Raw genomic sequence first — 115343 nt, 5'->3', positions numbered from 1 at the left:
TCATTCTTTGCCATTGCAGCTGCTAACATATTGGAGTCGTATAAAGGATTTATTATTTCATCTCCATACTTATCCTTTTGAATTAATGAAGGAGCAAGAGTACAAAATCTAAATCCGCCGCCACCTTTCCAATTTATGCGTTCTGTAATCCCACCTTTATCTTCTCCACTAACTACCTTTTTTAAGCGAGGCAAGCAATGAGTAATTGCATGTTCTCCTAATTCAATACCGATCCATTTACGACCCATTTTATGAGCAACAGCAGATGTTGTTCCACTGCCCAGGAAACTATCTAAAACAAAATCATTTTCCTTTGTCGCTAAAAACAAAATTCGTTCAATTAATCTTTCTGGTTTGGGAGTACCAAATATACTCTCTCCATTAAACACTTTCACTTCCTTTTTCGCCTCCTGGTTATCTCCCACTTCAGTCCTAAACCAGATAGTTTTAGAAACGGTGCCATCTTGAACTTCTGATAGAAATTTCTTTAGTGAGGGCACATTATTCCCAGTGCTGCCAAACCATATTCTATTTTCCTTTATTAATTCTTCAAACTTGGCTTCAGATGTTGCCCAACATCTACTTTGTGGAGGAGTAACTATTCGCCCGGAAGGTAAAGTTATAGGATAGTCATTTGACTTCGAATAAGTCTTAACAGAAAAGTCGGTTGACTTCCAAACACCTCGTATATCATTATCTGGATTTTTATATCTATCATTCATTGCATCTGTTCTCGGAAGCATATAAGGACGCCAGATATCCTTCTTCTTAGCATACACAAGTATATGATCATGGCTGTCGCTAAGCCATTTGGTATCATTTTGAGGGGAGTATTTTTTCTCCCATATAATATTATTTACAAAGTTCTGCCTGCCAAATACTTCATCACACATTACCTTTAAATAATGACATTCATCATCATCAATGCTTATCCAAATACTTCCATCATCTTTTAATAAATTTCTTAGAAGCTCCAATCTCGGCTTCATTAAACTTAGCCAAAGTGAGTGTTCTATACCATCATCATAATGTTCAAAAGCATTTCCGGTATTATATGGAGGATCTATGTAAATACATTTTATTCTTCCTGCATAATTTTGTTCCAATGCCTTTAATGCGAGTAAGTTATCTCCTTGAATGAGTATGTTTTCAGTCTTTGGGTCACCATAGCTCCTATTTATATCTTCGATAAAAATACGGGGTTCTAGCTTAGGCTCGTTGTCCTTTCCTATCCAAATTAGTTCAAGTCTTTGTAATTGCTTTGCCATTGTTACGTTACATTCCTGCGAATGATAAATAGTTCAGTTTGTGTAATTGTTAATTAATAGCTTATATATTTATAATATTCACGATTTAATTTATTAGCTGTTGTCAAATATAGTAGTAATTACAACAAATTTTATTACCGACAATATTTTATAACCTTTTTTTACATTTGTATATATTTCTGATAATCAATAATTTATTCATGGGGTATGCAAACTAGATTTATCTTCATCAAGCCATTAATCTTTGGTCCTGGCCTAAAAATACGGACATGTGGATAAAGTAGATAGAGTGGATAAAGCTATCTTATTCAAGATCACTTTGAGCGATTAAACTTCAAGTTCATTTGGAGAAAATATAGTGGAAATATAAAAGCTTTAAAACACATGCAAATTACCCAATTATACACAATTTATTTTGGCATTAAGGCAGTGTAACTTAAAATAAAGCCCTCCACAAAAATATTTCACTGTTTTCCTCTTTATAAATTCGATACCAATATATTATTGTATTTTTTTAATATATAGTTTACTTTATAAACCGATAGCTTTCTCTAAATCCGCAGCAAACAGGTTCAAATCTCGTCCCCATCACCCCGCAAAATCTCGAAGAAACTCGCGCTAGTTGCGGATTTTCTATTTTAAGTCAATGGGTTTAGTCAGGTTCCCTTTGAATCGCTCCTGCTTCTTTATTTTACCTTATTAAGCTTATCGTCGCTTAGGGTGGAATCGGGCAACATAATACCAGAGCACTTTTAGATATTATTATCTTATCCCTGTTAGACGCCGTATCCACGGCGCAGCCAGATGGGTGACGTATGATTGCCATGTACCTGCTTATACTTTGCTATATTGGTTTTACAACGATGTGCCTGTTTTTATAGTCAATAGGAGGGCTGTTTGGGCTACTAACGGTTGGCAAAAAAAGTCCGGCTATTCCGCACATAATTTCTGTTATTTAACGTAGTTTTATAACCGTTTGAAAAACCGTTTACCAGTTGATTTGATTTAAACCCGCTTCTTTATGACCCAGTTAACAGATGCCACATTGAGTATTAATGGTAACCCAGTCATCGATAGCTGCAAAGAGAGGCACGGCGCCGCTGAAAATTAATAGCGGGCAGCCATAAAAAAGTATTTTAACCATGGAAAAATCTAAACCGATTGTTTACCTCATTGCAGTAGTGGTTCTTCTTTCAGTGGCCTATACTGCCTGGAGTTTTATTAGCCAACAGCCCGATAAAAAGAAATACCTGGACTATCTGCCGGTAACCGCTACTATCACAGATAAGCTGGCTGGCAGAGTAAGCAGGTATGGTGCCAAGCCTACCCGTTACCATATCTCTTTCACGACAAAAGATGGAAAAAAACATTTTGCTTCCGATGTGGAATTAGGAGCCAACCTGAATCCTGGCGATACCATTACTGTGTATTACAACCCCGCCCATCCAGAAGATGATGTTGTACTCAGATTACCTTAACCCAATTTTCTGATGGCCTACATAAGAATAAAGAATAAACCGTTAACGCCTCCACCACCGATTGATCCAAAACCGGTGGCCAAACATTTTGATATTGTCCTCGGACTCGATTTTCACATGCTGAAAGTGCCATGGCCGTTCACGCCTTGCCCCATCACGCCTTTCGCTGCATTGATCTTTGATCCGATGGATTACATTCATATCACCCTCCCCGCTATACCGGTGTATACCCCCGGTAAAGGATTTGAGATTGCGCGGAATGTACCCATGGGTGGTACCGTATATTTCAACGGCATGCATAAAGGCGTTGCCCAGGGCGCCCTCTGGGGGATGCCGTCCGTTCCTCCCTTCATGGGGAAATTCAAAGGACTGGGTAAAGTGGTCAGCAAATTAAATCTCCTGCATTCAGTTATTCCACATCCATTATTCCTGTTGCCCAAGTTCTTTCATCCGCATGAAGGCCAGCTATCGCACGGCAGTAAAACGGTGCTCAGCCAGGGGATGTATCAGAGTACGTGGTTATGCAGGGCTTATTCCTGCCAGGATATTGGAAAAATCCTGATGAATAACCCGATTGGAGGTTTCTATCTTAACTTCCTGACCGCCGTGATGGTGGTATTGCCAATTGGGAAACCAGTATTGATAGGAGGTCCCAAAGAAGAACAACAGCTGAAACTATCGGATCTGATGAACGCCCTGTTCTTTTTAGGGCTCGTACACGGATTGAAGTTTTCGTTGAAAATGCTGGGTAAACTGTTGACCAAAGTATTGGCAAAAATAGAATCCCGTTTCCCTAAATTCAACAAGTTCAGGGCAGCCGTACAGCCATCCATCTGTAAGTATTTGGGAGAACCGGTAGATGCCGCCAGCGGTCATATGGCCAGTTACCTGGAGGGCTTTAGTTTGCCCGGGCCGATTCCTTTTGTATGGGAAGCCAATTACTACAGCGACAGCCACTATGATGGTCCGCTGGGGAAAAACATCTATCATAGTTACGATATCTCGCTGTTGATAAGTGAGGAAGACGAGGTAGTGGTGATGAATGATACCGCCGGCCGACCAGTGGTATTCCCTTTACTGGAGCGGGGAACCAGCTTTTACCATCCCAAAGAAAAATATGAACTGCATCGCACAACAGCGGGAGAATATTATGTAAGCGATAAAAACGCCTTACAATATCATTTTAACCGCCCTGCTTATAATGACCAGGGACATGGTCAGCTGCGTAGTATCACCAATCGTAACGGGTTTGCGATCCGGTTTTATTATAGCCACGAGGGGCTGTTAGAAAAGATCACAGACAGCGCTCACCGCGATATCCATATCCGTTATAACGGGGACCGCCTGATTACAGCCATACAGGTACCACATCCGGAATTGGGCGACAGGGGCATACTGGTGGAAATGATGCGTTATACCTACGATAACAAAGGTAACCTCAAAGAAATGTATAATGCAGAAGGGTATCATAATGCCTTTCAGTGGGCGGATCGCCATATTATCTCCCGCCGGTTTAACGACGGCACTACCTTTACATTTGATTACGACCGGCATCACCGTTGCATCGCAGCATTAGGCCCGGAAGGGTTATACAGTTACAGGTTTGAATACTTTGAAGGTTATACGGTAGCTACCAATAGCCTGCAACATAAAAAAACGTACTACCATACCAGTGGTATCGTCAACAAAATTGTGAATGGTTATGGCGCCACGCAACTATTCACCTATGATGAAGCAGATAACCTGGTAGCAGAAACCAATGAATTGGGTATTGCCACTACCTATGAATATGATGACCGTGGTAATATGACCAGCCTGCAACTACCGGGAAAGGGCGCCATGCGTATCACCTATAACCAGCAGCAACAGCCTGCTACCGTTACACAACCTAATGGAGGGGTATGGCAGTATGAATATGATGAAGTCGGTAACCTGGTACAGCGCATCAATCCGCTGGGAGCAGCCACGAAGTTTGAATACACGGACGGCCTGCAAAGCAGGATCATTAATCCGCTGGGAGCGGTTACCCATCTGCAATATAACACGCAGCTACTGCTGAGTGATGCCACTTTACCGAATAACAACAGGATCAAATACAACTACGACCTCCTGGGGCGGCTGACAACGATTACAGACCCTGCCGGCGCAGTTTTCCAACGGGAATACAACCTGCTCGGCAACCCGGTACAGGAAAAAGACAGTAGCGGTAATATCGTTAACCTGCAATACGACAGCATGGGTAATACCATTGCTGTCAGGAACCGGCATCAGTCGGTCGCCTTTCGTTACAATTTCTTCGGAGATGTGGTAGAGCGACGGCAAGGCAATACCGCCATTCAACTCGGCTATGATAAAGAAGGGCAATTAGTGCATATCATTAATGAACACCGGGAAATCTATAGTTTTGAACTGGATGAAGAAGGGAATGTCGTTACCGAAAAAGGATTTGACGGACTAACGCGTCAGTATATACGTAATGCAGGTGGACAAGTAATGCGCACCATTCTGCCCGATGGTAGCCAGCAGGCTTATGAATATACGGCAGCCGGGCAGGTGGAAACAGTATACTACGAGAAAGATGGCAGCGGGGAAACCTTTGGCTATAATACGATGGGGCAACTCATCAGTGCACAGAACAGCCATGCATCCGTACAGTTGCAACGGGATCTGTTGGGATTAGTTACACAGGAAACCAGCAATGAAACGGTACTCAACAGCGAATATAATCTGCTGGGGCAGCGCACCGCACTTAAAAGCAGTATGGGCGCCGCCCTGAATATGCAATATAGCAACACCATGAGCTGGCTGGAACAAATGGAGGCGAATGGTTGGCAGGCACAATTAAAATACAATAACCAGGGCCAGGTAACCGAACGGTCAATGACCGGTCGCGTGACCCAGCAAAATCAATACGATCTCTCAGGCCGGCTGGTAGACCAGGTAACCACCAAAGGCAGCAAACGGCTGCAACGGCGGTACTCCTGGGATGGTGACCGGTTGTCGGGTATCCACGACAGCACCACTGGCACGAAACAATTCAGGCATGATACCTATGGCAACCTGGCGGAGGTGATCTATGGTGATGGCAGCGTAGAATATCGCACACCCGATACCACAGGAAATTTGTTTGAAACCCCGGAGCAAAAAGACCGGACCTACGATAAAGGCGGCAGACTGCTGAAAAGTAAAAAAGCCACTTACAAATATGATCAGCTGGGCAACCTGGTACGTAAAGTATCACTTAGCGGCCGGGTATGGGAATACGAATGGAATCCCGCCGGTATGCTGTCAAGTGTATTGCGGCCGGACGGAGAGAAAGTGAGTTTTAAATATGATGCTTTAGGCAGGCGGATCGAGAAACGATATAAACATACCATCACCCGTTGGGTCTGGGATGGAAATAAGCCGCTGCACGAATGGAAAGAATTTGATGCCAGGGAAAGCAGTGCAGATGATTTGATCACCTGGGTGTTTAATGAAAATAATTTTTCGCCAACAGCCAAAATAAAAGGCGACAAAAAATATAGTATCGTTTCCGATCATTTAGGTACACCCATACAAGGATATGATGAAACCGGAGAGCTAATCTGGCAGCGGGAAATTGACAGCTGTGGAAATGTAAGGATGTTACATGGAGATGCCGGGTTTTGTAGTTACCTTTATCAGGGGCAGATTGCGGATGTAGAAACCGGATTATGCTATAATCGATTCAGATATTATGACAGTGAGGAGGGAAGGTATATATCGCAGGATCCTATTGGGCTAAATGGCGGAAGCAGATTGTATGGGTATGTGCACGATCCAAATGAATGGGTGGATATTCTGGGTCTAATCAAAAATCATTGTAAAGCCAAATGGGGTACCCATGATTATGCCAATGGCGGTGAAATGAAAGCCATTGATCACATTTGGAAAGAGCATTCATTTCATAGAGCACCAGCTGGGAAAAGTAAGTTTAGAGAAAATATAAACACAAAATCGAAAGTACGATCAATGGTTGATGAAGCTGTTAAACCAGAGAATTTAACCAGTACAGCAGCAGATGGAACTAAAACTTATGTTCACACGTTTGACCATAGCATTGGCACAGATCGATTTGGAAATTCAACAAATCAAATGATCGTTCACACTGATCCAAACGGATGGGTGAGATCAGCATATCCTTTATAATGTTATAAAACGAATAATGAATTAGCTATGAAGTTATTGTATAAAATAGACTTACAACATTACCAGGAAACCTGTAAGAAGAATATTTCGAATTATTCAGTGGCTACTTTGGGAGAGAATTTAATTTGGGGGGACGTTTTAATATTGGGAAACGAGAATGCTTATTTATCCTTCAGAGCAGATATAATTAAGTTTTCTTATGATTTGTACGATGTATTGAAAAAATTAAAGACAGACAAAGAATCCGTCCACCACTTATACAATATGTATGAGCTGTATGAGTTTGAAATAAAAATGGAGGCTGACAATGTGTTATTGAAGCTAGATAGAAAAAAGAAGGTTGCCTTTAATTACAAAGATTTTTACCAGGAAATTTATACGCTCAAGCAAGATATGATGAGTGATATAAAAGTTCTTTTTAAAGATTATCACAATATTAATAACATGGAAAAGTTGTTTTCTCTGTTATCAGAGAAATAGCATATGCTCGGAAGAAGATTGTTAGCAGCAATGCCGCATCCCGCGTATCTTGTTCTTTAAGCAAATTGGTTTAATTGACAACAACATAATTGGTCAGGTTTTTAGTCGTATTCAATGTTATTAGCCTTAATTAAGGTACTTTAAAAAAAACAATGAAAATTGTTTCTAAATAGTGAAAATAAATACCTTAAAATAAAAAAACATAAAGTTTGTGGGACCCGTTGCAGTCCCCTTTTTCATTTAAGCCGGTGCTGACCGACAGGCTTGCGATTAGGGATTAGCGTGGATACTTCATCTCCCGCCTGCCTGACATTCCAGTAAGCCTTGATTCGTTAATTGTAGGTATTGGTAGTGGCAATAATATTTTGACGTGCTACCAGTCCGGATATTGTGTTATGGTACAATGCTCCTAAGAACTGGGAGGGAAGTATGTTAATCATATGGAACCAGCAAGGGCAGGCCATTATATGTAAACGGCTAATGTCAGGCAACTTCGAGTTTCCTGCAGCTATAGCGCGTGAAATTTACATCATACGGATTATCAGGCATTCAAAAGCTGACTACACTGCTACCATTATACTACAACGATAAGTAGCACACCGATACAAAAGGATGACCCAATTATTAGGTCATCCTTTTGTATCGGTGTGTAATCAAAACAAATTGAGAGGCAAACGGGCTGGAGCTGTTGCAAAAGAATTAAGTATGGGTATTGATATGATTCGTTGAGCGGAAGTAGAAATACACTGTCCCGTGCTTCGTATATGAAATAAACCCGTAGAAATGCAGCGCTATTGCAAAGCTACGGGTTTACATATATTATAGAACTTATCTATATCTATTAGAACAGCATGGAATTGCTAATTATACTGTAGCTTAATTGTCACTTTCCAGATGCCTTCTTTAAGAATAGACATATCAAACCAGTAGTTGAAATAAGCGCCATTAGCATCCCCGTTATTATACATATCAATCCTTAGTACCTGCCCGGATACGAAAGGTAGCGGGAAGCCGGCTATCTCCAGCTCCAGGTGATCAGGGAATTCTGTATACTTCGTAGGATTATTCAAACCGAGGTTATGCCAATCCTTTAAGTCTGGTACGTCAGGGTTACTTGAATAATCATACCCGATTAATGTTTTCGGGTCAATCGGTGTGCCGTCTTTCTTCAGCACATACACCAGGATCTTATTGCCGGTGTTTGCCTGTCTGTCAAAGGTCACATCAATGCCCGTCAACTTACCGTCGACACCTGAGAACCTATAAGTATAAGGCAATGCATAGCTAACGTCGATAGTCAGTGCAGATTTAATAAGCCGTTCTCCGCCACTGTTCTTTACTTTTACGTCAATGATATACTTTCCTTTGGTTAAAATGGTAGTATCAGTAGCTTCCGGGTAGATAATGATATTTCCATTCTCCGGGTTGATATCAATGGCGGGGCGATTCACCTTTGTACGTTTCTTATTAATCTCCTCTACTGTTTTCTCCTTGCCGGTATATTCCGCTTGCCAAAAGTAGGTGTCTACTTTATAGCCCATCAATTGATCGGCAATTTTTCCATCTGCGTAGTGGATAGCATCAATCGTAAATTCCAGCGGTTTGGTGGATTCGTCTGCTACCATAGCTCCGGATTGGATAAGAGAGGCGCCTACTGATACCTTGATAGAAGGATTTGTATACTTGAGTGCCGGGCTTAAAAAGCCATCGTTGCTGTTTTTCGTACACGAAATCGTTAACAGCATGATAGCCAGCCATACGCCGTACTTTATATTCAATGATTTTTTCATGATACAAATGATTATGACTATCTGAAATATTTTTGTTTCAATCCTGCCGCGAAGCTTGAACCATTGGATAATACGTGTACAATGGCATTGGCCGTGATCAGGTTATGCGTCTGGATGCTGGCATCGTATGTTATGGTATCCCGTCCGGGTACTTTTAAATGTTCAAATACCATTCTATACGCCGATGTTTGCAGTGAGCTGGTGGCACTTGTACCTCCGTCTACGCCGCTAATAACCAGGGAGTCACCATTCAAGGCGGGGTAATATCGTTTTTTATCTTTCACAGCCTGCTCCAGGCTTACTTTAGCACCGGGTATAATAAATCTGCCAAGCAGAGCGGTCAGCGTATCTTTCCCTATATCGGAGAGCGCTTTCAGCGCCTGCCTATCATCCGGATTATAATTCATCTGCAACCGCATTACAGCTTTATTAGGCGCCGCAAAAAAGGTGATATTTTCCTGATTCACCAGCGCTTTGCTATTGGTCAGGTCAATGATCTTCACCAGCGAATCAAACATATGATTAGGTCTGCTGGCGAGAAAATCGTACACCGACATCTTTTTTTCTTCTTCGGATTGCTGGGAAAGGCCTCCATCGATATAATAGTTATTTTTCCGGCATGCTGAAAATATCAACATAGTAACTATTGGCAGAAGTGCCGCTTTTTTTAGTAAGATATTTTTCTTCATATAATAGTTATTTCCAGTAATCGTTCTGAGTGATCATAAAATTGCTTTTCGCGATAATGCTCTGATCTATCGGAAGCAGCCATGCACCTGTCTGATACCAATCCCCCGCTGTTATTTTGGAGTCTTTATCCAGCTTTCTTGTTCTCACCAGGTCAAAGAAATATTGTCCCTCCCCAATGAGTTCCTTCTTGCGTTCAAGTAGGATGGTATCCGACAGATTGCCACCGCCCTGATAAAGGGTAGTAAATGCCCTTGCTCTTACTTTATTCAGCAGTATAGCGGCTTCTCCGGCTCTGCCTACAGTTGGACTGGCCAATGCTTCTGCTCTCAGCAATAGGATATCAGCCAAACGAGTAATGATAATATTTGATTCATTGATATTCTGAGAGGCCGTATCTCCTTTCACCTGCAGCGTTTTGTATTTGCCCAGGAAGATGCGGTCACTGGCTACACCCTGCTGGTAGGTGGCGCGATCAAACCAGGTGAATAAGCGGGCATCACGAACGCCGGGAGGGAACATCGTATTCAACTGTGGCCTGGTGGGAGAAAGAATAAACTTGTCGGTACCGCCGCTACCATCCGATTGATCGTTATACCAAGGCCTGCCCAATGTTCTGCCATAAACCTTGTTTTTCTGTACCTCCCTTAAATTGGCATCAAAATTAAGTTCAAAAATGCCTTCATTGGATTTTCCTACAAAGATGCTGATGAGGTTCAAGGTATCTGTAATAAGACTGTACGGGCCTTTCGTGATCACGCTATCGCATAATTTTTCACAACCGGCGTAATCCTGTAACCATCCCAATACATGCGCTTTAATAGCCCATGCTGCTCCTTTGGTGGCCCTTACCGCCCTGTCTCCATCACCATAATCCAATGCCAAATCAGCAATAGCAATGTCCAGATCACTTTGAATCAGCTTAAATACATCTGCCTGTGGAGTTCTCGACAGATTATCTATATTCACGCTCTTTAAATTAACGGGTACATCTCCCCAGAAGCGAACCAGGTAAAAATAGGTGAGTGCCCTGATAAAGCTGGCCTCACCAATATGTCTCTTTTTGAGCGATTCATCGTAGTTCGCAATCGTGGGAATTTTTTCGAGGATCAGGTTACATTGCGCAATGACCGTATAAAATTGATTCCAGTTGCCACCTCCGTTATTTAGCAAAGCGGTGGCAGTATTGGTAGCAATAGGTGTTTCTGGTCGAACGTTGGAACTCTGGGAATAGCTGGAAAATACATCTGCACGCACATCTCCCATCAGAAAGATTTTATCAGGTATCACCACCCGCAGGTAAGAATAAGCGGCAGCTACTGCTTTTTCTACATCTGCCGGGGCAGTAATGGCGTTAGCTGCAGTAGGCATTTCAACCACTTCAGGATCCAGTATTTTTTTGCAGGAAAACAATAAGGCGCTACATACCAGCAGGAAGCACATTTTGTTTTTCCATTGAGTTATTATCTTCATAATCTTAAAATTCAAAGTTAAAGCCGCAGTTAAATTTGTAAGGAATGGGATACCCATTACCCAGATCGTAACCATAAGGATCCACATTCTCAGGATCTACACCGGTATACTTCGTAAGAATAAACACATTACTCATTCCACCATACACTCTCAATTTCCTGATATTAAAACGGTGTAACGCAGCGGGAGCAAAATCATAGCTCAGGTTTATATTATTTAAGCGTATAAAGCTTCCGTTTTCCAGGAAAAGATCAGTGTTGGTTTCGTAGTTACCAATAAAATCATAACTGGATGTACCATAGTACCTCCACGGATTAAGTACCGGGTATTTTGCATTGGTGTGCGTAGGTGTCCAGAAATCCAGGTCCGATACATCCAGCAGGTTTCTTTGTCCACCGGGGTAGTTTACGTTTTCACTGGCAGTCCAGCTTACACCTTTGATACGATCTGCTTTTACTTTATTAAATACTTTGTTACCAACAGAGTAGTTGAAAAAGAGATCTAACTGGAGAGTGGCATTGGATTTAAATTTATAGCTGAAAGAATGAGAAATACTTCCGGTAAATTTAGGATTAGGATCACCGCAATAGACCCGGTCGGAATTATCTATTACTCCAATTCTGCCGTCTCCGTTTACATCCAGTATCCTGATATCGCCGGCTCTATAGGGATCCTGTGAGGAAAATCCACTGGTATTAGGATAAAGTCGCTTACCGGTATATTTATTTACAGGAACAGATTCATCTGTTGGATATACCCCCAGGTACTTCATCAGGTAAAAGCCATTCAATGGGCGGCCAATCTCCAGATAAGGTTGTCCTACGGCGTAATCACTTCTGGAAACGCTTCTGCCGAAATCTGGCAGTTTGGTCAGCACATTGCGATTAATAGCGCCAATATACGTGACGGAATACTGAAAGCTTTTTCCGGGTCGTGTAAGATAAGCGGTAATGGCGGCTTCATATCCATGGTTGCGAACAGCCCCACTGTTGATATAACGGGATGTATATCCACTTGTGCCGTTTAAGGCATCGGGAAACAGAAAGCCATCTGTGTTTTTATTATAATAGTCGAGTGTCATGGTCAGTCGGCTATTGAAAAACTCAAGATCCAATCCAACTCCCTGGTCTCTGGTGGTTTGCCAGGTAAGATTGGGCAAGGCTATACCATTGCCCGCGCCGTAACTGGGTGCCAATAAAGGCACGCCATTATAGGTGGCATTATCTCCACTCTTGGTCTGATAGGCGCCTACTGCCAGGTAATTATCTTCATACTGGGTACCTGATTTACCTGTACTGGCCCTGATCTTTCCAAAATTCAGCCAGCGGCCAATATGATTACGTATAAATTTTTCCTCTGTAAACACCCATCCGGCAGACATAGATGGGAAATACCCCCACTGGTTGTCCTTGCCAAATTTGGAAGAGCCATCGGCACGTATTACCCCCTGGAGCAGGTATTTTTTGTCGTAGTTATAAGACAGCCTGGAATAGTAAGACAACAGCCCATACCTGACGTTATGTGTTTGCAGCGTAAGGTTAGACTGTGGATATCCCTGTATCACCTGTTGTGCGTCGCTGGGACCACCATAGGCGGAGCCGAATATATTGTTGTTCTCGCTGGTGTTGACAGTATTGCCCAACACTAGATCGAACGAGTTTTTAGACGGGAACGTGTGGTATAAACGCAGAAAATTTTCGCTTAGCAGATTCACTTTCTCCTGCGAATAATAAGAAGATGCTGCTTTTTGATCAGTTCTGGTGGCCGATGGTTCGAAGGAGCGGGTGCGATAAAACTCATAGTTACCAGAGGCTCTGGAGGTAAGGTTCAGGTAACTGGTAATGTCATAACTGACTTCCAGTTGAGCAAGTACCCGCCTGGTCAGGTCTATGTTAACGCCTTTCTTATAAGATTCCAGGAAGGAATCATAAAAGCCACTGCTGGGACCTGGCCGGAAAGAAGACGAAAAGTTGTTACCTACTACTGCTGCACTGTAAGTGTCGCCTCTTTTCTGACTGGCATCTGTCTGGCTCAAATTTGCCCGGCCGGTGATCGTCAGCCGGGAAGTAGGTTTAAAAACACCACTATACGTCAGTGAAAACCTGGTGAATCCTGAACCCAGTACGATACCTTTTTCGTTATAATAATCCACCCCTAACCGATAGCTGGCATTCTCCGTTGCTCCGCTGATACCCAGGTTAATATTCTTCAGATCTGCATCCCGAAAATAGAGCTTCTGCCAGTCGGTGGAATTATTATAAAAGCTATTCAGGCTATCACTCAGTTCAATAGGCATATCTGAATCGCCACCACCAACTTTGGATGATTTATACTGGTTAAAGAGCGCAATTTTAAAATCGCGTTCTGCTTTACCGCCGAGGGTTTTGCGTAATGATGGGTAATAACTTAATCCATATTGTGTATTTAAAGAGACAATGGGTTTTCCTATTTTGCCACGCTTGGTATTTATAATGATAACGCCATTGGCTCCCCTCGATCCATAGATCGCAGTAGCGGAGGCATCTTTCAATACGTCTACAGACTCTAGGTCAAAGGGACTGAAACCAGCCAGTACACTCGTGATAGCCTGACGTGGATCAGAAGGATTGAATACATCCTGTTCCAGTGGTACACCATCAATAATAAACAAAGGCGTGCTGACTACATTAGAGTTGGCGGAGTTGGAAAACGAAGCAAGCCCCCTTATCTGTATCATACTTCTTCCCCCAGGCATACCAGAGTTGTTTTGCACTACTAATCCTGGTGCCAACCCCTGGAGTAATCCTTCAATGGAACCGCTGGGTTTATTCTGCAACTGTGATCCTTTAATGCTTGAGATCGCGGCGGTAGTTTCTCTTCTCTTTTGCGTACCATATCCTACGGTTACATTTACTTCCTGAAGCTGGGAAGCAGAAGGCTGCAGCGTTATCAACAAATTCTGTAATGTATTTCTGACCAACTGATTACTAAATTGCTTACTGGCAACCGTTAGTCCCCCCTTGTTCAGGTGGAGCGTTAAAGCGTTAAAGCCGATGGAAGTGATCACGATGGTGGCATCTTCGGAAGCAACAGAAAGTGAAAACCTCCCGTTTTCATCTGCCGTTGCGCCCTGTTTGGATCCTTGAACAATAATATTGGCGCCAATAATTGGTTCATTATCCGTACTAACAATCCTGCCGGACAAGGTGGTAGCCACCGTCATCTTAGTATGCGATGCGAGTACCGTTACTATTCTGTCATTCACTTCATACGTAAATGACTGCCCTTTGAATACCTGGGCCAGGGCGTTCTCCAACGATTCGTCTTTAAGTTTTACGGTTACCGGCAGGGCATTTTTTGCATACCGGGCATCAAAAACAAAGGAGTAACCTGTTTGTGTTCTGATCGACTCGAGTACCTGCTCCAGCCTTGCATTACTTACTGTTAAAGTTACCTGCTGGGAAAAACCAATGGCAGATGTTGCCAGATAATGGAAGACAGCAAACATAATGCACCAGGCATAGCGCTTCCAATGGCCCATAGCATGGCCACGTTGAATTCTCATAACTGTAATTTTACTGGTGTGAAATGATAAATGGTTGATAAATCCGGATACTATTTTTCTACAAACAGTCTTCCATCACTTAGTTTAAATTTTAGGCCCGTTGTTTTCTCCATCGCGTTTAGTAGTTTTGGTAGTGGCGTACTCCGGGGTATTTGCCCGTATATTTTTTCTGCCGGAAGAGATGAGAAATCCACTTCAATATCATACCAGCGTTGTAGCTGATAAGCTACGATCCGCAAATCAGTATTGGAAAAATAAAACAGGTCGGACCGCCAGGAAACATCTTCCCTGGTATCAACAGCTTTTACCTGTAAGGAATCATTTTTGAGGATTGCCTGTTCCCCCGGTTTTAACAATCTTGTGGTACTGGCATTTCGAAGATCCAGCCTTATACTGCCCTCTGTCAATGTAGTTTTAATATATGCTTCATCCTTATATGCTTTCACATTAAAAGCGGTACCCAGTACCGAAATAGTTTGTTCGCCCGTCACCACCAGAAATGGCTTACGATCATCTTTGACAATATCGAAATAAGCTTCCCCGGTTAATTCCACTTTTCGCTCCCCGCCAGAAAACTGTATCGGGTAACGCACGGAAGATGCGGCATTTAACCAAACCTGGCTACCATCTGGCAATACCAATTTATACTGCATCTTTCTCGGTATAGTAAGTGTATTATACACGACTTCCTGTTTGGCTCCTGTTTCGGCATTCTGTGCATAGGTAAGTATCCCGTTGTTGTTGTTAACTACCCCGCCCCCTTTCGGCTCAAATACCTGCTTTGCTATTCCTTTATCCAGGGAAACCTGACTACCATCTGAGAGGGTCAGCGTTACACCGGATTTAAGCCTGGGAGAAGATACCACCTCTCCTATTTTTCCGTGATCAGCAACCCGGTGCGTGTCGACAAAAAAACGATATGACAGCAACGATAACAACATTGTCATACAGGCAGCAGCCCAGAGAAATACAGGCTTTATTCTATATATACCCGGACGCACACCAGGACTTTGTACCCCGTTCTTTTCATTGACCCGTTCCAGCAATGCGGCTGCTTCCTCAGCGGAAAAAAAGCATTCGTCCTTATCGGATTGCTCTACCAACTGCTCAAATAAATCATTATACAACAGCCTTGCAGCCGGAGCTGTCAGCAGTACAAACAGCTCCTGCCGCTCATCTTCATTGATTGTACCGTTAGCGGATTTCCCCAGTAAATAATTTAACCGGTGTATCTGTTGCATAATCTGGCTGCTTAAAAAAAAGAGTTTCTATATAAGAAGACAACAGAGAGAGAGGAAAAGGAGATATGGGAAGTAAAATATTTTATTTTAAATACCGGATGGCAGCAACTGTGAATAACACGGTCACTTTAACCTTAATAAACTGATGGATAAACTTAAGCGCCAGTTGGTTATATTTTTTTACTGAATCGGTAGACAGGTTCATACGGGTAGCAATTTCCGGATTCCTGTAACCCTGCGCCCGCAAAAGGAATACAGTTTTCTGCTGTATGGGCAGCGCTTCAATAGCTTTATCAATTATATCCAGGCGAGCATCAGAATGGACATCCTCTTTGTCCTGTTGATGTATAACAAACTTTGCATATTCGTGGTGTACTTTTTTTTCCGCCACCAACTTCTTCAGGTAATTAAGGGTATGGTTGCGCAGAAGAATAAAAAAATAGGCATTAAATTCTTTGATGTCAGTTAATTTTTCCCTATCCTTCCAAAGCTTTACAAACAGATCCTGCAGGATCTCCTCTGTTTGCTCCCTGGAACCAATGATTCTATATACAATACCACCAGCCTGATTTACATAACCATGAAAAAGTTTTGAGAATGCCTGCTGGCATCCACCAGCTACTTTCTCCAATATTTCACCTTCATTGTTAATATGCTTTAACCCCATGATGCATTAAATTTGGTTGACAGTGCTCTAGCGTGGTTGATATATCAATGGAATCAAAACAATATTAGTGATTGTTAATAATACTTCCTCATGAAATTTTACCTAAAAGTCATATTAATTTATCCCGTCAATTACTCCTACAATAGTGTCTGCGCCTCAAAATTCAGCCATAAAAGTTAGCGTTCAGAAATAAATCATCAGAAGGCTTATCGGATGTATAGCCGGCCTTCCACAACGAAATCGGACAGCTTAAATAGAGAGCGCAATTACGGGTAACGTCAAATATAGCGGGGGATATCCGCGATCTTCACGCCCTCCCTTTTATTTATGAAACAAACACTGCATTAAGAAAATTGCTGATATAAAATATTAATTGACATAGTTGGTTTTATACTTTCTCAGCATATTTCCAGCCTCTTTCTTTATTCTCTGTACTTCATAAGAAGGTAACTTCACCGGCATGGTCAAAATTGTGCTTGCTATTTTTTCGGCATTAGCCGTATCTTTTACTTTATCATATAGTTTTAGCAATTCCAGTTTTGCGCTAAATCCGGATGGAATATAATTACACAACCAAGTATAATTTTCAATTGCCATCCTGGATTCACCGGCCCTTTTGTAAGCTCGCCCTAATGCACCAACATTAGTATACGATATAAAATACTTCTTAGATTCTTCTAAAATCCCAATGGCTTCTTTACTGTTTGTGCTGTCATTCATGAGAAACATGCCATACTCCGTTAAAAATTTGCCGTTATATCTAAATTTCTCATACAACTGCTCATACCCTCTTTTCCCGCCCGGGTCCGCCTGCCCGCAACTACGCAATTTATCCCACTGCATTTTTGCCTGCCATTGCTCAAATGACATATATGAACCCAACACCGCAATGAGGAGTGTAATGCATAAAAACAACTTTCCTGTTACGGGATGGGTTATTTTTAATACACAGAGGCGCTTCAACTTAATATTGAAATTTTCATTGAGTACTGCCGCCAATGCAAAACAAAAGAAAAGAAGGAGCAGCAATACGTTTACATGAAACGGGTAAGAGGTAAAACCACAGGCAAGAATAGCAATTACGGTAAGCTTGGCGGCATTTAATAATGGTTTGTGTCTTGCGGATTTTGCGTTGAAAAATAATACCAATATTATTGCAAAACCTACAAAACCTATTATGCCAACTGTTTCTATCATCTGAATGTATTCATTAAAAAGAATAAAGCTTTCTGAAGCACTCAAATAAAAATCTTTGGGCGGATTCGGGTGACTGGCAAAGTAGCTTGCCTGCCATTGCGGATAGTACCAGGTAAAACGACCTATGCCCGTTCCCAACAGGAGATGTTCATTTAAATGCTCCCCCGCAATGTATAGTTTCATTACCCTCCCGGATGCCGACAGCCTTTTTAAATGAAATAGATAATGCATGGCATAGCCAATCCCCACAACAAGTACAAGCACTGATGAAAGCAAAAATGGTCTTGGGAACCTATTAAAATTCCTTCTTGTCAGCGTATTACTATTCATTACCAGAAAGAAGAATAATAGCGTTGCCATCGCAATAATACCAGTACGTGATTCTGAGCGCCAGATAATATATGCAGAGAAGCACAGGCACGTGCCAAAAAACATTGCTTTAATGAGCTTTAAAGCGTTTTTAAACCATTCCGTTGTATTGCCCTTCTTCTTGTTAAATATTTCAGTTTTACAATTGAAAAGAATATAATACAGAAAAGGCAATTGGGAAACAAGATAGCAGCAGTATATGCCGGTGTTTTGCAGGCTTCCTTCAATATTCAGTTGTGTAATCTTACACTCAAATTTGTCCATCTGGTCAAATGCCAGGTAAAGTTGCCAGATAAAGGCAGCGGACAACGCACATATTACCATATGTAATACTTCTATATTGGCAGTGAGCATCGTAATGAATAACAGGAAGATCATTACAATACAGGCGAAATATTCATTAGACAGGCTATAGCAGCGACTATATGATAATAATAAGATAAAGACATTTGACAGGAATAGCATAATAAACTGATTACAACTATTCGCGTTCCTGCTGGCATAGATCCCGAAAAGCACCATATACATAAGCCATCCGGTGAGGACTGCAAATGCCGCTAAATACTGATCGTTGTTGTCAAGGTCAAAGTTAAAGGCAAACCTGTAGGTGAATAGTGCATGGGAGAAAGCGGCTATAAGGATAAATAGTATAAATAAACCGGGGAAAGAGGCTGCAGATTTGAACGTAGAATTTTTAGTGGCATAAACATGCATATTTAATCTTATTTTATTAAGTCAAACGGCTATAGGTCGAAATGTGCAGAAAGCAATAGCATCCTGGGTTGTAATAAATAGCTATATGTACCAATCATATTATTTGTAGTGGTCACAATATTGTAATAGCGAACATCTGCTATATTATTGAAACTTAACCTAAATTGGAGTTTGCGCCATTCCGGATTTCGAAAATTGTATTGAATATAGCTATTCATCAATATGGCAGAAGATATGATTTTCCCTCCCTGGAAATACTTTAAATACTGATTATCGAAAGAAACAGCCAGATTTTTGACGGGATAAATAATAAAAGAGGATGTTTCGTTGAACTGGCTATTGGATTGCTTTTGAAATCCCGCGGCTGTTGAAGAACTTGTGTTAAAAAGATATGCTGCAGATAGTTTTACATCCAGCCATTCTGAAATGGTGGGCGTGATATTCAGTTTGTAAGCCGAGGTATTGCTATTCACGTCAAACAATACTCCATTCTGCATTTGCTGTGATGTGCCATGCGTAAACGAAGCATTGACAGCGACCATTGTATTGAATGAATAAATATATTTGCTTGCGTTACTTACAACAGAAATATTACTGCTCAAATTATTAATTGGAAGCGCTGTAACAGTGGTAAGATTTCCCTGAATTGTCTGCGAATCCATATAATAATTTTCATTTCGGCTGTATGATACATCTATATTTGCGAAGAATGCCAATAACATTTTCTTGAAATTGAATCCTATATCAAACAACTGTGAATTCCCGATAAGCAGCGGTCTGTTGAATGATGAATAACTGCGGTAACCATTCAATATTTTTCCACCAAATATTTGTGCAAGCGTTGCCGCTTGTTGGCCGAATTGGTAGATGAAAGAAACTTGATTTTCCCTACCTATTTTTCGCTGCCAGCTCAGTAATGGATTGATGAAAACATGATTCAATTTATCGTTGTTATTTAAAACGGCATCATTGAAATATTTGATGTGTGTGAAGTTTACCGGGGATGAAATGTTTAATTGGTCCCTGTCATTTTTGAAGGCTATTTGCGGGGTAAGATAAATTTGCTCCTTCTGCCAATGCAGGTCATTTGAAAATCCGTCCAGTGCCGTAATATGGTGATTATTCTGGAGCAATTGAACATTGGACTGAAAATTTTGTTCCTGGTAATTTAATCCTGCGTTGGTCCCAAGTATCCAATGTCCCAAAATGTGGCTATACGAAATTGTGTTGTTGGTATAAAATGTTGATGTACGCTGAAACTGACGGGTGTTTAAATATGGGATGCTATCGTTCAGATTATCCTGCAGGATGCCTGGCGACATCACCAATGTTTGCGGAGCATTTGAATATTGGGCTGAAGAAAAATAATTGACAATATGCTTTTTATGAATCAGCAGATATCCTTGCAGTGTATTTGTAAATCCGATATTTTTTGTTGAATTACTCTGCAAAATATTTTGTCCATTCGACAATATTTTATCGCCGGGGTTGGCACATGTTTCACTGAATGAGCATGTATTATCAAAGTATGTTTTTAAGTTATTTACATTATAATTCAATTGAATATTAAAAGCATCAGTTGACAGGCTATTTTTGTTTGATTCATAATATTTCACGGTATCATTTCCCGGGAGATAATATATTGTTGACGACTCATTTTCGGTTGACTGATCATCGTGTAAATAATATCCATTAATGCGCAAACTCCTGTACTTATCGAATTTGTACATATTATTGATGTTTGGCATTACAGCTTTATTAAACAAGGAAAGGTTTTTCGCCAAATTTGGTGCGCCACCCAAACCGCTAAGACCAGTTTCGCGAGAATAGTCAATCCCTTCATTGTTCGATTTTAATTCATTGATGGCCTTATACTTATCATTGAAAACCATATTATGGATAGTTCCGTTCCACTTTCCCGGAATACCACCTTCCATTTCGGCATTATTGATAAGATGAATTTTGCCTCTATCTTTTAAAGTAACGTTGATGGCCGCCTGGTCCGACGGTACAATGCCATTCAGCATTTTCACATGCTGATTATGTTCTATTACCTGTACTTTAGCGATTTCTGCGGAAGGAATATTGTCTGTCGCAATTTGATAGCGATTATCCAGTAAATTATCTCCTCCAATGTAAAAGTTGTTAATAGGTTTCCCCTGATAGCTAATGATCCCTTTATCGTCTACTGTAATCCCTGGAAGGTTTTTGATAATATCTCCTAAATATCTATCATCTTTTTTCGTAAATGCATCTGCGTTATAACTAATCGTATCTCCTTTCTGCACAATCGGCTTTACTCCTTTCACAACAACGTCCGGTAAAGTTCTTTGAAGGGATTTTAGTTGGATTAAATTCTCCCTGTTGCGAAAAACGGGATGTTTGATTAACTTTTCGAAGTTTATAGCATTTACTTTTATGGCCAGGCTGTCAATATTGTATTTATCTGAAATCTGGAAACTAAAATTTCCATCTTCATTTGTTGTATTAAATGAAATTCCTGCCTGGCTGCTATATTTAATGATACTTATGATTGCCTTATCTACCGGATGATGAGCAGAATCTTCCACTTTCCCAAATATATGTATCATATGTTCCTGACATTCAGCGTACATAGAAAAGGCCATAAAAAGCAACAATAGGACTATCTTTCTGCCTGTCATAGGAAAGCGATGTAAAGAAATATTTTTCAAAATGAAAGCAGGGCATTTGATTTTCCCTGTATTCCCTAATCCCTGAAATTGATTTATCCAATGTCTATTTTAAATCAATAGGATTGGTACTTGCATTATTTGTTTTATTGCCTGCTGCAACCTGCTTCCCACCGGCTGCGTTTACTCCTGTTACAAATTTTATCTTACCGCTGCTGGCGCTGTTATTCCAGAATGTAGCCGGGTCTTTTTTGAAGGCATTGTATAATTTATTATACTCCTTATAGGTTGCCTCAGTAGTATTTTTGGGAATTTCTATTTTTTCATTGTTTATATTACTTTCGAGTGCGTTGAAAATATATACAACTTCGTGTTTTTGGTCGTAGGCTTCGAGTATCATGCCTGGCAAACCACTAAGTTTCCTGGGACCAAAACTATATGGAATATCGCTACAAAACCATGCTGTATATAACCTTCCGTGACTTTCTCCTGTTGCTTTCTGACAAATATTTCCCTGAATTGTTTTAGTAGAATCCAGAATCTTCCATTCAATCCTTTTAGCGGTATCTTGTATGAGGTAGAAAGAATTGGCAATTGATTGTCCAACAAAAATTTTATTTTTCCGGTCTGATATTGTATAGATAGTCTCCTGAGAGGAATAATTGAAGGACGATAGTAATGACTGGACTTCGTTATAGGAAGTAGCGGGATTTGCGGCCATCTGCTTCTTAATATTCTTCTGCATAACAGAATCACGCATTTTTTTTGAATAGCTTGTAAACGAGCTCTCTGTTTTGCCGAAGTCTAACTCCAAATCTTCCTGTAAGATGTAATCCCGCTTTGTGGTATCTGGCACATATAGAAATTTATAGAATATTTTACCCACAATAGCTTGTTCCTTTATTAAAACATTGGATTGAGCCATAATGATTTTAGTAAAGGTTGTAAAAAGGATAATTAAGAAAATTTTTGATTTCATTTTTATTATTTGACATGATTAATTTGAGCCGGGTTAGTTGATTCTATTGCTTTTATAAGATCCCGTTTATCATTTCCTCCTGCTAAAGGAACTCCTGCATATAATATTTGAGCATCCGCATCAATAAGCACTGTTTTTACCTTTCCTGTCTCTGAAATCAGATTCGGGTTTATTTTCAATTCTTCATTATTGAAATCTAATATGAGAGGGAAAGGGAACTCCTTTAACTTTTTTGTTTTAAACAGATATTTCATGTACCTATACTTATCATCAGACTGACATAGTAAGATGAGCGGGATTTGATATTTTTTCAAACTGTCAGCATAAAAATCATTCCATTTATCTACTTCTGCAATGCACACAGGACAGGAAAAATCTATGCCTACAATAAGTTTATATGGCGCCTTCATGAGCGTAGCACTGTCAATTACGCCGGCTTTTGAAGTGGGATAGAATATTTCAAAACTTTTCGGCATTGCATATTTCTGTGTAGTGCTCCTGCTAACGGCATTCGTTTGCTTTGTTGTCTCTTTTCTTTTACATCCTGTCTCCATCATGTAAAAGGAAAGAAAAAGAAAGCAGCATGTAAATATTTTAATTGATTCTTTCATCTGATATTATAATATGATGGACGATTTAATGATCTGTTTGCCTATTGGGTCTACGGCATATAATTCTTTGTCGTCTTTTGAAACAGTTATACTACTCACGTACTTGTCTAAGTTTAGTCTCTCTACCGGGGTACCATCCCAACGGTATATGAATACACTCTTTCCGTAGAACAGGTTTGGGCCATCACATTTATTTCCTGAATATAGTAAATAGATATATTTGTCTGTTGTTGCGCCACCCAGAAACGCATACCTGGTTTTGCTATTCCTGATAATTTTATTAAAACCTCCTATTGAGTGATATCCCAGCTCTGGCTTGAAGTTATCGGGGCCGTTGACGGTTGCCAGTTTTCTATGATTGACCAGGTCAAACACTTCAATTTGATCGGTATATCTTGCTGCGCTCACCAATGTGTTGCCATCAGGCTTCATGAACAGAAAACTCTCGTGTTTATTTTTCCATTCGAGTGCTGATGCCGCTGCAGATGCGGCAGCGTATTCTCCAAACTCGTTAATTATGGTGCCTTTTCTCAGATCAATTTTTTGAAGTTCTTTTACCGAAGCGTTATCTCCATTCGCAATAACATTAAAGCCTGTGTCGAGCAGGCAAATTGAATAGAAAAATTTTGGAAGATTAAATTCTGTGTAAGGAGTAGCTCCCTTATTATCAGGTTTACTTCCCAGATTAAATACTACCACTTTACTGGAAGAAATATCCTGTACCAGGAAAAGGCTGTCTTTGTATAAGCCACAGGATAGTGGACTCAAAACTTCCCCGGAGTCCCCCCCGAATTTTATTTTATCGAAAGCTATTCCTGCTGTATAATTTTTCAGGTTAACAAAGCTTAGAAGGTAATCATAAGAGTTTTGCATGTGACGCAATACCAGGAAAGAATCCTGCATATGCAAGCTGGCAATACTATTGTCTATTTGCAGTATATTTTGACTTTTTACGGATTTTTCTTTTGGGAATTTTGAGGTAGAACCCTCGTCTTTATTTCTACCGCTACCAGCAACACAACTAATTAGCGCAATCACAGGAAATAGAAATGAAATTTTTACCGGCATGGACATATATTTAGGGAGCATAAGAAATTGATTGTTATTTGATTTCGGGTCCAACTACATGGATTGATTGTTAATCGTTTGAAAGGCCAGCAAAAATGCGGAACAGGAGTTAAAAGATAGCAGAAAAAAAACATTGTTAATTATTGTTGTGAGCACCTATTAAACGCATTGAATGTTATTGGGTGTTAAATTAATAATACCCAATAACATTCTTAAGGGATAACTGCGTGGATTACTATAATTATTATTGTATTCCGCAGCTTCCGCCATTATCACTGTTTACACAACTGGTAACTCCCCATAACTGACCATTCAGATTTATCACACAATAGTCACTGGGGTTGCCGCTCCAACGACAGCCACTAAGTGTTTCTACCTGGGAGAAGGCCTTAGTAGTAAAGATACCGGCCGAAATGATCATAACAGCGGCCAAAGCGCCAATTAATTTCTTTTTCATAATTGTTTATAATTTAGTAATCTGAAGATAGTTTTACTAATTAGAATTTATAACATCTATCTTATCTATTAACGATGATTTTTTTGCCGATTAGTATCTAGATAAGAAGCATAAATTACTTATATCCTACCACCACACCTGCTTATCATCTGCATATCCAAAAGGCCGCTCCAGACGATGTTTTCCGTTCTTTTCCAAAAGCCGGTAAATTCCTTTTGACGGAGCCATCACGACTGTCAGTATGGAGTCCTGCCTACAGGTGATCTCTGATACTTTTTGCCATCCTCCCAAATGATCAATACAGTAAAGCTCATAAATTTGCTGCTTTTTCACCCATGATTGCGAGCCGGTATTTAATTTGGTAAGCCTCATTTCTATCGGATGCTTAAAGTCGGCGGTAAAATATTGCTGCCGCCCCAGCGTATCCAATAAAAATGGATGTCCTGAAAGCCTGAATCCATTACCGTTTGGTAATGCCGCATAATATAAAATATCCTTACCCATGTTCCGAAAACAAACCCGATCACCGTTTTGTACCCGTCCCCAATAAACCGGCTGCCACACGCCGTAATTAAATGCGCAGATATAACCGATCCCCTTAGCGGACTTTTCACACAACGTCATCTCTACATCTGCTACCGCCGTATGATCGGCCGTTGCATCTACCCAATGATCATGCGCTATATCCGGTAGCAAAAATGAATCCCTGCCCATCATTGGGCGGATGGAATCACTCCATATATTCGTCGACATGAAGCTGAGCCGGAATACCTTTGCTGCGTGCTGTAACATATGACCGGGAATGGCGCTCATTTTTCCGTTTGAATCCAGTGCAGCCACCTCCGCATGTCCACCGTTCCTGGAGCCCCAGAACGGCACGTAATCTACTGCTGCAGGAATACCAAAACTGCGCAGCACGTAAACGCCTGTATACGCACCAAAATAACAATTGCCTTTCCGCAAACATTTCATCAATCTAAAAGATAAAGAATGATACTTGTCGGCAACATCATTGTCGTAGGAGTACCAGTTGTTTGCCATTCCTATCAGCTCAACCGTAATTGGCATTGGGTTTGTTCCATACCACCCCAGTCCGAACCTACGAGATGCCAACACTTTCTTCAAAAAGTAAATATGCTCTGACGTGAAATAATCCCGCCAGGTACCGGCTTCCTCCTCGTATATTTTGTAGGCTAACAAATAATTGAAAAGGGTGCGCTTGTCTGCTTTACGATTCCACTCCCACGTGCGTACGCAGAAATCATAACTGTTGATATGTGACTCCAGTAATTTGTCAGTCAACAAGCTGCTATCTGGCACGAATTCATTGCTAAGGACAAGGTCATTAATGTTTAGAAACGCAGAAAGTCCTTCTTCCCCGGAGATAGTGTCGAGGTCTACTACTCTTATTTTGTTTGACGGTTCCTCCCGAAAAATACTTTTTTGGGTTGACTGATGCATGTATTGATCCCTGAAAAATAATGCCGCTTCTTTTTTTAGTGAATCCTCCGGGCGGGCAGCATACTTCTGTACCAATCCATCCATGTTCAGATACGTATTATTGCAATTGCACGACATCATTCCGGGGATAAACAAGAAGCAGGCAGCAGCCCAAACACTTAAAGTCTTATTTCGGCTCACTGGCTTCCGGTAAAGGAATAAAAAAAAGCTTTGCTGCCAGCATACCTTTCCTGCTGCCAGCACCTGGCACCGGAACGATCTTAAAAAATTTCCCATTAGCTGAAATATTAATAGCATCAACTGGTTTTTCCAGCGCTGTTATGGTCGACTGCTGATTGAATTTCGCCCATCTCAGTAAAGACCAATACCTGTCATTTTCGAAGAATAGTTCTACACGTCTTTCGTCCTTATACGCCTCCCACAACATCGGCAATGACAGAACAGTATCAAGGGGGGGCAAACCACCGTGAATGGTACGGGTTTTATTAATAAAGGAAACGGCCGCGTTCCTGTTGTTTTTCAACAGAAAAGCCTCTGCCAAATTTAAATACACTTCCCCCAACCGTAACACTGGTACAAAATGACGCGTTCCATCTACATACCAGATCTTTTGGGTTTCGTACAATAGCTTTCTTACATAATACCCGGTTGGTGTCAGGGCATTATTATCCCTGCGCGCGTGTATACTCAGATTTCCACTGTCTCTCGTCAAAACAACACTATTAAAATACTTCGATGAATCATACACAATACTGGCATAAAAGCGCTTGTCGCGACCTGCATACAAAACATCGGATGCATAACCCTGTCCTGCTTTGAAAGATTGGTAACGACTTGTTTCGTTCCATTTCTTAGCAGATCCGTCTGCATCAATCGCCAGATAGGCATCCACTAAATTCTGTGTTGGGTAAAGCTTTGACCAGCCATCGAATGCGTCATTTAAAGGCGGACCGTATCCAGCCTTCATTTTCGGGTTAGACTGGTTCACTACAAGGTCTTGCATAAGCGTTTGCTGAAACGTGGTATAAGCTCTGGGCCTGTATATGCCTAAAATTACCTCCGGACTATTGCTGCTCTTACTGAAATCATTGAACAATCCCTCGTAATCAGGATTCATCGAATAATCTCCGTTCTCCCCAATAGATTTCCCCAACTGTAATACCAAACCCAGGTATGCCTCCCTTTCCTCAGGAACATATGCAGCAGCCTGCAAGGCTACCCGCATAATCATTGCCTGGGCTGTTGCCTTGCCGACCCTCAGGGGATTGCGAATATCCGGTAAGCCAGACGAGCAATTTTGCAGCATTTTTATAATATATTGATAGCACCTGGATAAGCTTCCTCGTCTCTCCCGGGGGTAGAAGAAGTTATCGACCGTTGAGGTGGAATCTATGATAATAGCGCCATACCGTTGTACCAAAGCGTAATAAACCATACTCTTTAAAAAAAGTAATTCCGCGTGCAGCCTGCTGCGGCCTGCAACACTGAGATGAGCATTTATATCAATCATAGTTATCAGCCGGTCGCATAGCTTTATGGTGGCTGCCTGATTCCAATCGCCCGTGTATCCGCTATCGAAAACCGCCGAACTTGTGGGATTATACAGATTATCTGTTCGTTCATCTGTTCTGCAGGCATCGTAATAAAGCGGTATCATTACTTCATTATATGCAACGTCTACCAGGCCATCCAATAATATGCTGTCATTCGCCAAACCAGCAAGTATGTTGCCTTCAGCCTCACGCTCCGGTGGCGAAGACTGCAAGCGACAGCCAACAAATGATAAAAAAAAGATGATAGCCAGGAGCCAAATGCCTGAATTTGGAATTTTCATCGGATTTTTTTGGGATTGGGTTTACAGCTTATTCATTGGATAAACTGTGCTGTCTGTAACTATTCTTTCTTTTTCATTCTTGTAATTACCGGACTGCTGTTCCGGTTCCGGGTTTCAAAATACGGGTGCCACAAAATAAATTTTTCACTAACCTTTCAGGGATTATCTACCTAAAATTATACTCCATGCAAATGAAAAACAACCTCTATTTTAATATTTACCGATGATATTTTTGCACACACTCATTTAGGACTGATGACACAGCACTGACTAGTAACTTTGTTCAGTCACCACATCATCTCATGGATGTATACAGAAGCTTGTTTCCGTTGCAGAATCGGATGAATCCATCAGTAGTCAATGATATATGGTCAATTCACTGGTGGAACGGACAGATGAAAGCAAGCAATATTACCTATGCCAATATCGTTAATGGCGATACATTGGAATTGTACATGGGTAATCAGCCCAGGAAAGACTGGGGTACAGACAACGAACAAAAAAGCCTTGTAGCGTCTCTATGCTACAAGGCTTTTTTGTTCGTTCAAAACAACATCATGATTCCTTTTCTGTCAGGATCTGTGTTTTTTTATCATTTACGCGCACCCATACTTTTGTTGGTGTGGCGGCGCTTATCCGGTATTTCGTAACACGTCCGTTTTCCCAGGTACAGTCTACCGTATATCCTCCACGGGCTTTCAGACCTTTAAAAGATCCTTTGACTGCCCAGCTGGCAGGTATACCCGGCAGCAAATGAATTTCGCCTGCATGGCTCTGTAATAGCATTTCTGCCACCGCGCCACTGATACCAAAGTTGCCATCCAGCTGAAACGGCGGATGGCTGGCAAAGAGGTTAGGCAAGGTGTTATAAGTGAGTAGTCCACGTACCATAATACCTGCTTTTTCCCCTTCGCATAAACGAGCCCAGAGCGCGCAACGCCAGGGCCATGTCCAGGAGCGGCGGCTATCTCCCACTGTTGATTCTACCGTGAAAGGTGTATTGATATTTTTCCCATAGTTTCCACTCCGGCTACGCAGTGAAATAATGGCTGCTTTTGCCAGATCGGGGCGCTGTGCCATGCTGATCTGGCGGCCAGGATAAACAGCAAACAGGTGTGAAGTATGCCGGTGCTGATCATCCGGATCGTCCCGGTCCTCCTGCCATTCCTGTAACTGTCCCCATTTTCCAATTTTATTAGGCGCCAGGTGTGCCTGCATATCTGCTATCTTCACCTGGTAGTCCGGATCCATTCCCAGCGCTTTTGCTGCCTCCAGGTAGTTTTGAAAAAGATCCCACACCAATTGCTGATCATGCATCACGCCATCTTCCCGGGGGCCATGCTCTGGCGACCAGCCATTGGGTACCATGAGCGTTCCATCCGGCATTTTCTTCAACCGGTCTTCCCAAAACTGGCACACCTCTTTCAATATAGGATACCCGGTATTACGTAAATAGTTGTTGTCCATGGTAAAAGCCCAATGCTCAAACACGTGCTGGGCGTACCATGCGCTGGCTGGTATATTCCATTCCCATCCATTTCCACCAAAAATATTCTGGCTGGTGCGGGCCGTCCAGCCACGTACATTTGCACCAAATGCCTTTTGGGTGGCAGTGCGGCATGGCCCCTCGGATGCTTTGATGAAATCAATCAATGGTACATGACACTCGGACAAATTAGTAGATTCTACCGCCCAGTAATTCATCTGGATATTGATGTTGTTATGATAATCACTGGCCCATGCCGGCGTATTACTGTCGTTCCACAAACCCTGCAAATTTGCCGGCAGGCCTCCTACGCGGGAACAACTCGCCAACAAATACCTGCCGTACTGAAACATGGTTTCTTCCAGGTCAGGATCAACGCCGCCTGCGGCATATTTTGTTAAGCGGGTATTGATGGGTAATGCCAGCAAATCGGGTGTAGTACTTCCAATATCAACCATCGCAGCACCCGTAAGATGTGTAAGGTCTTTTATATGACGGCTGATTAATGTTTGATAACTTGTTTTTTGCGCAGCCGCCAACTCCTGCTGGATTACCGGCACCGGATCGGCGCCCCGCCAGCCGGATGCGTAATCAGGCTTGTAGTTGGTACGGGCATCCAGGTAAATAACAACGGTATTGCAATCCTGGAATACCCAGTTATTGCCTTCTGTTGAAACCTTTCCACCCTCGTGAGTCACTCGCAATTTAGCTGCATATTTCAAGTGATTGGGCATTTCACCGACAAAACCCAATCCGCTTGCATCAGCCACACTCACGGCTCCCTGTGCCGATTGCATGGATATTTTACCAGACAAAGCTCCTTTCCTGCTGGCTGTATACCTGAACACGATGACCTGATCAGGATGACTGGCAAAAGCTTCCCGCTTATAATGCACCCCATTTATGTCAAAAACAGTAGTGTGTACCCCTGTCCGGATATTCAATGTACGCTGGTAGCCGGTAGCTGTGTCGGTGTGATTAAACCGGATGGAAAACTCACCAAAGTTGCGATAGGAACCAAAACCATGATCCCCCGTTTCATAGGCGCCATCCCAGTTGTTGTCACCACTCCACAAACTTTGTTCATTAAACTGTATCTTGTCATTTTTAATACCCCCATACATCATCGCCCCCATTCTGCCATTCCCAATAGGTAAAGCCTCTGCATCCCATTTCAATGCCGGCCTGGTATACCATAATTCATCCTGGTGTATCACTCCTGCACTGGCAGGAACGGCAACCATCATCCACAACAGCCCACCTAAATATTTACTGATGCTTCTTCTCATACAACAACTATTTTACAATTTTCGCTTTTATCAACAACGCCGAATGTGGTGGCAAATTTTTCACTTCGTAGCTGCCCTCATGCACCCCAAGACTGGTACCCAGCCAATAGTTTTCCAATGACGATTTCGCTTTCAGTGGCATCCGCAATGATACCGGCTTTGTGTCATCCCAGTTCAGGAAATAATAAAATTGTTCATCGCCCATATCCATAAACCCGGTTTCAAATTTATCATTGGTAAAGCGGGCACTCTTTCCTGCCGGCGGTAATTGCCGGCGAATAATATCGAATTGCTTTTCGGACAAGTTAGCATATTTATCTCCCAACAGCATCAAACCGCCAACGGCATGTACTACGGTGGCATGAAACAAATATTCAGCAGGTGTCAGCTCTTTTCCACTACCATCATTTGGCCCTAATACAAGGCAATCCGGATCGTTATACCATAGCTTCCCGTTTTGCCAGGAGCGCATTAGATTTTCCCGGGCAGTGGAAGCAAAAGAATGCCAGTCTCTCGATACATCATTGCTCGTACGACTGGCAGTAATCAATCCCAACGAAGGCCAAATGGGATTATTGCAGCCCAACACAACGGTATTGGCATCGCAGGCTTCCAGGATAGCTTTCATCCCCGCGCGATAAGCCGTGATCCGGGTAGCCGTGGTATCATAGTGGATCCCTTTGTGGATCGCTCCCCAATAATTGGCATCTAATTTAAAATATTGGATGCCCCATTTTTCGCGCATAGTCTTCACCACATACTTCAGGTACTCCTGTGCCTGCGGGTTAGTACCATCTAACACATACCAGGGTCCATTACGCCAGCCACCAAATCCTACAGTGGCGGAGTTCAGCGGATGACCGGTACTGTCTTTCACAAACCAATCGGGATGTGTTTTGAACAACCTGGAATTTTTCTCGGCAATAAAAGGAGCCAGCCAGATAGCAGGTGTAAAACCGGCATTTCTAATTTCCGCCAGCGTATTGGCCAGTGAGCCATACCGGGGATTATCGTCGAGCCAGTCGCCCATGAAAGGCTGAAAGCCATCATCAATCTGGATATATTTCACTGCCGGTAATTTGGCCGCAAATCCTGTCATGTTTTCACGAATATCCTGCTGAGTCACATCGGGGCCATAACAATACCAGGAGCACCAGCCGGTAGGCACCTGCTTACCAAAAACAGGTGGGTGCTTCACCGCAATCTGACGGCTTAGTTGGTCGTACAATACATTTTTATCTGCGCCGGCCAATGCCATAAAGTCTTCCAGCTCCACCTGCTGACCGGGTTGTAACCGCAAATTTTCTGCATCTATTGAAACGATGATCTTTTGCGCAGAAAAGCTGATGCGGCCAATAAATCGCTGACAGGTAGAAAAGCCTAACATCAGACACTGTCCGCCGCCAGGCCAGGTTACATTAAACATCCCATAGACAGTAGGCATACCGTGAGGGCGGGCAATTTTATAATGTCCCTCATCTGTATAGCCACCAATGCTTTGAGGGTGCCCTAAACTGCCGCCGGTTTGTGTGAGCATCTGAAATCCTTCGCCATAAACCCGACTGCTGCTGTCCAGCATAGATCCATCTATTTCAAATAGCACAATATTACCCACATAGAGCGGTTGTGTACTATTATTAACAATGGTGGAATGACAAACTTTATTATCCCAACGCCTGACGATTTGCAACGCCGGATTATTGATGCGATTTTCATGCACATCTTCACAATAAGGTGTCGACTTTTTCAAAAGAGCGACGATTTCTTTCGCCCCCTTTATTCTCCCGGCAACAGCAGGCAGGGAAAGCGCCATAAGAATACAATAGCAGGCAGGAACAAATAACTTTTTCATTTTATGCTTCTATAGTCGTTTAAAACGTGGTAAACAGCCAAAGTACTATATTTTCTATGGGAGTATATACGTTATATTAACAAACATCGATGCTTTATTGCCCGAGCGACGGCCGGAATAAACGACGATGGAATACATGTCAATATAACACCGGAACCAGCTAAATTATTGGTGGCTTCTTCTATATGGTATGCCGAATTTGTATATTCGGCTACCCATAAATGTATAAAATGATACGCTCTGCCCGGAAAACGATTTTCTCTTTATTCACTTTCGCTGGCTGCACATTTAGTGCTATCGCGTCCCTAAGTCAGACCAAGCACTCATCACCGGTGGATGAAGTCAACACGATGATTGGTACCACCGGCAGTAACCGTACAGAATATGGGGGATTAATTCCAGCCGTTGCACCACCTTTTGCCATGACGCAATGGTGCGCACAAACCCGCGAAAGTAGTATTTCCACCACCTCCTATCATTACAATGATAAAACGATGATGGGATTTACAGCTACGCACCAACCTGCCATCTGGATGGGTGATTATGGTATGGTCACAGTATCTCCCCAATCCGGTACATTATTTACGGATAAAAAGCGGGCCATGACTTTTTCCCACCAGGATGAAAAATCTACGCCCTATAGCTATTCGGTAACTTTAAATACTGCCGGCGGCAAGCCATTAAACGCCCGGATGGCAGCTACCTCCCGTGCCGGTATCCTCGAGTTTAAGTTTCCTACATCAGATAGTTCCTACATTTTTGTGGAAGCATCCAGGCAAGAAAATTTTACGGGGTGGATCAAATACGACGAGCAACGCAATGAGCTTATTGGTTACAATCCCGATCGTCAATCGGCACTTCTGGGGCCTCCACTGAAAAATTTCAAAGGTTACTTTGTGGTACAGTTTAGTAAACGACCCATTGCTTTTGGAACAACCTACCGGGATGATATATTCGTTGGTCAAACGGAACAATCAGGTGATCGTTGCGGCGCCTTCCTCCGGTTTGCCACGGCAGGCAATGAAGTAGTAAATGTGAAGGTGGGTACCTCATTTATCAGCATTGAACAGGCACGCAATAATCTGCTTACAGAGATCCCTGGCTGGGATCTTTCAGTGGTAATGAATAAAACCAGGTTGGAATGGAATAATTACCTGGGGCTTATTTCCGTTCTGGGCGGCAATAAAGATGAACGGGCATCCTTTTATACGGCGCTTTACCGTACGATGCAATATCCCCGGGAATTTTCAGAATACGGACGTTACTATAGCGCCTTTGATGATATTGTGCATGAAGGTGTTAGCTACAACGATTTTTCCTTATGGGATACCTTCAGGGCTGAACATCCGCTATTAAATCTGCTCCTTCCACAGCGTTCCGGAGCAATGATACAATCCTTGCTACAGATGTACAAAGAAGGTGGCTGGCTACCCAAATGGCCCAATCCTACCTACACCAATATTATGATTGCGACGCATGCTGATGCAGTGATTGCAGATGCCATGGTGAAGGGCATCAAAGGCTTTGACCAATCGCTCGCCTGGGAGGCGGTTAAGAAAGATGCTTTTGTAGCGCCTGCCGGCGATAGTACCAATAAATGGGCAGACCGTGCCCCCTGGTCGGCTTATGAAGCCCGTGGCGGTCTTACCTGGTACAATCAGTTGGGATATATTCCCTCTGGGCGCACCAATGAAAATGTGTCACAAACCATTGAATATTCTTACGACGACTGGTGTGTGGCACAAGTGGCACGCTTGACCGGCCATCCGACTGAGTATGATTTTTTGATGAAAAGAAGCAAAAACTATCAGCATTTATATGACCGGAATTCCGGCTTCTTCATTAGCAGATACGCAGATGGTACTTTTGTTTCAAGGGAAAAGTCTGATGAGGGAATAACCGAAGGATCAAAATGGACCTACCTGTTTGGCGCCATGCATGATATCCCTGGAATTATTCAGCTAATGGGAGGAGCGCCCACATTTGAAAAATTATTAAATGAGACCTTCGACTCCAGTCATTATCGCCATGATAATGAGCCCGGCCATCATTACATCTACCTGTACAATTATATCAACAAGGCTGATAGCACAAGACAGAAGATCTGTCAGCATACTCCTCTCAACTATAAGAACACGCCTGACGGCCTTTCCGGTAATGATGACTGTGGACAAATGTCTGCCTGGTTAGTATTTACCTCCATGGGTTGCTATCCCATATGCCCGGGTAGTACTGCATATGCTATTGGAGTTCCTTTGTTTGATGAACTAAAGATCACGCTTAGGGGCGAAGATGGGAAACCTCACGCACTGTTTATCCGGAGAAAGAATTTTTCTCCTACACATACACGGGTACAAAAAGTACTGATAGATGGTAAAGTACATGAGGGACCTTTTCTTGAACATAGCACGTTATTAAATGCCCGGGAAATTACTTTCTGGATGATGTAGCTCATTTACCGGACGTGTTGCACCCGTAATAACAACTCTCTAATGAGCTCTCTGGTATTGTTTCAAAAAAACACTGGGAGATACTCCCTTTACCTCTTTAAAGTGCTTATTAAAATTAGAAAGATTATTATACCCGCTTTCATAACAGGCAGCAGAGATATTATGGGTACCCTCCAGTAATAGTTTAGCAGCATGACCAATTCTAAGCTCTTTTAAAATTTGGATAAACGTTTTATTTGTTTTTTGCTTAAAATAACGGCAAAAACCGCTGCTGGACATATGAATGACTGCAGCTGTCTCCTCCAGGGTTATGTTCTGTCTGAAGTTCCTGTATATATAGTTAAACACCTCTGCGATACGCCGCTCCTGACCAGATGTTCCCATCAGGTTGAAATAAGCGGAAGACAGCACCGTACTTTCTTTTGAATGAGTAAGCAGATCCAGCAACTCTATCATCCAGGCAATTTTTCGAAGTCCGTTCGCACCCAGCATCTGTTCTAAAATAAACCGGGTCTGGTTAATCGTATCTCCTGAAAATAAAACACCTCTGGCAGCCCTGTTAAACAGCGCATTCAACTCTTTTGCCTCCGGCTTTTCCATAATTATAGCCCCCATAAAATCCGGGGAAAAGTGCACTACATAAGCCATGGGTGGCTGCGTAAAATCCTGTACGCCTTTGTACTGCCAACAATGCGGCAGATAGCTCCCTAAAAGCACCAGCTCCGGTCCATCAAAATCAGCGATATGATCTCCGACAAACCTTTTCCCCAGGCAATTTTCCAGTAATACAATTTCAAAATTGACATGACTTTTAAAGGTGTTATACTCCTTCATTTCCAGTACCTCTTTCCTGATCGTAAACGATTGATCAGCAGGGAATGTGAAGTTCTCATATAAATATTTCATCGTGCAAATCTTAGAGATTAACGTAGGATACAGTAATAGCAGGGACATAAAAGGCAGTTCTTAAACCATCTTTGCAGATGGCATAAAATCTGGTCAACCTGTACTCCCTTATTTTTATTAAAAGTAGATATGCATCAGTAGAACAATTCCAGTACTCCCCCTTTGGTTAACATATTATGATTGATCCGGAAATCTGGGAGATCAACACCATTGAATTTCACTTTCTTAATGAAATCATTTAAGGATTTTCTGTTCTTTGTTATCATCATAAACTGTCGCTCCCCCTCCAGGTGAATCTTGATTTCATCATACAGGGGTGAGGTGATTTCATACCAGGGTTCGCCAACTACCAGTGGAAAAAGCCCCATAGAAGCGAATACATACCAGCCACACATAGTGCCATCATCCTCGTCCATTTCAGGAAGAAATCCTTCAGGAGAATTTTTAAATATTCTGCTTACAACTGGCTCAGGGTACTCTGCGTTTCCACCATAAAGGTGTACCGTTTGTTCTGTAAGCATCCTTTTCACTGTGGCCTGCGCTTCATGTGGATGTCCCAACCGGTTGAAAATAAACGGAGCATGTATGCCTACTTCATTTCCTTGGTTATTCAGATTTTTTTCAAAAAAATAATGAAGCTGACTTACCAAAGTATCTCTGCTGCCACTAAGATTTTCCATGAATGCGAGATACTGTGGCATGGCCCATCTGTATTGCCATCGGCTTCCCTGATATAAGCCGTTGCTACGCATACGGGCATACGAACTGTCGACATGACAAAATTCCCGCTCCCAGGTAGTCGTAAACAGCTGTTCTGCCTTCTTTTTATAGAAGGCGGCATCGCTGGCATGATTTGTTATCCCGGCAATTTCACTCATTGCCCATAGGTCAATACAAGTTTCCATTGCCTGGTCTGGTCGGCCGGTGCGAAGACTATCTACTTCCTTTTTTATTGCCTCGTAAGCAATGTCCAGATGGAATCCTCTGAGACCTTTCTTATAGGCATCCAGCAGTACGCAGATAGAATGCTCCGTTCTCACGGTAGGTCCGGATTCGAAATCTGTAGCCCAGTCCTTCTTGCCATGAATATACTGCTCCACCAGCGACCTGCTGATATCTTTCATCTTATGGGGCGCCAGCAAAGTGATCAGGGGAAACTTTGTCCTGTAATTGTCCCACATGGACCATGAACTATAATAAGTAAAGTCTTTTGCGATATTGATGGAACCGTCCGTAGCCAGGTATTTTCTATCGGAGGACGTTACATTTTCGGGGCTTAGAAAAACCCGGTAAAGCGAGGTATAAAATAAAATACGGTCGTCCGGCGCTCCGCCTTTTACTTCAATTTTATTTAACAGAGAACACCAGTCATCAGCCGCCTGTTTTCTGATAGCATTAAAACCAATGCCGGCCATCCTATTATTTTCTGCAGTAGCTGTTTCCACATTCACAGGCGACAACGCGATCCGCATTTCTATCGGCTTTCCTATGCCCTTCCCATAGAACAATTCCAGTATTTTCTTTGTAGCACTCACACATTGAAAGGGCCTGTTCGATCTGATGTTAAAAAACAATTTATAGGTGCCCGCATCACAGGTGGTTCCAGCCTGCAGATCACCGGATATTTCACCATCCGATATTACTTTGTAGTTAATATTCCTTACTCCGGTAAAGGAGGAGGCAAAATTAATTATCATCTGTTGTTCCACTCCTACAGGGTATAAATATTGTTCTATTGCTACATTAGTGGTTGCTGTCAAGGCAGCAGTAACACCATTATCCAGCTTTACCGAATAATATCCGGGCTCAGATATTTCTGTTGATTTTACCAGGGTGAGTAGCGCATTTTTATCCGCAGGTTTTATACTGAGATTTCCTCCATTCCCTCCGCAACCAATACCTGAAAGGCGGTTTACAGAAAATCCGGAGATCACTTTTTGGGCAAAGTCGTAACCACTATGGCTTCTGTGTACCATATCAGGGCATACCCTTGCTATACCATAAGGTACACATGCGGCCGGATCTACCTGGCCATTGTCTCCGCTGGTCCCTATAAAAAGGTTTACTGGTGGCATCTTCTGCTGGCCCGAAATATGCAGTTGAAAGGCCAAACAAACAAGGATGATGGATAGAATGCAGTATAAAGATCTAGTCATACGCTATAATTCATGTATAAAAACCCGGGCTTCAGCTGTCCCATCATATAAGACTGCCGGCAAATGAAATTGGATACTATTGCCTGATTTTTTATCAAATATGCGCCCGGGAATGCGGGCACAGTCCCGGGCGGCTTAGATCTGGCTATTTATTTTGATATTTCTGCAGTATGCTGATATGACTATTTTACATTTATTTGTCGTGTCGTCCATCCTTTCCCTTCCATTTGCCATTTCGCATCCGGAATGATATTCAGCCAGGATAATACAAACAAAGGAATGTCCTTACCTGCTGGAACGAGGGTCTGAATATCGGCCGAGGCTGGTGGTAGCAACACCGCCGAGAACGGCTCCCAACTATAATTGCCAGAGGGTACCCCCTGCAATATGAAAGGATGGCCCTGGCCAGATTTATCCTTAAAAAGGCCACCTGTGCCATCGGTACCCGGCCAGTACCCCAGCAGGAAATCAATGAAAGGATGATCATTCTCTACTCTTATGGCCCCCGCATCTTTGGCTATCGTGGCATCATCTATGGCGCATTTAAATATTCTTACGGCCGCCATATACACATCGGCTGGTTGATTAACGGATCCTGGCAGATACCCCATCCTCAGCGGCGCAGGGCTGTTAATATTACCTTGACTGGTTATCTCCTTTTCCTCACCAAACTTCCCATCTGTATAGGTTCTGGCATATCGCTTTCCGCCCCTGGAAAGTATTACTGCAGCAATGTTATGCCACTTGCCATCCCCGATAACAGCGCCTTTAGCCTGGATATTCCCTTTCCCTGACTGGCCAAAATTAATCTGCCAGTAGTTCTGTTCCAGGAACATCACCCATCCCGGCACACCACCATCAAAAGAAGCACGCTTACCAAGTACGGAAGGCCAGGTGTAATTATAGCTTCCATCCGGGCGCTGGTTTACTTTAATATTCAACTCCACCGTAAAAGAGGTGGTATCACCAAAATTATAGGCATCGATGGCATCAGGCACCGTGGCAAAAATGGCGCTATCCCTACCAAACAGGCGAACGGTGCTTCCGGAAAACCTGGTACCATTAAACGGCCGGTCAAGGAAAAATGGCTGAAAGGCGGGAGCATAAATAATGGTAAATGTATTCAGACGGGGGTTGCTGAATACGGTATTGTCATCCTGTTGCGGATCAATGGGATATGGCCCTCCCATACTGGAAGCAACCACTACCAGCCATTTTTCACCAGCGAAATTCTTTCGCTGCCGTAATTTTCCCAGCATCTCTCCCACATACTGATCCATATTATTAATTGCATCGCGGTATTGGGGCACACTGGCATCATAACCATAAGTTGCTCCCGCTGCATCAACATTTCCGAAATGCGCAATAATTAATCCGGCAGTGTCTTTTCCCAATGCATCCAATACGGCATTCTTAACTGCCTGATCATCATTTTCAAAATACCCTGTTTTATCTGAACCGGGAGAAAGATAATCCACCAGCGATTTTTTAGCGCTGAAAAAATTAACGGGATAGTTAGGCAAACGGGATTTGATCAGTTTTGTCACTGAAGGATAGGCAGACAGGTTATTACCCGAAAAGTCATTGGTGCTGACCCCGTGTCGCTGCCGGCTAACGCCTGTCAGCATATCGGCCCAGGATGTTGCCTGCACCGCGGAGGTATCCGTCAGCGAATTCCAGGAATAAATAGCGTTACTTGTCATTGACATCAGAAATGGCGGAGCTACCTTATTAACAGCCGCACCCCTGGCCCCATCAATGATCACATACAACACCTTGGGGAACGGATCATTCGCAATAGTATCATTACCTCCCGGCGTCTGATGCGTTATTTTTGTGTCTTTGTTACATGCTGCTATGGCGATGAATAACACCGGTAAGAGCAGCCTGTTTATTTTTTTATATTGACTCATCATGTATATAGCATATTAGCAATGAAACGATACGGGTTATTTTAGCAGCAGGCGGGTGATATTTCCGATAGGTTGTCCGTTAAATGTATTAATGTATCCCATCAGCGTTAGCTGTACATCTCCGTTAACTGTTTTTGTTTCCAATATATTTGATATAGAGCCCTCAAATTTACCGGTAGAATTATAGCCTGGCACCAGCTTTCCATTGTTATCAATTACCATAAAGCCATTACGCTGTACATTATCGTAGCGTCCAAAGTAGCCGGCAGCAATGATCAACCCATTATTTAACTGATAGCCATAACTGATACTACCCTCCTCGAGCGATCCGGTTGAAAAGTCGCTGACCGGATTGAAAGATTCATCCACCAACACAATTCCATTAAATTTCTTATTGTTATAGTTGATAAACCCGCCGGCAACAACGTATTGTTTAGTGGTGGCATTAAAGGTGATGCGGGTAACCACATTATCAGCGCCAACCGTAAAGGAAGGATCCAGGCTTCCGTCTACGTTGATACGGGCCATATTTAAAACAGGTATGCCATCATATTTGCTGAATCTGCCAAACAGGATGATCTTACCATCCGGCTGCATCACTGCGCCAGCGATATAACCATTAGTGGCAGGTCGCCCCTTATGTGCAACAAGATCATAGTGATAGGATGAATCGATCGCGCCATCCTGTTTGAAGCGGATCAATTGACTTGCTTCAATGCTGTCAACAACCAGCGAATCTCTCAAGTGATCTGATGTGGAAACGCCATATCTTTTCCTGAGATAGTACTTAAAATTGCCTATTGCAATGGTCCCTCCCTGTGCATCCTGGAACAGCGCCTGAATATAATAGTCGGTTCCTCCGTTAAAAGCAGGTACCGTATCCTTTTTAGTGAACGACTGTATGGTGATGGTATCAGGAGAGCCGTTAGCATTAAGGCGGCAAATATTAAACATCCCGTGTATGCCGTTTCTCTGTTTATCGAATGCGGAAAATCCACCGGCAATCATCATTTTACCGTCTGGTTGCATTACGATATCCGATATGGATCCGTTAACGCCCCAGCCAAAACGCATAGAACGATCCAGTTCCCCGCTGCTGCTGATGGCAATAATCCCATTCAATGGATTCACGACTCCTTTATTTTCATAATTAGTGAACCCTCCTATCATTAAAAAGCGGCCATCCGGCAATTCCTGCATTTTGTTTACGGGGCCGTTAGTACCTGTGGTAACGTGGAAGGTAATATCCTGCACTATTTTACCTGCTACATTAAAAACTGGTCCGTAAAAAATCTGATCTCCCACCACTACCTGTACATTGCCTGTACTTGCCAGATCTGGCACCTTCACACTAATCTGCTGGCTGTCCAGCTCCATTACCTGTGCGGGTTGCCCATTGAAGGAAAATACCGCCTGGTTCCTGAAAGGCTGCAACCCGGTAATTTTAAAGCTTACAATCGTGCCCGGTGGAGCCGATGTTACAGCGGGAGGATCATTCGAAAATTTAATGCCCAAAGGCGCTTTGCCTCCCTCATAAGGGTTCTGGAATGTGTTCTCCTTCTGACGGCAACTATATGCCAACAGCAAGAGCAGTATATAACAGAGATGTTTCTTCATATATTGATGCATCTAAGGGTCTGCTAATATTATTATTGCTTGTAATGCAGGTAGTCGTTTAAAAAATTTCCCACACCAAATGAAAAGTACCTGTCGTTATCTGCCAGTACATGAACGGCAGCATGATTGGGCTGAATATTACAGGAAGCCACCATCACCCGGGTAAAATAATTCGCTGCGCCGGAAGGATCCGGCTGATACGACAGGTTCAACTGGCGATAACCAACATACTTAACACCACCGGAGCTAGCATAAGTAACACCGATGTTCATAACCGTGTTATTGATAGAAAGATAATTCTGCCCTCCATACACCTGCAATAAATCAAAATCAATCTGCGGGTAATCTTTCAGCAGGTTTATTCCTCTGAAAATATACATAGACATGTATTTCTTCCAGACTGCCGGAGGTACGTCCGCCAGCGTTTTAATCGTATCCTTTCCCAAAAGGTAAAGACTACTGTTAAAAATCCTAACCAGGTTAGAAACACCCCGGTTGGTAGGTGCAAAAAATGTCAGGGAATCCTTGTTTAATATAGAGTCAAGCCCGGCAAGTTTGACAATTGTTTCAACGGAGTCAAAATAAAATGGTTTTGCATGTAAATAATCCATGACCGTTCCATTAAACACCGGCGAGGTAACTCCTCCGTCTTTATAATAATTGTCTTTCTTACAGGATATCGTCATCAATGCCATTAGCATTAATCCGCTTAAACATTTCAGGTAATTAGTTTTTTTCATGGAAAATCAGTTTGTCCAGTAATTATTTAGCGTCATCAAAGGATTGTTGTCCATCACAGACTTGGCGAGGGGCCAGGTCCATCCGCCACGTGCGAACTGATCAGCGGTCAGGGGGCTATAACACCATTTCTGATTCATTACCCGGCCTGTTCTAACGAGATCAAAATAGTACAGCCCTTCTCCCATAAGTTCTTTCGCTTGTTCCAGGTATACCGCCTGCCGCAGGTCATCTCCACCAGGCCCGTTATACCTCGGTGCCCCGGCCCTGTCCCGGATCATATTCAGCAAGACCGTTGCTTCGTTCGCTCCCCCAGTTTCCACCATTGCTTCGGCAGTCATCAATAGTGCGGTGGCATACCGGAAGATGATGATATTATTGTCTGGGTTCACGTCTTCTCCATGTGAAAAAACACTTGAAAACTTGATAAACTGAAATTGTCCGTTATCCGCAAACATGGACTGGTCGAACCAAAAATCCTTCCGGCGATCCGTCTGTCCGTCTGGATAAAGCATGTGGAGAAACGAGGCGCGAAAAAAGCCAAAACTATATTCATGCCCCGACAGCGGAAATTTATAAGGAAAATGCTGTACCATATCTGAAAACGGTGCATACTTTGACAGTGTTTCACCATAATTGAAATTCTGTGCAATTTCCACCAGTCCTTCTTCGCTCCTTCCTTTGAAAATAAGCTGGGAATTATCTATCGGCAGCAACTTGTAGGAGCCACTTTGAATCAATTCTTTGCCATATGCGACCGTCTTTGCGAAGTAATCCTGCTTTTTCCCTTTATCAAATCCGGCATTCCACAAATTCATGTACATCAGCAATGCCAGTGCTCCCCCTTTTGTAGCCCTGACGGCTCTTTTAGCGGGATCTTTGTAAGTCCATGGAAGATCATCTTTCCTTTTGTCCAGTTCTGCAATACAATTATTGATGACCGTCACCATATTTTCTCTCGGCAAAGGCGTGCTTAAATAAGCTTCCGTATAATAGGGCACATCTCCATATAACCTCACCAGGAACAAATAAGTCAGACATCTGATAAACACGGCTTCCGCTTCATATTGTCGGAGGTCTGCCGTTGACAATTCCGGAATGGGATTTCTTCCAAGCTCCTTTTCCAGGATATTGGCCGATTGAATGACCTTGTAAAAATCTTTCCATTGGGTCATAGTGGAAAATTTGAATCCCGAGTTCCAGGGAGCATTGTCAGCAATCAGGCCCAAGAGGTTGTTTTGTCCGCACATATCTATATAGGCACGGCCATTCTGATCCGTTTCAGGCGACATTTTCACCTGGCCACTTCTCAGCTCTCCGGAAGCTGCGACAAAAGAGGTGCTTTGAAGCTTATCGCGGAACTGCCCATAAATATCACTTACAAAAGATTCAACATCCGAAGTCGACTTCCAATAAGCATTTCCGGATAATTTATCCACCGGTTGAACAGTCAGGAACTTCTTGCATCCTGAGGAAAACAACATCAAAGTCAGGAATATTACAGCCGTTAATTTCAGTTTCATAATTTAAAAATTGAAGGAACATATGATCAACTCTCCACTCAAAAATCTACGTTCAGACCCAGGTTATAAGTATGTGGTACAGGATATCCATCTGACCGGTCGCGCCCGAGATCTGTTACATTTTCCGGGTTAGGGCCGCGGTATTTCGACCATGTAAACAGGTTATTGACAGAACCATATACTCTCACGGAACTCAAGCCGATACGCTTTGTCATTTCCCTGTTGAAAGTATAGGACAAAGACGCCGTATTCAGTTTATAATAACTGCCTGTTTCCTGGAAAAGACTCTGATTAGACCTGTAAGGTTGGGTGAGCGGCGCACGCTTCCAGTCATAAACATTGGCAAAGCCGGCGTTATCCCCATTCTTTTGCCAGTAGCTTGCATCCGGTGGCAGCACCGTAATGGCTTTCCCATTGAACGGATCCTGTAAAAACTGCATCCGCTCCACCAGCGCGCTGTTAATAACATCTCTGATAAGCGTGAAAGAACCATTTATATTCAGTGAAACACTTTTATACTTGAAATAAGAACTAAAACCGCCGGTGATCAATGGCATACTATTTCCCATAATAACACGGTCATTGTCTGAAATAACATAGTTACCATCCACATCGCGGAATTTGGCATCTCCTGCGTGGAAAGGAACGCCATCGGGCGTATGGAGATAGGTACCTGTGGCAGGATCCAGAGGCACATCGTCGTTTGTAGCGTAAACGCCCTGATTCTGAAACAGGTAATTGCTGAAGGTATTACGCCCTACGCGGAGATAAATATTATCAGCAGTAAGGAACTGACGTTCATTGCCAGGCAACCGCGTTAACACGTCTTTATTCAGCGCTCCATTGATGGAGAAAGTCCACTGAAAAGCACTACTCTTGGGTAGAGGGCGGAAGGTAAGACTCAGCTCATATCCATAATTGACCATTCCTACCTCGTTGGTAGTCACCTGATCGAATCCGGCTATATCCGGCAATGGTCTGCCACGTGTGAGAAAATCCACCTGCTTGTAATAGGTATCAAATATGACTTCTATCCGGCTGTCGAAGAACCCAGCTTCCACGCCTATATCATATTGGCTGGTGGTAGTTGGCTTCAGGGAAGGGTTGGGTAAAGTCCCGAAATTAATACCGATTCTTGGTACATTATTATACGTTTGCCTGAGGTCATACTGACCCGAAGCGGAAAAAATATCGCCATTGGGCACAATGTTTCTTCCCCAGCTAAAACGAAGCGAGCCAAATGTGAGCCATGACAGGTCTTTTGCAAACTGCTCTTTATTGAAGTTCCAGCGCAATCCCAGGGCTGGGTTGGCAGCGTACCTGTTAGACAATCCACTGGAAGAAGCTCCATCCATACGATAGCTAAAGTCAAAAATATATTTCTTCATAAAGTCGTAACTGAAACTACCGGCAAAAGACGCCACATGACTTTTACTATACCCCAGCAAACCTCCCCTGGAGGTGAGCCCATCTGCACCCAACGGCCCCTGGAACTGATCGTTCGGCGTTTTTTTCTGCCGGATCACTGCCTGTTGGGAAGCGGAAGAATATATTTCGTTGGAAAAAGACAGGAAAAAATTATGCGTTGCATTAACAGATTTATAGTACGATAATGCATTCCGGTTAAAAAGCGTAAATGAGCGGTCGTTATAGCCATATGCTTCTGAAAAATCATTGTTCGCAGCCGCGGGTGTAAAGTTATCTTCTGTATTGGTACCGTAGTCGTAGCCCAGACTGGACGACAGCGATACTCCTTTGTACAATTCGTAATTCACATCCAGATTGATGTGATAATTGCCGCTTTTGTTATCATTCCTTGTGTTAAGCGACGATAATGCACTGTTGGTGCTAAGGAAGTAACTGGGCGGCGGTAGTAACGAAGAAGACTTACCGTCTGTTGCCACTCCTTTTTGTAACAAGCCCGATCCAGAACCTTTGTTTCTCAGTCCGAGAGAGGAAGATAACGCTGCAAAAACACGGAGCTTCTTCGTTGGTTTATATTCCATGTTCGTATTCAGTGAATACCTGCTAAAGCCGGTATTTTTGATCACGCCGGATTCATTATAGTAACCAAGATTAACCTTGTAGTTGAACGTAGGGTCTCCGCCGCTGATTCCCACATTATGTGTCTGATTAAATGTATTCCGGTAAAAAATCCCCTGCCAGTCGGTACTGTTATTATAATAAGGATTCAGACTGTCTGCCAGGAGCGGTGTGTAAGCAATATTGTAAATATCTCCCAGCGTACCATAGTTGAATATTTCGGCCAGGCGAAAATCCCGTTCCGATTTTCCACCCATGGTTGGCCGCAGCTTAGGCACCGTGTTCAGGAAAAAATTCCCGGTATATCTTACAACAGGTATAGGTGAATTACCACGATGTGTATTGATAATGATTACACCATATGCCCCGCGCGAACCATATAGAGAGGTGGCCTGTGCATCTTTGAGTACTTCTATGCTTTCAATGTCTTCCGGGGGAATAAGGGATAGCGGGCTTACACCGGGACCGGCTGTTTGAAATCCGTAATCAAAATTGGTATTTGCCTGGATAGGCACACCATCTACAATGTAAAGCGGGGAGGTAGGTGAAAGAAATGCATCATCTCCTTTTCCCGTTACATTAATGGCAGACAAACCCCGCAACATTACAGAGCCACGCGCACCCGGGGCGCCTGTATTATTCTGGATATTCAGTCCCGCCACTTTACCCTGCAGCAACTGTTCCACGTTCGACACCGGTATATCCTGCAGGTCTTTTCCACTTACAATAACTGCGGCTCCCGTTACGGATTCACGTGTCTTCTTCTGGTAACCTACAATTACTGCTTCATTCAGTTTATTTTCGTTCACACTCATTTGCACGGCTATCTCTCTCCGGGAGCCCGGCTTTATTTTGAAATCGGAATATCCCAAGAAGCGAAATACCAATGGCGCACCCGGATCTGCCAGTACGGAGAATTCTCCATTGCTGCCGGAAACTCCTATTGGTTTGAGGGGGGTACCGCCCAAAATGCTAACCCCTACCATTCTCTCATTTGTAGTACCTTCCCTGACCACTCCTTTGATGGCCACCTTATTCTGCGCGGCAAGCGTCTGCCATAAGGTCAAAAGGCAGCAGGCCAGCATTAACCGGGTATAGATAAATTTCATCTGACGAAATCATTTAAGTTTTTAGAAAATATGATTTGAGGTGGCCTGATGTTACTCATCCCTGAACCTGGGAGTATCGTTATAAAAATGAAAGGCTATTTCCCAATCCCCTTTTTCGTAAATATTAAAATTGAGTAACAAAGAAGACACAGACCGGATACCGCCTATACCAAGCCGGTCGTAGGTGAATACTACCGAAGCCTGGGAACCATCATTGTTCGTGAACCGTGTTTTCAATTTCACCAGTGGAATAGGATATGCCACATCGTACGTTACTCCTGTTGCTGTTTTCCTGGGATTAAAACCATGAACAATGGAGTCCCACACCGTCCGGTTAAACTTCGCCGGATCTATCGGCAGGGAATCCTTGTCGAAAAAACGGAAAGTCAGACTGTTCCCTTCTCCTTTCTTAGTAAAATAAACCTTCACCTGAGAAGAGGACAATGACTTCCCGCTGACATCTCCGGTAATATTAGTGACAGTGGGGTTAACATATAGTAAGTTACCGTTACCATCTTTTTTAACCTCGCCGGTAACGGGGTCTAACTGATTAGGTTCGTATGCCCGTTGCCGGTAAGGAATCAGTCGCAGATCTTTATAAGTGCGGTGGCCACCGGAATTACTTACTTCTACATCGAAAACATATCCAGAGTCAGGCAAATGTGCCAATAGCTGATCTGTTGCCGCTGCCCACAATACAAATTCTCCTGAATGGGGCCTTACTTCCCATAGCCGGTGTTTCTCCGGACCTCTCTTCTGTTGAATCTCATCCAACGTTTTTTCCAGGCCCGTATATCCTCTCTTCCACGCTAGTACATCTACACTATCCTTAAACACATCGGTTAATTTTCCACTGCTGGTGCGTACATTTACAACACTGAAATTCAACGGAAGGGATGATTGCCCCGGGTTAAAGATGTTCGCATAAAAAGTAGTTCTACCTAATACCGGATTAAATGTGGTAGAAGTATAGATTGCCTTGTCGCTCAGATAATCAAGATCTTCCGGCAAATTTTTTCTACAGGAGACCACCAGGAGAAAAAGTGCGGCCGTCCAAAAAATATATACGTATTTATTTACTACCATTTTATCATTTATTTAAGCGTAGAATGAATTCGTCAAATCCAAAAGCGTGATCCTCTCTGAGTACATGTACTATGCCGGTGGTAGTGACAAGGTTAACGGATTGGGTAGTAGTGGTTACCCAATCACGGTTATACCTGGAGTTCCTGGTATCACTATACTCGAGATAAGAGGGGCCTCCGCCTATCAGCCCTTCCGCATTGGTGGTTCTGCGGCGCCCATTCATGGGATAGCCATACTTTACTGTATACATAGTAATACCATCGGCATAGTTCATATCGTTTGTATTGAAGACCTGCCGGAGAATATACCTTGTCACCATGGTGTCCAGCTGTGCAACATCAGCCTGTTGCAGGTAAACCGGCGGAAGTTGTCTGGATTTCCGGATTGCGTTAAGGTTCTCCAATACAAATCTGAAGCTGGTATTGGTAGGTGCAAACAGTGTATACTTGCCTGTTTTCAGGGTATCAGACAAATGAAGCCTGTCCAACACCACCAGTAAAGAGTCAAACCGGCCGGTATTGCTTTTCAGATATTCATAGGTGTTCCCCGGGAAAGACCGCTGGGTGTTACTGTAGCTATAATCGCCACCGTCTTTTCTGCAGGCGGTAGTCAGCAACACGATTATCAATATGAGCACATATGGATGTTTAATTGTCATCATAGATCCGAATAATTATTTCCAATATGGATTTTGCTTAATGAGTGGATTCTGACGGAGGATTTCAGCAGAAACCGGCCAATAAATTCCACCTTCGCTGATCAGTTTCATGAAGGCAGGGTTATTACGTTTAATCTTATTATACCTTACCAGGTCAAACCACCGGTGTGCTTCGCCCATCATTTCCTTCCGTCTTTCCTGGAAAATTGCTTCGATCAGGTCTTCATTGCCACCTGCTTTGAAGCTGCTCACGTTCCGAATTCTTCTCATATTGTTCAGGGCATCTATGGCCCCGTCAGTATTGCCTGTTACAGCCAGCGATTCCGCATATAACAAGTCTATTTCTTCCAGCCGGGTGTAAATAAGGCAACTGGAATACAGGCGAAAAGAAGGATCTGTTCCGCCTTTTTGTATCACCTTGATTTTGCAAAAAATGGGAATGTCGCTATTGAAATTAGAGAACCACCTGTCTGTATAATTGGGTTTGCCGGTAAGGGTATCAAGTGAAAAACGCAGGTCGGAAGGAGCGGAAAAAATAGATAAAATAGAATCCCGTGGAACAAATATATCCGGCAAGGCTTTCCTGACGAAAGGTTCTGCCAGTGTAAAATCTTCTATATGACCTTCGAAAGTGGCATCCTGGTTATCGAATTCAAAATTAAGACCAAAAAGCTGGTTGGTTTTGTGTCCCTGGAACATCCCATTGGCAGCGGAAATCCAATAGGTATCCGGTTCAAAATACATTCCGCTTTTATTGTAATTGTCCAGCACAAATTTGCTATAAGTAACTGCCGATCTGTAATCTCCCCGCCAGGCAGCCACATGAGCCAGTACACCGTATACAGATAGCTTTCTCGCCAACACGCTTACCCATCTGGAACCTGGCTCGTTATAGTAGTCTCCCAGTTGCTGCGGATCGCCGGAGCTATAATTATATGGCAAATCTGCTGCGGCGGCCAGCATTTCACTTTCTACGAAAGCAAGTATTTTATCTTTGTCTTCTCTGGGCCTGTTTTCAAACGACCCATCATGTGATTGCTGAACAAATGGAACATCGCCCCATACCGTAACAAGATAAAAATAGGTAAAGGCCCGTAAAAACCTTATCTGCGCTATGTCTACACGCATATTCTGATCTGAGTATTTGGGGTCATTCTTTTTAACATCTCCTACCCTTTCCAGGAAGATATTGGACGCATTAATGACCGCATAAAATCGCCTCCAGTTGGTTAATGCGTTAAAAACAGGATAAGCAGCATTTAGTTTGCCCCTGATGATAGCATCGAGATCTGGTCGTTGTACGGAAACGAAATCTCCATTCCGCAACTCTCCATACATCCAGAAACAACCATTGTCAGACAATGCAGCTCTTAATAAGCCATAGGTACCCATTAATGCAGCGCGTGTGTCTCTATAGGAAGTCCAAAAATTCTTATCTCCAACAGTTTTAGTGGAGTCAATATTCAGTTCCTTTGTACAGGCACATAACAGGCACATTATTAATAGTCCGGTAAACAGCGTCTTGCTACGTATTTTCATCCGAATAATCATTTATCTCTATTAATCAGTTTTAAAAACCCTGGGTACTCTTTACAATTCGACTTTAAGCCCTAAGGTGTAAGTCCTCGGAATAGGCAGACCGTAACCCGTATCATATCCTTTGAAATCGATCAGTTCAGGATCCCGACCGGAATAGCGGGTGATGGTAAGTAGATTGGCAGCGTTACCGTACACATACAACTTCCTGATGCCGGCTAGTCGTTTACGCCGTTTCCACCATCCGGTACTGGTGAGATCATATCCCATCATGACATTGCGGAGCTTTACGAAGGAACCATTTTCAAGAAACAGGTCTTGATCTGTTCTGTATGGCACCACACTGCTCCAGGGATTGTAAACAGGGTATTTCGAATCATTACCGGTTTGGGACCAGGAAGTAATTTCCTTCACGGCGTTCATGTCAAGTGTACTTCCCCTGTTGATGAAATCAAATCTGTCGGCCATATGCTTATTGAGAATGGTCCTTCCAAATACTGCATACAGGGATAAGCCAAAATTGAAGTTGCCATAGGTAAAGTCATTGCTCCATCCGCCGGTGAAAACAGGCAGGTAATGGCCGGTAAGGGTTTTATCTTTATCATCGATAGTAAAATCGCCGTTCCTGTCCTTCCATTGCGGATCCCCTTTGGTCAATGGAATCCCCCGGTAGTTCAACGGTTGATTTGTTTTGGGATCTACCGGTACTCCATTTTTATCATTATAAATACCGTCATTTTTCAGCACCCAGAACTGGTCAATCGCTTTTCCTATCTCCAGGTGGCGGTCACCAATGGTTATTTGCTGCAATCCACCAGGCAGGGCCAGTAATTTATTGTGGTTAAAGCCGGCGTTAAATGAAGTATTCCATTGCAGCCTGCCAGCAGGTTTCAACGGCAGAAAGGCTACGGTGAGGTCAACACCGGCATTTCTTACTACCATTCCATTTTTAAACTCACCGGTATAACCGTAATCAGAGAAGGCTGGTACGCTAATCAGCATGTTTTTGTCGGTTCTGCTATATGCGCTGATATTAAGGGAGATTTTTCCACCAGCAAGGGTTGCATCCAACCCAGCGTTGAACTGGTCGCTATAAGGCCAGGAAATGCCATTACCGATATAACCATAGGTATAGGGACGCATCAACGCGGAAATGCCACCATAAGAACTAATAACGGGTTCGTTTGTCCAGCCCATATCAATGGTATACTGTGGGCCCTGTGCAAATCTATCGTAGGTGAGCAACCTGCCTGTCCGGCCCCATCCCGCAGAAAGGGCGGCATGGTCTATTAACGAACAGCTGCCAAACAACAATGGTTTCAACTCCCATTTCACACTGGCAGTAGGCGATACAAACCACCGGGAAGCCTGCTGCATATTGGACGAAGCGTCTGAACGTAACAACAGGGATACTTCCAGCTGTTGCATAAAGCTATAGCTCAGACGACCATACAATGACGCCAGTCGCTGTCTTTCCTTATCAAGGTATTTATAAATCAACTGATACAGGAATGCTTTGGGCGTCAGAGACCCATCATCATTCTGGGTAAGCTGGTTAATCTTGATCAGGTCATTAGGGCCTTTATAAGCATAGATATAATCGTACTTGTTCTGATCAAACTGCAGTGAATATCCGGCATCAAACTTTAATGAATGCTCCTTTGCCAACGGAGCTACAAAATGAATCGCGTTATCGAAGATCACACGCTGTCCATAACCCGCGAAGTTGGACGCAAAGTTATTGGTCTCCAGTAATGTTCCCGGATAGAAGACATCTCTCATATCTTCATTGTAATCAAAGGATACCTGTGAAGTAAAATTAAAGGCTTTGGTAATATCTGCTTTCAGTCTGAAGAATCCGGCGAAAGCATTGGATTTGTTATTGTCATACGATTTGCCCATTTCTGTCAGATAGGCGCTATAATTCTCTTTATTAGGGGGTAATGGATTTGTCAGGTCGGGGAGGTACCTCATTTCCGTGAATCTGTCGCGCAGGTAGGTATTTCTTTTACGCTCCAGCATTGCGCCGTTCAGCATAGTTGACAATGTCAGCCACTTCAGCGGCATCATGTTAATAGAAAAATTGGCGGTATACCTGTCCATCCGGGCATTATCTGCCGGATTTGCATTTCGTACATTGCCAATACTGAACCGGAAATTGGCGCGGGGATAACCACCACTTATATTGGCGTTAATACCCCGTACGGCCGCGTTATGATAATACAGGTCTGTCCAGTTTGCAGGGCCATAGTATGCAGGATTGGTAGAATCCCGCAGGTAAGAGGGATACTTCTTAAAGTCTGCAGCACTGCCGTACTCATCATAAAAACGCTTGCGGAAAATATTTTCTGTGGCGGCATTCATGGTATTAGTATGCGGTTTCTGTGCAAACCCAAACCAACTATTCACGGAAATAGTACTCCGCACTAAAGATGCCTGCCTGGTATTAATTTCTATTACGCCATTCACTGCCCTTGGCCCATAGACGGCCAGGTCGGCGGCGTCTTTAACAACCCTTACAGACGCAATATCATTTACGTCTATACGATTCAGGATATCTGTTGCTGTACCTAGTCTTACGTAATCGTATTTCTGAATATCGTAAACAAAAGGATGAGGCGATACTAATGGTATGCCATCCAATACTACCAGGGGCTGAGATTCATAAACGTCCTTAGGATTGGTAAAGGGGGTGGCGCTTCCCCGTATCAGCATATCAATGGCGGTTCCAGGCTCTCCGGAAGACTCCCGTACATATAAGCCTGCGGCATTTCCTTTCAGCAATTGTTGTATAGCCGGGAAAGGGAGAAAATTCAACCTGGCATTAGGGCTGTCCAGCCTGATGGCTATTGAGGAAGATGTTTTTATGGCCCGGGACGCGGCTGTCGCTGGCACATTTGCCGTATCTGTTAAAGCAGGTACAGTGTCCCGGATGCCTGGTATCACATGCGGGCCACCACTCCATCCATATAAGGTACTTTGCAGACATAGCGATAGCAGGCACGTAAAGGAAATACGTACAGGTGAAAGCATAAACAATATTTAATTAAAGTAATACAGGTAGCGTAGCAGTTGACGATAACCTGCATAAAAAACTATCCTCTTAAAAAAGTTCCTGGAGTCAGAAAAATATTATGGCTAATGGCATTGCCCGGGAAGCAGACATCGGGAATGATCATTTATCAATAAAACCAGTTGCTCATCAGGAGGATGAAAGCGTGCACAATTTGTTTTCATAAGTTGTTTTTCATTAATTCACACAAAAACGGTAACCGCCAGTACATCTAACGAGGCAATGGTCTGTTATTCGCAATAAAAATTTTCGATTCAGTTACTTTACTTCACTGAAAAATGGACATTACGGGGTAGCCATCGATTATGATCCGTAACTTTCTTCTGACATGGTTGACTCATCCAACACTCCGGGAATAGCAATATCCTGCAAAGTGCACTGTTGAAACATCTATCCTCGCGTACACTAACAAACCCACAAACTATAATCAATATCGGTTCCTCATAGTTAATAAATAAGGCGAAAAAACAATCATTCCTAACAATAGTAAAAAAGGAATTAATTCCACAACGCTCTCCGGTTCAACAACAGGCCCAATATACCTTTCCAATCTTAAAAAGCTGATACTACATGTATATAACGGGAATTATAATGACATAAAATTATGTTATTAAAACAACCCCTGCTCACAACATCTTAGCAGAAGCACATGTTTTTTTTGCATCGATGTGAAATTATTGATCCGATAAAATAACCAGTCACTTAACCATCGATTGCATGCCGATGATATCACAAAAATGCATGGCACATAAAAAAGCCGGAGCTAAAATCAGCTCCGGCCATTCGTGAAATATTGTAATAAAGTCTATTAAACAATTCCTCTTACATGCACTAAATGGAAATTCATGCTTTAGAAAATATCGCTTATTTGATTTTGATGGTAGCTACATCTGTTTTCAGGTTTCCATCGCTTTCTGCCAACACTTTTACAATACCCACTGCGCCTTTCTTCGCACGAATAATCACCTGCGCCATTCCATTATATGCCAAACGTTCCTTGCTTTTAAAAGATACCAGCGAGGTGGCATCCCCGTTATCTGTAGCCACTATCTCTCCGGGGCCTTCTATGGAAAATTTTACCAATGGATGAGATCCGGGCACCGTCATCTTATTTTTATCTACCACCTGCAAGCTAATATAACATAGAGAGATGCCATCTCCTGATACCGTTTCTGATTCCGGTTTAAGCAATAATGCACTGGCTTCTCCGGTAGTTTTCACCACATCTGTAGCCCAATACTTTCCATTTTTATAAGCCACCACTTTTAGTTCTCCCGGCTGATAGATTACACTATCCCATACCAGGCGAAAATCAATACCAGGCCGCTTCGTTTTCATCCCCAGGCTTTCCCCATTTAAAAACAACTCCGCCTTGTCACCTGAAGTATACACGTGCACTGGCACCAGAGAGTCCACTCTTCCGGGCCAGTTCCAATGAGGCATAATATGCGCCATAGGATATTCCGGACGCCAATGCGCCTGATAGTTATAAAACCTGTCTTTAGGAAAGCCGCATAGATCTACTATACCAAAATAGCTACTCCTGGATGGTGGATTTTTCTTCTGTATTTCCGCGAGTGCTTTTTCCAGCTCGGCGCGCTTTGCGGTATCTGTTCTGAAGTTCAGTAAATTCGTTTCATCGGAATTAAAAGGTGTAGGTTCTCCCAGGTAGTCAAATCCGGTCCATACAAACTCTCCTAACAGGTGCGGGTACTTTGCATTAGTACGGAACTGCTCATCCGGTGAACAGCCCCACCCCGGCCATGCCACATCATAGGAAGTCACCTGGTAATTGTGGTAGTCTTCTCCAAAGAAATATTCGCCCCTGGAACTTACACAGGAAGAAGTTTCGCTTCCCATAGTGGGCTTATTTTTATACCTGTCATCCTGGTCCCACTTCGACTGTTGGGAGAAGAAATAGTTGACACCCATCACGTCCAACGCCATCGCCGCGCCACTGCGTCTTCCGCCATCCGGATCATTATACGCATTTGAAACAGGTCTGGTAGGGTCTTCTCTGTGTACAATATCTGCCAGCTCTTTTGTGATAGCAACATCCTGTTGATCCATTACCTCATTGCCAATAGACCACATAATCACGGCGGGATGATTACGGTCTCTGTGTACCAGGGCTACCAGGTCTTTCTCATGCCATTCCGGGAACAGTTTATTATAATCGTTCTTACGCTTTCCATGCTTCCAGGCATCAAAGGCCTCGTCCCATACGAGTAATCCCATCTGGTCTGCCAGTTCCAGCAACTCCGGGGCAGGGGGATTATGTGAAGTACGGATCGCGTTACAACCCATGTTTTTCATGATGAGGAGCTGGCGGCGCAGCGCAGTAACGTTAATCGCTGTACCGATGGCGCCCATATCACTATGCAAACACACCCCTTTTATGTCCACCCGTTTACCATTCAATCGAAATCCATCCCGGGGGGTAAACTCCAGTTTACGGATTCCAAAAACAGTGTTATAGATATCCTTAGCGCCTTCCCCGGTATGCACCGTTGTTTGTGCAATGTACAGCGCAGGGTGTTCCAGCGACCAACGTACGGGATGATCTAACGTTAGTTCCGCACCCGTATTCCGGAAACTGTCGGGCGAAAGTTCAAATGATTGCTCGCTGGTAGCTGCTACTTTCTTCCCTATCTTTTTTCCATCCGGCGAAGTGTAGATAACCGTGTTTACAAAGGCTTTTACCGGTACGTCTCCCTGGTTCTCCACCTTCACGTCCAGTTTCACAGTGGCTTTATTCTCAGAAATATTACTGGTAGTAACATAGGTCCCCCAATGTGCCGTATGAACAGGCTGCGTTTTCACCAGCCACACATGCCGGTATAATCCGGCACCCGGATACCACCTGGAATCCCAGCTTTCTGTATCGAGTCTTACAGCTACTATATTCTTTTGCCCAAATTGCAGATAGGGCGTGATGTTCATGCGGAAAGAATTATAGCCATATGGCCATGTTCCCACGTAATGGCCGTTTACCCAAACTTTAGCATAGGCCATGGCGCCGTCAAAATCAAGGAAGATCTTTTTATTTTTATCTTTCTCCGAGATATCAAATTGCTTCCGGTACCAACCTATTCCCTTCCAGGGCAGTTTACCTGTATTCCCGCTTAATTCAATTCTAAACGGTCCTGCAATAGCCCAGTCATGTGGCAGGTCCAGCTGTTCCCATCCTCCATCAGCAAATCCGGATTGTTCCATTCCTGTTGTTTCCTCTTTCACGGTACCATCCGCCTGGGTACCAAACCGGGCAAAACGCCAGTTCGCATCGAAAAGAGTTACATCTGCATTTCCTTCCCGCAAAAACAAAGACTGTGCAGAAGCATTCAATGTCCCCAATACCCAACAAGCCATGGCGAGGATTATTCCGGTCCTGTTTATCATAAGTATCTATATTTTCCGGCTACCAGCCGGGATTTAAAAAAACAAAGGTCGTCAATAAAATCATTTCAGCTTTTCCAATAAAACGCAGGCGCCGCCTCCTGGCGCTAATTCAACACTGATATATTGTTGAGGTGTAACCGTAGAAGTTACCACCGTGTAACTTTCTTTATTACCCAGGTAACTCGCATCTTTTCCATCTTTTATGATCAATGCCTTATACTTTCCCGGCGCTACAAAACGCAAAGGAATCCGTAATACCCTGGCACTTTCATTGGTGGCTGCTGCCACCAGCCAATTACCTGTTGACGACTTTCTGGCCATTACAATATATTCTCCGATCTCACCACTGAGTGTTTTACTTTCCATCCACGGCATTTTCTCTTCCCTGATGAACTTCAAAATTTCAGGGTACTTATTATAATACTCAGGAATGTCAGGAATAATAGTCGCCCCAGAGAATGTAATAAGCGTACGGGCAGCTTCTGCCACAATAGTAGAAGGCACCGGGTTGCCATTGTCCACTCGCCCCTTCTGGGCCATATCCACCACGCCGTTACTCATATCTAAAGGCCCGGCCACCATATTCACAAATACGGAAGTCACAAAAGTTTTTGGCTGAAATACTTTAAAACCATCCAGCTGTGCCTGGCAGTATTCCCGGGTTACGGCATTGGGCCAGGTACGCATTTGTCCGTAAGGATGTACAGGATCATCATGAAAATCCACCATTAAGTGATTTTCAGCACACCATTCCGTAATCTGCCGGGTGCGGGCATTTTTTTCCTCAAAACTTCCCTGCATAAACCCATACTTAATACCCACTGCTCCCCAACGTCCATACTGTTTTATAATATCGGCCAACGGAAATGCCCTGCCTCCAACGTCATTCAGGTATAACCAGATCCCTACACCTCTTTCTTTTCCATATTTAATCAACTCATTTACCTCCATTGCTTTTCCTCCCTTTAAAGGATCCGCATCTTTATTGAATTCAGGCCCATACCAGTTAGCATCCAGTACCAGCGACGGGATTTTATTGATAGCCGCAAAATCTACCATCCTTTTCCACGATGGCAGCGACATCTGGTATTTAAATCCATTCACCTCCGCACCGTTTATGCGCCAATCCCAAAGTGCCACCCCTGGCTTTACCCATGAGAAGTCAGACCCTGGCGCAGGATCCGGATTCAACAACTCCAGTAAATGTGAATCTACTAACTCTCCCGGCGTTCTTCCATACATAATCACCCGCCAGGCTTTCGCTCTTTTAGAAGGTACCAGGAATGAAGGATGCCCTTCTACAGGCTGTAATACCAATGCTTCCCCACTTTCCAAATCAGCTTCATGAATGGCCAAATATTGATTATCTGCAGCTTTGATAGTTACAATAGGCCTGCGAAGCCCTTTGGCAGCTGCTAATTTTTCGGGGCCAATATTATGGTTTTCACCATTGTAATACCAGGCATCATAATTTCCGGCAAAATTAAACGCCGTTAATTCAGCCTCACTTTGTCCCTCATCATACCTGAATGCAATACCATTGTTATAGGCTCTGGCTTTTATAGTATAGGCATCAAATACAAGCGTTATTTCCCGGTAAGCGTCAGGCACTATGCTTCTCTTTCCCCAGACTGGTCGCCAAACCGTGTCCACTGTCTTTAATGTTTTAGATTTAAATACAGGCGCCTGTGCCACCTGCAAACCGATGCGTGACGACTGCAGCAGCAATTTTCCATCGGCTGTCAACGAATAGCAAATAGCGCCGTCCGGGCCAGTGGTGAATAACATTTTTAATTTACCATCTGGCGAATTTAATTCTCCCAATTTCTCCACCCCTTTGGAAAAGGCATAAATGGGAAGCAGGCAAACTAATACAACGAAAAGGGAACAAGCCCTCCATACCTTGAAAGTTCTCATATTTATTATTGTGTATTATTATTGTCCTTTGGCAATGCCGCATTCGTTAAATGTGTCTACCCGGAAATAGTAGCGAATATCTTTATTCAATCCGGTTAATTCAATCCGGTTATCTCCGTACACCATTACAGACGAGTACAATTTACCAGGGTGGGTACCATAGTTCACCACATAACCAGTGGCTCCTTTGGATGCCCTCCAGGATATGACCGCTTTCCTGGTATCTGAAACGTTACGTTGTACATCATACTGGCGAACCGCTAGCGGCGCCTTTCCCGGCGCTTTTCCAAACACCCGGAAATCCGAGAGGGAAAAATACCCGTCAGGAACCTGTAGATTTTTAATTCTCAGGAAACGGACATTTACCGGTTTGTCCAGCACCACATAATCGTGGGTAATGTCTGCGTCATTCTTGCTTTTATCTATGATCAGCGTCCAATGCAAACTATCAATAGACGACTCAACTATATATCGATACGGTTTTACCATATCGCCAGCCCGTAATCTGGCCCCTTCATCTGCAAAGTTCACCTGTATAGCATGTACCAACGATTTTTTCTGTAAGTCCATCTGCAACCATTCATCTTTACTGCCAGTCGCAGCGCTCCACCAGGTACGCACGTTTTCGTCGGCGGCAAGGGCCGCTTCATGCGTAGGTAAGGCGGAAGAAACAACTACGGGTTTATGATACGACAACAACATCCATCCCGTAAAAAGAGATTGTTTGCTAAAGTCCATTTTCCGATTTGCCACCAGCATCGGATAGTCTCCAAAAGCAGTGATGCAATGCAGCGCTCCGTCCGTGTCAAAGAATGCCGGGAAGAGACCTATTCTTCTTTCAAACATATGACGCACAGAAATAGCCATGGTAGCTGAATGCCAGTAATTTCCATATTTATCCCGGAAAGTATTGCCGTGCCCGGCCCCATTGATAAATCCGCCCGGCTTATAACTAAACGGGCTATTAACCATATAGGTAAAAGGCCCCAGGGGATGATCTGCCACATATACGCCATCACCATAAACATCGAATTCTGTTCCCGGTGCAGCATATTGTAAATAATACTTCCCGTTATGTTTGGTCATCCAGCTACCCTCATTCCAGCCTGACTTCTCATTACTATTACGCGCTCCATGTTCTTCCCATCCATGCGTTTTATATTCATGCTGAATCAATACCACTGGTGCGCCAATCGTATCCAATCCTTTACGGGGATTCAATTCAACGCCCATGATGGGGTTAGTAGCGGAGCACCCATAATAGAAATATACCCGTCCGTCATCATCTTTAAAAATAGCGGGGTCAGTCATCCCAATGGGAAAATCCGGGTTATACACCTTCCAGTTGTCAAGGATTGGATTGTTGCTATAATATATCTTCGGTTTACCGGACGAGGCTATGAAAAACGCTGTATCATTGATTGTTTCAACAGCCGGTGCATAGTCCTCTACCGGCAAAGAGGCGGCCGGCCTGAAATGCCAGTGTAACAGATCATCTGCATACCAATACCCGCCAGATTTGGAAGCGTAGAGATAGTATTTATTATTATACAGATGTACTACCGGATCGGCTGCTTCCCGGTAAGAATTATGGTCTGTGGTGAAACGATAATTTAAGTTCAGCGGATTACAAAAAGTACCTGCTCCCTGTTGTGAAAACAAGGGCAGACATTTTATCAATAAGAAGAAACTACAAAGCGAAAGATATTTAATTTTCATCGTTAGCGTATATATACTCAATATGTTTCTATATTCAAATGCCCCGGAGTTCAATGTCAATGAAGCGATCGTGAGGATCATAAAAAAAAACTTACCCAGTTATAGTAACGTGGGTAAGCTGCTATCAAAAATCAACCGATCTAACAAAACGCTTGAATTAACTTGTCCTGGTACGCTTTAGAATTCTCTTCTGACCTAAAGAGCCATCTGCATTAACAACGTACATCCACCAGGTATTTTTATCTTTTTGCTCCAGGTGGTATTTGTTTTCCTGCAATTTCATTTCTTCTTTCAACTGCGGGCTAAAAATACCGGCTTTCCTCGCTTCTTCCCATGCTCTGAAGGTAGTAAACAATTCTTTTTTATCCATTCTATGTTCTATACTGCCCTGGCTGATACCTAACATATAGGTTGCATCCCAGGCAATTGACTTTGCCTGCAGATTCTCTATCACCTGTACGTTCCAGTCTTTCTGTATATTCTGGATACCAAAGGTGCAAGGGAAGTAATTACTGTTGAATGAATAGCGGATATCCTTTCCTTCAATGCCCCACTTATTATGTACCGGATCGAACATATTATTACCTCCGCCCACATTGCAAACGCTCATGTAATGCCAGTTGCCTTCAAATACGCAGGAACCCATCACCCGCAGATAGGGTACCCCCATTTTCTTAAGGTCCTCAAAAAGGACCCGAAGAAATCTTTTGAAGGGATATTGACCATGACCCTGGTAAGTAAAACTCTCGAAACCATCGAAGTCAATAAAATTCATACCGCCATCATGAAGCCACCGAGCATAGAACCGTGCATACTCATCACCAAATTGTGCATCCGGAATAAAGCCGGAGTAACAGTTTACCTGGAGTTTCGCTATTTTATCACTCGCCTGATGGGCCTCCGCATTGGTTTTAAATGCGCCTCTCTTAACACCGGTTAATGTGTAAGGTCTGGTAGTAGTTACACCATGGTATTCTATCAGTTCCTTACCCACTCTCAGTGCATTCACGGTATTCTGATCCCAACCGCCGCGCTCATTCAGATAGCTGGTGTCGGCCACCTGTATAATAGTATCAGCTGCTGACACCGGGTTGATAATCTGCGTAGTCAATACCGTACATAATCCCTCATTAGGTACCGGATGCACATCACTACTGTGAGGCTGTACAAATTCCGTCAGGGTATGAAGACCATATGCAATATCATATTTGTTGGTGAGTGCTGTTAAATCCTTAATAGAACGTTTTTCGTTATTCAGCCGCACATATTTGCCAGCCCATCTATCGGCAGGATTAACATAATATTCTCCCATTCCTTCATCCTGTACGGCTTTCAATCCCAATTGGTTAGCATAAGATACAAGACTATCATGTGGTCCGGACCACGCCATATCTATTTCAAAATTGGCCGGATCTTTCACCCATTTGCCATTCCGGGTTACATAGGGCAATCCTTCATTTTTCACCACCTTTTCTATTACTTTCAGACCCAGTGAATCCGGGCATGCGTATAGGGCGATGGAAGAACCGATATAATCTACATTTACCGGGGTCACCTCCATATGCCGGGGCGCTTTAATACCCGGAAAATCGTTGAAAAGTGGATAGAAGATGGTAAATGGTTTCTTACGGTCGCGTGCATGCATAGCAATGGAAATACCATAAGTGGGATCCAGTTGTGCCCCATTACCGTTCATATACCTGTAGTATTCTTCCGGGTGAGAGTAGAAGGCTACGTCATTATTGCCATCGCCTCCGATGCGAAACCGCTGCCCTTCTTTCAGATCAGCAGGTAATGGATATTTCACCGGATCCGGGGTGTGAATAATATAACTCGCCTGCGACATATCACCATCGCAGGGTAGGCCACTGGTGGTATTATCATCCAGTCCCAGCATGCCAATAGCAAAATTATCATCTCTTGCCACTGAAATGATCTCTCCTATATACTTTTTTATACTGGTTTTGTAAGGCCCCCACACTACATTATCTATACCATTTGCAGGAGTAAGTGAAAGGAGTTCAAAACGGAGATAATCTCCTTTGACGTCTGCTTTTAAAATGGCTACAGATCCTCCAGGATAAGTAAGCTGCAAATGTTTTTCTTTTTTCAGCCACTTTGCGCCGGAAGGATAAATAGTGTGTTTATCCTTCTCTAATGCCAGCAATGGAGAACTAAGCCCGGCAGGATTATAATCTTTACCCGTAGCACGGTCTTTAATACTGGTAACATACCCCTGCTTGTTAACTACCAGTGTTGCGTACTTTGTGGAAAGACTGATATCCTGGGCCATAGTGCTCTTTGCCGGTATCAGCGAAGAAAAAAAGAATCCTAATGCTATGGGCATCAGTTTCCTGCAATTATTTTTTTTCATTGCAATGTTCTAATAGAATATAATAAAAAAGGTGCGCGATATTCAATAATAACAGGGGATTCACCGCGATGTCTCAAGCATACAACAATGGATCAAACTAAACGTGTAAATATCCAATTTCTAACCAGGGAAAACCACATCAAATTTATCTTCCTTTGATGTTATATTGCCCGTCAAAATAATCCGGGATAATATATAGTTATACAGGGGCTTTCGCCCCTGTATAACAGTTTACAATTGCGGATCAAAAGTACCGCCCCAGTCATTATTCTGTTGCAGTTTTGCATTTCTGTCCAAACGGGATTTGGGAATACCGTAGATATAGTATTGATCTTTAATAGCAATATCCATTTTATCAGTTGCTATTACAGTAGTGATAAATTTCTGATACACCTGGTTGATATCATCCATAGGCTGTACATCTTTTTCACCTGGCTTCAGCAAATACGCCAATCCATGGCGTTGATGTAGATTGCGCAGATATCCGAACATTTTCCAGCGTCTGAGATCATCCCATCTTTTACCTTCAAAGCAGAATTCAACGAGCCGTTCATTTTTATAGGCCATTCTGATATCGTCCTGCCCAACAGCAGTAATACCATACTTGCCGGAAGTACCAGGTAAGATATTTGCCCGTGCACGGATTTTATACAATACATCCAGCGCTTCATTTGACTTACCAAGTTCGTTGGCACATTCACCATAGTTCATCAGGACCTCTGCAAATCTTATTTCCGGCCAATCTAATCCAGCATTCCCTACATTATCCTTATCAATGGTTTTATCAATCGCTTTCACGCGGTAAAAGCTGGAATTTGACCAAAGAGGATCTGGAGTAATCTGGTTGTGTGATCCTTCCAGGCCGGTATTACCGGAGTAATTGCTGATGCCTAAAAAATAAGTCCACAGATAAGTGCTATGGTCCCTCATTCCCTTCAGGTATTGATTAGGAGCACCATTATAGTAGATACTGGCATAAAATCTGTCATCCCGGTTACGGAATAAAGTATCATACGACATGCTGGCCGGATTCCAGGTACTGCCATCTTTCATAGGAAAGCTGTTTACCAGCTCCAGGGAAGGGCGGTCGGCGCCCACACTTCCACTGGAAAAATCAAGGGGGATAAGGCTAGCCTGACTATAGGCAGCTTCCGGATAATGGTATCGTCTTACCATCACCACTTCTTTGTTTAGCTCATCATCCCATATTTTGCTATAATCAGCATATAATCCCTTTCCCCGTCCTTCCAGGTATTCTTTGGCTGCTTTAGTTGCATCATATGCCTTTTGCCATTTTGCGGGATCATTGGTTGGATTGAATAGCGGGCTGGCAAAGAACAGGAGTACGCGGCCTTTAAATGCCATTGCTGCGCCTTTATCAATTCTGCCGATATCTCCATTGGTCCAGGCATCCGGAAGGAGTGCAATAGCATCATCCAGGTCTTTTATAATCTGTGTAACACATTCAGATGTTTTACTTCTTGGCATGGCCAACGCTGTGAGGTCCTGGGTTGGCGTTTGCGCCGTAAGGATCAACGGCACTCCTCCGTGGTCTTTTGTGAGGCCATAATAAGCCCAGGCCCTCCAAAAGAGCGACTGTGCTTTGATCTGGCTGCGGGAAGTTTGATCAAAAGTGGCCTTGTCAATATTATCTAAGAGCATATTGATCGTGCGTATCTTGTCGTACACGTCAAAACCGTCGTTAGAATCGAAAGTAGCCGTTCCGGATAACCACTGATCTGTTTGCTTCTGATAAGGCACGCCTTCGTCGGTGCCATTAGCGCTGCCAGAGGGATTGCCAGGCATTAACCTGGCATAAATATCATCGAGATACGCCCGGGCAATACTGGCGTTGTCCCATACATCGGAAGGATTTACAGCTGTGAGGTTCTGCTTATCCAGAATTTTTGTACATCCGCCAAAGCAACCGGCAGCTGCTATTATGATAGGTAATATGAATAATCTTTTCATCTTTGACAATTGTTAAAACTGAACATTAAATCCTAATACAAAATTCTTCATGATAGGGTAGCTGGTAAAGCCTCCTATTTCAGGATCATAGAATTTGAATTTGGACAGATAGAAAAGGTTGGTTGCAGAGGTATACACCTGGATATTGCTGATACCCGTAATTCTCAATACTGATTTAGGAATATTATACCCCAGGTTCAGGTACTTCATTCTTACAAAATCGGCCCGGTAAGTATTGTAGGTAGATGCTTCCTTATAACCATTGGCTCTCGCATCTCCCCATGGATACAATTTTGGCGTGCTACCTCCAGGGTTGGTGGATGACCAGGCATCTTCATGATAAATCGGAATTTTCCCTCCACCTCCGAAGTTTCTACCCCATGAATCATTATACGTGAGATCAAATCCTGCCATGCCTGCAAAAAGCATATCCAGGGTAAATCCCTTATACTTGAAGTTGAGCATGAGTCCAAATGATATGGGTGCTTTATTCAGGTCGGTGTAATTGCCAATCACCTTTTTATCATAGGAATCTATTTTTCCATCAGGCTTTCCATTCGGTCCACTGATATCTTCAAAATTCATCATTCCCAATTCAGGCTTGGCTCCCAATATGGTGTAACCTGCTGGCAGTTTATCAATATCTGTCTGAGACCGCAGGATACCTGTTGCCTGGTATCCCGTAGCATAAGAAGCAGTTTTGCCCTCCGGATTATCGTAAGGCTGGGCATTAGTAGCATGGTCTTTAAGAATGACTTTAGTAGTAGCCAGGCCAAATGTTCCCCTGATGTTATACGTAAATGCTCTTGACGGATTATTATTATAGGCCAGTTCGAAGTCAATTCCTTTGGCATCCCCTATTCCATAATTACTTGCAGGTAGTTTACTGCCAAATTCTGAAGGTAGCACCTTTTCACGCTCTCCCAGGATATCATAGGTATGCTTTTTCCATAATTCCGTGGTAAAGCTAAACTGATCCCATATTCTCAGATCAACACCAATATTCACTGATTTTGATTTTTCCCAGGTAAGAGCAGAAGTGGGAATACCGCCGTAGGTAAGTCGTGGCATGGCACTGGCCGGATTACCTACGTAAAAGGTATTTTTATCGATGTTAAACTGATCCAACCATTTCCAGCCACCAATACCGTCATCGCCCGTAATACCATAGGAACCACGAAGCTTGATCATATTAATGGTTTTGTAAAGGATGGAAGACTTGTACCAGTTTTCTTCTGAAGCCAACCAACCACCAGAAACGGAAGGAAACCATCCCCAACGCTGGTCAGGAGCGAATTTAATAGAGCCATCTCTTCTAACTGAGCTGGAGAAAAAATATTTACCTCCATACTCGTAGATCAATCTTCCTATATAAGATAAACGGGCATCCTGATTTTCTTTACCCCCTGTTCCCCAATCACTGTTATTCTTACTGGCTGCAAAAAACTGATCAACAGGAAAAAGTGGGAAATTATTCCTGTATGCACCAAAATTGTAATCCTGATATTCATATTGCTCATACACGGCGGTAGCCCCTATATAATGCTTACCAAAATGCCGGTCGTAGCTGATCTGCGTATTAAACTGGTAGGCGTCTGATTTCGAATAATCATTACTGATATACTCCAACCCCGGGTTACCACTTTTCACAGTACCAATGATTTCATCCGATACAATAAGACTGTTAGGGCCCGTACGTTTAAAGTTATAAAGTGTCTGTTTTTGTCCGAAATCCTTCCCAAAATTATTGTCGATATTCCTGCTATAGGAAGTGTGCAGGGAAAGTCCGGGTACAAAAGGTACATTATAGTCCACCTTGATCAACGCATCTACATGCTGGTCGTTACTTTTCATATAACCGCTGTTTTTGACCATTTCAGGCAGATTCCCTAACCATCCCGGGTTAACTGGCTTACCATCCATATAGGGGATAGCAAATACATCCCAATACAACAGCTTTCCCCACAATGCACTTAAATCGTCGCTACCATCGCTCTGGAAGTTGAAGCGGTTGCTCGTTCCATAACTATTCGCCAAATTAAGACTCACCGTAAGGTCCTTTGTTATTTTGGAGGAAACATTGGAACGGAGGTTATATTTTTTAAACCAGACATTGGGCAGAAATCCGTTCTCATTAAAGAATGAACCGCCGAAGTAATAGGTAAATTTATCGCTCCCACCGGATAAACTTACAGCATGCCTTTGACTATTAGGATTCCTGTATACCGCGTCAAAATTGGCCATACCACCGGGGTTAACCTTCATTACCCAATCAATTTCTTCATCGGAAATACCTCCCAAAACTGATTGTGTAGTTTTCAACGCTGTTTTCATATCCATGTATTTTGGATAGCCGGACACTCTTTCCATGCTAAAAACGGAATTGTAATCCACACGCATTTTACCCGGCATACCTTTTTTGGTGGTTACCAGTATAACACCGTTTGCGGCTCTCGAGCCATATATCGCAGCGGAAGCAGCGTCTTTCAGTACACTGATCTGGTCTACCTCATTTGGATCTAATGCATCGAAACTGGTTTTATCTCTCACAATACCATCGATCACATAAAGGGGGTCGCTGGCATTCCAGGAGGCAGAAGCGCGTACCCGGATTTTGGACCCTGTACCAGGTGCGCCGGTAGTAGACCGTACATACATACCGGCAAGCCTTCCAGCCAATACATTAGATAAATTAGACGTAGGTATTTTGTCCATTTCCTTCGCCTGAATAGTAGATATAGCACCTGTCATTGAAATCTTCTTCTGCGTACCATATCCCACTGCTACTATTTCATTCATCCCTACCACATTTTCCTCCATGACAATATCCAGCGCCCGTTTACCATTCAGTTTCGCTTCCACCGTTTTCATACCAATAAAGGTAAAAGTGATCTCACTGGCAGATGACACACCTGTTAAAGTATATTCGCCGTTCCCGCTGGTCACCGCACCTTTGGACGACCCTTTGACCTTTACCGTAACACCCGGTATTGGCGCACCTTTTGCATCGGTAACAACACCTCGTAGTACCAGTAATGAATCTTTCTGCACTGCAACTGAAGGTGCTTCCTTCTTTTTGATCAAAATTGTTTTTTCTACCACCGAATAAGTATAATTATTAGATGGAAAACAAAGGTTAAGTACCTTATCAATACTGCTTTTCTCCACATGAATTGATACAAGATCTTCTTTGGAAAGCAGCTCCATATCACATAGAAAATAATAGCCGGTTTGTTGCTGCAGTTGCAGAAATACTTTTTTAAGAGGTACCTTCTCAACAGACAAGGTTATTTCTTGCGAGAAGCCCTTTGCGCTTACCTGTAAACAGGCAGCCAACATAAATACAGCTGTCCATTTCATTACTGAAAAGATTTTGGCCTGGCAAGGGTGCATACGGCTTACTTTACTTATTCCTCTCCAATTCCTCTTCATTCCCGTGGTCTTCTTAATCGTGGAACTTACTGTTGCAAATTGATCGCCTGTATTACCTGTGAGAGAGAAGCATAGAGGGCCCGTTCGCGTGCCCTTGCGAAAATCAATAAATAACATAAATTTGCATTGTTAGGTAATTGAAAACAATTGTTAGCGCGATTGTAAAATATTACAAGACCAACCGGAAGCATTAGGCCGCTTCCGGTTTTTTGTAACGTGTAATCAGGTGCTTTTTACTCAGTCATAAATTTTGTTTTTTGTTTAATAGTGAGAATTGTGGGAGTTTTAAAGTGGCGGAATACTATAATTTAATGTGGCATGGATGTTACAATCAGTTTTTTACCCTCCTGGCGAAAATGAACGTCTGTTCCTTCTAAGATTTTTAATGCGGTTGACAAAGATCCCTGACGACTCAACACTCCTATAAATTTCCGGGTGGGCATTTTACCCTCAAATTGCACTTCTACATCATACCATCTGGCTATTTTCCTGGTAATGGTGACAATATCATCATTATCAAACTGGAACAGTCCTTTTGTCCATGCGATAGCGATATCTGTATCAACTTCTTTTTTCGTGAATTCAGTTGCCCCTTCTTCAAAGTTTGCTTCCTGACCGGGTTTGAGTATCACCGATGCCTGATTGGATTGCAGTTTAACAGCACCATCCACCAACGTAGTCAAGATCTGTTTTTCTTCCTTATAAGCACAAATATTGAAACGAGTACCCAGTACATTTACGACTATCTCTCCTACCCTTACGTTGAAAGGATGGGCGGCCTGTTGTGTCACCTCAAAATAAGCTTCTCCCGTCAGGACTACCTCTCTTTCGGCGCCCGTAAAGGCTGTCGGATAATATAAAGAGGAGGCGGCATTCAGCCACACCCTGGTTCCGTCAGGCAGGATGACTTTATACTGTCCTCCTTTTGGAGTAATCAGCGTATGATATAGCACTGCAGGCAATGCCGGCTGACCAGCTATATATTCTATCGTCCCACTGTCTCTTCCGATGATGGCATTTTCTGTTTGTCTGCCGGACATCTGACCGGTCCCGTCATCCAGGGAAACCTGGCTTCCGTTAGAGAGTTTCAGTATTGCTTTATTGGAGCCAGGCAGATGGTCGACTTTAGCCATCATTGTAGCTCCCTGCTGCTTATTTGCACTTCCAGCAAAATAATATCCCACCGCGAGCAGCAACAGTACAGCCGCTGCTACTGAAGCCCAAAGCTTCCATGCATGCAACCTTAAAAGCGGACGATCTGCCTCATCCAGCCGACGCTCCATTCTCATGGAGAATGCCTCGAGATCAGGAACAGGCTCCATTTCTTCAACACCACTTTCATCCAATGCCTTATGAAAAGTATCTGCATCCACTTCTTCCAGCCATGATCTTAACTGGATCCTTTCTTCCGGAGTCAGCACTCCGGCTTCATATTTCCTTAAAAGCGTTATTATTTTCCTTTGCTCCATCATAGTAAAGTAGAGAGTTGAAAAAGGGAAAATGATGCCTCCCGACAATGCCTTCAAAACATTTCTACATCAGTAAGACTGTTGTCCGTTAAATCTGGATACCATTTCCTGAAAAAAAATTAAAAAAAAGAGAAATTATAAGAAATATCAGCGGCCAGTCCGCATAAGTCCGCAGGTAAGACTTAATAAAATGAACAGAAGAATAGAGATTCTTTTTTACCGCGGCTCTCGACAAATCAGTCACTACCGCTATTTCATCCAGCGAGAGCCCGTTCTGCGTACTCAAAAGAAAAATTTCCCTTTTCCTGGGAGACAGTTGCTCAATGGCCTTTTGGCTTAATTGATGGTACTGGTTAAAAATAACCTCTTTCTCCACCACCTCATCTTCATGATGTATATTTAAAGACGCATGCTTAATTACTTTAAGGCGTCTCTCCTTCTGTTTGGCGATATCAAATAACCTGTTTTGAGCCATGCGGAACAGGTAGTTTTCAAAAGATTTGATATTCACTAAAGTTTCTCGCCTTTCCCATATCTTTAAAAAACAATCCTGTATGATCTCTTCTGTATCTTCCTGGTGCTGGCAAAAAAACTGCACAAACCGGGTTAACCGGAAGAAATAATGGCGATACAAACTTGAATACGCGGCCCTGTTACCAGCAGCAACTTCTTTCAATATCAACTCCTCATTTTCAAGTACCTGCTCCATCTTAACATTTTGAATTCACTGATATCATAAAAATAATGAATGGGACTAAACACCGAATCATCTATTTAAATAAAAGGTCCCTTTATGGACTTTATCATCCTATTTCTAAAATAAGCAGGCATTCAAAAAAGTTATGTAAATATCCGGAAAGAATAAGTCTCGTAAATTTCTAACTGTTGAAATTGAAAAACAAATCCAAATTTACCCTCAAATGGTACTATATTCTCAGAATGTAGGCTCAATTCACATATGATACGGCTCTTTTTTTAGAATAATGCGGCATTCAAATAATTACGGCCCGTCCAATCCCCATGAGCTTACTGCCTCATGGAAGTGCGGTCACTAATGCATTTGCATCCATCATCTGCTAATATAGTAAGATAACCCCAGCGCGCCACCGGTTGCAATATATCCAATAGTAAAATAAATGGCAGGCGTTTCAAATGCAGGATATAGTTTCTTGTAGGCCGTTATTAATTTTTCAATCCTGTGGTGCCCCTGCCAAGATACATGGTTTATATTAATTGTATTTGTTGGGTAGTGTCATTAACCGTATGTATGATATCGAATGTTTTCCAAAACAACTCTATGTCTGAAGAGTAAATATTCGTTTATGCGCGGAGCGTTGTTGTAGCAAAAGTTGCTGGCAATAAAATGGTAGCCTTTTTAATAAAGTGCATGTAATTACAGGTTACCGAAAGATATAAATTTAGCCACCATTTTGCTCACAGGCATATGAATTCAGGTAAACGATTCGTAGGCAAGTTCGAACATTGTCCCCCCTCCATAATAAGACCTTGAGTCGCTACCTCCAGCGCTAACATGTTATCTTTAAAAATATTATTTCAAATTCCTTTTAAAAAAATCAGAAGTGAGGCTGTCTACTTTTAGATGCACCTGGTGCCTGTTTACAGAAGGATCATCTACAAATGGAATCGGCGCTTCTTTTTTTAATTCGTCATTGGCTTCGCCCAACATTACATAATGCCCAACCTTGCCACCGAACTCATAGTAAGTTGAACCTTTGATCAGCTTATGATATACTCTTGCATTTTTTTTAACCGGCGCCATACTATCTGCCAGTGAGCCGGTAATAAAAACAGGTCCATGAACATCTTTAAACTGTTGTTCACGGACAAATCCCGGCCCTGTGCCCGGAGATAAAGCAAAGAAAGCCCTGATACGGTTATCTTTTAAATTGGGAACATGTTTAGTGGCCGCAATTAGCGCACTGTCATACAGTAAGCAGCCCAACCCCGGATACTCGGGAAACTCTACCTCCCGGCGGCCTATGGTGCGGTAATAATGTAGCATGACTGAATAATCAGCTATTCCACCAGCCAAAGCGATCACCGTATACCCGCCAAATGAAAAGCCTAATGCGCCAATTCTCTGTGTATCTATCACGGCATTAAAATCCTTTTCCTTCAGCAGTTGCGTAAGTGCAAAGCTGATATCCTGTGGTCTTTCCCATCCCTTCATGAATTCAACCGGGATTTTATTATCGAACGTATTACCCCAGTGATCAACCGCAGCTACCATAAAACCAGATTGCACCAAACTTTGTGCTAACCATTCCAAAGAAAGCCGGCTTCCACCCGTTCCATGTGAAATCATAATGAGGGGGCACTTACTTGTTGGCAAACTTCCGTCGCGTACCGTGTAATTGCGTAAATAAGGAGAAAACTTTTTATCACTCACTTTAAGCGTATCCGTTGTTGAATACCACACTTCCGTAACGATAGGCCGGTTACGTTTTTCATCTTTAAAATGTAAAGTACGCTGGCCTATGTTAATACCCCGCGTGTTCTGCCCCCAAACACCCAGGTGAATAAATAATAATAGTATGGTGAAAATTTTTCCATACATCCTGGTATCAGTATTCCCACTTAATTCTTTATGGATCTCTTGCAACCTCGCCACAATATCATATGCTTTACTTGTTTTCATGGTCGTTTGGTTTTAAAATTCCCTGGGTGTTCAAACTTCAATTAAAGGGTAACCTATTCTTAAATTTATGAAATTATACCATTTAACTTTATCTACATTCATTGTAGATTAAAATGCTAATTCGTCAATATATCAATATTCAGTGCATAACTGTAGCACCTGTATTCAATGCTGTCTTCCGCCTTTACAGTTGCCAAAAGCTAAGCGTCTGAATTTATTAAGCAACCTATTTGACAGCTCTACAATCCGGCATTTACATATTTACGATAGGGTCTATTTTCATTTTCCTAAGTGTTAATAAAAATAAGCTTTTATAATATATGAGTTTTCTAGTTAGAAAAAAACATTAAATTAGAAATATGATACTATACGCAAAACAAGGTAACTTATTACAAATTGTCAAAGAACATCCTTTTAAACGGGAAAAGGAAATTCAGGCCCTATTTGAAGATAACCTCGCCGTTGTTATGGGCTTGCAATTGGTAAAAAGCGAGTGTACCATAAAAAACAAACGCATAGATACACTCGCATTTGATCCGGAAACAAACGCTTTTGTAATCATTGAATATAAAAGAGACAAAAGCCATAGTGTGGTAGATCAAGGGGTATCCTATCTGAACCTGATGCTGGAATATAAAGCCGATTTTATTATTGAATATAACGAGAACCTGAAACGAAGCTTAAAACGTGATGATGTAGATTGGAGCCAAACCAGGGTGCTGTTTGTGTCTACCTCCTTTACTGACAACCAAAAACAGGCAACAAACTTCAAAGACCTGGCCATTGAATTATGGGAGATCAAATGGTATGAAAATGGTGCTGTAATTATTGACAGTATCAGAAAATCAGCAGCAGCACCAAGTATCAAACAAATTGCCACACAAAGTGAAACCTTGCAACATGTTACCAGGGAAATCAAAGTATATACCGAAGAGGATCACACCAATAATAAGTCTGATGAAGTAACGGAATTATATGAAGCCTTTAAAAATGCTATTCTTAATTTATCAGACAATATTGAACTAGTACCCAAAAAAACCTACATAGCTTTTAAGATCAAAAGCAATATTGTAGATATTGAGTTGCAGGCAAGCTCTCTTAAACTATGGATCAACCTCAGGAAAGGGGAATTAAATGATTCTCTCGGGATCATGCGGGATGTCTCTACCTTAAAAGGCCATAATGGCAATGGCGATTATGAAATAATTGTAAGAGATACCACCCATTTAGAATATATTATGAGCCTAATAAAGCAAGCCGTTGTATAAAACATCATACACATAACAAGATTAAAATACATTAACAGCTCCCATTGGATATCAATCTCTCTGTGATTGATCCAATGGGAGCTGTTAATGTATTGATGATTATTGATCGCTTTGTTATAGGTGATGGTACTATCCCATTGCCAGTAAGTGTCGCTCCATCTTTCATGTTTGGCGCGGGCATCACGGTTATAGTGGCGGATGGCTTCCTGGATATTGTGTGGCGTAAACCCAAACCAATCCTGTGCACTATAGTCGAGAGAGTAGCTGGAGCGAATGTCCAATCCTTCTATAAAGCCATCATCTGTTCCGGGAATGACCGGCGCCATCAGATACTATTCTATATCAATATTTTGAACTCATCATTAATTATATTATTTTGTTAGAAACGATATCCTTGAAAGTACTTGCCTGCCTTGTTTTGTTGTTGATTTTTTCCTGCACGGTGTATAGTCAGGAAGAAGTGGTTCATTCTCTCCAGAAAGCGCTGCCGGTTGTTACCGACAGCACCCAATACGTAGATATACTCAATAAAATAAGTACCCTGTCTTATGAGCAGGATGCGGATACCACCTTGATCTATGGAAGAAAAGCCCGGGAAATAGCCTACAGGATCGACTATGCCAAAGGATTGGCTGACGCTACCAACAATCTCGCTATCTACTTTGATATAAAAGGAAACAGTGAGCTCGCCCTGCGCTACTATGGCGATGCCTATAATCAATACAGCGTCATCAACGATTCTTCCAACCAGGTACAGGTGCTGATGAATATTGCCATGGTGTATAACACCAATGGCAATTCTGAAAAGTCGTTGCAACATTTCAAAAGAGCCATGGATCTCGGCGCCACGCTGAGCAATGATTCCATCATGTCACTGGTCATTTATAATTTCGTGCTGGAATATCCACAACAGGTTCCCGCTGACTCAACAGACCAGTACATTCATAAAATAATCAGCATCGCTCAAAAACACCATGATACCCGCGTGCTGCTGGCGGTGAAACAACTACAGGCCAACAGGCTGTTGGAAAAAAAGGATACTGCCAATGGCATCCAGCTACTGGAAGACGCATTATCGGGAGGGCTGCGTGAAAAGCTGTATTTTATGAGCCTCGATATCGTCATCGAGCTGGCAGATTTATATGCCAGGTCAGATTCCGCCAAAGCCGTTCATTTTTACGAACAGGGGTTAAATATCACCAAAGCCAAAAAATACAGAAGCTACGAGTTAGATTTAGATAACAGGCTGTATCAATTTTATATCGACCGAAACGACCAGCAAAAAGCATATGAATATAGTACCGCACTGGTAGCGCTTTACCGGGCAAAAAAGGAACTGGAAAACCAATCCGGTATTGATTATATCAGCTATGCCCTCAAAGATCAACAACTTGAAATAATTCGGGAAGAAAAAGTGTATGTCAACCGCTTGTTATGGCTCGTGGGCATTGCCTGCCTGCTGGCTGGAGCGATTATCTACCTGCTTTGGCGAAACAAAAGAAGAAATGCCCGGGTGCATGCCACGCTGGAAAAACAATATCAACAACTCACCACTATCTCCACCGCATTAGAGGCCGGTAATAAAAATTATGCCCGGCTCATCAGGGTGGTAGCACACGATTTACGCAACCCCATAGGGGCTATCAATGCTTTTACCGGTATGATGCTGGATAGCCCGCCAGCTACCTGGGAAAGAGAATGGATAGCCCTGATTGATCAGGCCAGCAAAGGGTGTTTGCAATTAATTACGGATTTACTGGAAACAGATTTCAATATCGGCAACCAACCGTTGCAGAAAGAAGAAGTAGATGTAATTTCCCTCATACAAGAATCAACACAATTATTAGCCTATCGTGCCGGGGAGAAAAACCAGACATTAATTGCTCCCAAAACAGCGCCGTCCTTTATCCAGGCAGACAAACGAAAACTATTACGGGTGATGGATAACCTCATAGGCAATGCCATCAAATTCAGTCCTGAAGGGGCCACTATTGAAATAACGGTGGCAACAACAACTGACCACCATCCCGGTATTCTCACCATATCGGTACGCGACAATGGTATAGGTATTCCACCCGAGATGGCGGCCAGGATATTTGAACCTTTTGAAAGTAATGTTAAGCGGAAGGGCACTTCCGGGGAGCCCTCCTTTGGCCTTGGATTGTACATCTGCCGACAGATTGTTGAAGCACATGATGGCCGTATCTGGTTTGAAAGCCAACCCGGAAAGGGATCAACATTCTATATGTCATTTCAGCAAAAGAAAATCTAACACGGTCTTTTCGAATGCTGCTTTAGCCTCTATATTCGACAGGTGAACAACCGGCATCATCACCAATTTCGAATGAGGAATTGTCCGGGCAATTAATTTACCATGTTCGGGAGGGGTAGCCCTGTCATTTGTTCCCCCAATAATCAGGGTAGGAGTGGTAATCAGCGATATGGCCTGGCGGAGATCCGCATCCCGGACAGCTGCAAATGTACCCGCCAAACCACGGGGAGGCGTGGCAAGTATCATCGCGCGAAACCTCGCTACTACCGCCGGGTCAAAATCTTCCTGGAACCAGTTATGGATAAACATAGCCCCATACGGTTCAAGGCTACCGCCGCTACGCAGGTACTGAATCTGTTCATTAAAATATTTTTCAGGGCCCATGTAAGAAGAGGTATTGGACAGTACCAGCTTATTGATACGGGAGGGCGTATGAATACCCAGCCATTGCCCAATCCATCCACCTAACGACAAACCCAAAAAATCTACCTTGTTAATATGGAGTGAATCCAATAAACTGACCAGATCCATCGCCATCCGGTCTACGGAATAATCTCCTTCCGGTGCATCAGAAACGCCGCTGCCGCGGGTATCAAACCTCAGCACGCGGAAGTATTGTGTAAATGCGGGGATCTGATCATCCCACATATGCATATCCGTGGCCATAGAATTAGCCAGTACCAATACAGGTTTGTCTGCTGAGCCATTGAGCTGATAGGCAATCTTAACGCCGTCGCCGGTTGTAAAATATTGCACGTTGTCGGTAGTGCTCTGTGCATTCGTGTGTGTCATTACCTGGTTATTTGATGCCTGTTGACGGCTTTGACTAAATCCCGTGTGTAGATTAGTGAAGAGCAGTGCAAAACCCAGGCTGGTATATTTACTCATGTTTGACATAAAATATTTTATACAAAGCTAGTAACACCGGCTTGCTTCCACCAGTCAAAAACAAAGGTTTCTTCCGTAACTTTTCAGGTTCTTTGGATACTTACTATACAAAAGAGGGACAAATCATTTACATGATTTGTCCCTCTTTAACCTATTAACAGCTAACGGTCATCTACTTCCCGACAGCATGTAATTTATAAAAATCTAACGCCGGATCTGTTAAAGTTGATTTACAAAAAAAGGATTGTCTCCGCTATACAGAGACAATCCCTTAACATGTTATAATACCCTATCTTACTATTTTAAATCCTATATGACCATTCTTTGTAGCCATATACACGCTCAACCAAACCGGCAGCATCATTTCTGTAGACCGGGCATGTTCAATATTTCCCAGGTCAATGGTATCATGCCATCCAAACTGTTGCAATATTTCCATCACAGTAGCTTTGGCAGCTGCATTATTTCCGGCCAGCAGCATGGTAGCATCTCCTCCGCATTTGCTGGCATCTACCATTACTTCACAGTTCACGATATTAAGCGTTTTCACTACCTGCGTATCCGGCAAAAAATGCTGCAGGGCCTCACCCAATGAATTAGTATTGCACAACTCCGGGATTAATACCGGAAGCTTACCGGGAATAAACTGAAGCGGGTTGCTGACATCTATTAACACCTTATTCCGAAGCTGATCAACGCCTGCCTGCTTCATCACTTCCAGGGACATTTCTCCCTGTGTGCAGTTAAAAAGGATATCACCAAAGGCTGCCGCCGACGCAAAGGTACCTATGCTGGCATTAGCCCCATTTGCTTTTGCCCAGGCCAGGCCTTTTTCATTATCGGCCGTTCTGGAGCCCATCATTACTTTATATCCCAGTTGAATCAGCTTAGTGGCAATCGTATTACCTACCATACCTGTTCCCAGTACACCTATACTTTTCATATCTTATTTAATTTTTTTACGGATGATGATTACCTGCGAGTTCTTTCCCAACACGGTCTGCAGAAAGACTTACCATAAACTGGCAGCCATAATCAGGGAACGAAGATAACATCACCTGCTCAAATTGTTTCCGGCTGTTGTCATCAAAAACACCAGTCCCTTTGGTGGCTTTTAATACTTCCGAACAATACCGGAGGAAGTATGCCCGCTGTTTGTCGAAATCCTTGATATCACATACCGGTCCGTGTCCTACATGAAAGGCGCTATAATCTTTCAATACCGGGGCTAAAGTTTCCAGGTTGCCCAGCCAGCGTAAGATACCGCCGTCATTCATGTAAGTATGATTGTTTTTGTATAACAGATCGCCAACAAAAGCGGTCTTGTTTTCATCTTCCAGTAGCCAGATGGAGTTGGCGTCGCAATCTCCTCCTGCGCCAATATCCAGCACGGAGAATGTTAAACCGCCAATGCGTACCTGGTCACCGTTATTGACTAATTCCGTAGGATAGGACCATTGCGGGATCCATTCCTCACCAAACATACCAGACCATTGTGCATGCTTTGCCTGTTCTGTATCCAGCATCAGTTGTTTTACAGCGGGTACTGCAAATACGGGGATATCCTGTTGTTGTTTAACGTGCCAGGTACCCGCTACGTGATCCGGATGGCCATGCGTAAGAATAATACCTGCCACTGGTTTCCCCAGTGCATCGGCCTGTTGCCGCAATGCGATGCTGTCGCTCTTTGTAAGGGTAGTATCTACCACTACCAGTTCATTAGCTCCTTCCACGATGAAGGCATTTACCTTTAACATCGGTTCCTGTGAGGTATAAGTATGAATTCTTGTTTTCATTTTCTAAATTTGAATAATTATTAAGAGCACCAAAAGTAAATTGATTCTGTATTGTGCGCAATAACTGTCAATTCTGACAGGTACAAAAAAATAGTATGATCATTAACGGCAAAAAATTTGGGTTCAGGCTTCATGGGAAAACCTACCACTGTGCCATGGACATTACCATGGATTATATTGGGGGGAAATGGAAAAGTGTGATCCTGTGGTACCTGCGAAACAGTACCATGCGCTTTACGGAAATACGACAACGTATACCGGATATTACAGAAAAGATGTTAAGCCTTCAGTTAAAAACCCTGGAAGAAGATGGCCTGATACAGCGGGAATCCTTCGGTACCAAGCCACCGCTACGGGTAGAATATTCTTTAACGCCATTTGGAAAAACCCTGATTGCTCCGCTCGAAAGTATTGCCCAATGGGGGCGGGAACTGGGTGAAACAGAAGGAACCATGGAAGAAATGGAATAATATTTACCGGAAACATTTCACTTGATTAGTTCGCTGTTTCTGCGTGTAAATTCATACTATATAGTTAACCTGGATATACTCCAAAACCTATACCTGATGAAACAACTGCTGTTACTGTTATTATGCATGTTGGTATCCTGCCAATACAACGCCGAAAAAGATCCGGTAATACGCCCCCAGTCCGGGTATTTCAGGGCCATTGCCCATAATGATATTCAACTCACTACTCCCCTGGAAGGCGAATGGCTTTTTGATCACAAAGAAAAGGGACAAACTTTTGAAGCTTATAAAAAAGCGAATCCGGTAAAGCCAACACCCCACCAATCTGTTATTTACCTATTGCCGGTAGGGGAATTTACTGCGCTACAGCAAAAAGCGTTATCGCTTACCCGTGAGTATGTGGCTATTTTCTTTCAACTGGAAACCGTGTTGTTGAAGCCTGTATCAGATACGGGTGTACCAGGACGTATACAAACCGATCATTTCCAGCTACTGGCTCCTTATATAGTAGATACTTTGCTGGCAGGCCAGGTACCGGCCAACGGTATTGCATTCATGGCGATCAGTGCAAAAGATCTTTATCCTAAACCATCGTGGAACTATGTATTTGGCCAGGCTTCTTATACCAAGAGAGTGGGTGTTACTTCTATTTACCGCCTACAAAACGAGCAGCTGGACACGACCAATTTCCTGCAATGCATAAGGAGGCTTACTAATATATCTTCCCATGAAATAGGACATATGCTATCCTTACACCATTGTACTTTTGCAAGATGTGTAATGAATGGAACAAACAGTTTAGCCGAAACAGATAACAACCCCAATCGCCTTTGCAGCGATTGCCAGAAAAAGTTATACTGGAATATCCGGTATGATAATAAAAAAAGACTCCGGCAATTAATCGACTTTTGTGAGCGCCATAGATTGCAAAGGAATTGGGAATTATTACAGGCAGATAACAAGGCAATAGAGTAAGCTGTTAATGCATATGTTGCGTCATTCTATCCGCCAGTTGCAGGATGTCTTCCCGGCGGGCCAATGCTGCTATCCACTTCTCCGGAATTCCTTCCAGGCCATAGATCAGTGCAGCCAGGCCACCTGTTACGGCGCCGGTGGTATCTGTATCGCGGCCTAAATTAACGGCTTTTAAAACAGCGTCTGTATAATTGTCGGTGGTAAGAATACACCAGATCGCAGCTTCCAATGTATGCAGCACATAGCCCCCACTGTTAATGGTGGTAGTGGCTACAAAATGAATATCTTCTTTAAACAGCCGGTTAAATTTCGCTATCTCGTCACGATGAATACCTTGTTCCGCAATGAACCCGGGCAGGGTTTGCTGAAGCGCGTGATATACTTCAAACTTATCTTTCTTCAACAAAATTTGCCGGGCAAATTCCAGGTAATAAAAGCAAGCAACGACCGCACGCATGTGGCCATGGGTAAGCGAAGAAACGTCTTTCGTGATTTCGAATCGCTCTGCCATATTTTTATCTTTTATATAAAATAATAATGGCAAAATCCTCATCAACGATCCATTCCCGTTTTCAGACTCATAAAATCCTCCTGCCTTAGTGGGAGAAATTCCTTTTGCGAGTCGCTCTATGGATTCTTGTGTAGTGATGCCTATATCAAACACAACGCCATGCGGTGTCCAGAAGCTTTTATAGCGCCAATCAATAAAGTATTGCGCCAGTTGTTGCAAACTAAAATCGACAGTCAATGCTTCTGCCAGGCAAAATGCGAGGGAGCTGTCGTCCGACCAGGTACCGGCCGGTTGCTGATGTGATCCAAAACTCCTCATATCTGTTACAGGATCACGTTCCAGTCCTTCCCGCTCTCTGAATTCTACCGGTACGCCGAGGGCGTCTCCAACTGCCAGTCCTACTAATGCTGCTTTAATCTGGTTCATAACGGGAAGATAATAAGGCGGGCATTAAAAGCCAAAAGGATCATTCATTTACTGTATCCGTTCCCGTAGTAGGATATAACCCCAAAGTGGTACGCCTTCTTCTGAAATATAAACAATTTATTATCAATAATTTACGCTGAAACCCTTGCTACGGCAGATTAAATTATCCTGATGTTATTTTTTTGCTAATAAAGGCTTATCTTAGTGTATCGAAAGAGGTTTTACTTGTTAAAAAAAGAAAATCATTTATCGGTTTAAACGAACTTTCGCAGAGCAAGTCAAAGTCGCAGTAAAGCTTAGAGAAAACAGAGAGAAGGTAAACAAGTATCAGTATTTTATTTATCAACAAAACAGAATCTAAAATCGGCAAGAGATGTTTCCAATTGATGAAATGTCCTGCGTGTAACCACTACCAAAATTTGAATACCAAAGAAATCGCACTCAATAATAGCAAATCAATCAACTTTCGCTATTAATTACTGGCAGTGTTATTACCATTTTAACCTAGCAGACGAGACGACAAACGTAACCTTGAAGGTAGCCGTGCATTTAGCCACTGCATTGCTTTTTATTGCTTATGAGAATTGGCTTATGAGAATTTATATTGCTTGTGAGAAAATTGTCTACGCATTAAAAGCAGTACCTCCACTTACGCTTGTGTAGTCTACCATATAACCTTTATGCACAACAAAACATCGCCTTCATCATTGCAGGCAATTGTTGTATAAAGTTGTTTATGGACTTACTGTAAACCGGCAACTTATTCGGATAAAAATTCAGCTCAAAAGCTGTAGTGACAGTGCTATGTCTTTATGCAAAGCATCACTGTAAGGAATAACAACAACAATTAATCATAAGACCGCGCTAATCTCTAAATGATCAATCAATGATCCCATTTTACAACACATTATCACCCTCTAATGGCCCACCTCATCACGAGTTGCATATGCCAGCACGACTAAAAAATTTATTAAACAATCCACAACCAAAATCAAGTTTATGATGAAAAAGACAACTCATCTCATTATTTACATCTCGGGCGCCCATAAGGAATCCAAAAGAGCTTTCCGCAAAGCTTTCCTGGCGCTGGTTATGTTAATAGTGCCCTTACTGACTTTTGCCCAGCAAAAGATTACCGGTAAAGTGACGGCGCAGGAAGATGGATCTGCATTACCGGGTGTAAGCGTGAGAATTAAAAACTCGAGCACCGGTACCGCTACAGATCCTAAAGGAAACTACTCCTTAACTGCGTCACAAGGCGATGTCCTGGTATTTACCTTCATTGGTTACACTGACCAGGAAATACCTGTTACCGGTGCCACTAAATACAATGTGTCTTTACAGGCGGTTCGCACCTCCCTCACAGAAATTGTGGTAACAGGTCAGGGTGTGAAAAGAGAGAAAAGAAGTCTCGGTTACGCCGTAGCTACCATTAACAAAGAAGACATCGGTGACAACACCAGTCCCATCAATGCCTTAACCGGTAAAGTTGCCGGTTTGAGCATCACCTCCGGATACGCACCAGGTGCGTCTTCCAGGATCACACTCCGCGGTCCTACCTCTTTCAGTGGTAATAACCAACCGGTATTTGTGATCGATGGTATCCCGGTAAGTAACGATAACATCCGCAACACCGACTTCCTGAACGACCAGGTAGACTATGGTAACAGAGGTAACGATATCAACCCGAACGACATCGAAAGCATTACGGTGCTGAAAGGCCCCGGAGCTGCCGCTTTATATGGTAGCATTGCTTCTAACGGTGCCATCCTGATCACTACCAAGAAAGGAAAGAAAAACTCTCCGGCCCAGATTAACTTCAGCAGCGCCTATCAGCTGTCCAGCATTCTGAAATATCCTACTTTCCAGAACCAGTTTGGGGAAGGTAACCTGGACGGTATCCCTAACGACAGAAGAGAAAACTTCAGCTGGGGTGATCCATTTGATGGTAAAGAAAGACCTTTCGGACAAATAATTAATGGAAAGCAACAATTAAAGAAATACGAAGCCATTCCTAATAACGTAAAAGATTTCTTTGATAAAGGTCAAACCTTTAATAACAACCTGACCGTGTCCGGCGGTAATGAGAAATCAACTTACTTCTTATCCGTAGGCGCCTTAAACAACAAAGGCATTATTCCTACTACGAACTATAATAAATATAGCGTAAGGGTGAGTGGTTCTTCTGAATTCTCTGAAAAGTTCTCCAGCCAGGCATCTGTGGGATATACCAATATCTCCAGCCAGTTACCACTGGGTGGACAAACTAACTCTACTTACGCCTCTATATTCCAGCAACCAAGGGATGCTCCTATCGTTGACTTCAAAGATCTGAGCAATCCGTATAATGGTACCTTTACCGGTGCGGACGGTACTAATTACTATGGATACTATGGCGCCTATACCAAAAACCCTTACTTCCTGCTACAGAACTACAAAAACAATAACACGGTAGAACGTGTGCAGGGAACCGTTTCACTGAGCTACAAACCAGTTGCCGGACTGGATATCACCGAACGTATCGGTGCAGATATCTACAGCGACCGCAGGTATGAAAAAGGAGCCAAATACTTCTTTGTTCCTTTTGATCCGTTTTATAACGGTAATAACTGGAGCGACAATGGTAAGTATTCGCAGGATGTTAACAACTACAGCCAGATTAACCATGACCTGATCATTACTTACACCAAGGCGTTGACCAAAGATTTCAATATGAAATTATTGGGTGGTAACAACGTACGGATGATCACCAATAACGAGCTCTTTGCAGCTACCAATACCGCAGGTTTGATAGTACCCGATTTCTATAACCTGGATAACTCCAAGGGACCTATCAATTCTACCAATGCGCTGACACAAAGAAGACTGTACGGTTTTTATGGAGAAGCTGACTTCGATTATAAGAATATGCTCTTCCTGGGTGGAACTATCCGTAACGATATTTCTTCTACCCTGCCCACCCACAATAACTCTTACATATATCCCAGCGTAAACGGTGCCTTCGTTTTCTCTGAGCTGTACAAAGACAAAGCCTTCAGCGATGTACTCAGCTTCGGTAAAGTAAGACTCAGTTACGCGAAAGTAGGTGCGGATGCGCCTCCTTACCGCTTACAGACAACTTACACCAAAACAGATATCAGCGCAGACTTTGGTGAAATCGTGTTCCCGATTAGCAGCAATAACAACACCATTCCTGGTTTCGCACATCGTACCCTGATCGGAAATCCAAACCTGAAACCAGAGTTTACGTCTTCTTTTGAAATAGGAACAGAGTTGTCTTTCCTTAAAAACATGATCAACCTGGATGTTACTTACTACAACACTAAGTCAACCAACCAGATTGTGGACGTTCCTATTCCTAACAGCTCCGGTTTTGGTTTCACTACTATGAACGTAGGACAAATGACCAACAAAGGGCTGGAAGTTAGCTTAAGGGCTACACCGGTTAATACTTCCTATGGCTTACGCGTAGAACTGTTTGGAACATTCAGCCATTTGGATAACAAAGTAAATGACATCAACGGCGACCTGGACCAGGTAGCTATTTCCGGTGGTATCAGTGGTACTACTGCCATGTCGCAGGTAGCTGCCAAAGGAAAAAAATATGGTACTTTCTATGGTACCGGCCTGAAGGTAGATGCAGCTGGTCACGTGGTGATAGACAAGTCAACAGGATTACCAATTGCCAATGCTACCCGCTACTTTGGCTCTTATTTGCCTGACTACATGGCTTCCCTGGGTGCTAATATTTCCTACAAAGGATTCATGCTGAAATTCCTGTTTGATACCAAACAAGGTGGTGTATTCTATTCCAATACCAAGAGTTTGATTGACTTTGGTGGATATGCCCTGGAAACTGCACAGAATAACAGGCAGGATTATGTATTCCCGAACTCCGTTTATGACGATGGTACTGGTAAAATGGTTCCAAACACCAGCATCAAATTCCATCCGTATAATTACTGGACCAATGTAAAACCAGCAGGAGAAGATATCATAGACGCCAGTTACATCAAACTGCGTGAGGCTTCCATTGGTTACACATTCAGCCAGTCTATGTTAAGGCATACACCTTTCACTAAATTAGGAATAGTGCTCTACGGTAATAACCTCTTCCTGTGGGTACCAAGCTCCAACAAATTTGCTGATCCGGAAATCAACGGTCAGGGAGCCAGTAACGTACAGGGATATGAGTTCTTATCCAACCCATCCCTCAGAAACATGGGTATTAAAGTGGACGTATCATTCTAATTTCAACCAGGCCTAAAAAAGAAAATTGATGAAAAAGAATATAATCACATTAGCCTTTTTGTCCACCCTCCTGCTTTCAACGCCAGGGTGCAAAAAGTTCCTGGATGTAAATAAAGATCCCAACCACGCGGTAGACGTAACAGTAGATGTACTGTTGCCTTCCGCGGAAGCAGGGTTAACTTTCGCTCTTGGCAATACACTCACTATTGATGGTGGCATATGGGGACAATACTGGACACAGAGTCCCACCTCTTCCCAGTATAAATCACTGGACCAATACTTACCTTCAGAAGGGGATTTTGGCAACGTGTGGGCAAATCTCCAGGTAGATGCACAGGAGAATTTCCAGCAGGTAATTAACAAAGGTAACGCCACCAGTAAGAAACAATACGTGGCTATTGGGATGCTGTTAAAGGCATATACCGCCCAATTGACTACTGACTTATGGGGAGATGTACCTTTCAGCCAGGCTACACAAGGTGATGCCGCTACGGCCATCCTGTATCCGAAATTTGATACGCAAAGCGATATCTATACAGGTATTGTGAAGCTAATTGAAGATGCCACCAAGCTCATCGACCCAAATGATCCAAACGCTCCGGGTGGTGATGATCTGATTTACGGTGGTGATATGACCAAATGGTTACACTTTGCCAATACGCTCAAATTAAGAGTGGGACTTCGTTTGGCGAAGAAAGACCCAGCCAGGGCAGCCACTATTGTAAAATCACTGCAGGGTGCTGATTTTATACAACCTACAGAATCAGCCATTCAAACCTTCAACACTACCGGCGGTCAGACCAATCCGCTGTATGGTGCAATGGCGGGTAACGTATTAAACAAAGTAGCCAACCTGGTAGCTAGTTCCACCGCTGTTGACTTCTACAGTGGTAATAGTGATCCGAGGATAAATGCTTTTTACAATAAAGTAGGTAGTGCGGTGGTAGGCATTCCACAAGGAAGCTTTAATAATCCACCTACCACCAACGTATCTCTCCCATCATCTGTTACTGGCGCTAACCCAACTGATGCTAATTCAGCGCTGGCTCCTGTAAAACTGATGACCGATTACGAAGCTGATTTCCTGCAGGCAGAAGCCATAGCAAGAGGCTGGCTCACCGGCGATGCAGCTGCTATGTATGAACAAGGTATCACCGATAACTTTACCGCTTACCAGGTAGACGGTGCTGCTGATTACATCGCGCAACCAGCTATCGCGTACCCAACCGGTAGCCCGTTGGAAACACAGGTAAAAGCTATTATTACACAGAAATGGGCGGCCATGTGCGGTAACCAAACCATAGAAGCCTGGACAGAATGGAGAAGAACCGGATACCCCTCCTTCTTCGTTGTTTCAAAAGCTTCTATTATTGGTCCCGGCAGATTCCCGGGTATATTCCTGTACCCTTCTTCCGAGCTGACCAGGAATCCAAATGCGCCTAAGACCAATCATTTGACGTACGATAAAGTTTGGTGGGCTAATTAGGAGGTGGCCATTGGCTTCTCCATATTCTTTTAACAATTAATTGTTTGGCATGAAAGCGTTATTATATATTTTCCTGGCAGGCGCGGTGATGCTAACCGCCTGTACTAAAAAATCGGAAAACGTGTATACCAAAATGGTGACACCGGTTTTCCCTAAGCTTACCCTGAAAGGTGACCCGGTACTTACTTTAAGCGTTGGCGGTTCCTTTACGGATCCTGGCGCTACCGGGTACGATAGTTTAACGAATACCACTACCCAGCTCACTCCCACCTCCAACAACGTGGATGCGGCCAACGCAGGCTTCTATGTGGTAAACTATCAAACTATCAACCTGTGGGGATACAGAACATTAGCAGCAAGATTGGTACTAGTGACCAATATTTCTCCTACTGATGATATCAGTGGTACTTACAAACGTTCCTCCAATGGTCAGGAAGTACATGTTGTCAAAAAAGGAACCGGACTATATACCGTCGATAATCCAGGCGGTGTGGCCGGTAATCCTTCTTTTATATTTCCTTACTACATAGGATTTACTGACGCGGATAATTTCCAGGGGCCAACACAGAACACGCCGCTCGGTGGTTTGACACTGTCTAACACCACTATCATACGTTCCGGCGCGAATATAACACTCAAATGGGTAGTGAATAATCCAAACTTCGGTACCTCCGTACGTACTTTTGTGAAGCAATAGCTGTCACGCTTCCTTTAATAAAAAACAGCCGTTTCATGATGAAACGGCTGTTTTTTTTGTGATACCAATTGAACCTCCCGGCCTCCCTGTTGAAAATATATCCCCATCTGTTTAAATGATTTTTCTACCCTCCCTTTTATATCCATCTTGAGGTTGTTAAACCACTTTTATGAAACAAGTATTTTACTTTTTCCTCCTTGTACTTACCAGCATTTCTTACCGTAGCCAATCACAACAAATCAACCATCCCGGATATCTTACGTTGAAACTAGCCACGGGCGATACACTGGCTAACATATACTCCAGGACCATCGCTTTCACCGGTGATCAGTTTGCACCGGTAGTACACCGGATAAGTGGTAGCAGCACTTACGTAGTCACCAACAACGATGCGAGGAACCCCTCTTTTAACGAAACAGATAGGTATGATGAGCAACCCGCTACCAACGCAGCAGTAACCATTGGGCTTAATGGCACCAACATTTTTGCCGGTAAATCATTTGTCAATCCCAATGCCAGCGGATTACTCTACAGCGAGTTTATATGGGGACCGGTTCCAGCAACATTAAAAGAAGGAGATACCTGGCAACATACTATTCCGCAACCCTGGGAATTGGGCGGCCCTGGTACACAAACCGTAAAAGTAATCGCACTGGATCCGCAACATGCCACCATTACCCTGCAACGGGAAGGTAGCAGCGAAGGTTTCTTCGACCAGGATTTGCAACAATTGAATATCACCACTAAAGAAGGTAATAAACTAAAAGCAACGATTACTCCCGGTACGGCACACTGGACAGGATATACCATCTTTAAAAACGGCGTAGTGATCAGTGATGAACTGCTGGTGATCCGACCAGTGATACTGGAGGCCGCCGGTCAGCGCTTCGAAGGAAAACAAAAGGAATATATGCTGCTAAATGCGATGCCCCATCATTTACAATAAAATACGGAATTGTGACTTCCGATTCTCAGCAAAAGCAAATAAAAAAAGGTACGCGTCTGCGTACCTTTCTTCAATGAGTAATTTTCGATATAAAATTAGATAACTTTCACGTTAACTGCAATTAATCCCTTTTTACCATTTTCTACTTCATACGTCACTGTATCATTCTCACGCAGTTGGCTGGTAGTACCTGAAATGTGAACGAAGATGTCCTGGCCACCATTAGACGGTGTAATGAAACCAAATCCTTTGGATTCATTGAAAAATTTAACTTTACCTTGTTGCATTATTTTTTAAATTAATTACGCCCAATATACACTTATCGTGCCGAATTTCCAACAGTTTAGGGCAACAAAACGCATAAATATTAATTAATATATTTATTATATATATTTTAAAAACAAAGTACAATAAAAAACAAGTGCTTAACTATAAGTATTTTATTGTATCTATGCGTGTTACACCTGATTTCATTCATCGTAAAAACCATTTTGAACATGATGGGAGACTTATCCTTTCTGTTACTGCTGGGTGGCGCCGCCACCCTGATCCTGTTGGTAGGCCTTATCCTGGCCATCATCGTTTTCTTTACTAAAAACGCCATACTCGAAACCATCGCCTGGATATGCGCCGTTATATGGCTGTTCCTCGACCTGGGCATGGCATATAGCGGCCTGTTTGTGGAAGAAGGACTTGGCGGTAGTAACTACTTTCTTTACCCCCTGCTCATCCTGTTCTTCCTGCTGGTACAATACCGGTCTAATACCGCCCAGGGACAAACACTAAAGGTGCTTTATATTGTTAAAACAGTCCTCATTCTCCTGTTTGCGGGCAACGCCAATTCACAAATTCTCAACCTCCTCATCAGCAACAATATCATTCCCTACAGCCAGTCTGTATTTCCCTACGTGATGATGGGAGTCAGCTCATTGATTAGCATATCGCTGCTGAGTTATAGCACTTTCCTGTACCTGAAGCGCATCCAGGCCGAAGTCAAAAAAAATGAAATATTCCAGAGCGCCATCATATTCACTTTTTGCGTGGGTTTAGCAACCAGCCTCCTGTCACACCTACTTTTCTTCCTGGCATATTTCAAACGCTTCTCAGAAGTCAGTCATTTATTCTTTGCGCCACAACAACTGGTCAGACAGCTGGGTTATCTCCTGGTAGAATCCTTTATAGCCGCTGGTATCGCCGCATATATCTATAAATCCAAACAAGAAGCTTTACCTGATCCCGTAAAAGAATAATTTCTTAACAAGATCATAATACAGCAGGTAGCTCCCGATTTTTAACTTTGCTCCCTTAACCAGCACGGTTAACTGGTAAATTATTTTTTTTGCAGGCAGTTGTAACGAGCTGCCTGTTTTTTTTAATACTCATCGCTCTACACATGATTCAAAGAAGATCGCTGCTGAAGAAAATGGGCGGCCTGTTGCTGGCGCCGGCGCTTCCCTATTCCGCGTTTGCTGCTAAAAACAAACCCGCCCTGAGAATTGCACACCTGACCGATATTCACCTGAATAATGATTTTGATGCACCCAAACGACTGGGCAAATGTTTCCGGCACGTACAGCAACAAACGCCCAAAGTAGACCTGATCCTCAATGGCGGCGATATTGTATATGATATGAACAAGGAAAACATCTCTACGATCCGCGATCAGTGGCAGCTGTGGCATTCCGTTATGGCGGCTGAATGCAGCCTGCCCATGCACTATGTACTCGGCAACCATGATATCTGGTGGGACGAACAAAATAAAAACTCCGCCGTTTATGGGAAACAATATGCACTTGATCAACTGCTATTAGCTACTCCCTACTACAGCTTCCAGAAAAATGGCTGGAAATTTATTTGCCTGGATAGTGTACACCTCGATATCGATGCTACCTGGTATATCGGCAAATTAGGCGAAGCACAGTTTGCGTGGCTGGAAAACGAATTGAAAAACACGCCGCCTGCCACACCGGTTTGTATACTATCACATATTCCCATCCTTACCGCCACCTTAATGATTGAAGATAATATCGTGAATAAATGGGAAATGCTGGGAGGCGATATGCACACTGATACAGCTGCTATCATCCAACTGTTTTACCAACACCCTAACGTAAAATTATGCCTGAGTGGACACATACACCTGCGCGATAAAGTGGTGTACAACAACGTTACCTACCTGTGCAATGGCGCCGTAAGTGGCGCATGGTGGAAAGGCAACAAGCGGGAAACCGCCCCTGGATATGGATTGATCGATCTATACGCAGATGGTACCTTCGACGAAAAATATGTGAACTATTAAATTAAACATCCGCACGCATCTACGAATGTGTGCGGATGCTGGTATATATCCACCACATTATTTTACCGATTCAGTATACTTTTTAAAGCTATCCATAATTGCCTGCCAGCCGCTCTGCTGCATCTCCAGGGAGTTCTCCGCTTCTGCTTCGAAAGTCTCTGTTACTTTGGTAGTATGGCCTTCTGCTTCAAAAATAATAGACACCTCTCTGCCATCACCAAGGGTATAGGCAATCAGCTGATGATCTATTACTTCATCATATATGCCCTCGAAATCAAATCCCCAACTGCCATCTTTGGCTTCCATGCGCGACATAAATTTTCCACCGGTACGGATATCATTTTCCGCTTTAGGCGTATGCCAATCATCGGAGGCACTGTTCCATTTAACAATATGGACAGGGTTGGTCCAGCTATCCCAAACTTTTGCTACTGGCGCGTTTACAATGGCGGATACGGTGATCATGTTTTTTACTGCTGTGCTCATTTTATTAAGTTTTAAAGGTGATTTTGTTTGTTAATGCAAACATACCACGACAAACGAACAAGCAGGATGGTGAAATACGACAAAATAGAGTAGACTTTGCGACAATCGCATTTACCGATAAAACAAAAAAGGCTGGTAGTAACCTACCAGCCTACATTTGAAGATATTCTTCCGGATGCAATGATGCTACTTCCAGTTCACCACGGTAAATACAATCGTGGCGTAATTGTCCTTTTCATACAATACACCTATTCGCTTCTTCCCCAACTTTACCATATCTGAATAGGCCGCATAATCATAACCCGCTTTGCGTTTTCCATCTCCCTTATAAATCACATAACTTTCTTTCCAGGTTTTTCCATCATCAAAGCTGATACGCAGGGTGAGATGGTCTCTCCTTAACGAGTCTGCTGCATTACAAAACGCGAGTATATTTTTTTTACCGGCACGGCCAATATCCAGGATGCTACCCTGGCAAACCGGATCTATTAACTGGCTGTCGCGATAGGTAGTATCCCAGGTGGCGCCGCCATCACTGCTAACAGATACTATGCGCAGATGCACATCCTCGCGGTTTTGATTGCGGCTGTTCATCATCAGCCTGCCGCCGGAGAGTTCCGCTGCCATCGATTCATTACTACCGGGCACGGCTATACTATTACCTACCTTGAACGTTTTCCCGTGGTCGTCTGTATAATATCCATGGGCTACATAATGCGCGGCATGTGCCACCGGCGCGCCGGCAGTATGATTCGCCGCTACAAAAATCCGGCCTTTGAAAGGTCCTTCCCGGAACTGCATCACATGCCCGGGCGTATTGGCATAGTAGCGCCAGTCTTCAGGGGAATTAAATGCCGGGTCTGCCGAAGGTTGCTTCAACCGATGTATCTGCAGCGTGATATCTACCGGTGGATCCCAGGTGCGGCCACCATCTGCCGATGTTTTATAGTAACAACGCTTAATACCTTTTCCCCTGAGAATATCACCTTCCCTGGCAGTGCCGGTATTGTAAAAGAAAAATATCCTGCCTTTCGGATAGGCCGGATCCGTGAGATCTACTACCGGTCCGGGGTTCGACAACTGCATATTGCCAGCTCCTGCTATCACCTGCAGGGCCGACCATGTGTGGCCATTATCGGTACTGCGTTTCATCACCATATTAATGTTGCCATAATCATCCATCCCATCTACGCGGCCCTCTGCGAAGGCCAGCAGATCCCCATCCGGTAAACGGATAATGGCAGGGATACGGAAAGTTCTATACCCTTCGGTGCCTGACACAAACACGGGTACCTCTTTTTGTTGTGCCGCGCTTACCATCGTGAGCAGAAGCCACACGATATTCACCAGGATTGTTTTCATTGTGCTGCTTTTATGAAATACTATTCACTACACCAGTGTTTGCTGCCGTAATAAATTTCGCGTATAGTCGAGACCGGTAGTATAGATATCTTCCAGCCGGTTAAACTCAAACATGCCATACTTACCTAATTCGGCTGGCTCAATAAACGATTTACACAGTTGCTTATTTTTCAGCACCGGTTCACGGATAGCCAGGTGCAGCGTTCTTTCCACATTTGCCAGGAAGCCATTGGCAGGGTTATAAGGAGTGAGTGGATTTACGTGTACCCCGATGATATCCCGGTATTGTGCCAGCAGCGGCTCTATGGGCAGGTTGCCGGACAAGCCGCCATCTACATATTGCATACCTGCAATTTCCACTGGCGGGAATAACAGCGGTACCGAAGAGGCAGCCAGGATAGCAGGAATCAGCTCTCCTTCACCGAAAATGGTCTGATCACCGGTGGCGAAATTCGTAGCGGTAACATAAAGGGGAACAGGGAGCGATTCAAAGGTTTTGTGCCGCAATGTTTGTTGCAATACGCCCGCTACTTTTTTGAGGGACAGGAAACCTGCGCGCCAGTTCTTCCACTGCATAGACAGGCCCAGCTTGTGTTTTTGAAATATTTCTCTCACTTCATCCGTGCTGTAGCCATCGCAGATAAAAGCAGCCGCAATAGATCCGGCGCTGGTAGCGGCAATAGCTTCCGGAAAAACCTGTTGCTCTGCAAAAGCTTTCAGTACCCCCAAATGTGCGTAACCACGGGCGCCGCCGCCAGATAACACAAATGGACGTTGTATAGTTGTATGTGGGTGATTCATCGCACTAATTTAAAAAACCGTTGCCAACAGCAATTTTTTATTTTTTTGAGAAGACAATATACACCGGGCTTTCGGGTATCTCCAGGCGGATCCCCTTGTCACCGGCCTTTTCCCAGGCTACCGTTGGAGCAGCCCCCTCTGCAGTAGCCATGCCTGTTATCTGTAACACTTTACCCGGCAGTTGGTCCAGCGTAGCGGAAGTAGTATGCGGCTGATAGTTGTCTTTATGCTGCGTATCAGCCCCCGTGGGCGACCACGCCACCCATACCAGGGACGCTGGATTTTTCCCATCTTCAAATTCATATACATACAACTGCCCTTCCTGCTGCTGCACCACCCGCCGGAAACGGTAATCCCCCAGCGTGCCATACAACTGCCGCACGGCCCAGAAAGAAGGCTTGGGAACAAAATTACGCGTGAGCCCCGAGGCAGCGTGAAAAGAAGCTTCATCTTCATCATTGTAATAATAGAGGTAGGCACGTTGCACATCGCGGGCAGCAAAGGCCAGGAAGGACCGCACCAGGTATTGCGCTTGTTGCAGATCGGTGGCGCCCTGCCAGTTGAGCTTTAGTGCCCAGTCTTTCCGTTGTTTCATCGCAGCCGGGGTACAGGCATCATAGCCAAATTCCGTCACCCATATTTCCTTGCCAGGTGCATGTTGATTGCGCCAGGTAATGGCTTCATCTATTACTTTAAGATAGCGCAACGAGGGATCTTCCGGGAAACTCCGATGCCAGCTGTTATCATTGGTGGCAGTTTTTTCCATCGTAGCATAGGTATGCAGATTGATGATATCGTACAGGGGGAGTACTTGTTTATCTCCATAAAAATGATCTAGTCCCTGTGAATAATTATCTCCTTTACCGGCTGCTACTGCGGGTGTTACAATCTTCATCCGGGGATCGCCCTGCCGGATGCCCTGTGCCATTTTGGTGAAAAGCGTCTGGAATAAGGTGGGATCAAACCGGTTACCGGGTTCATTATCTATTTCGAAAGAAGTACTGAGTTGTTCTTTACCCGAAGGGCCGTAATAAGCTGCCATGGCTTTGCCATAATCATAGGCCCATTGTTCATGTCCTTTCCATAGTTGTTGATAACGGGGAGATCCCAGGCCCAACATGAGAAATTGCAGGCAAATATCTGTTTCAAAACCGGCTTTCTTCCAGGGGCCATACACATCATTTTTCCAGTTGAGGTGATTAACGGTAAGGGGGATCATCAGGGAATCGCCGGGAGCTTTGGCGTCCCAGTCGATATTATGATAGCTACGTGCCAGGCGGCATACCTGGCCATATAATTCCGGCTTAAAAGTAACATGTCCGTTAATCCCCATAAAATCCTTAAACAGGGGCTTTACGGCCACCGGAACAGTATCGGGGTGCTGTGTTATTTCAGGGGAAGCGCAGTGCATTTGCAGGGATGCAAAACAGCAAAGAATAGCGGCAAACAATAGTTTCTTTGACATAGCGGTAAGCATTGCCACTGAAAGTAGTAATAATTTCGAATTAAGCGGTATCAATTACAGCAATGGTAGCGCCGAAAGCATAAAGCTGAAAGCAAAAAGCTATTAAAGCGGATGACCAGCGTATATGAGTAATTTTAAATACTCGCGCTGGTCATCCGCTTTAATAGCTTTTTGCTTTCAGCTTTATGCTTTCGGCTACTATATCAGTGGTGATATTACCATCCTGGTGTTTGTTTGTAAACGCCGCCGCTGGTATTGATCACATCCGGATTCATAGGCCATGCCATCTTTTTAGCCGGATCGAAGTTACGGGCAGGCCATACTTCTTTGATGGTATAAGCTGATGCAGGATCAGACTTATTAGCATGAATTCGACCATGCAGTGGTGCCCTGAGTTTATCAAAATCACCCCATCTTTTCAGATCCTGGCATCTGTCGGTCCACTCACAAGCCAGTTCCACACGACGTTCATGCTTCAGATCGGCCATAGTAGGGCTGGCAATGTTACCTAATCCTACGCGGTTACGTACTTCATTTAAAGGAGCAGCCGCCTCACCATTTTTGCCTTGCATAATCAGTGCTTCTGCTTTAAACAGGAGTACTTCTGCATAACGCATCAATGGTAAGTTGAGCCTGGTAGTTGGATAATCCGGGCTTGGATTAATCATGGTGTTGGTGCTGGACTTACCATCTGTTCCATAGGAATATGGCTCCATGTACTTCCTCATCTGGAAACCAGACAAGCTGTTAGTTGAATAGTAGCTAAAATTTAAACCGAAGTAAACGAACTTATCATTGAACTTCAGGATGGTTACTTCACGTCTTGGATCGGTCGCTTCGTATTCATCATACAGTTCTTCGGTAGGTTGGAAATAACCCCATCCGTTAAACAGGTTCCATCCTGTATTTTCCAGTACTACGCCTGGAAACTCAGATCCACCCTGGATACCGGAAGTAACAGACCAGATATATTCAGAACTCCAGTTATTGGCAATAGTGAATACTGCCTGGTAGTTTTGCTTACCATCTGGTTTATCCTTGATCAGCGCACGATGTCCTTCATCACGGATTTTATCGCACAAAGCTGGTATTTGTGACCATTTGCTGGCGTCATATTGTGCCCAGTATGCCAGTGTTTTTACCATATAACCCCATGCGGCAGCTTTATGAGGTCTACCCTGATCTGCAGGGCCATATTTATCGAAAGTAGGCAACAGGTCTGCTGCTTTTTGTAAATCGCTAATAACCTGTGCGTAGTTATCCTTTACAGAAGGTAATTGTGGAGGAACACGTTTTCCGAACTCCGCATTTTCAGGTCCATCGTAAGGAACACCCTGGTCTTTGTGTCCCCACATGTAAGCGATCCAGAAATGTACGAACCCTCTCATGAAGTATGCTTCACCCAGTGCCTGGTTGCGCGCCGCTTCTGACGTATTTTTAGAAGTTGGTACATTTTGTATTACCTGGTTTGCGCGATTAAGCGTTTGATATAAATCGGACCAACCATTTGCCAGGTAACCTTCTCTACCTGTTGGAATAAAGTTTTTGATATTTTCTCCATTGGCTTTGGATCTACCTACAATCAGGTCATCGCTGGCATCCTGAACCCAGAACAAGTCTCTACCCCAGGTAGATTCATTGGGCATGGTTTCATACAGGGAGGTAGTTGCTTTCTTAAGATCTGCATCACTCTGCCAGAAGAACGCGGTAGAAGGCTCACCGTAAGGCTTGGAATCTACCCATTTGCTACAAGCGCCCAATCCCAGAGAGAATGATGCCAGCAAGTATATATAATTAAATTTCGATTTCATGATAATACAATTTGACTTTATCAGAATTTAACATTAGCACCCAGAGAGAACACGCGGGAAACAGGGAATTGGCCACCATCAAGACCAAAACCACCTACTTCAGGATCCATTCCGGAATATTTGGTGAAGGTGAGGAGGTTATCGCCACTGAAGTATACGCGTAGTCCCTTGTTCCATCTCATCTTGTCGAAAGTATAACCTATCAGCAGGTTTTTCAATCTCAGGTAGTTGCCATTTTCCAGGTACCAATCGGAGTTAGTACCGAAGTTCGCGTTAGGATCGTTAGCACGAACGCGTGGGATGTTAGAGCCTGTATTTTCAGGAGTCCACGCATCTTTGATTTTATCCCAACGGTTGTAGCCCTGTTCGGAACCACTCAGGGTAGTCATCTTGAAAGCGTTGAATAGTTTTACACCACTTACTCCCTGCATAAATATGCTGACATCAAAATTTTTCCAGGTAAAGCTAGCATTAAATCCGTAGGTCAAATTAGGGAAAGCATTCCCCATAAATACGCGGTCTTTATCATCGATAACACCGTCACCATTCTGATCTACAAACTTGATGTCACCTGCTTTTGCATTTGGTTGAACAACTTTACCATTATTTTTATAGGCAGCAGCTTCCGCATCAGACTGGAATAAGCCTGCTGTTTGTACCAACCAGTAGGAGTTAAATGGCTGCCCAACTATAGATTTATATGGCTGTAATACTCCTCTAAAGGAGGAACCAGAGAACCAGGCCGGATTTGTACCATTATCAATAAATTGTACTCTATTCTTCAAAGTAGCAATGTTACCTCCCAGGCTATAGCCAACCTGACCAATATGATCAGCCCAGGTTACTGCCACTTCCACTCCTTTATTGCTGATTTCACCCATATTAAGCCATGGAGCACTTACACCGAAAGTATTAGGCCATCCGGTAGTTTGTTGCTGAATGAGATCATAAGTCAGCTTATCAAAATAATCTACAGTAATACCTAAACGTTGTTTCAGCATGCTGATGTCCAAACCGATATCAGTTTGTTTAGATGACTCCCATGACAGCTTCGGGTTAAACGCAGCCTGGTTTGACAAAGAAGTAGAGAGCGGTGCAGCATCGCCCACCTGGTAGGTATAACCAGCACCCAGTTTTGGATAAGCATAGTTACGCCAGATAGAAGCCATATTACCGATGCGACCCCAGCTCCCCCTGATCTTCAACAGGTTTACTGCATCTAAATGGAAGAATGGCTCAGAGCTGATTTTCCATGCAGCAGTAACGCCAGGGAATCCTTTACTACGGTAATCTCCGGGTAAACGACCCGCCATATCATAGCGATAGCTACCTGTTACAAAATAACGGTCTGCCCAGCTATAAGAGAGACGGCCTACATAAGAAGCGTTACGGTCAACCCATTGCTCATCTGTTGGCAGTGTGTTAAAAAGAGAAGCATTTACAAAGAACTGTGCCCAATCTGCTTCATTCTGAATACCCTGTGCTGATGCAGTAAAACCACGGTGACCCGCTTCCTGACCAGTGATAGAGGCCATAGCACCAATGCTATGTTTGTTAATAACTTTGTTATAATTCAGCGTATTTTCCCAGATCCAGGAATAATCTTTACTATCTGAATAAGATAATCTGTTCTGGTCATTAGGTTTACCAGGTTCTGTTCTCCTCGGTTCAAAGTTTTTCCACAAACCATTGGTTTGTCTGTAAGAGAAACGGGATAAATAAGACAGACCAGGAATAATGTCTTTCACAGTTACTTGTGTAGATGACTGCAGATCATTGGTTTTATTATAAGGCTGGTTACGCAGCAGCGTAGCTACTGGGTTTACTACATCCCCGTAGATACCGTTGTAAGCACCATCTCTTGGACCAGTACCACCAAACGTACCGTCTGCATAATAAGGAGTAGCTGAGCGTGGCATATAGATAGCAGAAGTAATCACACCAGTATAACCACTGGCAGTTTCCGCATCCCTGTTATCATTATTATTCCAGAAGACATCCTGATGCAGACTTACATTTTTAGAGAATTCGTAATTAGCATTAAATCTCAGGGAAATATTTTTGTTGTAGGTGTTCAGCAAAGTCCCTTCTTCATTCTCATAACGCGCCTGGAAGAGGGTAGAAAATTTATCAGAACCTGCATTAACACTGATGTTGTGTCTTTGTGTTAAACCGGTACGGAAAATTTCCTTCATCCAGTTGGTGCGGGTAACGGCACCATAAGGATTCTTTGCCGGATCCCATCCTTCCAATGGCTGGTTACCTGCATTGATTTGCGCCAGGTTAGCTACTTTAGCTTCATCTTCCGCTGTCAATGACTGTAAAGTACGCCATGCTTTCTTAGCACCTACAAAGCCAGTATATTCTACAGTAGGCTGGCCTTTCTTCGCCTGACGGGTAGTCACCAATATTACGCCGGCAGAACCAGAGAATGCACCATAAATCGCCGCAGATGCCGCATCTTTCAATACAGTGATATTCTCTACGTCTGCAGGATTGAAAGGTGCATTAGGTACACCATCAACCACATACAGTACACTTTCATTGCTGATTGATCCCATACCACGAATCACAATTTTAGGAGGATTGCTGGTATGACCACCATTGGCGGTTACGGTGATGCCAGGCACTTTACCCTGGATCATGTTAGCCACATCCATTACCGGACGCTCCTTGATCTGTTTCATATCCGGTACTACGGATACGGCAGCAGACAGGTCACCTTTTTTAGCAGTACCATAACCCAGTACCACTACTTCATTCAATCCACTGCTGCTTACTTTGAGGCTGAAGTTCAGGCTTTCTGCGTTTCCAGCTACGGCTTCGATGGTTTCATAACCTACGTAACTGAATACCAGTACTGACTTCTCATTTTCTGCTGTGATCTCATAACGACCATCAGCATTGGTCACTGTTCTAATTTTAGTTCCTTTCACCCATACAGATACGCCTGGAATAGGTTCTTTGGTTTCGGTAGTAATTCTACCGGTAATTTTATGATCAGCCACCTGCGTGGTTTGTACCACCGGATCTTTCTCTGCTTTTCTCAGCAGGATGGCTTTGTCGCTAACGCTGTACTCAATACCGGATTTGTTCCGGAGCAGGTTGAGTGCTTCGTTTAACGTGATGTTGTCCGTTTTAAAATCACTGACCATGATTTTATCGAAATCCTGTTTTACGTAGTTAAACGTAAAAGTGCTCTGAGAGCCCAGGGCAGTCAGCACCTGTGACAGCGAGGCGCGTGAAATATCCAGCTTTACTTTTTCGTTCAACCCGCTTTGCCGCGCATAACCAAAGGTGGCCGGCAAAAGGGTGCATCCCAATAAAAGATATCTTTTAAGACGGGATGCAGTTGGCCCGCTTCTACGGGAGTACTGATCTGAAATGGTACATTTCATTTTCATGTGTTGATTTTTTCAGGAGTGTTCACACGTGTATTAATAAATGGTAACCTGTTTTTCTGAAATGCGATATCGCTTACGGCTGATATAACATAGGTTGTCGAGCATTTTCGTAAAGGCCTCTTTTCTGAACATGACAGAAATGTTTTTATCGGCGCCCTGCGCATTCTCCCAATGCACCGTGTATCCATTGCGGCTACACAAGCGCATAACGGCATCTCTGAGCGGGAGATCAGTGGCGCTGAATGCATCCTCCCTCCAAACGGCTACCCTATTGGCATCTGTTTCGCTCACCGTCAGTCCTTTTTCTTCATTGTTGTAAACGGCGGCGTAGCCAGGCTTCAGTACTGTATTGTCTTTTCCAACCCGCACCTTTACTTTTCCCTGCACCAGCGATACGCGCGTTAATCCTTCTGCAGGGTAGGCTTCCACGTTAAACTGCGTGCCTAACACCTGTATCACCATATCCCTGGTGCGAATCGTAAAAGGCTTGCCGGTTTGTCCGTGTACATCAAAGAAACCTTCTCCGGTAAGCTGTACGTTGCGTACTTTCCGGTTAAAGTCTTCCTTCCAGCGCAGAGAGGCAGTGGCATTCAGCCATACATGGGAGCTATCTGGCAATACCACCAGCTTCACCGTATTGGTTTCATTGGTGACCAGGAAAGATTTATCTGTGGCACCCGGGGCATCCTTTGCGGTAGCATGATGTAACCACGCAAATCCGGCACCTGCCAGTAACAATACGCTGGCTGCTGCTGCGGTCCATTTTACGGCCGCCTTCTTCCACCATACCACCTTGGCAACGGGTAAGCGACTACGAAAATTTGCCAGGAACTGTTGCTGGTATTGACTGGCATCTGCCGCAGGCATTGCTTCAATATTATGCAAACCGTCATACCAGCTGTCTAATATCGCCAGCTCTTCCGGTGTGCATTTACCTGCATGAAATTTTTCTAACAGGGCATGGGCCCTTGGATATTTTTTCGGTACCATCTACTAATGAATACCCGATACCCAAAAAATGTTAACTGAGACGAATGTTAAGAAATTGTAAACAGCAAAAATGCCGATACGAGGCTGGCTGATAAGGCGGGATTTTCCTTGATATGTGTTTTTACCTGTTTCAGGGCACGGCTATATAAAACCCTTGCTGATGCCGGGTCTATGCCTAATTGTTGGGCTATTTTCTGGTAGGAATAATGATGTTGTACACGTAATACAAATAACTGCCGCTGGCTGGGCGAAAGTACATCCATAGCTTCCGCTATAATGGTATCTTTCAGATCGTGCAGGTCTTCCTGCGCCAGAGCGCCGGGCACTTCCAGGGTATCGTTCAGCAGTACTTCCAGTTTCTTCAGGTGCGCCTGGTAACGACCGTTGGTACGGTAATATTTAAATATCCGGAACTTCAGGGCGTTGAGCAAATAAAACTCCAAGGTGGCATCTTTCGGCACCTCATCCCACTTCTCCCACAAACAAAGCAATACATCCTGCACAATGTCAAACGCATCATGTGCATTAGTTTTGGCCACAGCTATGCCCAATAGCTTGTCCCAGTAGGTAGCTACTGATGCTTCAAAATCCACCTGACGTACAGTAGCGGACATATCCTGGAGAAATAAATGCTGTTGCGCGGCCATAAACGGAATATAACGAGTCCTGCAAATGTAATTGCCTAATATTACGTGGATATTAACTTTACTGATTCCTGGTTGATTCTTCTGTTGAAAATCGATTTAGCTTTGGTTCGACAAGTGACAATAATACTGAATTACAATATCTGAAATAACGTGTTTTATCTTAATAATTGATTAAAAAAAGTGGACTGATTAAGCGTATTAATTACATGACAGGTGCATATTGTCATTTCTGATAGCAATATAAATTTACTTTTCGAATATCGAAAATTTAATAAAAAAGATAGTTATCAACACCGGCAGCACCAACGCCCCGCTTAAAAACAAACACCCAGGCCTGCCGCATGCATGCGACAGGCCTGTTGCTAAACACCCGCCACGTATTCACTTCTCCCGGTTAATATTCCGCAAACTCATTATCAATATAACACCACAGCCATTGTTCACCCGGCTCCGCAGACGCCACCACCGGGTGCCCGGTAGCATGATGATGCTTCGTCATATGTGTGGAAGGGGAATCATCACAACATAACGTGACACCACAAGTCTGACAGGTCCGCAAATGTACCCATTCACCGTGATGCTTTACACATTCTTCACATACGTAATCATCGCCGATTTTAACAGCCGTAATAGCGGCGAGGTGTGAACATACTGACATAAAAAACGGTTTATACTTCTGCTAAATATTTATGCACCATACTAATACTCATAGACCCTTCACCTACCGCCGATGCTACCCGGCTCATGGCACCAGAACGCACATCACCGGCGGCAAATATACCAGGGCAACTGGTTTCCAGCAGATAAGGTTCTCTGTCCAGCTTCCATAGTTTGCCAAAATATTCGAACGATTTCATTTCCCTGCCCGTCTGCACAAAACCCTTTTCATCTTTTATAATTAAATCTCCCAGCCACTCGGTATACGGTTTTGCACCAATAAAAATATACAACGCATCTGCCGATACCGCTTTCACTTCTTTGGTTTGCAGGTTTTCTATCTTCAGCCCCTCCAGCCGGTCGGTACCCGTTGCCTCCACTATTTCCGTGTTGCTGAGGATAACAATATTATGGATTTCACTGATCTGATCAATCAGGTATGACGACATGGTGGCCGTCAGGTCATTTTTCCGGATAACAATAAACACCTCTTTCGCAAACCGGGAAAGGTACACCGCTGCCTGCCCGGCTGAATTACCACCTCCCAGGATATATACGCTCTTCTCCTTACAGGACGCCGCTTCTGTAATAGCCGCCCCATAATAAACACCAGCGCCCGTAAATTGCTCAATGCCCGCTGTATCCAGTTTACGATAGTCTACCCCCGTGGTAATTACCACCGCACGGGTATTGATCTCCGAGCCATTTTCCAGGCAAACAATTTTATAATCTGCTTTGAGCTTAATTTCTTTCACCGACTGGGGCGACAAAAACTCTGTGCCAAACCGCGTTGCCTGCGTAATAGCACGACGGGTTAGCTCTGCCCCACTCAAACCGGAAGGAAAACCCAGGTAGTTCTCTATCCGTGAACTGGTACCTGCCTGACCACCCGGCGCATGCCGTTCTATCAATAATGTTTTCAGCCCTTCTGAAGCGCCATACACGGAAGCCGCCAGCCCTGCCGGGCCTGCGCCTATGATCACCACATCATAAATTTCATTTTTCAGCGTAGGATTCAAACCTATCCTGGCAGCAATATCAATGATCGGCGGGCAGGAGACTACTTCCCCATTCTCGAAGATCACTATGGGCAAAGTGGTATTGTCCAGCTGGTTGATATCCATCAGCACCTTCCCTTCCTCACTACCTGCGTCAACAGACTGGTAAGGAATCAGGTTGCTGGCCAGGAATTCTTTGATACGATATGCTTTGGAAGAATAGGCTTGTCCAATTACCTTGATGCCCTGGAATTCCGGCCGGTAGCTATTTTGCCAGTCATCCAGCAAATCATTGATCACCGGATACAATTTTTCTTCCGGTGGATCCCATGGCTTCATCAGGTAATAATCCAGTCTTAATTCATTAATCGCTTTAATAGCTGCACTGGTATCAGAATAAGCGGTTAGCAATACTCTTTTGGCGGCAGGGTAAATGACGATGGCTTGTTGTAAAAAGTCCACTCCTTCCATCTCCGGCATCCGCTGATCGGAAATAAACAGGGCTACTGTTTCATTCCGGTTTTTTAATTCCACCAGGCTTTTCAAGGCTTCTTCAGCAGACAGCGTACTTAATATGCGGTAAGATTTTCTATAGTAGGTTTTCAGGTCCTGCGTAATGGCATTCAGCACCTGCCGATCGTCATCAATGGCAAATATTATTGGCAAACTCATATCTTCTAAGTTAATTATTTTCTATGGGAAAGGAAACAGTGAAAGCTGTTTTCCCCGGAACAGAGGTGGATTTAACAATACCACGATGCCGTTGTACTATTTGCATCACCACATCGAGCCCCAGTCCTGTACCTTTCCCCATTTCTTTAGTGGTGAAAAAAGGTTCGAATATTCTCGTCTGAATATCTGGCGGAATACCGGTACCATTATCTGTAATCGTTACGTGTACATATTGCCGGTCCTGTGTGGTGGCTATTTCCAGGCTGCCCTTCTTATTGGCTTCCATGGCATCAATGGCATTATCCACCAGGTTAGTCCATACCTGGTTAAGTTCTCCGGGCAGGGCTTTGATCTTGGGCAGTGTAGTATCGTAGTTTTCTATGATGTCAATATTTCCTTTCCGGATTTTAAAGTTCAGCATGGCCAGCGTATTACGGATACCGGTGTGGAGATCTATAAATTGTTTATCTGGCTCCTGGTCCATGTAAGTATAACTTTTTACAGAGGTCACCAGGTCAGCTATTCTTTTGGAAGATAGTTGCAGGTCGTGAACCATGCGATAGGCCACCAGCGAGCTATGCAGCCAGTTGAAAATTACCGGCAGATGCCGGGCAGGGAATTGTTCGCTGAACGATTCCAGTGTGTCCGTATCCTGGTTATACTCTGCCAGCGCTTCGGCGATTTCCAGTTGGGGAATATTTTTACTCTCCAGCCAATCTTCCAGTGCGGTGATTTTATCAGACAATTCCAGCATACCCAATGCTTTCTCCGGCCGGCTTTCCCGCATCTGTAATAGCTTTTCTACTAACACGCCCGCCTCTTTTTCCGATAAACAAATGGCGGCCATTTCCCGGAATATGACGGGAAGTTGTGTAATGTTGTCGCACAAACCCGCAGCACCACGGGTTATAGCGGCTACCGGGTTATTTAATTCATGGGCCAGGCCGGCAGACAATTTTCCCAGCGCCATCATTTTTTCATTCTGCTGCTGGAAAGAAGTATTGTCTCTCACGCGGCTGGTCATGATATGTACCAGCGCTTCCGTGAGCTCATAATGCTGTTCTATATTTTTTTTCAGGATATCTGCAAGACAGGAAATGACACGGGTTTCCTTCAAACACAAACCTGTTCCCAGGGCATTTTTCACCCTCGAGAAAGGTAGCCATCCGGTAATACTATCTTCGTTTAATTCTGCCAGCTCACGGTAATGGCCATTGATAGTAGCGGAAATACGCACCTTTCCCGCAATCAAAATATTGGTGGATACCACCGGATCTCCGGCTTTAAACATCAGCTCTCCTTCGGGTATCACCCGTTCAGTTGACTGTTGCAAAAGCCAGTCTAACTGCGCTAATGGTACATCTTTGAGTGCCGGAATTTGTTGAAGCCGGTTGGCAGTTATAGGTTCCATAAAAACGGGATTTTCATTCGTTACCAAATATAAGCTTTCACTACACACGGCAAACTATAATAATTTCTGCTAGCTTTGTTGTCTATCCTTAAAATATGCCGGAAATGCTTACAGCAGATGCAGCCATCGCGATTCAGGAGGAGTTGCGGTCACAGGTCGTAACAACGGACGTATTACCTGATCCGATTAAAATTATTGCCGGCGCCGATGTGGAATACGACAAAGATTCCAACCTGATTGCCGGTAGTATTGTGCTGCTGGATTATGCTACCCTGCAGGTAATAGCCGTGGCCTCTCATTGTATGGAAGTAACCTTTCCGTATATCCCCGGATTATTTTCCTTTAGAGAAATGCCCTCACTGTTACGCGCCTACGAAAAATTACCTGTTCTCCCGGACCTCATCATTTGTGATGGACAAGGCATTGCGCATCAGCGGCGATTTGGTCTGGCGGCCCATTTCGGCGTAACATTGGATAAGCCGGTAATAGGCTGTGGCAAAACAAAACTCTGTGGCCAATACCAGGATCTGGGAACGGCAAGGGGAAGTATGGCGCCATTAATGGACCCGGAACATATTGGAAATGCATTGAGAACACAGGAAGATATCAACCCTGTTTTTGTTTCTGTAGGCCATAAAATTTCACTGTCCACCGCCACTGCCATAGTGCTTCAAATGTGTACCCAGTACCGGTTGCCGGAGACCACACGATTAGCCGACCACTATGCACGCGTAGCATTACTGGAACATAAAAAATAGAAATATTTGGTTATTTGGAATTATTATTTATATATTTGCAACCCCAAACGGGGGATACAGAACGGCTGAAAGGCTTATCTGTAGTAAGGATCGGTAGTTCAGTTGGTTAGAATGCCGCCCTGTCACGGCGGAGGTCGCGGGTTCGAGTCCCGTCCGGTCCGCAAGGACTAAAAAAGGAATAGACGCAGGTCTATTCCTTTTTCTTTGAAATGATTGCGGGCAGGTTCCAGAGCGGCCAAATGGGGCGGACTGTAAATCCGCTGTCTACGACTTCATAGGTTCGAATCCTATCCTGCCCACTTTTCTATTTTCAGTTTTGTAGCTTACAATCACAAATGAATCTCCTTCATTTATACAACTGAAAAATCCGCTTTAAATACCGTTACGGAATTTTCACAGCCGATAACTTGTCATTTGCACCTGGCGACAACAAATACATACACTGCATTGGCTGCCATGTGGCTTATTTCCTGCTACCGTAGCAACAGCCTGATTAAGACATGGGGCAATTTGAAGGGGGCTGCATCTACGATACAGCCCCTTCTTTACTTATTTGTTATAAACGTATTACTGCTGACTGATAATCTGCCATTGCTGATTAGCGCCCGACAGATAAGGCCACTGAATAAGCGTATCCCCCTGTGCTTTGGAAGCATTCGCCATATCCAGCACCATTCCGCTATTGCGATTTTTGAAACTGTAAATAGCATTGCCTACCCGTGATATTTGCCACTGTTGGTTATTTTCGCCTGTAGAAGGCCATTGTATCACCGATGCTCCCTGTGTAGTGGAAGAACCTTTCACATCCACCAGCTGGCTGCTGTTTCGGTTGGTCAATGAATAATAACCATTACCCTGGTCACCGATTTGCCATTGTTGCTCTGCACCTCCCAGCCATGGCCATTGAATAAGATTTATGCCCTGAGTAGTAGAGGCGCTTGGAACAGCCAGCACCTGTCCACTGTTTACATTGACCAGCTTGTAGGAAGCACCGGGATCAAAAGGCGTTTGTCCTTTGCGCATCACGACATTCTTCACATTGAAATAAGTATCTGTTTGCGGACCAGGGCTACCACTCGCGGCCTCCATCTGGAAATCAATGATCAGCCAGAAAGGAGCGTTGGCGAAATTATTGCCTACCTGCACGGAGGTCATCACCCCATCAATGAAGTATTGACACTCTACACTGTTGGACCAGGAGCCATTCGCATTTTTTACGCGGTTGTAAACCGCTTTGTAATGATGCCAGGTAGTAGCTGCATTGTTGACTGTAGTCAGCTTCGTTTGCCAGTTGCCATCATAGGTATTTTGCCAGATAGAAGTACTTCCTTTTACTTCCACGATATCACTTTCAGGAGGCCAGGAATTTACGGCAGTAATCCAGAACGCAGGCCAGGTACCATAGGCAGTTGGTGCCTGTAAATCCACACTGATTTCCCAATATGGATAAATAGAATCAATCAGTACCTGGTGTTTCGAATAAATTGTGCCGGAGTGGTAGTGAATCGGAATATTCGGATCAAACTTATTGAGTGCTGTATCCGGATGATACGAAGCTTTCAATGTCAGCGACCCATCACCATTCAGATAAATCTGGCTATGGTCAGTGCTGCTGCCATACATACGTGCCGTACCATTGTGATCAGATCCCCATGGATACAGGTAACTCCATTCTGCTTCGAAATTTGTGTAATTAGCAAATGAGTTGGCAGCGGTTACGGTGGTCCAGGTACTGTTCAATAGCTGTGCATTCGCTACGCTGGTTTTGGCCGCCAACATACTTTGTTGGCCATTGATCTTGGTTTTAAGTGCTTGTTTACTGCAGGATGAAGACAACACAGTGCCCATCAGTGCCAGGCAAACGATCATTGTTTTTTTTGTGTGTATCATAACGTATGAAATTTATGTATTACAGTTATTATTTTACAAAGGGGATCGGCGCCCAATAATAAGTATGACTCGCATCAGAAGGCTGATTGATGAGTGGTGATTCTCCTGCATCTCTCAAGGCATTTGCTTTCTGCACTGTTTCTGTTCTTACCAGGTCAAACCAACGGATGCCAAATTCACCGGCGAACTCCCATCCCCGCTCAGCAATCACGGCATCTCTGAAATCAGCCTGGGATAAGCCGTTGGGCAGTGGCAACAGCCCGGCTCTTTTACGCACCAGGTTAACGGCGGCATATGCACTTGCATCGGGACTGGCCGACATGGCCTGCGCTTCTGCATAGGTGAGCAATACTTCGGGATACCGGATAATGAAACTGGTAGCGCTGCTCCACCAATCACCCGCCTTGTGGGTAGTCCAGTCATACTGGTCATCCTCCCTATACTTTAAAAAATAAGGATGTTTCTGTAATGTGTGCTGCCAGTCCACTACATCAGCAGGATTATTTTTCACGAAATAATCTTTCTGATACGTAGCTGTCTTCCGCGCGCCGGCAGGGAACCTGTTAAAGAAGGAGATTTCCCCGAATCCATCTTCCCAGCCACCTTCTTCATAGTCAGGTGCATAAGGATTGGGGGCCATCATGTTACCATTGCCCCAGGTAGCATTGGGCGTAGTTTTGTTGAAATAGCAGGCATACACTGCTTCCGTATTGAACCGGTTAGCAAACTTCCATACATCGGCGAAATTCGTCATCAGGTCATATCCCCAGGTAGCTTTATTATCGATGACTTCTTTGGCCTTGGCAGCAGCTAAAGCATACTTATCGTTTTGCTTCAGCGGCCAGCCTGCCATAGTTAAATATACATTTGCCAGCAATGCTTTTGCAGCACCTTTGGTAGGCAACACATCCACACCATTTTGTCTTGCCGGACCGGTCCAATGATCCGGCAACATGGTTTCCGCTTTTTGAAGATCGGCCACTATCAACGCATACAGGTCGGCCACTTTAGCATTGGGGCGGTTATCTACGATGGTGTTATCCACAGGCATAGGTACTTCTCCCCAGGTTCTTGTGAGATAGAAATAAGAGATGGCACGCATAAAATACGCATAGCCGCCAGCGTTATTCCGTTGATCAGGAGTTGCTTCCGTAGCGCTGTTATAATTTGCTAACAGCGAATTCGCCGATTTGACAGTGGCATAAAAAGCATTCCACCAGGTAGTCATCCTGCTGTTGGAAGAGTTAGCATTGAATACATCAAAATCCGAAAAATCTATTTTATTGCCGGATCTCTTCGAGGCGATGTCATCGCCGCCATAGTAAGGCGCCGTCACCTGGTTAAAAGACAGGTTGAACTGTAGCGCCAGCGCGGTTTCCGCTAACTGCAGGTCGTTCGCCGTTTTATAAAAGCTCTGCGGCGTAACACTTCCCTTTGGCGTTTCATCCAGGAACTTACTGCAGGAAGCTAACACCAGGCAAAACCCGAAAAATATTACCTGCAACAGCCGGCCCATTGTATAATTGATTTCTTTTTTCATATCGATCGCTTTATGCATTCGTGGGATGATTAAAATTTCACTTGCAGCCCAACGGTGATTGTTTTCGGAGAAGGGTAAGCACCCAGGTCAATACCTGCATCCACATCTCCGCCTACCGTAGTTGCTTCCGGATCAAAGCCTTTGTATTTAGTGATGGTAGCAATATTTTGCGCACTCACATATACTTTGGCGGTAGCCACTTTGAGCAGGTTTTTAGGAAGTGTATAAGAAAGGCTGACATTCTTTAAGCGCACATAACCACCATCCTGTAAAAACTGGGTGGATTCTACCCAGCTTTTATTTTTACTGGCCGGGTTGGCCCAGGTAGAACTGGTATTGGAAGGCGTCCAGTAATTGGCTGCCTCAGCAAGGTTGATAAATTTTACATCACTGGTGGGTATAGCAGTAGCCGCATAGGTGGCATTGAATATTTTATTGCCATGTGATCCCTGGATAAAAATATTCAACTCGAAGTTTTTATATGCTACACTATTATTAAAGCCCCAGATGAAGTTAGGCGTTGCGGAACCTGCAATAACCCGGTCTTCAAACCCAACAGATCCATTACCGTTCACATCCCGGTAACGGGCATCGCCGGCCTTATAGCCGCTCTTATCTGTTTGATACACGCCTTCCCATGGAATCAGGTAGAAGGCTCCCATGGGTTCCCCTACCTTTACTACCTGGATAGGAGCGGTGATTAATCCGGAGCCGACTACATTTCTTTCCAGCAAACTGTCTTTGCCCAGGTTGATTACTTTGTTCTGATTGTAGGAAACATTGAGCGCTGTTGTCCAGGTCAGTTGACTGCTTTTATAAGGCGTCCCCTCTACAGTAAGCTCCCAACCCTTGTTATTCACCTTTCCTATATTTTTCAGGTAGGATCCGCCGCCATCATAATTGGCGATCCTGGTGAAAAGCAGCAAGTCGCTCGTGTTCTTATTGTAATAATCTGCTGTGATATTGATCCTGCCATTCAACAGGCCGATATCCAAACCAATATCTGTTTGCTTTGAAGTTTCCCATTTCACATCAGGAGTAGCAGGATTACCCAATGTATAGCCCTGGTAACCATTGGCTGTTCCGTAAGAATAGATCACTCCACTCAGCAACCCCAGCGTGCTATACGGATCAATGGCCTGGTTACCGGTAATTCCCCATCCGGCCCTTAACTTAAGATTAGAGAACACACCCAGGTCTTCTATAAATTTTTCATTGGAAAGCTTCCATCCAACACTAAAGGAAGGAAAGCTGCTCCATTTGTTATTCCCCTGGAATTTGGAAGAGCCATCCCGTCTTAAGGTAGCCGTTAAAAGATATTTATCATTGTAACTGTATGCCACACGACCCATGTAAGACAATAACGCCCAGTTGGAATATCCTGAATTAATAGACTGGGAAGTATTTAAGCCCAGGTTATAATATCCGTTGGACAAGGACGCCAATCCCGAGCCGGAAGCATTGAAGTAACTATATTTATTGGTAGATTCTTCCAGCAGCGCGGTAGCTGTTAAATCATGTTTATCAAAAGTTTTATGGAACGTCAGAATATTGCTGTTCTGAAAAGTGTAGCTTTCTGTGGAACCCTGTGAAGATCCCGGGTTACCAGGACTAATCCAGTCGTTTCTCAGAGAGGCAGCCTTGGCCGTTTTAAGATCTAACGCTACATTGGTGGTAAAGGTGAGCCAGTCTGTAATGGCATATTTTAATCTTGCATTGAAAACGCCGGTATTGGCAAAATTGTCATTATCGTTTTCCCTGATTGTCATGTAAGGATTGGCCCAGATAGGCGATATACCGAAACGATTGTATTGTCCGGGTGTTTTGTATACCGGTTCTGTAGGCGCCCAGGTGAGCGCACTTGTCACCGGATTGCCTTTGCTACCCATATCCCCGTTGTTATGCGAATTGGCCCTGGCCAGGTATACATTGACCCCGAAATCCAACCGGCTGTTCAGCTTCATATCCAGGTTAGACCTGAAACCGAATCTCTTCTGGCTGCTGTTAATTAACAATCCCTGCTGGTCAATATAGAACCCGGAAACATAGTACTTCACACCGTCCTTTCCTCCGGCTACAGATAATTCGTGGCTTTGGGTGGTGGAATTATTGAAGATCATACTTTGCCAATCGGTTCCTTTCCCGGCAAACGACTGCGGATCGGGGAATGTACTAACACCTGAAGTAAGATTAGCTGTTTTCGCATAAGTAACGGGATCCATCAGGCTATACTTTTTCATAGGTTGGTTGAAACCTACAAACCCGTTGTATTCAATCCGGGGTACACCGGAGGCGCCACTTTTGGTAGTAATGAGCACTACGCCGTTGGCACCTCTTGAGCCGTAAACAGCTGTAGCAGAAGCATCTTTCAGCACTTCCATAGAGGAGATATCATTCACATTGAGATCACCCAGCCCGGTGCTACCCAACGCAATCCCATCTACTACATAAAGCGGCTCGTTACCTCCATTAATGGAATTAGGGCCACGAATACGGAGTTTCACGGATCCTCCGGGCGCACCGGAGTTGTTAGTGACCGACACCCCTGCTACCCTGCCCTGTATGGCGGAGGAGGCATTTAATACGGGTTGTTCCTTGTACGCCTGTGAAGAGAGCGTAGCCACGGCGCCGGTTAGGTCACGCCGTTTTTGCGTGCCATATCCAATGACTACCACATCATCCAGCTTCGATACTTTGCCTTTCAGCTGGACCTGTATCACTGTTCTGTTGGCAAGGGGGATTTCCAAAATTTCCATCCCGGTAAAAGAGAAAATTAACGTGGTACCATTCTCCGGTACATTAATAGCGAAAGAACCATCTTTCAACGTGGATGTCCCATGCCCCAGACCTTTCACAACAACTGTTGCCCCTTCCAACGGTTGCTGATCTGGTCCTGTAACTTTTCCTGTTATTTTCTTCGTTTGGGCGAAGGAAGTCAGAAAAAGGGCAAGTCCTACAAAGAGTAGGAGGACTTTTTTTGATTTGACCATTTGTATCAGTTTTCACTCAAATTAGAATGATGTTGACTGATACAGGGGGGTATAATTCATACAAAAGGGGGACAAATTGGTAAACTAAGTAATTGATTACCATAAAATATCTCAAAAAAGCCCTCTTCATGCGGAGTGGGAAAATCAGCCGCCGGTTTTTGAGCGAATCAGGCCACTTTTTAACTTTTCCATTCCGTCAAATTATAAGTGTCATCAAAAGAGCCTTTATACTTCCTGACGTATTCTGAAGGAGGTATACCAAACAGTTTTACAAATTGCCGCCTGAAATACCGGGCATCTGATATCCCCACCCGGAAGGCAGCTTCGCTGACGTTTATATCCGTACTCAGGAGTAACATCGCTGCCTTTCTTAACCGGATAAGCCGGATAAATGCGTTGATAGACTGACCGGAAGTTGCTTTTACTTTCTTATAAAGACTGGAATGGGACATATTCATTTCTTTCACCAGTATCTTGATAGAGAATTCCTCATTGTCAATATTCTTTTCTACTACCTGGATACATTTTTCCAGGAACTCCTTATATATAGCAGGTATTTTGGTGTAGTTCTTTTTCAGGGTGATCCGGTCGAAGAAATATTGCTGCAGCACATTCCGGTTCCGGAGAATATTATTCACCCGGGCAATCAGCAGGTCCTTATCAAAAGGTTTGGTGATGTAATCATCCGCCCCGCATTCCAGGCCCGTTAATTTTACATCGGAAGACAACGAAGCGGTTAATAGTATCACCGGCGTATGTGCCAGGGAAGGTTCTTCTTTAATCTTCCGGCAAAGCTCTACTCCCGTCATCGCTCCCATCACCACATCACTGATAATGAGATCAGGGATCCGCTGCAATGCCAGCTGCAGCCCGGTTTCACCGTCGGGCGCTTCATATACAATAAACTGGTCTTTAAATATCTGTGTGAGGTATCCACGGATCTCCGCATTGTCATCGACAACCAGTATTACTTTCTTATCCGTAATAATTTCCTCCAGTTCTGCTTTGGAAGGTACAGGACTGGCTGGCGTAGTATCTTCTACCAACTCGTGGAGGAATTCAGGAGTGTGAATAATTTCTTCCCGGATATACTCCCCTGCAAAATGGCCGTTTCCTTTTTGTAACACCAGGGTGAATTGCGTGCCTTTATTTACTTCACTCTGGTAAGAAATTGTTCCTTTGTGTGCGTCCACAAATTGCTTCACCAGGTATAATCCGATCCCGAAGCCGGAGTTAACGGTTGCATATTTATTCTTTTCCTGGAAGAACCGTTCAAATAGCTTGTTGCCCACATGCGCTTCAATACCACATCCGCTGTCACTTACCTTCAATATCAACGTCCGTTCTCCTTCTTCGATAGCAATGGATACCTTCCCACCGGGGGGCGTAAATTTCAATGCATTAGAAAACAGGTTAAACAGGAGGATTTCCATTTTTTCCCGGTCAACAAACAATTCGATATCCGGATTATCACAACTGAATTCGTAAGTAATATCTTTCATTTTCGCTTGTTGGCTGAAGCAGATATATACTTCCTGGCAAAGTGCAGAAAAATTCAACCTCACTATTTTCAGTTTATTTTCTTCTGTATCCGCTTTCCGGAATAGCAATAGCTGATCTACAAGACTCAGCAACCTGCGGGCATTCCGGTAAACGATGGCCAGGTCGCCAGTACCCGCCGTCTTTTCAGGATGATAAAGCAATTCTTTGAGTGGACTAATGATCAGCGTTAAGGGCGCCCGGAATTCGTGGGAAACATTGGTGAAAAAACTTAGCTTCTTCTCGTTCAACTCTTTTTCTCTTTCTGTTTCTTTTTTTGCCCAGGCCACTTCAAATGCCATCCTGTTTTTCTGATCCAGGTATCTTAACCACGCATAGATCAGCGCTGCGCCGGCAAGGGAGTACATCAGGTAAGCCCACCAACTCCGGTACCATGGCGGCAATACCTGTATAATCAATTGTTGTTCTTTGCCTGTCCAGTTACCATCTGTATCCGTAGCTTTTACTTTAAAAATATATTTCCCTTCATGCAGGCTGGTATAATTAACAGACCTGCTTCTTCCGGTATAAATCCATTCCTCATCCCTTCCCGCCAGGCGGTAGGCGTAGCTAATCTTATCAGGAGAAGTATACTCCAGCGCAACAAAATCTAATGAAAGGGTGGCCTTATTAAAGGGCAATTTTATTTCGCGGATCTGATCGGATGAATGCCTGCTGATATAGGACCCATCTGCTTCAATAGGTACATTATTGATCTTTATCCCGGAAATAAAAACCGGCGGCGCTGTTTCGTTCGCATAAATTTGAGCCGGATTGAAAATATTGAATCCTTTAATTCCACCAAACACCATTTCCCCTGATTGCAGCACCAGTGCAGCATTGTAGTTAAACTGATTACTTTGAAGATTGTCGGATGCGGAATAATTAGTGAATTTTAGGGAAACAGGATCAAATTTGGATATCCCGTTATAAGTGCTAAGCCATAAATTTCCTTTTGTATCTTCCAATATATTCAGGACAGCATTGCTGCATAGTCCATTCTTTTCTGTATACCTGGTAAAGGTTCCTTTATGTCTGTCAAATAGTAATAGTCCGCTGTCTTCCGTGCCTATCCAAAAATGTCCTGCGTGATCTTCATAGATGGCCCTTACGCGGCTACCAA

The 115343-nt window shown here is 43.6% G+C and carries 73 protein-coding genes and 2 tRNA genes (2 of these 75 only partly in view); 17 read left to right on the top strand and 58 right to left on the bottom strand.

Going from position 1 to position 115343, the window contains the following annotated elements; genetic code table 11:
- A protein-coding gene (locus AC5ZC7_RS02825) for a DNA methyltransferase (protein ID WP_496159675.1) crosses the window boundary here: on the bottom strand, window positions 1-1268 show its 5' portion. 391 nt of this gene lie to the left of the window's left edge; 1268 of the gene's 1659 nt are visible here — the first part of the coding sequence; it begins with the start codon at window positions 1266-1268; its stop codon lies beyond the left edge, outside the window.
- A gap of 1142 nt (window positions 1269-2410) precedes the next feature.
- Between AC5ZC7_RS02825 and AC5ZC7_RS02820 the strand changes: the two genes are divergently transcribed.
- The 3 genes from AC5ZC7_RS02820 to AC5ZC7_RS02810 are packed head-to-tail and all read left to right on the top strand — an operon-like array spanning window position 2411 to window position 7396.
- Window positions 2411-2746 carry a DUF3592 domain-containing protein gene (locus AC5ZC7_RS02820; protein WP_496159676.1) on the top strand — a complete coding sequence of 112 codons (336 nt, stop codon included), beginning with the start codon at window positions 2411-2413 and terminating at the stop codon, window positions 2744-2746.
- A 12-nt stretch (window positions 2747-2758) separates the two neighbouring features.
- A complete protein-coding gene (locus AC5ZC7_RS02815) occupies window positions 2759-6916 on the top strand; it encodes an RHS repeat-associated core domain-containing protein (RefSeq protein WP_496159677.1) in 4158 nt (1385 codons plus the stop codon).
- Between the two features lie 27 nt (window positions 6917-6943).
- On the top strand, window positions 6944-7396 hold the full coding sequence (locus AC5ZC7_RS02810; RefSeq protein WP_496159678.1) for a hypothetical protein: 453 nt from the start codon (window positions 6944-6946) through the stop codon (window positions 7394-7396).
- Window positions 7397-8256: 860 nt separating this feature from the next.
- Here AC5ZC7_RS02810 and AC5ZC7_RS02805 read toward each other — a convergent pair.
- From AC5ZC7_RS02805 to AC5ZC7_RS02730, 16 genes are all read right to left on the bottom strand, one after another.
- Window positions 8257-9186, bottom strand: coding sequence for a DUF5007 domain-containing protein (locus AC5ZC7_RS02805; RefSeq protein ID WP_496159679.1), 930 nt, complete (start codon window positions 9184-9186; stop codon window positions 8257-8259).
- Between the two features lie 17 nt (window positions 9187-9203).
- Window positions 9204-9875: a fasciclin domain-containing protein gene (locus AC5ZC7_RS02800; RefSeq protein ID WP_511911353.1), complete on the bottom strand. Its 672-nt coding sequence runs from the start codon at window positions 9873-9875 to the stop codon at window positions 9204-9206.
- A gap of 7 nt (window positions 9876-9882) precedes the next feature.
- Complete coding sequence (locus AC5ZC7_RS02795; protein ID WP_496159681.1) at window positions 9883-11346, bottom strand: RagB/SusD family nutrient uptake outer membrane protein; 1464 nt, start codon at window positions 11344-11346, stop codon at window positions 9883-9885.
- Between the two features lie 4 nt (window positions 11347-11350).
- Window positions 11351-14890 carry a SusC/RagA family TonB-linked outer membrane protein gene (locus AC5ZC7_RS02790; protein WP_496159682.1) on the bottom strand — a complete coding sequence of 1180 codons (3540 nt, stop codon included), beginning with the start codon at window positions 14888-14890 and terminating at the stop codon, window positions 11351-11353.
- A 50-nt stretch (window positions 14891-14940) separates the two neighbouring features.
- Complete coding sequence (locus tag AC5ZC7_RS02785) at window positions 14941-16131, bottom strand: FecR domain-containing protein (protein ID WP_496159683.1); 1191 nt, start codon at window positions 16129-16131, stop codon at window positions 14941-14943.
- An 82-nt stretch (window positions 16132-16213) separates the two neighbouring features.
- Entirely contained in the window at window positions 16214-16798 is a 585-nt protein-coding gene (locus AC5ZC7_RS02780; protein ID WP_496159684.1) for a sigma-70 family RNA polymerase sigma factor, read from the bottom strand.
- A gap of 369 nt (window positions 16799-17167) precedes the next feature.
- The gene (locus tag AC5ZC7_RS02775) at window positions 17168-18718 is read right to left on the bottom strand and encodes an O-antigen ligase family protein (RefSeq protein ID WP_496159685.1); all 1551 of its coding nucleotides are present in this window, start codon (window positions 18716-18718) and stop codon (window positions 17168-17170) included.
- A 389-nt stretch (window positions 18719-19107) separates the two neighbouring features.
- The gene (locus AC5ZC7_RS02770; protein ID WP_496159686.1) at window positions 19108-21741 is read right to left on the bottom strand and encodes a TonB-dependent receptor; all 2634 of its coding nucleotides are present in this window, start codon (window positions 21739-21741) and stop codon (window positions 19108-19110) included.
- 94 nt (window positions 21742-21835) lie between these two features.
- Entirely contained in the window at window positions 21836-22708 is an 873-nt protein-coding gene (locus AC5ZC7_RS02765; protein ID WP_496159687.1) for a GLPGLI family protein, read from the bottom strand.
- Between the two features lie 5 nt (window positions 22709-22713).
- A complete protein-coding gene (locus AC5ZC7_RS02760; RefSeq protein ID WP_496159688.1) occupies window positions 22714-23319 on the bottom strand; it encodes a hypothetical protein in 606 nt (201 codons plus the stop codon).
- A 6-nt stretch (window positions 23320-23325) separates the two neighbouring features.
- A complete protein-coding gene (locus tag AC5ZC7_RS02755) occupies window positions 23326-24387 on the bottom strand; it encodes a BF3164 family lipoprotein (RefSeq protein WP_496159689.1) in 1062 nt (353 codons plus the stop codon).
- 244 nt (window positions 24388-24631) lie between these two features.
- Window positions 24632-24844 (bottom strand): hypothetical protein, encoded by a 213-nt coding sequence (locus AC5ZC7_RS02750; RefSeq protein ID WP_496159690.1) that lies wholly within the window; start codon window positions 24842-24844, stop codon window positions 24632-24634.
- A gap of 126 nt (window positions 24845-24970) precedes the next feature.
- Window positions 24971-26389 carry a hypothetical protein gene (locus AC5ZC7_RS02745; RefSeq protein WP_496159691.1) on the bottom strand — a complete coding sequence of 473 codons (1419 nt, stop codon included), beginning with the start codon at window positions 26387-26389 and terminating at the stop codon, window positions 24971-24973.
- An 82-nt stretch (window positions 26390-26471) separates the two neighbouring features.
- Complete coding sequence (locus AC5ZC7_RS02740; protein WP_496159692.1) at window positions 26472-28139, bottom strand: RagB/SusD family nutrient uptake outer membrane protein; 1668 nt, start codon at window positions 28137-28139, stop codon at window positions 26472-26474.
- A 555-nt stretch (window positions 28140-28694) separates the two neighbouring features.
- Window positions 28695-30914: a glycosyl hydrolase family 95 catalytic domain-containing protein gene (locus tag AC5ZC7_RS02735; RefSeq protein ID WP_496159693.1), complete on the bottom strand. Its 2220-nt coding sequence runs from the start codon at window positions 30912-30914 to the stop codon at window positions 28695-28697.
- 7 nt (window positions 30915-30921) lie between these two features.
- Complete coding sequence (locus tag AC5ZC7_RS02730; protein WP_496159694.1) at window positions 30922-32766, bottom strand: alpha-galactosidase; 1845 nt, start codon at window positions 32764-32766, stop codon at window positions 30922-30924.
- A gap of 230 nt (window positions 32767-32996) precedes the next feature.
- Here AC5ZC7_RS02730 and AC5ZC7_RS02725 point away from each other — a divergent pair, with 230 nt between their 5' ends.
- Complete coding sequence (locus AC5ZC7_RS02725) at window positions 32997-35216, top strand: GH92 family glycosyl hydrolase (RefSeq protein WP_496159695.1); 2220 nt, start codon at window positions 32997-32999, stop codon at window positions 35214-35216.
- A gap of 39 nt (window positions 35217-35255) precedes the next feature.
- Here the strand turns inward: AC5ZC7_RS02725 and AC5ZC7_RS02720 are convergent, their stop codons facing one another.
- The 20 genes from AC5ZC7_RS02720 to AC5ZC7_RS02625 form a co-directional block, all read right to left on the bottom strand.
- Entirely contained in the window at window positions 35256-36122 is an 867-nt protein-coding gene (locus tag AC5ZC7_RS02720; protein WP_496159696.1) for a helix-turn-helix domain-containing protein, read from the bottom strand.
- 134 nt (window positions 36123-36256) lie between these two features.
- Window positions 36257-38278: a glycoside hydrolase domain-containing protein gene (locus AC5ZC7_RS02715; RefSeq protein ID WP_496159697.1), complete on the bottom strand. Its 2022-nt coding sequence runs from the start codon at window positions 38276-38278 to the stop codon at window positions 36257-36259.
- Between the two features lie 182 nt (window positions 38279-38460).
- Entirely contained in the window at window positions 38461-40194 is a 1734-nt protein-coding gene (locus tag AC5ZC7_RS02710; protein WP_496159698.1) for an alkaline phosphatase family protein, read from the bottom strand.
- A 33-nt stretch (window positions 40195-40227) separates the two neighbouring features.
- Window positions 40228-41808 (bottom strand): DUF5008 domain-containing protein, encoded by a 1581-nt coding sequence (locus AC5ZC7_RS02705; RefSeq protein WP_496159699.1) that lies wholly within the window; start codon window positions 41806-41808, stop codon window positions 40228-40230.
- Between the two features lie 32 nt (window positions 41809-41840).
- Window positions 41841-42548 (bottom strand): hypothetical protein, encoded by a 708-nt coding sequence (locus AC5ZC7_RS02700; protein WP_496159700.1) that lies wholly within the window; start codon window positions 42546-42548, stop codon window positions 41841-41843.
- Between the two features lie 6 nt (window positions 42549-42554).
- Window positions 42555-44069 (bottom strand): RagB/SusD family nutrient uptake outer membrane protein, encoded by a 1515-nt coding sequence (locus tag AC5ZC7_RS02695; RefSeq protein ID WP_496159701.1) that lies wholly within the window; start codon window positions 44067-44069, stop codon window positions 42555-42557.
- 38 nt (window positions 44070-44107) lie between these two features.
- Complete coding sequence (locus tag AC5ZC7_RS02690) at window positions 44108-47221, bottom strand: SusC/RagA family TonB-linked outer membrane protein (RefSeq protein ID WP_496159702.1); 3114 nt, start codon at window positions 47219-47221, stop codon at window positions 44108-44110.
- 51 nt (window positions 47222-47272) lie between these two features.
- Window positions 47273-48307, bottom strand: coding sequence for a DUF5007 domain-containing protein (locus AC5ZC7_RS02685; protein ID WP_496159703.1), 1035 nt, complete (start codon window positions 48305-48307; stop codon window positions 47273-47275).
- Between the two features lie 4 nt (window positions 48308-48311).
- On the bottom strand, window positions 48312-48968 hold the full coding sequence (locus AC5ZC7_RS02680) for a fasciclin domain-containing protein (protein ID WP_496159704.1): 657 nt from the start codon (window positions 48966-48968) through the stop codon (window positions 48312-48314).
- Window positions 48969-48980: 12 nt separating this feature from the next.
- Window positions 48981-50504 (bottom strand): RagB/SusD family nutrient uptake outer membrane protein, encoded by a 1524-nt coding sequence (locus AC5ZC7_RS02675; protein ID WP_496159705.1) that lies wholly within the window; start codon window positions 50502-50504, stop codon window positions 48981-48983.
- A 51-nt stretch (window positions 50505-50555) separates the two neighbouring features.
- Complete coding sequence (locus AC5ZC7_RS02670; RefSeq protein ID WP_496159706.1) at window positions 50556-53534, bottom strand: SusC/RagA family TonB-linked outer membrane protein; 2979 nt, start codon at window positions 53532-53534, stop codon at window positions 50556-50558.
- A gap of 904 nt (window positions 53535-54438) precedes the next feature.
- Window positions 54439-56973 (bottom strand): beta-galactosidase GalB, encoded by a 2535-nt coding sequence (galB, locus tag AC5ZC7_RS02665; RefSeq protein ID WP_496159707.1) that lies wholly within the window; start codon window positions 56971-56973, stop codon window positions 54439-54441.
- Window positions 56974-57033: 60 nt separating this feature from the next.
- A complete protein-coding gene (locus AC5ZC7_RS02660; protein WP_496159708.1) occupies window positions 57034-58890 on the bottom strand; it encodes a glycoside hydrolase family 97 N-terminal domain-containing protein in 1857 nt (618 codons plus the stop codon).
- An 18-nt stretch (window positions 58891-58908) separates the two neighbouring features.
- Entirely contained in the window at window positions 58909-60552 is a 1644-nt protein-coding gene (locus tag AC5ZC7_RS02655) for a family 43 glycosylhydrolase (RefSeq protein ID WP_496159709.1), read from the bottom strand.
- A gap of 214 nt (window positions 60553-60766) precedes the next feature.
- Window positions 60767-62956, bottom strand: a complete 2190-nt coding sequence (locus AC5ZC7_RS02650; RefSeq protein WP_496159710.1) for a hypothetical protein — start codon at window positions 62954-62956, stop codon at window positions 60767-60769.
- 258 nt (window positions 62957-63214) lie between these two features.
- A complete protein-coding gene (locus AC5ZC7_RS02645; protein WP_496159711.1) occupies window positions 63215-64954 on the bottom strand; it encodes a RagB/SusD family nutrient uptake outer membrane protein in 1740 nt (579 codons plus the stop codon).
- Between the two features lie 12 nt (window positions 64955-64966).
- Window positions 64967-68314 carry a SusC/RagA family TonB-linked outer membrane protein gene (locus AC5ZC7_RS02640; protein ID WP_496159712.1) on the bottom strand — a complete coding sequence of 1116 codons (3348 nt, stop codon included), beginning with the start codon at window positions 68312-68314 and terminating at the stop codon, window positions 64967-64969.
- Between the two features lie 380 nt (window positions 68315-68694).
- A complete protein-coding gene (locus tag AC5ZC7_RS02635; RefSeq protein WP_496159713.1) occupies window positions 68695-69858 on the bottom strand; it encodes a FecR domain-containing protein in 1164 nt (387 codons plus the stop codon).
- A gap of 85 nt (window positions 69859-69943) precedes the next feature.
- A complete protein-coding gene (locus AC5ZC7_RS02630) occupies window positions 69944-70564 on the bottom strand; it encodes a sigma-70 family RNA polymerase sigma factor (RefSeq protein WP_496159714.1) in 621 nt (206 codons plus the stop codon).
- 840 nt (window positions 70565-71404) lie between these two features.
- Complete coding sequence (locus AC5ZC7_RS02625; RefSeq protein WP_496159715.1) at window positions 71405-72514, bottom strand: alpha/beta hydrolase; 1110 nt, start codon at window positions 72512-72514, stop codon at window positions 71405-71407.
- A gap of 359 nt (window positions 72515-72873) precedes the next feature.
- Here AC5ZC7_RS02625 and AC5ZC7_RS02620 point away from each other — a divergent pair, with 359 nt between their 5' ends.
- Window positions 72874-73782, top strand: coding sequence for a DUF5655 domain-containing protein (locus AC5ZC7_RS02620; RefSeq protein ID WP_496159716.1), 909 nt, complete (start codon window positions 72874-72876; stop codon window positions 73780-73782).
- On the opposite strand, the gene AC5ZC7_RS02615 is transcribed toward AC5ZC7_RS02620, so the two are convergent.
- The gene (locus tag AC5ZC7_RS02615) at window positions 73710-74108 is read right to left on the bottom strand and encodes a hypothetical protein (protein ID WP_496159717.1); all 399 of its coding nucleotides are present in this window, start codon (window positions 74106-74108) and stop codon (window positions 73710-73712) included. The genes AC5ZC7_RS02620 and AC5ZC7_RS02615 overlap by 73 nt on opposite strands.
- Before the next feature lie 50 nt (window positions 74109-74158).
- Between AC5ZC7_RS02615 and AC5ZC7_RS02610 the strand changes: the two genes are divergently transcribed.
- On the top strand, window positions 74159-76054 hold the full coding sequence (locus tag AC5ZC7_RS02610; protein WP_496159718.1) for an ATP-binding protein: 1896 nt from the start codon (window positions 74159-74161) through the stop codon (window positions 76052-76054).
- Here the strand turns inward: AC5ZC7_RS02610 and AC5ZC7_RS02605 are convergent.
- The 3 genes from AC5ZC7_RS02605 to AC5ZC7_RS02595 all read right to left on the bottom strand — a co-directional run bounded on the left by AC5ZC7_RS02605 (window position 76031) and on the right by AC5ZC7_RS02595 (window position 78738).
- Window positions 76031-76942 carry an alpha/beta fold hydrolase gene (locus AC5ZC7_RS02605; RefSeq protein WP_496159719.1) on the bottom strand — a complete coding sequence of 304 codons (912 nt, stop codon included), beginning with the start codon at window positions 76940-76942 and terminating at the stop codon, window positions 76031-76033. The two genes, AC5ZC7_RS02610 and AC5ZC7_RS02605, sit on opposite strands and share 24 nt — an antisense overlap.
- A gap of 289 nt (window positions 76943-77231) precedes the next feature.
- A complete protein-coding gene (locus AC5ZC7_RS02600) occupies window positions 77232-77885 on the bottom strand; it encodes an NAD(P)-binding domain-containing protein (protein WP_496159720.1) in 654 nt (217 codons plus the stop codon).
- Between the two features lie 16 nt (window positions 77886-77901).
- Entirely contained in the window at window positions 77902-78738 is an 837-nt protein-coding gene (locus tag AC5ZC7_RS02595; protein ID WP_496159721.1) for an MBL fold metallo-hydrolase, read from the bottom strand.
- A 95-nt stretch (window positions 78739-78833) separates the two neighbouring features.
- On the opposite strand from AC5ZC7_RS02595, the gene AC5ZC7_RS02590 reads away from it, so the two are divergent.
- Together AC5ZC7_RS02590 and AC5ZC7_RS02585 are read left to right on the top strand one after the other, a co-directional pair.
- Entirely contained in the window at window positions 78834-79208 is a 375-nt protein-coding gene (locus tag AC5ZC7_RS02590; protein WP_496159722.1) for a winged helix-turn-helix transcriptional regulator, read from the top strand.
- A 96-nt stretch (window positions 79209-79304) separates the two neighbouring features.
- Window positions 79305-80183 (top strand): archaemetzincin, encoded by an 879-nt coding sequence (locus AC5ZC7_RS02585; RefSeq protein ID WP_496159723.1) that lies wholly within the window; start codon window positions 79305-79307, stop codon window positions 80181-80183.
- A gap of 4 nt (window positions 80184-80187) precedes the next feature.
- On the opposite strand, the gene AC5ZC7_RS02580 is transcribed toward AC5ZC7_RS02585, so the two are convergent.
- Window positions 80188-81120, bottom strand: coding sequence for an ADP-ribosylglycohydrolase family protein (locus AC5ZC7_RS02580; RefSeq protein WP_496159724.1), 933 nt, complete (start codon window positions 81118-81120; stop codon window positions 80188-80190).
- Window positions 81121-82119: 999 nt separating this feature from the next.
- Between AC5ZC7_RS02580 and AC5ZC7_RS02575 the strand changes: the two genes are divergently transcribed.
- The 4 genes from AC5ZC7_RS02575 (at window position 82120) to AC5ZC7_RS02560 (ending at window position 88500) form a co-directional block, all read left to right on the top strand.
- The gene (locus AC5ZC7_RS02575; RefSeq protein WP_496159725.1) at window positions 82120-85371 is read left to right on the top strand and encodes a SusC/RagA family TonB-linked outer membrane protein; all 3252 of its coding nucleotides are present in this window, start codon (window positions 82120-82122) and stop codon (window positions 85369-85371) included.
- A 28-nt stretch (window positions 85372-85399) separates the two neighbouring features.
- Window positions 85400-86857, top strand: a complete 1458-nt coding sequence (locus AC5ZC7_RS02570; RefSeq protein ID WP_496159726.1) for a SusD/RagB family nutrient-binding outer membrane lipoprotein — start codon at window positions 85400-85402, stop codon at window positions 86855-86857.
- A gap of 49 nt (window positions 86858-86906) precedes the next feature.
- Complete coding sequence (locus tag AC5ZC7_RS02565) at window positions 86907-87554, top strand: immunoglobulin-like domain-containing protein (RefSeq protein WP_496159727.1); 648 nt, start codon at window positions 86907-86909, stop codon at window positions 87552-87554.
- 169 nt (window positions 87555-87723) lie between these two features.
- Window positions 87724-88500, top strand: coding sequence for a hypothetical protein (locus tag AC5ZC7_RS02560; RefSeq protein ID WP_496159728.1), 777 nt, complete (start codon window positions 87724-87726; stop codon window positions 88498-88500).
- A gap of 95 nt (window positions 88501-88595) precedes the next feature.
- On the opposite strand, the gene AC5ZC7_RS02555 is transcribed toward AC5ZC7_RS02560, so the two are convergent.
- The gene (locus AC5ZC7_RS02555; RefSeq protein ID WP_496159729.1) at window positions 88596-88787 is read right to left on the bottom strand and encodes a cold shock domain-containing protein; all 192 of its coding nucleotides are present in this window, start codon (window positions 88785-88787) and stop codon (window positions 88596-88598) included.
- 210 nt (window positions 88788-88997) lie between these two features.
- Here AC5ZC7_RS02555 and AC5ZC7_RS02550 point away from each other — a divergent pair, with 210 nt between their 5' ends.
- Window positions 88998-89750, top strand: a complete 753-nt coding sequence (locus tag AC5ZC7_RS02550; RefSeq protein ID WP_496159730.1) for a hypothetical protein — start codon at window positions 88998-89000, stop codon at window positions 89748-89750.
- Between the two features lie 143 nt (window positions 89751-89893).
- A complete protein-coding gene (locus AC5ZC7_RS02545; protein WP_496159731.1) occupies window positions 89894-90799 on the top strand; it encodes a metallophosphoesterase in 906 nt (301 codons plus the stop codon).
- Window positions 90800-90856: 57 nt separating this feature from the next.
- Here AC5ZC7_RS02545 and AC5ZC7_RS02540 read toward each other — a convergent pair whose 3' ends face one another.
- The 11 genes from AC5ZC7_RS02540 to AC5ZC7_RS02490 all read right to left on the bottom strand — a co-directional run bounded on the left by AC5ZC7_RS02540 (window position 90857) and on the right by AC5ZC7_RS02490 (window position 105503).
- On the bottom strand, window positions 90857-91285 hold the full coding sequence (locus AC5ZC7_RS02540) for an SRPBCC domain-containing protein (RefSeq protein ID WP_496159732.1): 429 nt from the start codon (window positions 91283-91285) through the stop codon (window positions 90857-90859).
- A 186-nt stretch (window positions 91286-91471) separates the two neighbouring features.
- On the bottom strand, window positions 91472-92647 hold the full coding sequence (locus AC5ZC7_RS02535; RefSeq protein WP_496159733.1) for an exo-alpha-sialidase: 1176 nt from the start codon (window positions 92645-92647) through the stop codon (window positions 91472-91474).
- 27 nt (window positions 92648-92674) lie between these two features.
- Window positions 92675-93448: a patatin-like phospholipase family protein gene (locus tag AC5ZC7_RS02530; RefSeq protein WP_496159734.1), complete on the bottom strand. Its 774-nt coding sequence runs from the start codon at window positions 93446-93448 to the stop codon at window positions 92675-92677.
- A 37-nt stretch (window positions 93449-93485) separates the two neighbouring features.
- Window positions 93486-94913 (bottom strand): glycosyl hydrolase, encoded by a 1428-nt coding sequence (locus AC5ZC7_RS02525; RefSeq protein ID WP_496159735.1) that lies wholly within the window; start codon window positions 94911-94913, stop codon window positions 93486-93488.
- 215 nt (window positions 94914-95128) lie between these two features.
- Window positions 95129-96724: a RagB/SusD family nutrient uptake outer membrane protein gene (locus AC5ZC7_RS02520; protein ID WP_496159736.1), complete on the bottom strand. Its 1596-nt coding sequence runs from the start codon at window positions 96722-96724 to the stop codon at window positions 95129-95131.
- A 20-nt stretch (window positions 96725-96744) separates the two neighbouring features.
- Entirely contained in the window at window positions 96745-100128 is a 3384-nt protein-coding gene (locus AC5ZC7_RS02515; protein ID WP_496159737.1) for a SusC/RagA family TonB-linked outer membrane protein, read from the bottom strand.
- Window positions 100129-100161: 33 nt separating this feature from the next.
- Window positions 100162-101118, bottom strand: coding sequence for a FecR domain-containing protein (locus AC5ZC7_RS02510; RefSeq protein WP_496159738.1), 957 nt, complete (start codon window positions 101116-101118; stop codon window positions 100162-100164).
- Between the two features lie 47 nt (window positions 101119-101165).
- Window positions 101166-101765 carry a sigma-70 family RNA polymerase sigma factor gene (locus AC5ZC7_RS02505; RefSeq protein WP_496159739.1) on the bottom strand — a complete coding sequence of 200 codons (600 nt, stop codon included), beginning with the start codon at window positions 101763-101765 and terminating at the stop codon, window positions 101166-101168.
- A gap of 394 nt (window positions 101766-102159) precedes the next feature.
- A complete protein-coding gene (locus AC5ZC7_RS02500) occupies window positions 102160-102423 on the bottom strand; it encodes a UBP-type zinc finger domain-containing protein (protein WP_496159740.1) in 264 nt (87 codons plus the stop codon).
- 10 nt (window positions 102424-102433) lie between these two features.
- A complete protein-coding gene (locus AC5ZC7_RS02495) occupies window positions 102434-104092 on the bottom strand; it encodes an FAD-dependent oxidoreductase (RefSeq protein ID WP_496159741.1) in 1659 nt (552 codons plus the stop codon).
- Window positions 104093-104102: 10 nt separating this feature from the next.
- Window positions 104103-105503, bottom strand: coding sequence for an ATP-binding protein (locus tag AC5ZC7_RS02490; RefSeq protein ID WP_496159742.1), 1401 nt, complete (start codon window positions 105501-105503; stop codon window positions 104103-104105).
- Window positions 105504-105607: 104 nt separating this feature from the next.
- On the opposite strand from AC5ZC7_RS02490, the gene nfi reads away from it, so the two are divergent.
- From nfi to AC5ZC7_RS02475, 3 genes are all read left to right on the top strand, one after another.
- Window positions 105608-106261 (top strand): deoxyribonuclease V, encoded by a 654-nt coding sequence (gene nfi, locus AC5ZC7_RS02485; protein WP_496159743.1) that lies wholly within the window; start codon window positions 105608-105610, stop codon window positions 106259-106261.
- Window positions 106262-106348: 87 nt separating this feature from the next.
- Window positions 106349-106422 (top strand) — tRNA-Asp (locus tag AC5ZC7_RS02480).
- Window positions 106423-106478: 56 nt separating this feature from the next.
- Window positions 106479-106560: transfer RNA gene (locus AC5ZC7_RS02475), tRNA-Tyr, on the top strand.
- A gap of 268 nt (window positions 106561-106828) precedes the next feature.
- Here the strand turns inward: AC5ZC7_RS02475 and AC5ZC7_RS02470 are convergent.
- The 4 genes from AC5ZC7_RS02470 to AC5ZC7_RS02455 form a co-directional block, all read right to left on the bottom strand.
- Window positions 106829-108151, bottom strand: coding sequence for an RICIN domain-containing protein (locus tag AC5ZC7_RS02470; RefSeq protein ID WP_496159744.1), 1323 nt, complete (start codon window positions 108149-108151; stop codon window positions 106829-106831).
- A gap of 28 nt (window positions 108152-108179) precedes the next feature.
- Window positions 108180-109691: a RagB/SusD family nutrient uptake outer membrane protein gene (locus AC5ZC7_RS02465; RefSeq protein ID WP_496159745.1), complete on the bottom strand. Its 1512-nt coding sequence runs from the start codon at window positions 109689-109691 to the stop codon at window positions 108180-108182.
- A 29-nt stretch (window positions 109692-109720) separates the two neighbouring features.
- On the bottom strand, window positions 109721-112681 hold the full coding sequence (locus AC5ZC7_RS02460; protein WP_496159746.1) for a SusC/RagA family TonB-linked outer membrane protein: 2961 nt from the start codon (window positions 112679-112681) through the stop codon (window positions 109721-109723).
- A 179-nt stretch (window positions 112682-112860) separates the two neighbouring features.
- A protein-coding gene (locus tag AC5ZC7_RS02455) for a two-component regulator propeller domain-containing protein (protein ID WP_496159747.1) crosses the window boundary here: on the bottom strand, window positions 112861-115343 show its 3' portion. The gene runs 1567 nt beyond the window's last position; 2483 of the gene's 4050 nt are visible here — the last part of the coding sequence; its start codon lies beyond the right edge, outside the window; the stop codon is at window positions 112861-112863.

The organism is Chitinophaga sp. 9-1-y (genome assembly GCF_059511905.2).
Note: the sequence above shows the minus strand (reverse complement) of the source record. Positions and strands in the feature narration are given on the sequence as shown.

Coding starts and splice junctions, on each gene's coding strand:
- AC5ZC7_RS02820 (WP_496159676.1), top strand. CDS start 2,411: ATGGAAAAATCTAAACCGATTGTTTACCTCATTGCAGTAGTGGTTCTT.
- AC5ZC7_RS02815 (WP_496159677.1), top strand. CDS start 2,759: ATGGCCTACATAAGAATAAAGAATAAACCGTTAACGCCTCCACCACCG.
- AC5ZC7_RS02810 (WP_496159678.1), top strand. CDS start 6,944: ATGAAGTTATTGTATAAAATAGACTTACAACATTACCAGGAAACCTGT.
- AC5ZC7_RS02805 (WP_496159679.1), bottom strand. CDS start 9,186: ATGAAAAAATCATTGAATATAAAGTACGGCGTATGGCTGGCTATCATG.
- AC5ZC7_RS02800 (WP_511911353.1), bottom strand. CDS start 9,875: ATGAAGAAAAATATCTTACTAAAAAAAGCGGCACTTCTGCCAATAGTT.
- AC5ZC7_RS02795 (WP_496159681.1), bottom strand. CDS start 11,346: ATGAAGATAATAACTCAATGGAAAAACAAAATGTGCTTCCTGCTGGTA.
- AC5ZC7_RS02790 (WP_496159682.1), bottom strand. CDS start 14,890: ATGAGAATTCAACGTGGCCATGCTATGGGCCATTGGAAGCGCTATGCC.
- AC5ZC7_RS02785 (WP_496159683.1), bottom strand. CDS start 16,131: ATGCAACAGATACACCGGTTAAATTATTTACTGGGGAAATCCGCTAAC.
- AC5ZC7_RS02780 (WP_496159684.1), bottom strand. CDS start 16,798: ATGGGGTTAAAGCATATTAACAATGAAGGTGAAATATTGGAGAAAGTA.
- AC5ZC7_RS02775 (WP_496159685.1), bottom strand. CDS start 18,718: ATGCTCACTGCCAATATAGAAGTATTACATATGGTAATATGTGCGTTG.
- AC5ZC7_RS02770 (WP_496159686.1), bottom strand. CDS start 21,741: ATGACAGGCAGAAAGATAGTCCTATTGTTGCTTTTTATGGCCTTTTCT.
- AC5ZC7_RS02765 (WP_496159687.1), bottom strand. CDS start 22,708: ATGAAATCAAAAATTTTCTTAATTATCCTTTTTACAACCTTTACTAAA.
- AC5ZC7_RS02760 (WP_496159688.1), bottom strand. CDS start 23,319: ATGAAAGAATCAATTAAAATATTTACATGCTGCTTTCTTTTTCTTTCC.
- AC5ZC7_RS02755 (WP_496159689.1), bottom strand. CDS start 24,387: ATGCCGGTAAAAATTTCATTTCTATTTCCTGTGATTGCGCTAATTAGT.
- AC5ZC7_RS02750 (WP_496159690.1), bottom strand. CDS start 24,844: ATGAAAAAGAAATTAATTGGCGCTTTGGCCGCTGTTATGATCATTTCG.
- AC5ZC7_RS02745 (WP_496159691.1), bottom strand. CDS start 26,389: ATGGATGGATTGGTACAGAAGTATGCTGCCCGCCCGGAGGATTCACTA.
- AC5ZC7_RS02740 (WP_496159692.1), bottom strand. CDS start 28,139: ATGAAAATTCCAAATTCAGGCATTTGGCTCCTGGCTATCATCTTTTTT.
- AC5ZC7_RS02735 (WP_496159693.1), bottom strand. CDS start 30,914: ATGAGAAGAAGCATCAGTAAATATTTAGGTGGGCTGTTGTGGATGATG.
- AC5ZC7_RS02730 (WP_496159694.1), bottom strand. CDS start 32,766: ATGAAAAAGTTATTTGTTCCTGCCTGCTATTGTATTCTTATGGCGCTT.
- AC5ZC7_RS02725 (WP_496159695.1), top strand. CDS start 32,997: ATGATACGCTCTGCCCGGAAAACGATTTTCTCTTTATTCACTTTCGCT.
- AC5ZC7_RS02720 (WP_496159696.1), bottom strand. CDS start 36,122: ATGAAATATTTATATGAGAACTTCACATTCCCTGCTGATCAATCGTTT.
- AC5ZC7_RS02715 (WP_496159697.1), bottom strand. CDS start 38,278: ATGACTAGATCTTTATACTGCATTCTATCCATCATCCTTGTTTGTTTG.
- AC5ZC7_RS02710 (WP_496159698.1), bottom strand. CDS start 40,194: ATGATGAGTCAATATAAAAAAATAAACAGGCTGCTCTTACCGGTGTTA.
- AC5ZC7_RS02705 (WP_496159699.1), bottom strand. CDS start 41,808: ATGAAGAAACATCTCTGTTATATACTGCTCTTGCTGTTGGCATATAGT.
- AC5ZC7_RS02700 (WP_496159700.1), bottom strand. CDS start 42,548: ATGAAAAAAACTAATTACCTGAAATGTTTAAGCGGATTAATGCTAATG.
- AC5ZC7_RS02695 (WP_496159701.1), bottom strand. CDS start 44,069: ATGAAACTGAAATTAACGGCTGTAATATTCCTGACTTTGATGTTGTTT.
- AC5ZC7_RS02690 (WP_496159702.1), bottom strand. CDS start 47,221: ATGAAATTTATCTATACCCGGTTAATGCTGGCCTGCTGCCTTTTGACC.
- AC5ZC7_RS02685 (WP_496159703.1), bottom strand. CDS start 48,307: ATGGTAGTAAATAAATACGTATATATTTTTTGGACGGCCGCACTTTTT.
- AC5ZC7_RS02680 (WP_496159704.1), bottom strand. CDS start 48,968: ATGATGACAATTAAACATCCATATGTGCTCATATTGATAATCGTGTTG.
- AC5ZC7_RS02675 (WP_496159705.1), bottom strand. CDS start 50,504: ATGAAAATACGTAGCAAGACGCTGTTTACCGGACTATTAATAATGTGC.
- AC5ZC7_RS02670 (WP_496159706.1), bottom strand. CDS start 53,534: ATGCTTTCACCTGTACGTATTTCCTTTACGTGCCTGCTATCGCTATGT.
- galB (WP_496159707.1), bottom strand. CDS start 56,973: ATGATAAACAGGACCGGAATAATCCTCGCCATGGCTTGTTGGGTATTG.
- AC5ZC7_RS02660 (WP_496159708.1), bottom strand. CDS start 58,890: ATGAGAACTTTCAAGGTATGGAGGGCTTGTTCCCTTTTCGTTGTATTA.
- AC5ZC7_RS02650 (WP_496159710.1), bottom strand. CDS start 62,956: ATGCCCATAGCATTAGGATTCTTTTTTTCTTCGCTGATACCGGCAAAG.
- AC5ZC7_RS02645 (WP_496159711.1), bottom strand. CDS start 64,954: ATGAAAAGATTATTCATATTACCTATCATAATAGCAGCTGCCGGTTGC.
- AC5ZC7_RS02640 (WP_496159712.1), bottom strand. CDS start 68,314: ATGAAATGGACAGCTGTATTTATGTTGGCTGCCTGTTTACAGGTAAGC.
- AC5ZC7_RS02635 (WP_496159713.1), bottom strand. CDS start 69,858: ATGATGGAGCAAAGGAAAATAATAACGCTTTTAAGGAAATATGAAGCC.
- AC5ZC7_RS02630 (WP_496159714.1), bottom strand. CDS start 70,564: ATGGAGCAGGTACTTGAAAATGAGGAGTTGATATTGAAAGAAGTTGCT.
- AC5ZC7_RS02625 (WP_496159715.1), bottom strand. CDS start 72,514: ATGAAAACAAGTAAAGCATATGATATTGTGGCGAGGTTGCAAGAGATC.
- AC5ZC7_RS02620 (WP_496159716.1), top strand. CDS start 72,874: ATGATACTATACGCAAAACAAGGTAACTTATTACAAATTGTCAAAGAA.
- AC5ZC7_RS02615 (WP_496159717.1), bottom strand. CDS start 74,108: ATGGCGCCGGTCATTCCCGGAACAGATGATGGCTTTATAGAAGGATTG.
- AC5ZC7_RS02605 (WP_496159719.1), bottom strand. CDS start 76,942: ATGAGTAAATATACCAGCCTGGGTTTTGCACTGCTCTTCACTAATCTA.
- AC5ZC7_RS02600 (WP_496159720.1), bottom strand. CDS start 77,885: ATGAAAAGTATAGGTGTACTGGGAACAGGTATGGTAGGTAATACGATT.
- AC5ZC7_RS02595 (WP_496159721.1), bottom strand. CDS start 78,738: ATGAAAACAAGAATTCATACTTATACCTCACAGGAACCGATGTTAAAG.
- AC5ZC7_RS02590 (WP_496159722.1), top strand. CDS start 78,834: ATGATCATTAACGGCAAAAAATTTGGGTTCAGGCTTCATGGGAAAACC.
- AC5ZC7_RS02585 (WP_496159723.1), top strand. CDS start 79,305: ATGAAACAACTGCTGTTACTGTTATTATGCATGTTGGTATCCTGCCAA.
- AC5ZC7_RS02580 (WP_496159724.1), bottom strand. CDS start 81,120: ATGAACCAGATTAAAGCAGCATTAGTAGGACTGGCAGTTGGAGACGCC.
- AC5ZC7_RS02575 (WP_496159725.1), top strand. CDS start 82,120: ATGATGAAAAAGACAACTCATCTCATTATTTACATCTCGGGCGCCCAT.
- AC5ZC7_RS02570 (WP_496159726.1), top strand. CDS start 85,400: ATGAAAAAGAATATAATCACATTAGCCTTTTTGTCCACCCTCCTGCTT.
- AC5ZC7_RS02565 (WP_496159727.1), top strand. CDS start 86,907: ATGAAAGCGTTATTATATATTTTCCTGGCAGGCGCGGTGATGCTAACC.
- AC5ZC7_RS02560 (WP_496159728.1), top strand. CDS start 87,724: ATGAAACAAGTATTTTACTTTTTCCTCCTTGTACTTACCAGCATTTCT.
- AC5ZC7_RS02555 (WP_496159729.1), bottom strand. CDS start 88,787: ATGCAACAAGGTAAAGTTAAATTTTTCAATGAATCCAAAGGATTTGGT.
- AC5ZC7_RS02550 (WP_496159730.1), top strand. CDS start 88,998: ATGATGGGAGACTTATCCTTTCTGTTACTGCTGGGTGGCGCCGCCACC.
- AC5ZC7_RS02545 (WP_496159731.1), top strand. CDS start 89,894: ATGATTCAAAGAAGATCGCTGCTGAAGAAAATGGGCGGCCTGTTGCTG.
- AC5ZC7_RS02540 (WP_496159732.1), bottom strand. CDS start 91,285: ATGAGCACAGCAGTAAAAAACATGATCACCGTATCCGCCATTGTAAAC.
- AC5ZC7_RS02535 (WP_496159733.1), bottom strand. CDS start 92,647: ATGAAAACAATCCTGGTGAATATCGTGTGGCTTCTGCTCACGATGGTA.
- AC5ZC7_RS02530 (WP_496159734.1), bottom strand. CDS start 93,448: ATGAATCACCCACATACAACTATACAACGTCCATTTGTGTTATCTGGC.
- AC5ZC7_RS02525 (WP_496159735.1), bottom strand. CDS start 94,913: ATGTCAAAGAAACTATTGTTTGCCGCTATTCTTTGCTGTTTTGCATCC.
- AC5ZC7_RS02520 (WP_496159736.1), bottom strand. CDS start 96,724: ATGAAATCGAAATTTAATTATATATACTTGCTGGCATCATTCTCTCTG.
- AC5ZC7_RS02515 (WP_496159737.1), bottom strand. CDS start 100,128: ATGAAAATGAAATGTACCATTTCAGATCAGTACTCCCGTAGAAGCGGG.
- AC5ZC7_RS02510 (WP_496159738.1), bottom strand. CDS start 101,118: ATGGTACCGAAAAAATATCCAAGGGCCCATGCCCTGTTAGAAAAATTT.
- AC5ZC7_RS02505 (WP_496159739.1), bottom strand. CDS start 101,765: ATGGCCGCGCAACAGCATTTATTTCTCCAGGATATGTCCGCTACTGTA.
- AC5ZC7_RS02500 (WP_496159740.1), bottom strand. CDS start 102,423: ATGTCAGTATGTTCACACCTCGCCGCTATTACGGCTGTTAAAATCGGC.
- AC5ZC7_RS02495 (WP_496159741.1), bottom strand. CDS start 104,092: ATGAGTTTGCCAATAATATTTGCCATTGATGACGATCGGCAGGTGCTG.
- AC5ZC7_RS02490 (WP_496159742.1), bottom strand. CDS start 105,503: ATGGAACCTATAACTGCCAACCGGCTTCAACAAATTCCGGCACTCAAA.
- nfi (WP_496159743.1), top strand. CDS start 105,608: ATGCTTACAGCAGATGCAGCCATCGCGATTCAGGAGGAGTTGCGGTCA.
- AC5ZC7_RS02470 (WP_496159744.1), bottom strand. CDS start 108,151: ATGATACACACAAAAAAAACAATGATCGTTTGCCTGGCACTGATGGGC.
- AC5ZC7_RS02465 (WP_496159745.1), bottom strand. CDS start 109,691: ATGAAAAAAGAAATCAATTATACAATGGGCCGGCTGTTGCAGGTAATA.
- AC5ZC7_RS02460 (WP_496159746.1), bottom strand. CDS start 112,681: ATGGTCAAATCAAAAAAAGTCCTCCTACTCTTTGTAGGACTTGCCCTT.